Annotated in this window: 103 protein-coding genes (2 of these 103 only partly in view); 62 read left to right on the forward strand and 41 right to left on the reverse strand. The window is 69.8% G+C overall.

Annotated features, from left to right (window positions below; translation table 11 throughout):
• The 7 genes from IPG72_15645 to IPG72_15675 all read right to left on the reverse strand — a co-directional run.
• Window positions 1–510, reverse strand: the 5' portion of a protein-coding gene (locus IPG72_15645) for a dihydroorotate dehydrogenase electron transfer subunit (protein MBK6770411.1). Its footprint begins 198 nt before the window's first position; the window shows 510 of its 708 coding nt (coding positions 1–510); the start codon lies at window positions 508–510; the stop codon falls past the left edge of the window.
• Window positions 511–518: 8 nt separating this feature from the next.
• A complete protein-coding gene (locus IPG72_15650) occupies window positions 519–1,580 on the reverse strand; it encodes a dihydroorotate dehydrogenase (GenBank protein ID MBK6770412.1) in 1,062 nt (353 codons plus the stop codon).
• A 224-nt stretch (window positions 1,581–1,804) separates the two neighbouring features.
• A complete protein-coding gene (locus IPG72_15655) occupies window positions 1,805–4,873 on the reverse strand; it encodes a copper-translocating P-type ATPase (protein MBK6770413.1) in 3,069 nt (1,022 codons plus the stop codon).
• Window positions 4,874–4,901: 28 nt separating this feature from the next.
• Window positions 4,902–5,186, reverse strand: a complete 285-nt coding sequence (locus IPG72_15660) for a metal-sensitive transcriptional regulator (protein ID MBK6770414.1) — start codon at window positions 5,184–5,186, stop codon at window positions 4,902–4,904.
• A gap of 21 nt (window positions 5,187–5,207) precedes the next feature.
• A complete protein-coding gene (locus IPG72_15665) occupies window positions 5,208–6,155 on the reverse strand; it encodes a hypothetical protein (protein MBK6770415.1) in 948 nt (315 codons plus the stop codon).
• 12 nt (window positions 6,156–6,167) lie between these two features.
• The gene (locus IPG72_15670; protein ID MBK6770416.1) at window positions 6,168–6,695 is read right to left on the reverse strand and encodes a copper ion binding protein; all 528 of its coding nucleotides are present in this window, start codon (window positions 6,693–6,695) and stop codon (window positions 6,168–6,170) included.
• On the reverse strand, window positions 6,692–7,777 hold the full coding sequence (locus IPG72_15675; protein ID MBK6770417.1) for a sulfite exporter TauE/SafE family protein: 1,086 nt from the start codon (window positions 7,775–7,777) through the stop codon (window positions 6,692–6,694). Before IPG72_15675 ends, IPG72_15670 begins: the two co-directional genes overlap by 4 nt.
• Before the next feature lie 298 nt (window positions 7,778–8,075).
• Here IPG72_15675 and IPG72_15680 point away from each other — a divergent pair, with 298 nt between their 5' ends.
• Complete coding sequence (locus IPG72_15680) at window positions 8,076–8,585, forward strand: hypothetical protein (GenBank protein ID MBK6770418.1); 510 nt, start codon at window positions 8,076–8,078, stop codon at window positions 8,583–8,585.
• 68 nt (window positions 8,586–8,653) lie between these two features.
• Here the strand turns inward: IPG72_15680 and IPG72_15685 are convergent, their stop codons facing one another.
• Window positions 8,654–10,906, reverse strand: coding sequence for a multicopper oxidase family protein (locus IPG72_15685; protein MBK6770419.1), 2,253 nt, complete (start codon window positions 10,904–10,906; stop codon window positions 8,654–8,656).
• 318 nt (window positions 10,907–11,224) lie between these two features.
• On the opposite strand from IPG72_15685, the gene IPG72_15690 reads away from it, so the two are divergent.
• From IPG72_15690 to IPG72_15700, 3 genes are read left to right on the forward strand one after another with little or no spacing between them, the layout of a single operon-like run.
• The gene (locus IPG72_15690; protein MBK6770420.1) at window positions 11,225–12,859 is read left to right on the forward strand and encodes a copper-translocating P-type ATPase; all 1,635 of its coding nucleotides are present in this window, start codon (window positions 11,225–11,227) and stop codon (window positions 12,857–12,859) included.
• A 26-nt stretch (window positions 12,860–12,885) separates the two neighbouring features.
• Window positions 12,886–13,419 (forward strand): hypothetical protein, encoded by a 534-nt coding sequence (locus tag IPG72_15695; protein MBK6770421.1) that lies wholly within the window; start codon window positions 12,886–12,888, stop codon window positions 13,417–13,419.
• Window positions 13,420–13,436: 17 nt separating this feature from the next.
• Window positions 13,437–13,775 carry a hypothetical protein gene (locus IPG72_15700; protein ID MBK6770422.1) on the forward strand — a complete coding sequence of 113 codons (339 nt, stop codon included), beginning with the start codon at window positions 13,437–13,439 and terminating at the stop codon, window positions 13,773–13,775.
• A gap of 19 nt (window positions 13,776–13,794) precedes the next feature.
• Here IPG72_15700 and IPG72_15705 read toward each other — a convergent pair whose 3' ends face one another.
• The 6 genes from IPG72_15705 to IPG72_15730 all read right to left on the reverse strand — a co-directional run bounded on the left by IPG72_15705 (window position 13,795) and on the right by IPG72_15730 (window position 18,446).
• On the reverse strand, window positions 13,795–14,619 hold the full coding sequence (locus IPG72_15705) for an amino acid permease (protein MBK6770423.1): 825 nt from the start codon (window positions 14,617–14,619) through the stop codon (window positions 13,795–13,797).
• Between the two features lie 2 nt (window positions 14,620–14,621).
• Entirely contained in the window at window positions 14,622–14,849 is a 228-nt protein-coding gene (locus IPG72_15710; protein MBK6770424.1) for a hypothetical protein, read from the reverse strand.
• 15 nt (window positions 14,850–14,864) lie between these two features.
• Entirely contained in the window at window positions 14,865–15,173 is a 309-nt protein-coding gene (locus IPG72_15715; GenBank protein ID MBK6770425.1) for a hypothetical protein, read from the reverse strand.
• Between the two features lie 207 nt (window positions 15,174–15,380).
• On the reverse strand, window positions 15,381–15,569 hold the full coding sequence (locus tag IPG72_15720) for a hypothetical protein (GenBank protein ID MBK6770426.1): 189 nt from the start codon (window positions 15,567–15,569) through the stop codon (window positions 15,381–15,383).
• Window positions 15,570–15,611: 42 nt separating this feature from the next.
• On the reverse strand, window positions 15,612–16,250 hold the full coding sequence (locus IPG72_15725; protein MBK6770427.1) for a methyltransferase domain-containing protein: 639 nt from the start codon (window positions 16,248–16,250) through the stop codon (window positions 15,612–15,614).
• 108 nt (window positions 16,251–16,358) lie between these two features.
• Window positions 16,359–18,446, reverse strand: coding sequence for a DNA primase (locus IPG72_15730; protein ID MBK6770428.1), 2,088 nt, complete (start codon window positions 18,444–18,446; stop codon window positions 16,359–16,361).
• Window positions 18,447–18,530: 84 nt separating this feature from the next.
• Here IPG72_15730 and IPG72_15735 point away from each other — a divergent pair, with 84 nt between their 5' ends.
• The gene (locus IPG72_15735) at window positions 18,531–19,049 is read left to right on the forward strand and encodes a pyridoxamine 5'-phosphate oxidase family protein (GenBank protein MBK6770429.1); all 519 of its coding nucleotides are present in this window, start codon (window positions 18,531–18,533) and stop codon (window positions 19,047–19,049) included.
• Window positions 19,050–19,051: 2 nt separating this feature from the next.
• Window positions 19,052–20,626: a hypothetical protein gene (locus IPG72_15740; GenBank protein ID MBK6770430.1), complete on the forward strand. Its 1,575-nt coding sequence runs from the start codon at window positions 19,052–19,054 to the stop codon at window positions 20,624–20,626.
• A 119-nt stretch (window positions 20,627–20,745) separates the two neighbouring features.
• Here IPG72_15740 and IPG72_15745 read toward each other — a convergent pair whose 3' ends face one another.
• The 3 genes from IPG72_15745 to IPG72_15755 all read right to left on the reverse strand — a co-directional run bounded on the left by IPG72_15745 (window position 20,746) and on the right by IPG72_15755 (window position 25,177).
• Complete coding sequence (locus IPG72_15745) at window positions 20,746–22,206, reverse strand: DUF4349 domain-containing protein (protein ID MBK6770431.1); 1,461 nt, start codon at window positions 22,204–22,206, stop codon at window positions 20,746–20,748.
• A 2-nt stretch (window positions 22,207–22,208) separates the two neighbouring features.
• A complete protein-coding gene (locus tag IPG72_15750) occupies window positions 22,209–22,748 on the reverse strand; it encodes a sigma-70 family RNA polymerase sigma factor (GenBank protein MBK6770432.1) in 540 nt (179 codons plus the stop codon).
• Window positions 22,749–22,903: 155 nt separating this feature from the next.
• Window positions 22,904–25,177: a VWA domain-containing protein gene (locus tag IPG72_15755; GenBank protein ID MBK6770433.1), complete on the reverse strand. Its 2,274-nt coding sequence runs from the start codon at window positions 25,175–25,177 to the stop codon at window positions 22,904–22,906.
• A gap of 230 nt (window positions 25,178–25,407) precedes the next feature.
• Between IPG72_15755 and IPG72_15760 the strand changes: the two genes are divergently transcribed.
• Complete coding sequence (locus IPG72_15760; GenBank protein MBK6770434.1) at window positions 25,408–26,850, forward strand: adenosylhomocysteinase; 1,443 nt, start codon at window positions 25,408–25,410, stop codon at window positions 26,848–26,850.
• 119 nt (window positions 26,851–26,969) lie between these two features.
• Here the strand turns inward: IPG72_15760 and IPG72_15765 are convergent, their stop codons facing one another.
• A complete protein-coding gene (locus IPG72_15765; protein ID MBK6770435.1) occupies window positions 26,970–30,854 on the reverse strand; it encodes a S8 family serine peptidase in 3,885 nt (1,294 codons plus the stop codon).
• 192 nt (window positions 30,855–31,046) lie between these two features.
• On the opposite strand from IPG72_15765, the gene IPG72_15770 reads away from it, so the two are divergent.
• Genes IPG72_15770 through wecB form a run of 9 tightly spaced genes read left to right on the forward strand, consistent with a single transcriptional unit; the run spans window position 31,047 to window position 41,202 of the window.
• The gene (locus tag IPG72_15770) at window positions 31,047–32,246 is read left to right on the forward strand and encodes a DegT/DnrJ/EryC1/StrS family aminotransferase (protein MBK6770436.1); all 1,200 of its coding nucleotides are present in this window, start codon (window positions 31,047–31,049) and stop codon (window positions 32,244–32,246) included.
• Window positions 32,246–32,872 carry an N-acetyltransferase gene (locus IPG72_15775; GenBank protein ID MBK6770437.1) on the forward strand — a complete coding sequence of 209 codons (627 nt, stop codon included), beginning with the start codon at window positions 32,246–32,248 and terminating at the stop codon, window positions 32,870–32,872. Before IPG72_15770 ends, IPG72_15775 begins: the two co-directional genes overlap by 1 nt.
• Window positions 32,869–33,873, forward strand: coding sequence for a Gfo/Idh/MocA family oxidoreductase (locus IPG72_15780; GenBank protein ID MBK6770438.1), 1,005 nt, complete (start codon window positions 32,869–32,871; stop codon window positions 33,871–33,873). The genes IPG72_15775 and IPG72_15780 overlap by 4 nt, the downstream gene beginning before the upstream one ends.
• On the forward strand, window positions 33,870–35,282 hold the full coding sequence (locus IPG72_15785; GenBank protein ID MBK6770439.1) for a nucleotide sugar dehydrogenase: 1,413 nt from the start codon (window positions 33,870–33,872) through the stop codon (window positions 35,280–35,282). The genes IPG72_15780 and IPG72_15785 overlap by 4 nt, the downstream gene beginning before the upstream one ends.
• A complete protein-coding gene (locus tag IPG72_15790) occupies window positions 35,279–36,085 on the forward strand; it encodes a class I SAM-dependent methyltransferase (protein MBK6770440.1) in 807 nt (268 codons plus the stop codon). Before IPG72_15785 ends, IPG72_15790 begins: the two co-directional genes overlap by 4 nt.
• Window positions 36,082–37,641 carry an oligosaccharide flippase family protein gene (locus IPG72_15795; protein MBK6770441.1) on the forward strand — a complete coding sequence of 520 codons (1,560 nt, stop codon included), beginning with the start codon at window positions 36,082–36,084 and terminating at the stop codon, window positions 37,639–37,641. The genes IPG72_15790 and IPG72_15795 overlap by 4 nt, the downstream gene beginning before the upstream one ends.
• Window positions 37,638–38,882 (forward strand): glycosyltransferase, encoded by a 1,245-nt coding sequence (locus IPG72_15800; GenBank protein ID MBK6770442.1) that lies wholly within the window; start codon window positions 37,638–37,640, stop codon window positions 38,880–38,882. The genes IPG72_15795 and IPG72_15800 overlap by 4 nt, the downstream gene beginning before the upstream one ends.
• Complete coding sequence (locus IPG72_15805; GenBank protein ID MBK6770443.1) at window positions 38,879–40,081, forward strand: glycosyltransferase; 1,203 nt, start codon at window positions 38,879–38,881, stop codon at window positions 40,079–40,081. The genes IPG72_15800 and IPG72_15805 overlap by 4 nt, the downstream gene beginning before the upstream one ends.
• Window positions 40,078–41,202 carry a UDP-N-acetylglucosamine 2-epimerase (non-hydrolyzing) gene (gene wecB / locus IPG72_15810; protein MBK6770444.1) on the forward strand — a complete coding sequence of 375 codons (1,125 nt, stop codon included), beginning with the start codon at window positions 40,078–40,080 and terminating at the stop codon, window positions 41,200–41,202. Before IPG72_15805 ends, wecB begins: the two co-directional genes overlap by 4 nt.
• 63 nt (window positions 41,203–41,265) lie before the next feature.
• Here wecB and IPG72_15815 read toward each other — a convergent pair whose 3' ends face one another.
• A complete protein-coding gene (locus tag IPG72_15815; protein ID MBK6770445.1) occupies window positions 41,266–42,162 on the reverse strand; it encodes a hypothetical protein in 897 nt (298 codons plus the stop codon).
• A 179-nt stretch (window positions 42,163–42,341) separates the two neighbouring features.
• Between IPG72_15815 and IPG72_15820 the strand changes: the two genes are divergently transcribed.
• From IPG72_15820 to IPG72_15835, 4 genes are read left to right on the forward strand one after another with little or no spacing between them, the layout of a single operon-like run.
• Window positions 42,342–43,538, forward strand: coding sequence for a glycosyltransferase (locus IPG72_15820; protein MBK6770446.1), 1,197 nt, complete (start codon window positions 42,342–42,344; stop codon window positions 43,536–43,538).
• Window positions 43,539–43,546: 8 nt separating this feature from the next.
• Window positions 43,547–45,001, forward strand: coding sequence for a glycosyltransferase family 4 protein (locus IPG72_15825; protein MBK6770447.1), 1,455 nt, complete (start codon window positions 43,547–43,549; stop codon window positions 44,999–45,001).
• Complete coding sequence (locus IPG72_15830) at window positions 44,998–45,417, forward strand: hypothetical protein (protein MBK6770448.1); 420 nt, start codon at window positions 44,998–45,000, stop codon at window positions 45,415–45,417. Before IPG72_15825 ends, IPG72_15830 begins: the two co-directional genes overlap by 4 nt.
• Window positions 45,401–45,739, forward strand: coding sequence for a translation initiation factor (locus IPG72_15835; GenBank protein MBK6770449.1), 339 nt, complete (start codon window positions 45,401–45,403; stop codon window positions 45,737–45,739). The genes IPG72_15830 and IPG72_15835 overlap by 17 nt, the downstream gene beginning before the upstream one ends.
• Window positions 45,740–45,758: 19 nt before the next feature.
• Here IPG72_15835 and IPG72_15840 read toward each other — a convergent pair whose 3' ends face one another.
• The 6 genes from IPG72_15840 to IPG72_15865 form a co-directional block, all read right to left on the reverse strand.
• Window positions 45,759–47,579, reverse strand: a complete 1,821-nt coding sequence (locus tag IPG72_15840; GenBank protein ID MBK6770450.1) for a hypothetical protein — start codon at window positions 47,577–47,579, stop codon at window positions 45,759–45,761.
• A 79-nt stretch (window positions 47,580–47,658) separates the two neighbouring features.
• A complete protein-coding gene (locus IPG72_15845; protein MBK6770451.1) occupies window positions 47,659–48,480 on the reverse strand; it encodes a protein phosphatase 2C domain-containing protein in 822 nt (273 codons plus the stop codon).
• Between the two features lie 7 nt (window positions 48,481–48,487).
• Window positions 48,488–49,204, reverse strand: a complete 717-nt coding sequence (locus IPG72_15850; protein MBK6770452.1) for a VWA domain-containing protein — start codon at window positions 49,202–49,204, stop codon at window positions 48,488–48,490.
• Between the two features lie 89 nt (window positions 49,205–49,293).
• Window positions 49,294–50,103 carry a metallophosphoesterase gene (locus tag IPG72_15855; GenBank protein ID MBK6770453.1) on the reverse strand — a complete coding sequence of 270 codons (810 nt, stop codon included), beginning with the start codon at window positions 50,101–50,103 and terminating at the stop codon, window positions 49,294–49,296.
• Window positions 50,104–50,251: 148 nt separating this feature from the next.
• Complete coding sequence (locus IPG72_15860; GenBank protein ID MBK6770454.1) at window positions 50,252–50,878, reverse strand: YdcF family protein; 627 nt, start codon at window positions 50,876–50,878, stop codon at window positions 50,252–50,254.
• 200 nt (window positions 50,879–51,078) lie between these two features.
• Complete coding sequence (locus IPG72_15865; protein MBK6770455.1) at window positions 51,079–52,791, reverse strand: YifB family Mg chelatase-like AAA ATPase; 1,713 nt, start codon at window positions 52,789–52,791, stop codon at window positions 51,079–51,081.
• Window positions 52,792–53,101: 310 nt separating this feature from the next.
• Between IPG72_15865 and murA the strand changes: the two genes are divergently transcribed.
• The 23 genes from murA to IPG72_15980 all read left to right on the forward strand — a co-directional run bounded on the left by murA (window position 53,102) and on the right by IPG72_15980 (window position 74,938).
• Window positions 53,102–54,460, forward strand: coding sequence for a UDP-N-acetylglucosamine 1-carboxyvinyltransferase (murA, locus tag IPG72_15870; protein MBK6770456.1), 1,359 nt, complete (start codon window positions 53,102–53,104; stop codon window positions 54,458–54,460).
• A gap of 65 nt (window positions 54,461–54,525) precedes the next feature.
• Window positions 54,526–55,542, forward strand: coding sequence for a rod shape-determining protein (locus tag IPG72_15875; protein ID MBK6770457.1), 1,017 nt, complete (start codon window positions 54,526–54,528; stop codon window positions 55,540–55,542).
• A 100-nt stretch (window positions 55,543–55,642) separates the two neighbouring features.
• Window positions 55,643–55,792 (forward strand): 50S ribosomal protein L34, encoded by a 150-nt coding sequence (gene rpmH / locus IPG72_15880; GenBank protein MBK6770458.1) that lies wholly within the window; start codon window positions 55,643–55,645, stop codon window positions 55,790–55,792.
• Window positions 55,793–55,810: 18 nt separating this feature from the next.
• On the forward strand, window positions 55,811–56,185 hold the full coding sequence (gene rnpA, locus IPG72_15885) for a ribonuclease P protein component (GenBank protein ID MBK6770459.1): 375 nt from the start codon (window positions 55,811–55,813) through the stop codon (window positions 56,183–56,185).
• The gene (gene yidD / locus IPG72_15890) at window positions 56,161–56,370 is read left to right on the forward strand and encodes a membrane protein insertion efficiency factor YidD (GenBank protein MBK6770460.1); all 210 of its coding nucleotides are present in this window, start codon (window positions 56,161–56,163) and stop codon (window positions 56,368–56,370) included. Before rnpA ends, yidD begins: the two co-directional genes overlap by 25 nt.
• 24 nt (window positions 56,371–56,394) lie before the next feature.
• Window positions 56,395–57,300 (forward strand): YidC/Oxa1 family membrane protein insertase, encoded by a 906-nt coding sequence (locus IPG72_15895; protein MBK6770461.1) that lies wholly within the window; start codon window positions 56,395–56,397, stop codon window positions 57,298–57,300.
• Window positions 57,242–57,871 (forward strand): Jag N-terminal domain-containing protein, encoded by a 630-nt coding sequence (locus IPG72_15900; protein ID MBK6770462.1) that lies wholly within the window; start codon window positions 57,242–57,244, stop codon window positions 57,869–57,871. The genes IPG72_15895 and IPG72_15900 overlap by 59 nt, the downstream gene beginning before the upstream one ends.
• On the forward strand, window positions 57,846–58,253 hold the full coding sequence (locus IPG72_15905) for a hypothetical protein (protein MBK6770463.1): 408 nt from the start codon (window positions 57,846–57,848) through the stop codon (window positions 58,251–58,253). Before IPG72_15900 ends, IPG72_15905 begins: the two co-directional genes overlap by 26 nt.
• 37 nt (window positions 58,254–58,290) lie before the next feature.
• On the forward strand, window positions 58,291–59,085 hold the full coding sequence (locus tag IPG72_15910; protein MBK6770464.1) for a ParA family protein: 795 nt from the start codon (window positions 58,291–58,293) through the stop codon (window positions 59,083–59,085).
• Window positions 59,086–59,124: 39 nt separating this feature from the next.
• On the forward strand, window positions 59,125–60,030 hold the full coding sequence (locus IPG72_15915; GenBank protein MBK6770465.1) for a ParB/RepB/Spo0J family partition protein: 906 nt from the start codon (window positions 59,125–59,127) through the stop codon (window positions 60,028–60,030).
• A 52-nt stretch (window positions 60,031–60,082) separates the two neighbouring features.
• Window positions 60,083–60,991, forward strand: coding sequence for a class I SAM-dependent methyltransferase (locus IPG72_15920; GenBank protein ID MBK6770466.1), 909 nt, complete (start codon window positions 60,083–60,085; stop codon window positions 60,989–60,991).
• Between the two features lie 115 nt (window positions 60,992–61,106).
• A complete protein-coding gene (gene dnaN / locus IPG72_15925; GenBank protein ID MBK6770467.1) occupies window positions 61,107–62,243 on the forward strand; it encodes a DNA polymerase III subunit beta in 1,137 nt (378 codons plus the stop codon).
• Between the two features lie 28 nt (window positions 62,244–62,271).
• The gene (locus IPG72_15930; GenBank protein MBK6770468.1) at window positions 62,272–63,501 is read left to right on the forward strand and encodes a DNA replication/repair protein RecF; all 1,230 of its coding nucleotides are present in this window, start codon (window positions 62,272–62,274) and stop codon (window positions 63,499–63,501) included.
• Between the two features lie 107 nt (window positions 63,502–63,608).
• A complete protein-coding gene (locus IPG72_15935; GenBank protein ID MBK6770469.1) occupies window positions 63,609–64,790 on the forward strand; it encodes a glycosyltransferase in 1,182 nt (393 codons plus the stop codon).
• The gene (locus IPG72_15940) at window positions 64,780–65,535 is read left to right on the forward strand and encodes a hypothetical protein (protein MBK6770470.1); all 756 of its coding nucleotides are present in this window, start codon (window positions 64,780–64,782) and stop codon (window positions 65,533–65,535) included. The genes IPG72_15935 and IPG72_15940 overlap by 11 nt, the downstream gene beginning before the upstream one ends.
• Window positions 65,532–66,539, forward strand: a complete 1,008-nt coding sequence (locus IPG72_15945) for a glycosyltransferase family 2 protein (protein MBK6770471.1) — start codon at window positions 65,532–65,534, stop codon at window positions 66,537–66,539. Before IPG72_15940 ends, IPG72_15945 begins: the two co-directional genes overlap by 4 nt.
• 16 nt (window positions 66,540–66,555) lie before the next feature.
• The gene (locus tag IPG72_15950) at window positions 66,556–67,953 is read left to right on the forward strand and encodes a hypothetical protein (GenBank protein ID MBK6770472.1); all 1,398 of its coding nucleotides are present in this window, start codon (window positions 66,556–66,558) and stop codon (window positions 67,951–67,953) included.
• Between the two features lie 13 nt (window positions 67,954–67,966).
• Window positions 67,967–68,614: a CpsD/CapB family tyrosine-protein kinase gene (locus IPG72_15955; GenBank protein ID MBK6770473.1), complete on the forward strand. Its 648-nt coding sequence runs from the start codon at window positions 67,967–67,969 to the stop codon at window positions 68,612–68,614.
• An 87-nt stretch (window positions 68,615–68,701) separates the two neighbouring features.
• Window positions 68,702–69,769, forward strand: a complete 1,068-nt coding sequence (locus IPG72_15960; GenBank protein MBK6770474.1) for a glucose-1-phosphate thymidylyltransferase — start codon at window positions 68,702–68,704, stop codon at window positions 69,767–69,769.
• 133 nt (window positions 69,770–69,902) lie between these two features.
• Window positions 69,903–70,943: a dTDP-glucose 4,6-dehydratase gene (gene rfbB, locus IPG72_15965; GenBank protein MBK6770475.1), complete on the forward strand. Its 1,041-nt coding sequence runs from the start codon at window positions 69,903–69,905 to the stop codon at window positions 70,941–70,943.
• Window positions 70,944–71,019: 76 nt separating this feature from the next.
• Complete coding sequence (locus IPG72_15970; GenBank protein MBK6770476.1) at window positions 71,020–71,574, forward strand: Rieske 2Fe-2S domain-containing protein; 555 nt, start codon at window positions 71,020–71,022, stop codon at window positions 71,572–71,574.
• A 132-nt stretch (window positions 71,575–71,706) separates the two neighbouring features.
• On the forward strand, window positions 71,707–73,776 hold the full coding sequence (locus IPG72_15975) for a cytochrome bc complex cytochrome b subunit (protein ID MBK6770477.1): 2,070 nt from the start codon (window positions 71,707–71,709) through the stop codon (window positions 73,774–73,776).
• A gap of 118 nt (window positions 73,777–73,894) precedes the next feature.
• Window positions 73,895–74,938 (forward strand): c-type cytochrome, encoded by a 1,044-nt coding sequence (locus IPG72_15980; protein ID MBK6770478.1) that lies wholly within the window; start codon window positions 73,895–73,897, stop codon window positions 74,936–74,938.
• 20 nt (window positions 74,939–74,958) lie between these two features.
• Here IPG72_15980 and IPG72_15985 read toward each other — a convergent pair whose 3' ends face one another.
• Both IPG72_15985 and IPG72_15990 read right to left on the reverse strand, forming a co-directional pair.
• Complete coding sequence (locus IPG72_15985; protein ID MBK6770479.1) at window positions 74,959–76,518, reverse strand: aldehyde dehydrogenase family protein; 1,560 nt, start codon at window positions 76,516–76,518, stop codon at window positions 74,959–74,961.
• A 104-nt stretch (window positions 76,519–76,622) separates the two neighbouring features.
• A complete protein-coding gene (locus IPG72_15990; GenBank protein ID MBK6770480.1) occupies window positions 76,623–79,487 on the reverse strand; it encodes a leucine--tRNA ligase in 2,865 nt (954 codons plus the stop codon).
• 126 nt (window positions 79,488–79,613) lie between these two features.
• Here IPG72_15990 and IPG72_15995 point away from each other — a divergent pair, with 126 nt between their 5' ends.
• Window positions 79,614–80,207 carry a GNAT family N-acetyltransferase gene (locus IPG72_15995; GenBank protein ID MBK6770481.1) on the forward strand — a complete coding sequence of 198 codons (594 nt, stop codon included), beginning with the start codon at window positions 79,614–79,616 and terminating at the stop codon, window positions 80,205–80,207.
• A gap of 70 nt (window positions 80,208–80,277) precedes the next feature.
• Here the strand turns inward: IPG72_15995 and IPG72_16000 are convergent, their stop codons facing one another.
• From IPG72_16000 to dnaA, 6 genes are all read right to left on the reverse strand, one after another.
• Window positions 80,278–83,754, reverse strand: coding sequence for an isoleucine--tRNA ligase (locus tag IPG72_16000; protein MBK6770482.1), 3,477 nt, complete (start codon window positions 83,752–83,754; stop codon window positions 80,278–80,280).
• Window positions 83,755–84,016: 262 nt separating this feature from the next.
• Window positions 84,017–84,379: a hypothetical protein gene (locus IPG72_16005; protein MBK6770483.1), complete on the reverse strand. Its 363-nt coding sequence runs from the start codon at window positions 84,377–84,379 to the stop codon at window positions 84,017–84,019.
• A 232-nt stretch (window positions 84,380–84,611) separates the two neighbouring features.
• On the reverse strand, window positions 84,612–85,271 hold the full coding sequence (locus IPG72_16010; GenBank protein ID MBK6770484.1) for a uracil-DNA glycosylase: 660 nt from the start codon (window positions 85,269–85,271) through the stop codon (window positions 84,612–84,614).
• Window positions 85,268–86,245: an alpha/beta fold hydrolase gene (locus tag IPG72_16015; GenBank protein ID MBK6770485.1), complete on the reverse strand. Its 978-nt coding sequence runs from the start codon at window positions 86,243–86,245 to the stop codon at window positions 85,268–85,270. The genes IPG72_16010 and IPG72_16015 overlap by 4 nt, the downstream gene beginning before the upstream one ends.
• 49 nt (window positions 86,246–86,294) lie before the next feature.
• Entirely contained in the window at window positions 86,295–87,785 is a 1,491-nt protein-coding gene (pyk, locus tag IPG72_16020; protein MBK6770486.1) for a pyruvate kinase, read from the reverse strand.
• A gap of 511 nt (window positions 87,786–88,296) precedes the next feature.
• Complete coding sequence (gene dnaA, locus IPG72_16025; protein MBK6770487.1) at window positions 88,297–89,679, reverse strand: chromosomal replication initiator protein DnaA; 1,383 nt, start codon at window positions 89,677–89,679, stop codon at window positions 88,297–88,299.
• A gap of 763 nt (window positions 89,680–90,442) precedes the next feature.
• Between dnaA and IPG72_16030 the strand changes: the two genes are divergently transcribed.
• From IPG72_16030 to IPG72_16060, 7 genes are read left to right on the forward strand one after another with little or no spacing between them, the layout of a single operon-like run.
• Window positions 90,443–91,426, forward strand: a complete 984-nt coding sequence (locus IPG72_16030) for an ABC transporter ATP-binding protein (GenBank protein ID MBK6770488.1) — start codon at window positions 90,443–90,445, stop codon at window positions 91,424–91,426.
• Window positions 91,419–92,144: an ABC transporter permease subunit gene (locus IPG72_16035; GenBank protein MBK6770489.1), complete on the forward strand. Its 726-nt coding sequence runs from the start codon at window positions 91,419–91,421 to the stop codon at window positions 92,142–92,144. The genes IPG72_16030 and IPG72_16035 overlap by 8 nt, the downstream gene beginning before the upstream one ends.
• The gene (locus IPG72_16040) at window positions 92,145–93,728 is read left to right on the forward strand and encodes a GldG family protein (protein MBK6770490.1); all 1,584 of its coding nucleotides are present in this window, start codon (window positions 92,145–92,147) and stop codon (window positions 93,726–93,728) included.
• A gap of 12 nt (window positions 93,729–93,740) precedes the next feature.
• Window positions 93,741–94,481, forward strand: coding sequence for a DUF4340 domain-containing protein (locus IPG72_16045; protein ID MBK6770491.1), 741 nt, complete (start codon window positions 93,741–93,743; stop codon window positions 94,479–94,481).
• 9 nt (window positions 94,482–94,490) lie between these two features.
• Window positions 94,491–95,642 (forward strand): copper resistance protein CopC, encoded by a 1,152-nt coding sequence (locus tag IPG72_16050; protein ID MBK6770492.1) that lies wholly within the window; start codon window positions 94,491–94,493, stop codon window positions 95,640–95,642.
• Window positions 95,585–96,010 (forward strand): hypothetical protein, encoded by a 426-nt coding sequence (locus tag IPG72_16055; protein ID MBK6770493.1) that lies wholly within the window; start codon window positions 95,585–95,587, stop codon window positions 96,008–96,010. Before IPG72_16050 ends, IPG72_16055 begins: the two co-directional genes overlap by 58 nt.
• Before the next feature lies 1 nt (window position 96,011).
• On the forward strand, window positions 96,012–96,971 hold the full coding sequence (locus IPG72_16060; GenBank protein ID MBK6770494.1) for a hypothetical protein: 960 nt from the start codon (window positions 96,012–96,014) through the stop codon (window positions 96,969–96,971).
• A 59-nt stretch (window positions 96,972–97,030) separates the two neighbouring features.
• On the opposite strand, the gene IPG72_16065 is transcribed toward IPG72_16060, so the two are convergent.
• The gene (locus IPG72_16065; protein ID MBK6770495.1) at window positions 97,031–100,684 is read right to left on the reverse strand and encodes a VWA domain-containing protein; all 3,654 of its coding nucleotides are present in this window, start codon (window positions 100,682–100,684) and stop codon (window positions 97,031–97,033) included.
• A gap of 239 nt (window positions 100,685–100,923) precedes the next feature.
• On the opposite strand from IPG72_16065, the gene IPG72_16070 reads away from it, so the two are divergent.
• The 3 genes from IPG72_16070 (at window position 100,924) to IPG72_16080 (ending at window position 102,647) form a co-directional block, all read left to right on the forward strand.
• Window positions 100,924–102,105, forward strand: coding sequence for a YcaQ family DNA glycosylase (locus IPG72_16070; GenBank protein ID MBK6770496.1), 1,182 nt, complete (start codon window positions 100,924–100,926; stop codon window positions 102,103–102,105).
• 40 nt (window positions 102,106–102,145) lie between these two features.
• The gene (locus IPG72_16075) at window positions 102,146–102,307 is read left to right on the forward strand and encodes a hypothetical protein (GenBank protein ID MBK6770497.1); all 162 of its coding nucleotides are present in this window, start codon (window positions 102,146–102,148) and stop codon (window positions 102,305–102,307) included.
• Between the two features lie 97 nt (window positions 102,308–102,404).
• Entirely contained in the window at window positions 102,405–102,647 is a 243-nt protein-coding gene (locus tag IPG72_16080; GenBank protein MBK6770498.1) for a CopG family transcriptional regulator, read from the forward strand.
• Window positions 102,648–102,712: 65 nt separating this feature from the next.
• Here the strand turns inward: IPG72_16080 and IPG72_16085 are convergent, their stop codons facing one another.
• The 3 genes from IPG72_16085 to IPG72_16095 all read right to left on the reverse strand — a co-directional run bounded on the left by IPG72_16085 (window position 102,713) and on the right by IPG72_16095 (window position 104,870).
• Complete coding sequence (locus tag IPG72_16085; GenBank protein ID MBK6770499.1) at window positions 102,713–103,306, reverse strand: DUF4389 domain-containing protein; 594 nt, start codon at window positions 103,304–103,306, stop codon at window positions 102,713–102,715.
• 265 nt (window positions 103,307–103,571) lie between these two features.
• Entirely contained in the window at window positions 103,572–103,997 is a 426-nt protein-coding gene (locus IPG72_16090; GenBank protein MBK6770500.1) for a hypothetical protein, read from the reverse strand.
• A 333-nt stretch (window positions 103,998–104,330) separates the two neighbouring features.
• Window positions 104,331–104,870 (reverse strand): hypothetical protein, encoded by a 540-nt coding sequence (locus IPG72_16095; protein MBK6770501.1) that lies wholly within the window; start codon window positions 104,868–104,870, stop codon window positions 104,331–104,333.
• Window positions 104,871–105,185: 315 nt separating this feature from the next.
• Here IPG72_16095 and IPG72_16100 point away from each other — a divergent pair, with 315 nt between their 5' ends.
• Window positions 105,186–105,383, forward strand: coding sequence for a hypothetical protein (locus IPG72_16100; protein ID MBK6770502.1), 198 nt, complete (start codon window positions 105,186–105,188; stop codon window positions 105,381–105,383).
• A 44-nt stretch (window positions 105,384–105,427) separates the two neighbouring features.
• Here IPG72_16100 and IPG72_16105 read toward each other — a convergent pair whose 3' ends face one another.
• Window positions 105,428–106,828 carry an MFS transporter gene (locus IPG72_16105; GenBank protein ID MBK6770503.1) on the reverse strand — a complete coding sequence of 467 codons (1,401 nt, stop codon included), beginning with the start codon at window positions 106,826–106,828 and terminating at the stop codon, window positions 105,428–105,430.
• A gap of 381 nt (window positions 106,829–107,209) precedes the next feature.
• On the opposite strand from IPG72_16105, the gene IPG72_16110 reads away from it, so the two are divergent.
• Window positions 107,210–107,989 carry a hypothetical protein gene (locus IPG72_16110; protein ID MBK6770504.1) on the forward strand — a complete coding sequence of 260 codons (780 nt, stop codon included), beginning with the start codon at window positions 107,210–107,212 and terminating at the stop codon, window positions 107,987–107,989.
• A gap of 370 nt (window positions 107,990–108,359) precedes the next feature.
• Complete coding sequence (locus IPG72_16115; GenBank protein ID MBK6770505.1) at window positions 108,360–108,548, forward strand: hypothetical protein; 189 nt, start codon at window positions 108,360–108,362, stop codon at window positions 108,546–108,548.
• Window positions 108,549–108,875: 327 nt separating this feature from the next.
• Here the strand turns inward: IPG72_16115 and IPG72_16120 are convergent, their stop codons facing one another.
• From IPG72_16120 to IPG72_16130, 3 genes are all read right to left on the reverse strand, one after another.
• Entirely contained in the window at window positions 108,876–109,109 is a 234-nt protein-coding gene (locus tag IPG72_16120; GenBank protein MBK6770506.1) for a hypothetical protein, read from the reverse strand.
• A complete protein-coding gene (locus IPG72_16125; protein MBK6770507.1) occupies window positions 109,064–109,327 on the reverse strand; it encodes a hypothetical protein in 264 nt (87 codons plus the stop codon). Before IPG72_16125 ends, IPG72_16120 begins: the two co-directional genes overlap by 46 nt.
• Window positions 109,328–109,547: 220 nt before the next feature.
• Entirely contained in the window at window positions 109,548–109,979 is a 432-nt protein-coding gene (locus tag IPG72_16130; protein MBK6770508.1) for a hypothetical protein, read from the reverse strand.
• 1,457 nt (window positions 109,980–111,436) lie between these two features.
• Between IPG72_16130 and IPG72_16135 the strand changes: the two genes are divergently transcribed.
• The 5 genes from IPG72_16135 to IPG72_16155 form a co-directional block, all read left to right on the forward strand.
• On the forward strand, window positions 111,437–111,580 hold the full coding sequence (locus IPG72_16135; GenBank protein MBK6770509.1) for a hypothetical protein: 144 nt from the start codon (window positions 111,437–111,439) through the stop codon (window positions 111,578–111,580).
• Between the two features lie 159 nt (window positions 111,581–111,739).
• Window positions 111,740–112,180, forward strand: a complete 441-nt coding sequence (locus IPG72_16140; protein ID MBK6770510.1) for a hypothetical protein — start codon at window positions 111,740–111,742, stop codon at window positions 112,178–112,180.
• An 11-nt stretch (window positions 112,181–112,191) separates the two neighbouring features.
• On the forward strand, window positions 112,192–112,458 hold the full coding sequence (locus IPG72_16145; GenBank protein ID MBK6770511.1) for a hypothetical protein: 267 nt from the start codon (window positions 112,192–112,194) through the stop codon (window positions 112,456–112,458).
• 86 nt (window positions 112,459–112,544) lie between these two features.
• Entirely contained in the window at window positions 112,545–115,262 is a 2,718-nt protein-coding gene (locus tag IPG72_16150; GenBank protein ID MBK6770512.1) for a hypothetical protein, read from the forward strand.
• A protein-coding gene (locus IPG72_16155) for a hypothetical protein (protein MBK6770513.1) crosses the window boundary here: on the forward strand, window positions 115,259–115,343 show its 5' end (the start). 395 nt of this gene lie beyond the right edge of the window; only the first 85 of its 480 coding nucleotides appear in the window; it begins with the start codon at window positions 115,259–115,261; its stop codon lies beyond the right edge, outside the window. The genes IPG72_16150 and IPG72_16155 overlap by 4 nt, the downstream gene beginning before the upstream one ends.

Below are 115,343 nucleotides of genomic sequence, written 5' to 3' on the forward strand. Positions count from 1 at the left end.
CGCCAGCCAGCGGCCCACGACGTCCGTCACGCGCCCCCGATCGCCCGCGCTGCCGTCCTCCGTCGTGACGGCCACCGTCGCCCCCGCGGCCCGCGTCGCGTCGACGAGCAGCAGCTCGCCGGCCGTCCGCGCGCCGATGACGGTGCGCACGCGGTTGCCCTTGGCCAGCGCTTGGCGGGCGAGCAGCAGGAGCGGCGCGACGCCGTAGCCGCCGCCGACGAGCACGTGGTCGTCGCCGGTCAAAGCGAACGGCGTGCCGAACGGGCCGCGCAGCCACACCGTATCGCCGACGGACAGCCGGTGCAACGCCCGCGTGAACGGCCCGACGGCGGCGATGGCGAACGACACCGGGTCGGTGTCCAGCAGGCTGAACGGCTTCTCGTCCAGTCCGGGCAGCCAGAGCATCGCGAACTGGCCGGGCGCGGCGTCGATCGCCGCGTCGAAGATAAACGTGCGCGTGCGGGCGTTCTCGTCGCGGACGGCGGCCAGGCGCAGCGGTCGGGGCAGCACGGCGCCGTTCATCGGAGGACCGGCCGCTGGTTCGCGGCGGGCGCGTGATCCCCTTGCGGCACCGGCGCCGGCGTCGCCGCCTCCGGCCACGACGGGGCGCGCTGCGTCCGGCCGCGGATGTCGGCGACCGTCAAGTTGCGCTCGTCAAGCCAGCGCACAAGGTCGCGCGCGATCGCACCGAACACGTCCGGACCGGCGCCGTAGACGGCCGAGCCGATGCCGACGGCCGTCGCGCCGGCCGAGAGCATCTCGACGACGTCGACGGCCGAACCGATGCCGCCGGTGCCGATGATGGGCACGCGGACGGCACGGGCGATGACGTCGACCGCGTACAGCGCGACGGGCTTGAGGGCGGCGCCCGAGATGCCGCCGGTCCGGTTCGCCAGGACCGGTCGGCCGCTCTCGGCATCGACGATGAGCCCCGGCATCGTGTTGATCGCACAGATCGCGTCCGCACCGGCGTCGACGACGGCTTGGGCGATGCGGGCGAGGTCGGCGACGTTCGGGGCGAGCTTGACGATGATCGGCATGTCGACGGCGGCGCGAACCGCCGCCGTCACGGCTGACGCGGAGGCGCACGAGGCCGCAAACGGCTCGCCGAACTCGCTGGCGACGTTCGGGCAGCTGATGTTCACCTCGAGGAGGTCGGGCTGGGCGGCGGCGATCGTCGCAGCGACGCGCGCGAAGCCATCGACGTCGTCGGCGAAGATGCTGGCGATGAGCGGGACGCCGAGCGGGGCCAGAAGATGCTTCGTCGCGACGAGGAGGGCGACCTCATCGATTGCACCAGGGTTCGCGAGGCCGATCGCATTCAGCAGGCCGTGGTCCCATGCGACGCAGCTCGGGTTCACGTGACCGCCGCGCGGCGCGGGGCCGCAGCTCTTGGCCGTGATCGCGCCGGCGCCGGCGAGCGCGACGCGGTGCATGAGCGAGGCGTGCGTGCCGAGGATGCCGGAGGCCAGGACGAGCGGGTTGGGCAGACGGACGCCGCACAGGTCGACGGTCACGTCGACGGTCGGCTCGAGCGCCGAGTCGGAGTTCGGAAGGGCATCACGCACGGCATCTGACATCGGCGCCATTGTACCGAATGGTTCGGGCGGCGGCGAAGACGGTCATGCGGATGCGGTCGAGTGGCGGTTGAAGATCCGCCGAGCACACTCGCTGAGCCGTGCTCGGGTTCATCCGCATCGTCCTACCCGTGATCCTCCCCCTCCCCCAGACTTGGGGGAGGGGGTCGGGGGGAGAGGGCCTTGGGCAGCACGGCGGAGCGAAGCTCGCTGGTTCCGCCTACCGCCTAACGCCCATGCACGGACGCCAGCCCCCTGAGACGGCTCGCCTCGGACATCACGTCCCAAATCGCCAGCGTTGCCTCGGCCGACAGTCGATCACCCTCCGGTGCTTGCGCGGCGAACTCGATGACGCCGCGCAGATTGTCGACGATCGCGCCGGCCGCGGCCGACACGGCCGCGATGTCGACTTCCGATTCGGCCGCGGTCGACATCGCGCGTGGCATCAGCGCAGCCAGTTGTGCGTCCGCCGCGGTCAGCCGCGACGTGGCCAGGGTAGCGGCGCCAGAGCGGCCATCCTCGCGCAGGGCGGTGTCCAGCGCCGCGAGCACCGCCTCGCGGAGAGTCGCGAGTCGCGCTTTGACTTGCGCCACGTGCGCGGCGGTAAGGATGGGCTGTCGTTGCGCCAACGTATCGCGATCCGCCGCCGAGCGGCTGTCGGCAAACGCCGAGACGGTCAGCAGACCGCCGATGGCCACGACGACCGCACCGATGAGCACCGCCAACTGCCAGCCACCGGCCCGCGCGACCCACGGCCGCGGCGGTGAGCCCGCCCCGTGCGGATCGGCCGGCCGACGGAGCGCATTCCCCCGCTCCGGATCGAAGCGCCGCAGCCGCAGCGCGTTCGAGACGACGGTGACCGAGCTGAGCGCCATCGCGGCGCCGGCCATCTTGGGGTCGAGCAGAAGCTTCCAGAGCGGGTAGAGGATTCCCATCGCCACCGGGATGAGGGCGATGTTGTAGGCGAATGCCCAGAAAAGGTTCTGCTTGATGTTCCGCATCGTGGCGCGCGAGAGGCGCATCGCGGTGACGATCCCCTCGAGATCGCCGCGCATCAGCGTGATGTCGGCCGAGTCCATCGCCACGTCCGTGCCCGTCCCGATCGCGAGGCCGACGTCGGCCTGCGCGAGCGCCGGGGCGTCGTTGATCCCGTCGCCGACCATGCCGACGCGCCGGCCGAGGGCCTGCAGCTCCTTCACCTTGGCCGACTTGCCCTCGGGCAGCACCTCGGCCAGGACGTGCTCGATGCCGACCTGGCGGGCGATCGCGTCCGCGGTCCGGCGGTTGTCGCCGGTGATCATCCAGACGTCGAGGCCGAGGCGGCGCAGGCCGGCCACCGCCTCCGCCGCGCCCGGCTTGAGCGTGTCGGCGACGGCGACGAGGCCGATCGCGCGCCCGTCGGCCGCCACGAACATCGGCGTCTTGCCGTCGGCGGCCATGCGCTCCGCGGCCGCGTCGAGCGAACCGAGCGCGACGGCGCGGTCGGCCATGAGCTTCGCGTTGCCCAGCAGCACGCGCACGCCGTCGATCGTGGCCTCGATGCCGTGGCCCGGGATCGCCCCGAACGCCGTCGCCTCGCCGAGCGTCTCGCCCTGCGCCTTGGCGTGCTCGACGATCGACTCGCCCAGCGGGTGCTCGCTGCCCCGTTCGGCGGACGCGGCCAGGCGCAGGACGCGACCCGCATCGCCGTCGAGCGCCACGACGTCCGTCACGCGCGGCCGGCCGGCCGTGAGCGTCCCGGTCTTGTCCAGGATGATCGTGTCCAGCTTATGCGCCGTCTCGAGCGCCTCGGCGGACCGGATCAGGATGCCGTTCTCGGCGCCCTTGCCCGTGCCGACCATGATCGCCGTCGGCGTGGCCAGGCCCATGGCGCACGGGCAGGCGATGATCAGGACGGTGACGAACGCCTTCAGCGCGTAGCTGAACGCCGGCGCCGGGCCGACGGCCAGCCAGACCGCGCCCGTGACGAGGGCCAAGACGATGACGGCCGGCACAAAGTAGGCGCTGACGACATCGGCCAGCCGCTGGATCGGCGCCCTGGAGCCTTGCGCCTCCTGGATCAGACGGACGATCTGCGCCAGCGCCGTGTCGCTCCCGACGCGCGTCGCCTCGAAGCGGAACGCGCCGGTCTTGTTCACGGTGGCGCCGATCACCTCGTCGCCGGCACCCTTCTCGACCGGCATCGGCTCGCCGGTGAGCATCGACTCGTCGACCGTCGAGCGGCCGTCCAGCACCCGTCCGTCGACCGGGATCCGCTCGCCCGGGCGCACGAGCACGACGTCGCCGCGGCGCACGGCCGTGATCGGCACGTCGCGCTCGACACCGCCTTCGACGATCCGCGCGGTCTTGGGCTGGAGGCCGATGAGCCGGCGGATCGCCTCGCTCGTCCGGCCCTTGGCCCGGGCTTCGAGGTACTTGCCGAGAAGGATTAGCCCGATGACCATCGTCGAGGTATCGAAGTAGAGTTCCGGCATGTCGTGGCCGGCCGCGGCGGGCAGGATGCCGGTGCCGAACGCGTGATCCAGGATGGCGGCCACGCTGTAGGCATACGCCGCTGTCGTCCCGAGCGCGACGAGCGTGTTCATGTTGGCGGTGCGGTTGCGCGCCGCGCCGAACGCGCTCTTGTAGAACCCCCAGCCGGCCCAGAACTGGATCGGCGTCGCCAGCGCCAGCTGCAGCCACGGGTCGGCCAGCCAGGCCGGCAACCACGTGGCGCCGAGCATCTCGCGCGCCATGCCGAGCATGATCAGCGTGCCGACGCCGAGCGCGGCGATCATCCGGCGCAGAACCTTCAGCCGCTCCCGCCGCTGCCGTGCTTCCTCGGGCGTGGCGGTGGACGCGACGTCGTTCGGTGCCGCGATGACGGCGGGGTGGGCGGCGGCGGTCGGGGCTGCGACGTGAGCGGGGCGGGGGTCGCCTGCCGTGGCGGTGCGTTCGGCCCCAGCATCGACGACGCGAGGTCCATCGCTACCCCTCGCACCCGCCGCCGGCGACGCCATCGCGCCCGACGGCGCGGTGCCTTCCGGCAATCGCGAACCGTAGCCGACGCGCTCGACGGCCTTCACGAGGGCATCGGGCGTCACGTCCGCGGGCGCGTAGGTCACGCGCGCCGTCTCGGTCGCCAGGTTGACCATCGCACTGTTCACGCCCGGTACGCGGGTCAGCGCCTTCTCGACGGTGCGCACGCACGAAGCGCACGTCATGCCCTCGATCGGCAGCGTAATGTCGCCGGTCGGCGCGTCGCTCAGTTGTTCGTCGGTCTGTGGTTCATCGCCTGTGGCGGCCTGTACGCTCATGGGAACCTCGATCTGCGGCGGTGGGGCGTCAGCCTCGCCGGCGCGGTGTGGCCTGGAAGACGTCGAGCACCTCGGACAGCACGCGCTCGCGGGCATCCGGGTCCTCGCCGCGGATGGCGGTCACCAGGCAGCTGTTGAGATGATCCTCGAGGATGAGGTCGGTCACGCGGTCGAGCGCGGCCTGCACGGCGCGCACCTGCTGGATGACGTCGATGCAGTACGCACCCTCGTCGGCCATCCGCGTGATGCCGCGCACGTGGCCCTCGATGCTCTTCAGTCGGCGCTGGATGGACGCCTTGTTGGCGGGGTTCATGCGATCGACCTCCTCAGCCGCTCAGGGCGTCGACGACAAGGGCGTCGGGGTGGCCGGGTCGATCGGCATGTGGCGGTGGTCGCCGGCATTCGCGCCCGGCGTCATCGGCATCGTGCCGCCCATCGTGGGCATCGTGCCGCTCATGGGCATCGTCCCCGACATCGGCATCGTGCCGCTCATCGGCATCGTGCCCGACATCGGCATCGACGAGCCCATCATCCGGTCCATCATTCCGCCCATCATGCTGCCCTCCCCGTGCATCTGCTCATGCATCTGCAGCATCCCGTTCGCACGCATCTCGGCCATCAGCCGTTCGATGTCCGTGCCGGTGCAGCGGCCCATGATCGTGTTGCCCATGCGGTGGCACGGCATGTCGGCCATCTGGGAGGTGTCGACAACGACCTGTCCGTCGGCGTGTTCGCCCGCCGCCGGCGCGCCGGCGAATGCATCGCCTTCGATCGTGATCGGGATGACCATGCCGGCCTCGGCGTGGCCGGAGATATGGCAGCTCATCTCGAAATCGCCCGGGGTGAGGAACACGGCGTTCTGGTCGATCGTCGCACCGACGGTCAACCGGTCCTCGAGCACGGACACGAGCTCGCCGGGGTGCTGATGCGAGCCCGTCATCATCTGGCCGGCGCCGATCTGGGCGATCATCGCGGCTGTGTCGCCGCGCGGCATGATCCGGAACTGGTGGGCCAGCAGCCCCTTGTTCGTCACGACGAAGCGGTACGGCACGCCGGTCTGGAACGTCGTGAGCGTCGACGTGATCGCGTACTCGCCGACGGTGACCTCGACGTCGACCGGCTGCGCGGCAGCGGACACGACCGGGACGTTGCCGGCGGCGGGCGCGGCGGCGTCCGAGGCGACGGGCGTACCGCTATCGCCCGTGCGGCAGGCGATGAGACCGCCGGCCATGAGCAGGGTGGTGAGGATGACGGATGACCGGGTGAGGGCGGAACGGGACATGTGGGGAGCTCCTTACTGCTGGTTCGGTGGGTAATCCCACTCGATCATCGCCGCGACGATCTGCTCGACCGTGGCCGGCGGATCGAACGCGATCGTGACGCGCTTGGCCGCCGGGTCGCCGGCGACGTCGGTGACGCCCGGCACGTCGGCGATGACGACGCGCTTGATCGTGGCGACGCAGTGGTCGCAGCTGATGGCGGGGACTTCGAAGGTCACGGTTTCCATCTGGACTTCACTCCTGTGTGGGGCTCGGGTCGCCTGTGTGGGACTTGTGTTGGCTGTGGGCATCGGGTCGGCACGGTAGCCGGCTCCGGCGATCGCCGCGGCGATCGCGTCGAGGGTCAGTCGGGTCGGATCGTAGAGGACGGTCGTCGTGGCGTTGGCGTACGAGGTCGTCGACTCGGCCACGCCGTCGAGCGCCTCGACGGCCCAGTCGACGGACATCGCGCAGTTGCCGCAGTGCATGTCCTGGACGGCGAAGCGGTGCGCGACGTAGCCGGGCGGAGGCTCGGCCGCGCGCTGCCTGAACGAGATCTTCATGGCGTCACCTCGATCGAGCCGTAGTACATCCCCATGCTGCAGCTGAACGCGATCTCGCCCGGCTCGGCCGCCGGCAGCTCGACGACGGTCTCGCCCGTCTCCGGCAGCATGGCCAGGATGTTGTAAGCCGGGACCGTGAAGGCGCGGATGCACCCCTTGGCCCCGTTCGACACGAGCTTGAGCGATGTCGGAATGCCGGCGCGGACCTGCAGTCGCTGCGGCTGGTAGGAGGTCGTTACGTCGATGCGCGCCTCCTGGTGGCCGGTGGTCGCTGGGTTGGCGGCGGACGGCGACAGGCCGATGGATGCCGGCGACGTCGCGATCGCGTCCGGCAGCGGCGGCGCGGCTGCCGGCGCGGCGACGTTGGCGCCCGCGGGGCCCAGCGTGCCCATCCGCCAGCCCAGCAGCCGCGCGCCCGATCGCACCGACAGCATCGCGATGGCCAGGATGACGGCGGCCGCCACCGGCTTGAACAAGCGCCGGCTCGACCGGCCGAACCACGCGCCGCCAAGGGCCAGCGCCAGGAACAGCGGCACCGTGCCGAGCGTGAACGCGCCGAGGACGAGCGCACCGCGCACCGGCGACTGCGTCCGCGCCGCCAGGAGCTCGACCGCGAGGGTGACGCTGCACGGGATCAGCACCGTCAACCCACCCAGCACCGCCGGCGACCATGCGCCGCCCGCACGTGCCTGCTGGCCGATGAACCGCTGGACGGCCTTCGGCGGCCGCGGCGAAAGGCGGCGCAGCGCGGGGTGGACGTCGAACATCTGCAGGACGAGCAGCGCCATGAGCACGCCGACGGCGACGAGGACGAAGCCCTGGAAGCGCGGGCTGAACACCTGGCCGACCCAGCCGAGGACGGCGCCGAGGGCAACGTACGCCACCGTCTTCGCCACCAGGAACTGCATGGCCGGCAGCGCCAGCGCGAGCGCCGGCGGGCGCTCGACTTGCCGCCCCACCGCCTGCTGCGCGACGGCCGCGACGAGCAAGCCGCCCTGAACCGCAAGGCAACTCAACCCGCCGACCGAAAGGCCGGCCAGGAAGAACAACCAGAGGCTCGAGGACCCGTCGAGATCGGGCATCGTTCGCCGCTCCGAATCGCGTGCGGTGGCGGTGGGATCCCCCCTGGGGGGGGTCACGGTCGAGTATAGCGGCGCGATCGCGGCATCGTCAACCTGCGACAGCAGGCGTGTCCCTCATGTCAACCTACAGTCCGACAATGGGTCGCCGCGCCACGGCTTGCGGTTGACGGACCGAACACAGCCTGACTATACTCGCCCGCACCCCCCAGGGGAGGGGGTACGGCATCGACGCTCGTCTGACCAGGTGACGCACTGCCTGGCGATCCCCTCCCGCCACCAGAAGGAGCTCCCACCAAGCATGGCTACCCCGATCATCGCCCACATCCGCGCCGGCGCGATTGGCGCCGGGATCGTCCTGGCTGCCGCGCTCAGCGCCTGCGGCGGCCCCGCGCCCGCCGATCCGCCCGCCGATCCGCCAGCCGTCGCCCCCGTCACCGCGCCGGCGCCGGCCGGGGCGACCGACGCCGCCGCCGTGCCCGCTGCCGTCGCGACCGAGCCCGCGAGCGCCGCCGCTGCGGCGCCCGATCCGCTCGGCGCGGCCGGGGGCGACATCTACGTCGTCGACCATGTCGCGATGGCCGACCAGCCGTGCCACGTGATGGACCACTCGATCATGGGGCAGTGCACCGACGCGGACATCGAACGGTTGCGCGTCGAGAACGCCATCGTCGTGAACACCGCTCAGATGGCGGACTCCCCGTGCCACACGATGGAGGAAACGATCATGGGGCAGTGCACGGAGGACGACGTCAATCGCCTGGCCGGCGAGATCCGCACGGCGCGGTCGGCGGCGACGATGCAGCCCTGATCGGCCCTCTAGCCCGCCGAGGCGGGCTTTGTCACGAACGAGCCCGGGGCTTGAGCCCCGGGTGCCGACTACCGGTCGCCTTCCCCTCCGTGCGACATCCGATCGCCGTACACCTCAGGCATCGTCCCGTCCGCCGCCGTCACGTTGAACTGGAACATCATCCCTGTCTCGAGGTGCTCGGCGATGTGGCAATGGACCATCCAGGCGCCGGGGTTCGTGACGTCCATCACGAGGTCGACGGTCTCGCCGATCGGCACGAGGACGGTGTCCTTCCAGACGAGGTCGCGGTTCGGCTGCCCGTTGCGGGCCACGACGACGAAGCGCTGGCCGTGGATGTGGATCGGGTGCTGCATCGGATGGACGCTGTCGGGCAGGTTGCGGATCCGGATCTTGACGACGTCGCCGACGGTGAAGCTGTAGGCCAGCGCCTCGTTCTCCGCGCCGCTGGCCGCATCGCGCAGCACCCAGCGCGTCTCGGCCGCCGTGGACTGGCGGTTGGCCGCCAGCATGTCGTCCTCCCACTCCACGCTGTGCCCGGCGTCGCCGTGGCCATCGCCGATGTCGCCGTCGCCGTTGTCGGCATCACCGTGTCCGTCCGCGTCCGACTCGACGTCCACCTCGCCGTCGCCATCGTCGGTCGCGTCGGCGGCGTCCGATCCCGCGGTCGCCGCCGTGAGCAGGCTCGGCATGTCGATGTCGAGCTCGAGCTCGACGTCCGGCTCGGCGAACGCGAACCCGAGGTAGTCGCGCATGTCCATCACGATGTCCGTGTTCACGCGCTCGGCATCGAACGCGCGCCGGGCCACGGAGTCGAGCGTCCCGCTCGCCGGCGCAACCGCCACCGTTCCGAGCGCGTACGTGCGATCCGGCGTCTCGTGCACGAGCGTCGCCGTGCCTGATCGGTCGAACAGAACCTCGACGATCGCCCGCTCGGCCGGGGCGATCAGGACGCGATCCATGTAGACGTCCGCGGTGAACTTGCCGAGGTCGCCGCCGACGCGCTTCATCCGCGCGCCGTCGAAACCGAAGCTGTACGGCCGGACGTTGGCCGTGTTCACGACGAAGAAGCGCACGACCTCGCCCTGACGGACGTCGAGGCGGTAGTCGTCACGGCCGTTGACGAGCATCGTGTTGCCGAAGCGGCCCATGACGGTGAAGCTGGCCTCCGGGCCGCCGAACGGGACGAGCCGGCCGTCTTCGATCAGGAGGTCGTCGAGGACGATGACCTCTTCGCGGTCGACCGGATTGAAGTAGTCGGGGTCGGTCGGCGTGACGACGATGATGCCGTACATCCCGCCGTCCTGTTGGATGTCCTCGCGGACGTGCGGGTGGTACCAGTAGACGCCCGGGTCCGGGAAGGCGAGGGTGTAGCCGTACGCACCGCCCGGCTGCACGGCCGGCTGCGTCACGCCCGGCACGCCGTCGTCCTTGTTCGCGTGGCGCAGGCCGTGCCAATGGACGGTCGTCGGCATGTCGATGCGGTTCGTGAAGTCGACCGACACCTGGCTGCCCTGCGCCACCCGCAGGATCGGCCCGCCGACCTCGCCGTTGTAGCCGTAGCCCGGGAACGGGCGGCCGCCGATCGTACGCGTGATGACGGTGGCGGCCATCGCAAGCCGGGCGCCGTCGGCCAAGTCGAACGTCGTCACCGGCAGCTGCGCCTCGCGGGCGATGCCGGGTACTTGGCTGCCCGGCAGGATCGTCGACCGGTCGGCCGTCCGCGTCGCGTCGTCGCCCGTCGCCCCACCCTGCGCGCGGATCTCATCCGCCAGCCGTTGGATGTCCGCCTCGTTGCAGCGGCCCATGATGATCCCGAACATCGCGTGGCACGCGGCGTCCTTCATCGCGTTCGGGTCGAAGGTGATCCCGTCGCCCAGGTCGCGGATGCCGGCGGGCGACGTCGCATCCGTGCCGGCGGGTGCCGTGCCACCCGGTGACGACGCGCCTGCCGCGCCGGCGCCCTTCTTCGGCAGCTCGACGACCCCCTTGCCGCCCTTGGCGCGAACGATGTCCGCCAGGAGCGCCAAGTCCTCGTCCGTGCACGTGCCCATGAGCGTCGTGCCCATGCCGTGGCACGGGAAGTCGGCCATCTGGTTCGGGTCGAACACGATCGGGCCGAGGGTGCCGGTGGCAGCGGCCACGACGCGGGTCGGGGCGGGATCGACGGACGCCGCGGGGGTTGCGGTCCGCGGCGACGTGCAGCCGACGAGCGCCAGTGTCGCGCACGTCGCCGCCAACGCACCAAGGGCACGCCAAGTGCGGCGCGGGCGAAGTTCGTGATGCGGGCGATGATCGTCCGGTGCGGCGGGATGCATGGACATGAGGGTGTTGGCCTCGCGGTAATCGTTCCGTGGGTCCGTCAACCGCGATGCGCGCGGCTGGGGGTTTGCTTGACCCCTCCCCCCAGGGGGGGATACTAACACGGTCGAACTCTAGCCAATCGCGGCCGCGACTGTCAACCACGCGGCCGCATCCGACGGTGGAGACAGCCATGACCGCTGGGCACGGCCCGCCCGCAGCGCACACCCACCACGACATGTCCGATCCGCGCATGGCGGCCACCATGGAAGCCGACATGCGCCGCCGCTTCTGGATCGCGCTCGCCCTCGGCATCCCGGCCGTTCTACGAAGCCGCGGTCATGCTGGCCATCTTCCTCCTGTTCGGACACTGGATGGAGATGCGCGCTCGCCGGGGCAGCTCGGACGCGGTGCGCGCGCTGCTCGACCTCGCGCCGCAGCAGGCGGTCGTCGAGCGCGGCGGCCAGCTCGCGACGGTGGCGGTCGACGATGTCGTGGTCGGCGACGTCCTGGTCCTGCGGCCGGGCGACAAGGTGGCCGTCGACGGGGTGGTCCTCGACGGCGCGACGGCCGTCGACGAGTCGATGATCACCGGCGAGTCGCTGCCTGTGGCCAAGGCCGCGGGCGACGCGGTGATCGCGGGCACGATCGGCCAGTCGGGTTCGGTGCGCTATCGGGCCACGAAGGTCGGCGGCGAGACCGCGCTGGCGCAGATCGTGGCGATGGTCCAGCGCGCCCAGAACTCGAAGGCGCCCGCCCAGCGGCTGGCCGATCGGGCGGCGCACTACCTCGTGCTGCTGGCCGTCGGCTCGGGCCTGGCCACGTTCGCGGTCTGGACCTTCGTCGCCCGTGAGCCGCTGCTGCTCGCCTTGACGTTCGCCGTCTCGGCCATCGTCATCGCCTGCCCCGACGCGCTCGGGCTGGCGACGCCGACGGCCGTGATGGTGGCCACCGACATGGGCGCCAAGCGCGGCGTCCTGTTCAAGGAGGCGGTGTCGCTCGAACTCGCGGCCCGCATCCAGGCCGTCATCATCGACAAGACGGGTACGCTGACCGAGGGGCGGCCGCGGGTGACGGACGTCGTGGCGTTGGAGGGCATCAGCGAGGATGAGCTGCTCAGGCTGGAGGCGGCCGCCGAGGTGCGCAGCGGCCACCCGCTGGCCAAGGCGATCCTGGACGAGGCGGAGCGCCGCGGCCTCGTCGTGCCGACCGAGATCGAAGCGTTCGAGTCGATCGCCGGCCTTGGCGTGCGGGCACGGGTGGGCGGTCGCGACGTGCTGGTGGGCACGCTGCGGCTCCTGGAACAGAACGGCATTCCACTGGACGGCCTGCGTGAAGCGGCGGACCGGCTCTTGGCGGAGGGCAAGACGCTCATGCTCGTCGCCGTCGACGGGCAACCTGCCGGCGTCGTCGCCGCCGCCGATCCGATCCGTCCGACCGCGCGCTCAGCCGTCCGGGGTCTGCAGGACCTCGGCATCGACGTCGTCATGATGACGGGCGACAACAAGCACACGGCCGAGGCGGTCGCTCACCAGGTCGGCATCACGCGCGTCCTGGCCGAGGTCCTCCCGGCGGACAAGGCCGGCGAGGTCGAGCGGTTGCAGGCCGAGGGCACGTTCGTGGCGATGGTCGGCGACGGCGTGAACGACGCGCCGGCGCTGGCACAAGCCGACCTCGGCATCGCGATCGGCGCCGGGACGGACGTGGCCGTCGAGGCCGGCGACATCGTCCTCATGCACTCCGACCCAGCCGACATTCTGGCCGCGATCCGACTGTCCAAGGCCACGGTGCGCAAGATGCGCCAGAACCTGTTCTGGGCCGCCATCTACAACGTCGTGGCGATCCCGATCGCGGCCGGATTGCTTTATCGCCCTTTCGGGATCATTCTGCGGCCGGAGTTCGGTGCGCTGGCAATGTCGGCGAGTTCGATCACCGTGGTGAGCAATGCGCTGTTGCTGCGGCGTGTTCGGCTGTAGTCACGGCGATCACAAGGAGGGTCTCGATGAGCTTGACCACCCGGGAGTTCTGGACGCTGGTTCACGGCATGATCCTGGGCTCGCTGTTCCTGTTGGCGTTTGCCGGCGGCCTGGCGGGTCTCTGGAGCCTCCGGCCCGAGTTCGTCACCGCGGCCGGCATGCGGGACCGGTTGCGGCGGCTGGACTGGGGCGTCAGCATCATGGCCGTCGTGGCGTGGCTGACGGTGATCACGGGCACCTGGATCGTCTACCCGTGGTACCGCGCCAAGCCGCCGGAGGGCACCACGGATCTGGCGGCGTTCCCGCGATCGTTCCTGTTGGCCAGCGAAGCCACGGCCGGGTGGCACGAGTTCGGCATGGAATGGAAGGAGCACGTGGCCTGGATGGCGCCGTTCCTGGTGACGTCCGTCGCCTTCATCGTGTGGCGCTATGGCGACCGGCTGTCCACCCGTCCCCGGATCCGCAAGGCCGTGATCACGCTGTTCGTGGCGGGGTTCGCGCTGGCCGCAGTGGCCGGCTTGTTCGGCGCCTTGATCACCAAGTCCGCACCCCTCAAGTGATGGCAGGAGGAACCCCCATGCCCGCGACCACCGATTCCATGACGGACGGCGCAGCGGCCGCCGCGATCCTTGCCGCCGGCATCGGCTCGGCGATGCTCGGCCTGCTGACGACCGGCGCCGAGGCCAGTGCGGCTCTCAAGACGGCGCTCACGCTGAGCACGGGCGTGGGTCCGCTCTCGGGCAAGGTGATCGGAGCGACCGTCGCCTACTTCGCGAGTTGGCTGATCCTGCACTTCCTGTGGCGGGACAAGGACATCAACTTCGGGCGCATGACCACGATCGCCGCCGTGCTGATCGGCATCGGCGTCCTGCTGACGTTCCCGCTCGTCTTCCAGGCGTTCACGCCGCCCGCTTGACGTCACCCCATCGATCGGCCTACTCCGGCCCATCCCGCGGCTTCCGCCCGTCCGCGCCCATCGTCAGCCGCTGCCTGAGTCCCTTGGTCACGAGCCCGGCCACCAGCAGGCCGAGACCGCTGGCGATGACGGCCGGCCGGAGGGAGAAAGCCAGCACGATGCAGGACGCAAGCCCGGCTGCGGCGATCCAACGCGGGACGAGGCGATCGGCCGGCGGCAAGCGTAGAGCGGCGAGGTTCGTGACGGCGTAGTAGAGCAGGATGGTGAAGGCCGCACCGGCGACGATGAACTCCAGGCGGCCGAGAATCGTGACGGCGACGAGGATGGCGCCGGTGAGGAGGACGGCTCGGTCGGGTGTGCCGTGCTGGGCATGGACGTGTCCGAGCGAGCGGGGCAGGTCCTGGCGGCGGGGCATCGCGAACATCATCCGGCTGATGCCCAGCTGCTGGCTCAAGAGCACGCCGAGCATGGCCGTGATGGCGCCGATGGCAACGATCGTCGGAATCCCAGGCACGCCAAGGCTGCGGGCGGCCTGTTCGAGCGGCGCGCTCGTGGCAGCCAATCCGGCGGCGCCGATCGCGCCCACGGCAACGAGCGCCACGGCCGCGTACAGAACGGCCGAGATGCCGAGAGCGAGCACGATGGCCCGCGGGATCGTGCGCCGCGGCTCACGGACTTCTTCGCCCAACGTCGCCAGGCGGGCGTAGCCGGTGAAAGCGAAGAAGATGCCCGCCCCGATGATCGCACCCATGCCGATGGCCGCGGCGCTCACGAGCCCGAGATCCCGGCGCAGCGTCGGCTGGCTTGCCGGCGTGGCGGCTTCAGTGCGATCGGTCGTCCTCATCGTCACTCCACAACGAGCCCGTCGAACGCCTCCACGAACTCGGCTTCCTTGGTCCGCCCGCGCCAGGACTGCACGGTGTTGCCGTCCGCATCCACGAGGAAGAACTGCGGCTGTCCCCTGAAGCCGAGCTGCTCCTTCAACGGCGCGGTGGCGTCATCGTCGATATCAAGGTAGACGAAGTCGATCCGGCCGGCGTACCGATCCTCGAGCCCGTGCACGACGGGCTTCATGGCCTGGCACGAAATTCACCAATGGGCGAAGAACTCGACGAGCTGCGGCCGCCCAGCGGCCAGCGTGACGGCGGCCGGGTCGCTCGGCGTGAAGTCGCGGTTGGGGTCGCGCACTGGCTGTGCCGCCTGCTCGGCTGTCGCCGGAGCGGCGATGTCGCCGGTGGTGGGCAGTGCGCTCACGGCGGTGTCGACGGGCGCATCGGTGGATGCCGGGACCTGCGCGCCCGCAGCCGGCTCGTCGGCCGTCGGCGCGGCGACAGGTGCGCTGCAGCCGGCGGCCACAGCCATCGCCAGCACCAGCAACCAAGGGTGGGGTCGTCGCACAGGGCAACCTCGCTTCGTGTTGGCCGCACAACGAGCGTCGTGGGTCCGCGAACCGAAATCGTACCGACCCCCAATGAGCGCACCGTGAGCGCCCCTACGCGGACGTTTGGCACGGCAGCCGGCGATCATACATCTGGGGCGGGGAACACGGCGTGTGGGTGGGAATTGTACGGCGTGTGGTTACGGCCACCGGATCGTGGGCTGCGCTCATGTCGTTGCCGGCAGCGCGTCGTTCAACGCCGCCAGCGCGCCTAGCCATTCGGCCTCGTCCCACGCACGGCGCGCACGGAACGTAATGCCACGCGTGCCGAACGCACGCGCGCTCGATGCCTGTTGCGCGCCTGCGAAGACGTCGTATCGCGCGACGATCGCGAAATCGACGAAGCCGGCGGCCACGACCGTGGCTTGAAGCTCTGCATCCAGCAGAGCGCCGGCGATTCAGCCAGTCCAGAGGTCGATGTCCCGTTTCGCGTCCTCCGGCACCGGTCGCTCCACCACGATGTCACCCAGCTGCAGCCGACCGCCGGGCTTCAGCACCCGTGCCATCTCACCCAGCGCGGTCAGCTTGTCCGGCATGAGGTTGAGGACCCCGTTCGAGATCACGACGTCCGCCCAGGCATCGCTCACGGGCAGGTCCTCCGCAAGCCCTTCCCGAAATTCCACGTGGGTCATGCCCGCCGTGGCTGCGCCGCCGCGGGCCTTGTCGAGCATCGCCGACGTCATGTCCACGCCGACGACCGCCCCGGACGGCCCCGTCATGTGCGCCGCGATCAGGCTGTCGATGCCGGCACCGCAGCCGATGTCCACAACGTGCTCGCCGGGCGCGATCGGGCCAGCGGCGAATGGGTTGCCGGTGCCGGCAAACGAGACGATGGACGATTCGGGCAATCCCGCGAGCCACGCCTCCTCATAGCCGAGGAGCGCCGCCAGCGGGCGCCCGGTCTGGAAGTGAAAGCCCACCTCCGGCCGAAGCGCGACCACTTCGTACTCCGCGCGGATCGCGCGTCGAAGCTCGTGGGCATCCACGTCAACGGCGGGGGCAACCCCGGCGGGATAGGCGACGCCATGCAGTGCCATGTTGATTCCTCCTTGGTCCACGCGACGTCTGCGCAGGGGCGATGCGAACGCGTCGCCCGCGGGCCATCCGTGCCACGACCGCGCCCATCGCGCTCGCGCGAAGTCGCGCTAGCCGAAGCCCCGATCGCGCTTGCCCGAGGTCATGGCCGACGGAACGAGCAGCCGGTTAAGGCGGTCCAGATGGGTCTCGATCCCCTTCACGGCGGATTCGAGCTCGCGAATCCTGGCCCGACGTTCGACCCCGCCGGGTGCGTCTTCGGCGACTTCGGCCTCGGCGTCGCCGAGCGAGAAGCGAAGCGTGTCTCGCCGCTGTCGCAGCAGGCTCTGCCTCTGGCGAAACACCTCGTTGCGAAACGCCTTGAGCGCCAACCCTTCGTCGCCCCCCGGACCGCTCAGGTTGCGTCGCCGCAGCGTGTCGGCGTAGCGCGCATGGCCCTCGGGAAGCGCATCGAGCCGGTGCTCCGCCGGCGCGTCTGGCGGCGGTGTGCCGTGGGCGGCATAGCGGATGGCCTCGAAGAGGTCTCGCTGGAGCGGGTCGGCGAAGTCGCCTCCGCCGAGGGGCACCTCGTCGGCCGCGCGCAGCGCTTCGTTCAGAGCGGCCAAGCGGCTCGGGGCGGCCAAGAGGAACCCGAGGATGCGGGTGGCGTTGTCGTCAGGCGGGGCGGCGGGCGGCCGAGACGCTTCGGGCATGTTGCCGAGGCCCACGTGATCGTGCATCGGGTCATCGCGGATCGCATGGATCCCGTTTCCGTCAGGATCCGCTGGAGTCGACGGAGCGGCAACGGAGGACGCCGCGTCGGCCCGCGGCGTCGCCGGACCATCGCTGCGGCGCGGCGCGGGCCGCGCGGTGCGCATCCGGGCCACCTGGGTCATCCGCGCCGCCAGCGCCCGCTCGTCCACGCGCAGCTTGTCGGCCAGGCGAGCCATCCAGGCGCTGCGGACGATCGGATCCGGGATGTCGGCGATGACCGGGATGAGGCGCTCGGCGGCGGTCTGCTTGGCGCTCGGGTCGTTCAGGTCCAAGTCCGCGGTCAGCGCATCCAGCAGGTAGCCCAGGACAGGCGCGGCGCCGGCGATCAGGCTTCGCCAGCCTTCGGGGTCGTCGCGGATCACGTCGTCCGGATCTTTGCCCGCCGGCAGCACGGCGACGCGCAGGTCGACCTCCAGCGTGCTGGCGAAGCGGACCGCGCCGCGCGCCGTCGGCACCGGCACGACGTCGCCGGCGGCGGCCTCGCGGATGACGTCGAGGCCGCGCACGGTGGCGGCCTGACCGGCGGCGTCGGCGTCCAGCGCCAGGACGATCCGCTTGGCGAAGCGCTTCAGGAGCGCCACGTGGTGCTCCGTCAGCGCGGTGCCGAGGCTGGCGACGACGTTCGTGAAGCCGGCGGCATGGGCGCGGATCACGTCCGTGTAGCCCTCGACGACGACGGCCTCCTCGGTGTCGCGGATGGTCTGGCGGGCACGGTCGAGGGCGAAGAGCGTGCGGCCCTTGTCGAAGATCGGCGTCTGCGGGCTGTTCAGGTACTTCGGCTGGCTGTCCGCATCCAGCGCCCGCGCGCCGAAGCCGACGGGCTCGCCGCGGACGTTGTGAATCGGGATGACGACGCGGTTGCGGAAGTAGTCGTAGTGGCCGCCGCCGTCGCGCTCGCGCAGCAGGCCGGCGGCGAGCAGATCGTCGTCATGGAAACCTATCGCCCGGAGGTGGTTGCCGGTGGCATCCCAGCTGTCGGGCGCGAAGCCCAGTCGGAAGGACTTGGCGATATCCGTGCCGAAGCCGCGACCGCTCAGGTAGACGCGGGCCGCCTCGGCCTCGGGCGCGCGCAGGAGGAGTCCGTGCCAGTGCTCGGCCGCCGCCAGGACGGCATCGCGCAGCCGTTTCGAACGCTCCACCTGGGCCTTGGCTTCCGGCGTCGCCGGCGAGAGGTCGACGCCGACGCGGCGGGCGAGGAATTCGAGCGCGTCGCGAAACGGCAGGTTCTCGGTGCGCATGATGAAGTCGAACGCATCGCCGCCCGTGCCGCAGGCGCCGAAACAGCGCCACGAACCGCTCTCCGGGAACACGACGAAGCTGGGCGTCCGCTCCTGATGGAATGGACAGCACGCCTTGAACGTCCGCCCCGCCTTCTTGAGCGGCACGCGCTCGCCGATGAGCTCGACGATGTCGATGCGAGCGCGGACTTCGTCGACGGGGTTCATGGGGGGGAGTATAGCGGGGGGAGGGCAGCAGCCGACGGCCTAAGGCCCTCTCTCCCCGACCGAGTTCCGTTATACTCCGCCCCCATGAGCACGCCCCCCAAAGACCCCCTCCGCCCCTTCGACGACGACGCCGCCCTCACCCTCGCCCGCCTCATCCGCGACCACCGCCAAGCCGCCCTCGCCACCCTCAGCGACGGCCGCCCGAGCGTCTCGATGGTCGCGTGCGTGCCGGAGAGCGGCTTCGACGGCTTCCTGCTCCACCTGTCCGACCTGGCCGCCCACAAGCGCCACCTGCGTGCCGACCCGCGCTGCAGCCTGCTCGTATTCGAGCCGGACGACCCTCGGGTCGAGGTCCTCATGCGCAAGCGCGTCTCGCTCGACTGCACGGCGGCGGTGATCGACAAGGCGTCGCCGGCGTATGAGTCGGCCAAGGCGACGTATCTCGCGTCCCTGCCCAAGCACCAGATGATGTTCCAGCTGGGCGATTTCGATCTCGTCCGGCTCGCCCCGACGGGCGGGCTCTTGAACGCCGGCTTCGGGCAGGCGTATCGACTGACGCCGGATGAGCTGGCGATGGCCGCGTTGGCTGCGGCGGAGATGTGAGCGTGTCGCGGCGGGACGTCGGAGTCCTCGCGGTCGTCGGTGTGATCGCGTCCGCCGTGTTCGCATTCGCCCGCGCTTCGACCGCCGCCCCGTCCCACGCCCGCGCCCTCGACACCCCGCCGCCCACGCTGCCGCCGCTCCACCTGCCGATCGCGCTCGACGGCCCGCTGCCCCGCGTCTCGGTGCCCACCGGCCTGCCGCCGACTGCCACGACCGCGCGCACGCCGATCACGCCGATTCCCGCGCCATCCGCCACGCCGACGCTCGCGTCGTCGCCGACAAGCGATGGTCTGCCGCCCACTCCCACCAACGCGCCGACGTCGCCCGCCGCTCCCGCTCGCCCTTGGCCCGACACGGCCGACGGCATCCACGTCTTCAACGACCAGCTCGTCGGCCTCGGCAACCTGAGCGACGCGCAGATCCGCTTCGCGGCATCGCATTACGTCGGCACGCAGAAGATGACGCGGCCGGATGCGGACCGGCTGCGGACCCTCGCGCCGAACTTCCTGATCCTCCACTACCGCCTCGGCACCGGCCTCGGCTACCGCATCGCCGAGGGCGACTGCGCACCGACGGGCGGCTTCATCCAGATCGTCGACGGCGACCGCTGGGTGCAGGAGTGGCCGGGGGACGACGAGGTCCGCACACCGTGGTTCTTCCCGTACGCGAATGCCGACCGCGTCTACTTCTGCGCGTTCGGCTGGTACCTGATGGACGTCGCGAACGACGACTACCGCCGGTGGTGGACGGACGAGGTGCTGCGCCAGTTGGAGGCGAACGACGACGACGCACTGTTCGCCGACTCGGTCTCGGTCCCGAACTACTTCGGTCCGGCCCTGTGGCGCCCCAACCTGCCCGCTATCGACGGGGCGTTCGAGGCGGATTGGACGCGAAAGATCGACGACTGGCTGGCCTACGTCAAGGGCCGCTTCGGCGACCGCTACCTCCTGCTGCCCAACGTCGGCAACTGGGTGACGACGCGCGACCGGACGACGTACGCCGCCGCAGACGGCGTGATGATCGAGGGCTTCGCGTCCTGGGCGCCTGGGCGGCGGTACGCCCTCGGCGACTGGCGATTGCAGATGGACCGCGTGCTCGGGCTGACGACGCAGGGCAAGGTGATCATCGCCCAAGCCTATCCCAAGGGCGACGGGAGCCCGAACGACGTCGACGACCGGATGTTCACGCTCGCGACGTACCTGCTCGTCAAGGGCCGCCGGAGCTACCTCAACCTCGAGACGAGCAGCTACGTGGATTGGTGGCCGGAGTACGAGATCGATCTCGGCCGGTACGTCGACGCGCCGCCGGCGCGTGTGGACGCACTGCTCGAGCGGACCGACGGCCTGTCGCCCGGCCTGTACGTCCGGCGCTACGAACGCGGCATGGTCATCGTGAACCCGAGCGACCAGCCCGTGCCGTTCGATCTCGGGCGAACGATGTGGTCGGCACGGCCCGAGGGCGGGGGCGAGGTGGCGGCGGATGGGGGGACGGAGGGGTGGCGGGTCGTATATTCGCCTGTACAGCGGATCGATTTCGCGCCGGGCGGGGCGGAGGTGTTGTTGTACGAGCCGCAGTGAAGGCCCCGCTGCACCCATTCACCCCCAATCAGCACAATCCCGTTGTGTAGGGGCACGGCATGCCGTGCCCACCTGTTGGATGCGCGACGATCGTCGGAGGTCGTGATGCCCATGCCTGGTCAGGAACGACGTCCTCCGACAATCCCCCGCAGGCCCCACCACCCCGCCACCACGATCAACCCAATCGGCAACCCGACGACGACGAGCCAGATCGCCACCGCCGCCAGCCCCTTCAGCAGCCCGCCGAGCGTCGCGAACGCGTCCTTCGCGATCGGCGCCGGGCTCCACGCCGTGCCGGGCGTCGGCGTCGCGGTGGGGGCTGGCGTCGGGGTGATCGTCGGCGTGCGGGTCGGGGGGACGGGGCCCATGAGGGTGACGGTGAGGGTGGAGTAGGCGGCGCGGCCCGCGAGGTGGGTGGAGCGGCCCTTCAGCTGGGCCAGTTGGCCCTCGATCTCCGTCAGGCGCGCGTTCACGTTCAGCGCTTCCTCGACGGTCTTCGCCTGCGCCAGGAACTCCCGCACGCGCGCCTGCGTGGCCTCGAGGTTCGCGATCCGGCTCTGGATGTCCGTGAACTCCGTCGTCACGTCGACGCCGCTCGTCTGCTCGTGCACCACCGTTCCGATCGCGCGAAGCCTTCCGAGCGCCGCCTCGAAGCTGTCGACCGGCACGGCGAACTTCACGGTGGCGCCGGGTCGCCCGCTGTCGACGCCCTGGTCGGACAGCGTCTCGAGGATGTAGCCGCCGGACTGGACGGCGATCGTGTCGATGCGACTGAGTGCGGCGATCGTGTCTTCGACCTCGATGGCGAGGACGGCGTCCTTGATGATCTTGCGGTTGGGGTCGGAAACGGGGGCGACGAGCGGAGCGTCGGCGGCGGCATCATTGCCGCCGTCCGTGCGAGGGAGCGGTGGTTCCGGGGTGGTCCGGAGCACCTGATCCAGAGCTGCCGCGGTGCTGCTCAAGTCGTAGGGAAGTCCTGGCGTCGCATACGCCTGCGCCACTGGTGCTCCCGCCAATGCGGCGTCTGAACGTTCGGACCTCGCCGACCCGGTGCCTCGTGAGCCGCTGGCCGTCATTATCTTCCACAGCGTCGGCGACTCGCCGTAGCGAAACTCGTCGGCGATGGTACGGCTCGTCAGCGCGGAGATGTTGCCCCCGTCACGGACCTTCGCGAACCACACCTGGGTCGCGACAAACGCGCTGCCGACACTCGGGCTGAAGAGGAAGAACAGCGTGACGGCGGCCGCCAACAACGCGAGCGCGGGCCAGCTTTGGGCGCGTTCAACGAGTGTGTTCCATCGCCGGCCGTTGTTGCGCCGCGCGGCGTTGCGGACGGCAAACCGCTGCCGCTCCGTCAAGCCGCCGACCGGCGCGGCCGCCTCGTGGAAGAACGCGACCGCCAGGTTGTCGGCGATCGCCCGGACGGCGTCCACCTCGGCGGTCAGGGCCGCGTCGCGCGCCAGATCGGCGGCGAGAGCGGCGCGGTCGGCTTCGGGCAGCTCGCCCAGCGCGAAGGCGGTGATCCGGGGGTCGTCGAACGGTGACGTGGGCGGGGGGCCGGGCGTTCGTCGGGTCGTCATCGTCAACCTCCGTTCGCCGCGCCGGCCGCCGTCGCAGGCCGGCCGGTCGATGACGTCGCCGCGCCGCCGTCCTCGCCCTCGCCGGCCGCGACCTCCCGCAGGCGCTTGAGGGCCATGTGCAGCAGGTAGCCGACGTTGGCCACCGACAACCCGGTGACCTGGGCGATCTCGGCGTAGCTCAGCTCGTGCTGGAACTTCAGGCGGACGACCTCCTGCTGGCGGTCGGATAGCGTGGCCAGCAGCGCCAAGAGCCGACCGCGGGTGTCGAGGTTCAGCGCGGCGGCCTCGGGGCCGGGGTCGGCGCTGGGACGTGTGCGTGTGGCGGCATCGGTGAGGGGTGTCATGCGGCGGTCCTTTCGGTAGAGGTCGAACGCCCGGTTGCGGCAGACGGTGAAGAGCCAGAGGTCCACGCGCTCGCCGACGGCGTCGCGGTCGGCCTTGCACAGGCGGAGGAAGGCGTCCTGGACGACGTCGCGCGCCGTGTCGAGGTCGGGCGTGAGGCGGGCGGTGTAGCGGATGAGGGCGTCGGCGTGTTCGTCCATGACGGACGTGATCCATTCGGCGTCGGTGGGGGTGGATGAGGGGCTCGCGTCGGGCGTAAGAGACTCATGGGTCCCATGGGTCGCATGGGTCCCATGTGCTCCGGTTGTCGTCGCGGCTGCGCCCGAGTCGTCGGAGAGCGGCTTGGCGTCAGTGCTCATCGGTCGCCTCCTGAAAGCGTCTGTGCGCGTTGGACAAGGTCGATGAACTCATGCCGCCACCCACCATCGTCGCGGCCGAGGCCGCCCTCCGCCAGGTCGAGGACCATCCGCCAATCCGCGTCGCCGCCGTAGGGCGAGCGGCGCAACAGCATACCGAAGGCCGCGACGGATGCGGCGAACCGCCAGTCGTCGTCGGCGCCCCGCGCGCCCTCGCCGCGGTCGACGAACGGGACGTCGCGCTCGGTGCTCGCGTTGCCGTCCGGCGCCTTCCAGCGGAGCTTCACGACGAGGAGCTCGCCGGACACGCCCCGGGCGGGCGGCGCACCGCGCGTCGTGTCGTCGTCCGAACCTCCCTGGTAGCGCAGCGGCACGCCGTCGGCACCGGGCAGCTCCTGATCGATCGGCACGACCTCGTACAGCGCCGTCACTGTATGCCCCGCCCCGATCTCGCCGCCGTCCTTCGTATCGTCCGCGAAGTCCTCGGCCGCCATCGCCCGGTTCTCGTAGCCGATCAGGCGGTAGCCGGCCACCTGCGCCGGGTTGAACTCCACCTGGATCTTCACGTCCTTGGCGATCGTGACGAGCGTCGCGTCGAGCTCGTCGACGAGCGCCTTCTGGGCCTCGCGCTCGCCGTCGATGTAGGCGTAATGGCCGTTGCCCTTGTCGGCCAGCTGCTCGAGCTTGCCGTCCTGGAGGTTGCCCATCCCAAAGCCGAGGACGGTCAGGAACACACCGGTCTTGGCCTCGGCGGTGATGACCTGGATCAGTTGATCGTCGCTCGTCAAACCGACGTTGAAGTCACCGTCCGTGGCCAGGATCACGCGGTTCGCGCCGCCCTCGATGAAGTTGCGCCGAGCGATCTCATACGCCGTCAGGATCCCGGCCGCCCCGTTCGTCGACCCGCCGGCGCTCAGCCGCCGGATCCCGTCGATGATCGCACCGCGCTCCGACCCGGGCGTCGAGTTCAGCGCGATCCCGGCCTCGCCGGCGTACGTCACGATGGCCACCCGATCGTCCCGCCGCAGCTGCTCGACCATCTCCGTCAGCGCCTGCTGCACGAGCGGCAGCTTGTTGGCGTCGCTCATCGACCCGCTGACGTCCACGAGAAACACCAGGTTCGCCGTCGGCCGCCGATCCGCCTCGACCTCGCGCCCCTTCAAGGCCACCCGCACCAGCCGGTGCTCCGGCGCCCACGGCGCGGGGTGCGCGGCCACATCGACCGCGAACGGCATCTCGTCCCGCGGGCGGGGCGGCTCGTAGTCGTACGGGAAGTAGTTGATCAGCTCCTCGATCCGCACCGCCTCGGCGGGCGGCAGCTGGCCGCCGGTCAGGAAGCGCCGCGCGTTCGCGTAGCTCGCGGTGTCGACGTCGATGCCGAACGTCGAGAGCGGGGCGTCGGTGACCCGCTGGAACGGGTTGTCGACGACGTTGTTGTAGCCCTCGCCGCCGGGTGGGTAGGGTGGGTAGGGGTCGGGGGTGGGGTAGCGCATGGGGGCGAGGGCGGTGGCGTGGAGATCGGGGGGGAGGTTGGGATTGGGCTGGGAGCTCCGATCCTCAGGGGCCGCGGCCGTGTCGTAGAGCCCATCGGACTCGGGCGCGACGCCCGCCGCGAAGTACTCAGCGGTCGGGGCAGCCGACTGTCGCACGCTGGATCGCCCGTTCGGAGCGGCCGCGATGGCGGGAGCCTCAGCGAGTGGAATCGACGCCGCACCCGCGCTGTTCGACGCGTCGCCGGTCATCGCACCCAAGCCGTCGATCGCCTCAGAAGACATCCGTGCTTTGCGGTCGACGTTCTGCGACAGCGCTCCCAACCCCCGAGGTGAGGTGAACAGCATCCCGGCGGCATAGCCCAACGGCAGCACGACCAGCAGCAGCATCGCGACTGCGGCGAGCGACGAGCGAAGGAGATAAGCCGTGCGACTCGGCCCGATCGGCCACCAACGGGGAAGCTTGACCTCGAGCGTTCGATTGCGGCGCTCGGCAGCGCGCCGCACATCGGCCTGCTGCATGTCGGTCAGTCCGGTGACGGCCGTCGTGTCCGCCTCCGCCGCCAGCGCCGCCGTGAGATCAACGGCCATCGCGCGGATCGCGTCGACCTCCGCCGCCAACGCCGCGTCGCCCGCCAACGCCGCCTCGACCGCCGCGCGGCCGTCCGCGAGGTCGTCGGCGTCGAGCTGGCCGAGGGCGTAGGCGGTCAGGCGGGTGTCGTCGGGGGCGAGGGGTGCACGGCTGTTGAGGTCGGTCGGCGGGATCATCGGTGTGTCGTCCATGGGTGTCTTCCTTCTGCCGCGCAACGATGCGGGCGATGTCGGGTGTCCTGTGAACGCACGACGCCCCGGATTTCTTAGAAGCCGTTGCTATCATCGGGGCGTTGTCCGGTCGCCATCCCGGCGACGTCCTCTCGGAAACCGCATCGAAGCCGCATCGAACACACACCGACAACTGCCCGCCGTACCCGCAGGACGGGCGTGATCGCCCGCGCGAAAGGAAGCCGCACCCCATGACCGCACCGACCCTCGTCGACGACTACAAGGTCCGCAACATCGCCCTCGCCGACTTCGGCCGCAAGGAACTCGACATCGCCCAGCACGAGATGCCCGGGCTGATGGAGTGCCGCAAGCGCTACGGGCCGAGCAAGCCGCTGGCGGGCGCGCGGATCACGGGCTCGCTGCATATGACGATCCAGACGGCCGTCCTCATCGAGACGCTCGTCGAACTCGGCGCGGACGTCCGGTGGTCCAGCTGCAATATCTACAGCACGCAGGACCACGCGGCGGCGGCCATCGCCGCGGCGGGCGTGCCCGTGTTCGCATGGAAGGGCGAGACGCTCGACGAGTACTGGTGGTGCCTCGAGCAGTCGCTGAAGTTCCCGAACCCGGCCGGCGGCGAGCCCCTCGGCCCGACGCTGATCGTCGACGACGGCGGCGATGCGACGCTGTTCGCGCACCTCGGCTACCGCGCCGAGAAGGATCCCGGCAGCCTCGACAAGCCCGTCGGGTCGAACGACGAAGAGGCGCTGATGAAGGCCCTCAAGCGCCTGCGCGCCGAGCTGCCGGGCTGGTGGGGGCGTGTGATCCCCGAGATCGTCGGCGTCAGCGAGGAGACGACGACGGGCGTGCACCGGCTGCACCAGATGCTCGAGCGCGGCGAGCTCCTCTTCCCGGCGATCAACGTCAACGACTCCGTCACGAAGAGCAAGTTCGACAACCTGTACGGCTGCCGCGAGTCCCTCGTCGACGGGATCAAGCGGGCGACCGACGTGATGATCGCCGGCAAGACGGCCGTCGTCTGCGGCTTCGGCGACGTCGGCAAGGGTTGCGCCGAGAGCCTGCGCAGCCTGGGGGCCAAGATCATCGTCACCGAGATCGACCCGATCTGCGCGCTGCAGGCTAAGATGGCCGGCTACGACGTCCTGACCATCGAGGACACGCTCGGCACGGCCGACATCTACGTGACGGCCACCGGCTGCAAGGACGTGATCACCGTCGACCAGCTCTCGCGGATGAAGGACCAGGCCATCGTCTGCAACATCGGCCACTTCGACAACGAGATCCAGGTCGAGGCGCTGGACGACTTCCCGGGCGTGACGACGACGATGATCAAGCCCGAGGAGGTCGGCGCCGTCGACAAGTACACCTTCCCGGACGGCCGGAGCATCTACATCCTGGCCAAAGGCCGACTCGTGAACCTCGGCTGCGCCACCGGCCACCCGAGCTTCGTGATGTCCAACAGCTTCACGAACCAGGTCCTCGCCCAGCTCGACCTCTGGCAGAACCGCCGCCCGATCAGCCTCACCGTCCTGCCCAAGCACCTCGACGAGATGGTGGCGCGGATGCACCTGGGCAAGCTCGGCGTGAAGCTGACGACGCTCACCGGGGATCAGGCGTCGTACATGGGGGTGGATGCGCAGGGGCCGTTCAAGGCGGAGGGGTATCGGTATTAGGGGCGGATTCGAGCAGCAGTCGATAGCCACTCGCTGGGCGACGGCCTAAGGCCCTCTCCCCCCGACCCCCTCCCCCAAGTCTGGGGGAGGGGGAGGATGCTCGGCGAACGGAAAGGACGCTATCGTCGATCCAGCCACACCGTTGGCATCGGTGCGTCCCCGCCGAGCATCCCGTGGAGCGAGAGCGGCAGGTAGATATTCGGGTTGCGCGGGGGTTCGGGCGTGGGCGGCGCGGTGACGGTCACGGTGCCCGCGACGTGGATCGGGGCGGCGTCGGCGCGCGGGTAGAGAACGAGGGTGACCTCGTATTCGCCGGGGCCGGCGTAGGCATGGCTGAACGTCACGTCGTCCGCACGAGGGTAGACCCGACCACCACCAAAGGGATCGCCCCAGCCCATGAGTACATCCGTCTCACCATCCCCCCACAGGACCTCGGCCTTCTCCAGTTCAGGCAGTCGGGCATAGTCGGGAAACGCCAGCTCCAATTCGAAGTCAGGCGCGGACGGCTCAAGAACCTTCAGCGTGATCCCGGCGATGTTCCGCGCCAGGAAGTTGAACGTGTCACCGAGGAGCCGCTCCCGCGTCACCGTCCGCGCATCCTCGCCCTTGCCGACGCCCTCCAACCCGAAGCCCCAGAACATCGCGTTCCACGTCACGCCCGTCCCCGGGTGCTGCTGGCCCGCCACGTACGTGCCGACGACCTTCGTCTGCTCGGTCATCGTCAACGGGTTCACGCGGTCGACGGCCATCATGCCGGTGTACTGCCAGAGCGGTCGGGCGAGCGGGACGAGGTCGTCGATGATCCCCTCGGCGAAGTCGTAGTCGCCGAGGCCGGTGGCCAGCGTGTTGCTCGTGGACGGCTTGAGGCTGGTGACCAGGCTGCCGGAGGCGAATGTGTACTGATTTCCGGCGGCGCCCTCGGGCGCGTTGTCGCCGGTCGAGAGGTCGATCGCGTAGCCGAACGGCGCGCCGTCGTCGGCGCCGGGGTTCGGCTCGAGGATGACATCCAGCGAGTCGGTGACGGGCCGTTGCGGGAACGGGACGAGGAGGCGGCCTGAAAGCGTGGCCGTCAGCTCGGGCGTGAAGCCGGTGAAGTAACGCGTCAGGCACATCTCGCAGCCGACGTTCTGGTTGGGCGCGCCGGCCCACGTGAACGGCCATGTATGGCGATACGTCTGTCGATTCGCCGGCGTGTCCGGCAGCCTGGCGGAGGTCGACAGGTACCGCCAGAAGTTCGGCGTGCCCTGGCCGGCGATGAGGAAGCTTCCGCCGCGCAGCATGAGGTTCTGGTACTGGTAGAGGCCGCTCAGATTGATCGACATCATCGATGTCTTGCTCTCGTTCGCGTTGAGGATGACGAGGTCGTAGCGCGACATCACGGCGAGCGGCGGGTGGCTCGTACGGAGCGGCAGCCGGCGGTCGCTCACGCGCGCCGTCGCGCTGTCGAGGACCCAGACATCGTACGTCAGGCCCGCCGCCTCGAGCGCCTCGGTGTAGTAGCGCGTGTGGTCCACCTTGCTGCCGTACGCCCAGTCGACGATCAGCACGTTCTTCCGGTCGGCCAGACGATCGACGAAGGCGTAGTACTGCTGGCGCAGGCGATGCGACGTGCCGCCGGCGTCCGTCTCGAGGATCACGTCGCCCCAGTGCTCGCTGTCCGCGACGTCGGCCGGGACGGTGAGGACGGCGTTGAACGTCGCCTTCTCGCCCGGCTGGAGCGTGATGCTCGTCGGCTCGACGGTCACCGTCGCCCCGCTGCCGCCGACAGGGGCGACGCTGACGTTCCACGTCGCCGGCGCCTCGAGGTCGCTCTCGACGCTCACGCTGATCGACTTCGTCGCCCCTTCGGCCAGGCGGCCGAAGCTCAGCGTCGTCGGCCAGAGGAACGCGCCCGGGTCGAGGGCCGCGGCAACGTCGAGCCGGCCGGGGCCGGCGTCGGCGGGCACGGCGGGCTTCGGGTCGAGTGGGCTGACCATCAGCGTCGGGCTCGAGGTGTTGACGATCGCGCTGATCACCTGATCCACGGTCCAGTCCGGATGCACCGCCCGCAGCACGCCGACGGCGCCGGCGACGTGCGGCGTGGCCATGCTGGTGCCGGAGATCGAAGCGACGGGATAGAGGCGCTTCTTGGCGACGGCATCGACATAGATCCGGCTCGCGAGGATGTTCTGGCCCGGCGCCGCGATGTCCGGTTTGATCTGCCAGTCGAGCCCCGGACCCTGGCTGGACGAACCGGAGACGAAGTCGGCCGGCTCTGACCGCCCGCGGGTGATCGTGCCGGAGATCGTCGCCGTGCCGCTGCCGCCCCCCGCCAGCCACGCCACCAGCGACCGGCCGCCCGTCGTGCCGATCGCGGCCGACGCGAGGGGGAGGTTGGCCGCGTAGTTGCTGACCCCGCCGCCGTCCGAATAGCCGGCATACGCGGCGGAGCTGCGGTAGAACACGATCGCCTTGGCGCCGCTCTTCTGCATGTTGTCGGCGCGCACCGTGGCGGTGCAGTTGCCGGCGCCCAACTGGTCGACGACGACGATCTTGCCGGACGCGCCGGTGTCCTGACTGCATCCCCCGCCCGGCGCCAGGAAGAGCGGTCCGGAGAGATCCTTCTGGATGGGCTCCCCCCGCGGCGCGGCGACGATCTGCGCCGCGTCGGCCGGTACGCCGGCGCCTGTCACCGTGATCTTCTGGTCGAGCGAACCGGCGGTCGTCGTGTTGCCGACGGCCATCACGCGCGGGTGGTACTTCCATCCGCCGGACAGCGACGTGCGCCCGTTGCTGCCCGCGTTGCCGGCGGAGACGACGAAGACCGTGCCGGCATCGGCCGCTGCATCGGCGGCCAGTGAGATCGGGTGCCGCTCGGGCCGTGCCAGGAGCCAGCCGACCGTGCCCTGTGACATGTTCACGACATCGACCTCGTCCTTCACGGACTGCTCGAGGCCGGCAACGGTCGCGCCGACGCTGGGGTCGATGTTGCGGTACGTGAGCACGTGCGCCATCGGCGCCACGCCCGACATGACGGTCGGTATCACCAAGCTGCCGGTCTTCAGTTCGTACGTGCCTCGTCGACCGCTGGCGATTCCGGCGACGTGCAGGCCGTGGTCGTTCGTGCCGGCGCATCCGGCCGGCGGCGGGTTCGGGTTGCCCGACGTGATCGTCGGGATCGAGCAGCCGATGAGCGGCGTCTGCGACTGCAGCGTCTGCGTCGTCCCGTTCCGCACGAACACCCGCGCGGCGATGACCTTGCCGTTCACGAAGCGTTCGGGCTCGGGATAGGACAGGACGCCGTTGGAGGTGACCAGCGTCGCCGACGGATACCCTGCCGGCGGCGGCGGCATCCCGTCGTCGCGGAACCACGGATGTTCGATGTCCATGCCGCTGTCCATGACGGCGATCCGCGCCCCAAGCCCGGCCTCCTCCACGCCCCCGACCGCCTGCCACGCGTCCGTGGCCCGCACGACCTCGGCGCTCGAGTCCATCTCGTAGGCGAGCTTCTCGTCCGGGAACACCAGGTCGAAGCCCGGCATGTGCTTGGCCGCCACGGCCTCATCCGCCGTCAACCCGACCGTGAAGCCGTGGGCCACGATATGGTACTGCCAGCCGATATCGGCCCGCGGCGCGACGGCCTTCAATCGGGCGATCGCCGCGGCGCGGCGGCCGTCGAGGTAGGCGGAGTACGCCAGCGCCGCAGGCGTCCCGAGGTCGAGGTGGACGTCGCCGTTCAGGTCCGCCGCCGTCGGGGCGAGGCCCGCGATCCCGCCGCGGTACTTCGCCAGCGGCGGGGCGTCGTTCAGGAACACGACGTACTCGCGGCGGGTCGGGTCGCCCGCGACGGCCGGCGGCGGGCCGTCGGGCGGACGGTTCGGCACGGCGACCGAGGAACGTGGCGGTGTCGCGCCCGCCGGGTCGTCCGGGCGGGCGCTGGCGGTTCCGGCGGCCGCGGCGGCCGCGGCGGCCAGCATGACGGCGGCGGCGATGGCCGCCAAGGCGATTCGGCGCAACGCATTCACACGGCATTCCCCTCGTTCATCGCGGCTTGTGGCGGTTCAGCAGGGGATCGCGACGCGATCGAACTCCGGCGAGGACGCGGAACGCGCCGGCCGTGGCGGTGTCGAACGTGGCCCCCCTGAAGAGCGGCGTAGCATAATGGGCTGTCCTGTGGGGCGCAAGGCGCCCGCTTCGTTCATGAAGGAGACCTCGGGATGCCCGTCCCGTTCATCGATCTGCAACGCTTCGAACCGGATTTTCTGGACCGCTGGATGGACCGCGTCCGCGACGTGACCGTCCACACCCGCTTCGTCAGCGGCCCCGACGTCGCGCGGCTCGAGGCGCGGCTGGCCGAGGCCGCTCAGGCGCCGGCCGTCGTGGCGTGCGCCAACGGGACGGACGCGTTGCAGCTGGCGCTCCGGGCCGTCGGCGTGGGGGAAGGCGACATCGTCGCCATTCCTGACGCCACGTTCTGGGCCACGTTCGAGGCCGTCGTGAACGTCGGCGCGCGGCCGGTGACGGTCGACATCGATCCGATCGATCTGCAACTGGACTTCGATGCATTCGTCCGGGCCGTCGACGCCCATCGCCCCAAGGCCGCGATCCTGGTCCATCTGTACGGCTGGGGCTCGCGGCGGCTCGACGACTTCCGCACCTTCTGCCGCTCGCGCGATATCGCACTGGTGGAGGACGGCGCGCAAGCGTGGGGCGTCACATGGAACGGCCGCTCGATCTACGCCGACGCCCTGATCAGCACGGTCTCGTTCTACCCCGCCAAGGTCCTCGGCGCGTGCGGCGACGCCGGCGCCGTCGTGTGCTCGTCGCCCGAGCTGGCCGCCACCGTGCGGATGCTCGGCAACCACGGCCGTACGGACCACTACGCCCACGGCGCGGTCGGCTGGAACAGCCGGATGAGCGGCTTCGACGCTGCCTGGCTCGACCTGTGTCTGGACTACCTTGACGTGCGGCTCGCCGACCGACGGAGGGTGGCCGAGCGCTACCAGGAGCTCCTGCCGGCGCTCGGCATTCGCGTCGTCGGCCCGCCGGCCGGCTACGTCGAGAACGGCTACCTGAACGTGACGCTGCACGACCCGGCCGTTCGGCCGGCCATCGAGGCCGCGCTCAAGGCACGCGGCATCGGCTTCGGCACCGTCTACCCGGGCGCGATGAGCAAGCAACCCGGCGCCGCCGGACACCTCGTCGCGGCCGTCGGCGGCGCGGAGGCGGATCGACTGGCCCGGAGCGTCCTCAACCTGCCACTCTTCGCGGGCATGACGGACGCGGAGTTCGACACGGTGCTGACCGGCGTCGGCGAAGCGGTCGGCGCGGTGGGCGGAACGGTCGACATCCACATGGTCGGCGCGGTCGACGGCGGCGGTGCGACATCCGCAGCCGCTCCCGCGGCATCCGTCTGATGGCAGCGTCCGGCACGTCGGCTCCCACGCGTATCGCCGACACCGCCATCGTCCACCCCGGCGCGGCGCTCGGCCCCGGCTGCCAGGTCTGGCACCACAGCCAGGTCCGCGAGGGCGCCGTCCTCGGCGAGGGGTGCATCGTCGGCAAGGACGTGTACATCGACAGCGACGTCCGCATCGGTGCGCGGTGCAAGATCCAGAACGGCGCGCTGCTCTACCACGGCCTGACCGTCGGCGAGGGCGTATTCATCGGCCCGCAGGCGTGCTTCACGAACGATCGGGTACCGCGGGCCGTGAATCCCGACTTCAGCCTGAAGGCGGCCGACGACTGGCTCGTCGGCGAGACGTCCGTGGGCGACGGCGCAGCGATCGGCGCCGGCGCCGTCGTCGTCACCGGCGTCGCCGTCGGCCGCTGGGCCATCGTCGGCGCCGGCGCCGTCGTGACGCGCGACGTCGCGCCGTACGCCCTCGTCGTCGGCAACCCGGCGCGGCGGATCGGCTGGGTCTGCCGGTGCGGCCGGCGACTCGAGGCGGGCGAAGCGCCGTGCAGCGGCTGTGGCATGGCGCTCGCCGACGGCCGGCCCGCCGAGGACGCGGCCGGGCTGCCGCCGGGAGCCGGGCGATGACGCTGCGTGCCGCCGTCATCGGCGCCGGGGCGATGGGGCGCCACCACGCCCGCGTATACGCCGCGTTGGACGATGTCGACCTCGTCGGCGTCGCCGACCCCGTGGCCGAGAACCGCGACTGGGTCGAGCGCCGCCTGCGCGTACCGACGTTCGACGACCACCGGACGCTCCTGTCCAGCGAGCGACCCGACCTCGTCAGCGTCGTCGTCCCGACGCAGCAGCACCTGACCGTGGCGCTCGACGTCATCGCGGCAGGCATTGCCGTGCTCGTCGAGAAGCCGATCGCCGCCACCGAGGCCGAAGCGCAGGTGATGATCGACGCGGCGCGCGAAGCCGATGTCGTCCTCACCGTCGGCCACGTCGAACGCTTCAACCCGGCCGTGCGCGAGCTGAAGCGGCGCGTCGACGCGGGCGAGCTCGGCCGTGTGTTCACCGTGCAGGCTCGGCGGGTCGGGCCGTTCCCGGCGCGGGTGCGGGACGTCGGCGTCGTCGTGGACCTGGCAACACACGACCTCGACATCCTGCGCTGGATCGTCGGCCGCGAGGTCGTCCGGATCCAGGCCGAGACGGCGCAGCGGATCCACACCGCGCACGAGGACCTGCTGGTCGGGCTGCTGCGGTTCGACGGCGGCGCGATCGGACTGCTGAACATCAACTGGCTGACGCCGACGAAGATCCGCGAGTTGAGCGTGACGGGCGAGCGCGGGATGTTCGTGGCCGACTACCTGCGCCAGACGCTCACGTTCTACGCGAATGAATCGGCCGATGCCCACTGGGAGACGTTCGGCCAGCTGCAGGGCGTCGTCGAGGGCAACGCGACGACGATCCGGATCGACGGCGGCGAACCGCTCGTGGCCGAGCTGGCCGCGTTCGCCGCCGCGGTGCGCGATCGAACGCCGCCCGTCGTGAGCGGCGAGGACGGGCTCGCGGCCCTGCGCCTTGCCCGGGCCATCGTCGAGGCGGGCGAGCGAGGCGACGATCCGGCGTGGGGCGGTCCGTGATCGGCAATCGCGCCGTCGACACCGTGCCCGGCGCCGTGTCCGACGCGTTCGCCCCGCTCGCCGCCCGCCTCGACGACCGCACCGCGCGCCTCGCCGTCGTCGGCCTCGGCTTCGTCGGCACGCCCGTGGCCTGCACGCTGGCCGGCGCGGGCTACACCGTCGTCGGGGTCGATGTCGTCGCCGACAAGGTCGATGCGATCAACGCCGGCCGAGTGCCGTTCGAGGGCGAGGAGCCGGGGCTGCCGGAGCTCCTCGCGCGCGTCGTCGCCGAGGAGCGGCTCGTCGCCACGGCCGACCCCGAGGCGCTGCGGTTGTGCGACGCGATCCTCGTCGCCGTCGACACGCCCGTCGACCCCGTCACGCATCAGCCCGTCTATCGCGCGCTCGAGGGGGCGCTGGCAGCGATCGGCCCGCGGCTGCGGACCGGGACTCTCGTCGTCATCGAAAGCACGCTGGCGCCGGGGACGATGGATCGCGTCGTCGCGCCAGCGCTCGAGCGCACGAGCGGGCTGCGGATCGGCCGCGACGTCCTCCTGGTCCACTGCCCCGAGCGCGTCATGCCGGGCCGGCTGCTGGCGAACCTGTCGTCGATGAGCCGCGTCGTCGGCGGGTCGACGCCCGAAGCCGCCGACATCGCGCTCCGCCTCTACCGCCACGTCGTCACCGCGCCGGATGCGACGTTGGACGCAAGCGATGCGCTCACGGCCGAGATCGTCAAGACGGGCGAGAACGCATACCGCGACGTGCAGATCGCCTTTGCGAACGAGATGGCGCTCGTCTGCGAGGCGGCCGGCGCCGACGTCTGGCGGGTGCGGGATCTCATCAACAAGTCGCCCGGCCGCCACATGCTCCTGCCCGGCGCAGGCGTCGGCGGCCACTGCATCCCCAAGGACCCGTGGCTGTTGATCAGCGGGATGACCGCCCGCCTGATCCCCGCCGCCCGCGCCGTGAACGACGGGATGCCGGCCCACATGGCCGATCTGGCCGCCGACGGCCTGGCCGAGCACGGCCTGCGCTTGCGCGGCAGCCGGATCGCCGTGCTCGGCATGAGCTACCTCGAGAACACCGAGGACGATCGGAACAGCCCGAGCGTGGCCCTTGTCGCCGCGCTTGCCCAGCGCGGCGCCGACGTCGTGGCGCACGATCCGTGGGTGGCGGCCTACCGGGGCCGGACGGTCGACGTCGTCGTGGACGGGGTGGATGCGATCGTCATCATGGTCGCCCATACCGCCTATCGCACACTGGACTGGGCGGCGATCGCGGGCCGCGTTCGCACCGCGGTGCTCGTCGACGGCCGACATGCCGTCGACGCCGGGATGGCGGAGCGATGCGGCTGGACGGTGCGGGCGGTGGGCATCGGCCCAACGCGTGCGCCGCTGCGGCATCGCCGAGACGAGAGCCCGGGATGACGGTGTCGCGCTCGACGTCCAGAGAGCGGATGGCTTCGGACATCACGGCGGCGGCGCACTACGATACGCTCGCACTGTGGGGCCGGCCGCCCGATCCGGCGAATGCGGAGCGGCTCGCCCGAACACAGGCGCTCGTGCCGATCGGCACCCGCTCCGTGCTCGACGTCGGATGCGGCGACGGGACATCGTCGGCCGCGCTCCTGGATCGGGTACCCGTCGTCGTCGACCTCGACCTCAGTCCGCGCGCGCTCCGGTTCGTGGCCGGCGTTCCCGTCGCGGGCAGCATCACGGCCCTCCCGTTCCCCGATCGGAGCTTCGACGTCGTGCTCGCCGCCGAGGTGATCGAGCACCTGCCGGCCGACGTCATGGCCCGCGCCCTGGCCGAGATGGGACGCGTCGCCGAGAACTGGGTCATTGTCTCGACGCCGAACGGCGAGCAGTTGGCGGCGCGACAGGCAGCGTGCGCACGCTGCGGTCGCCGTTTCCACCCGAATTGGCATCAGCGTCGCTTCACCGCCGCCCGACACCGCCGCCTGGCGCCTGCCGGGTTCGAGTGGCGGCGCACGGATGGCGTCGGAACGTGGCGCCAGAGCATGGTGCTGGCCGCCGGACGCCGGGCCGTCGGGCACCTCGTTCAGGGCGACGGCCTGACCTGCCCGCACTGCGGGCATGGCCACGTGGTCCGCCCGGCGTACAACCTTGGGCAGCGGGCGGGCTTGCGGCTGCTGGCGATGGCGGGGCCGCTCGTGCGACCGCGCGCGCGTTGGATCGTCTCGGCGTATGCGCGGCGGGGTTCGGCGTGACGCCTGGGTCCGAGGACTTCGACCTGCCGGCTCCACCGAACGAGGTTCTGCCGAACACGCCGGCCGGCGTCGGCCACCGAACGGTTACGTCGCTGGCATGGAACGTGGTCGCCAGCCCGCTGCGGATGGCGGTCATGTTCGTCCGCAGCGTCATCACCGCTCACCTCCTGGGCGTGGCGACGTTCGGGGTGTTCGCGATGGCCAGCAGCATCGTGTTCGTGACCTCCAGCCTGGCGCGCAGCATCGACGGTGCGCTGCTGAACCGTGCGCCGGAGACCGAGGACGAACAGCGGGCGGCGGACGTGCTCTTCTCGATGAAGACGATCGTGACGGCCGTGTGGGTGCTGGCGTTGTGCGCCTGGGCGCTCCTGGGCGCGCGGCCGGCGCTTCGAGGGGCGGTCCTCACGCTGACCGGCGTCACCGCCGTCTCGATCTTCCTCGATACGCCACGCGCCGTGCTCGCCCGCCGCGTCGTTCACCGCCGGCTCGTCATGGCCGATCTGGCGGAGCTGACGATCACATCGCTCGTCACGGTCGGACTGGCGCTGGCCGGCGCCGAGATCTGGGCGCTCGTGGGCGCCGAGATCGTCGGCGTCGCCGTTTCGGCCGCCTTCCTCGTCGGCTGGCGGCCGGCGTGGCGCCCCCACTGGCGGCTGGATCGGGATGTCGTCCGCTACTACCTGCGCTTCGGGAGCCGCACGGCGCCCGCCCGCGTCCTGTTCATGGCCACGGAACGGATCGACGATCTCTGGACCGGCGCCTACCTGGGCGACTACTCCCTCGGCATCTACTCGCGTGCCTACCGCTTCGCGACGTACCCGCGCAACTTCGTCGTCGCGCCCATCACGAGCGTCATCGGCGGCACGTACGCCGAGCTGAAGCACGATCGCCAACGCCTGAACGCGGTGTTCCGGCTGTCGAATTCCGTGCTGCTCACGGCCGGTCTCGCCTTTGGCGGCGCGCTCGTACTGGCCGCGCCCGAGATGGTCCGCCTCGTCCTGGGCGTCAAGTGGCTGCCGATGGTGCGCCCGTTTCAGCTCATGTGCATCTTCGCGCTCGTCGATCCGATCCGAATCGGTTTGGCGAACATGCTGGGCAGCCTCGGCGATCCGGGCAGCGTGCTCCGCGCCTACACGCTGCAGTTCGCCGTCCTGGCGGTCGGATTGCTCCTCCTCGGCCCGCCGTTCGGCATCTCCGGCGTGACGCTGGCCGTCGATGGGATGGTCGTCCTCGGCACGGCATATCTCTACCGCCGCGCCCGCCGCCACGTGGACGTCCCGATCAGCCGCCTCATCGCGCCACCCTTGTTGGCGGCGGCCGTCGGCACCGCGGCCACGCTGGCCGTCTTCACGTGGCCGCTGAGCACCCTGCCGTTCGCCGCCCAGCTGGCCTACCGCTTCGCGTTCATCCAGCACCCGGTCATCGCGGCGATGGTGATGGCCGTCAAGCTGTCGGCGTTCGGCTTCGCCTACGCCGCCACCCTCGCCCTCGTCGACCGGCGGACGCTGGCCGATCTGTTCGCCGCCGTGCGCCCGGTGCTGGACCGCCGCCGATGAGCCGAACCCACGTCGTCTGCCTCTCGTTCTCGCCGATCCGCCGCGACGGCCGCGTCTTGCGGCAGGCGGCCGCGCTGGCCGTCGACCATGACGTGACGGTCGTCGGATATGGCGACGCCGGCGATGCGGGCATGGACTTGGGCGGCGGGGCGCGGTTCGCGCCGTTGCCAATCCCGGCGAACGGTCCGGCCCCGCACCGCGGCGGCACGCTCCGGCTGCTGGTGCTCGGACGGGTCTGGCCGAGCCGGGCCTACCCCACGTGGTACTGGCGCCACCCCCACTTCGAGGCCGCGGTGCCGGCGGTGACCGGGCTGCGACCGGACCTCATCGTCGCCAACGACTGGACTGCCCTGCCCGTCGCCTTCCGGGCAGCCGAGGCGACCGGGGCGCGCGTCGTCGCCGACCTGCACGAGTTCGCGCCGCGCCAGAACGAGCAGCACCGGTTCTGGCGCTGGTTCGTCGGTCCGGCCATCCGTTGGCTCCTCGAGCGCGACCTGCCGCGCACGGCGGCCGTGATCACGGTCGGCGAGGCGCTCGCCAAGGCGTACGCCGCCGAGTTCGGCGTTCGTCCGTCCGTCGTGCACAACGCGCCCGAGGCGGTGCCGTTGCCCCCACCCCGCGGGACGGCCGCGGACCGGGTGCGCGTCGTGTGCCACGGCGTTGCGGCGCCCGAGCGGGCGATCGAACGGTTGATCGAGGTCGTGGCCCTGGCGGAGCCCCGCTTCGTTCTCGACCTCATGCTCGTGCCGACGGATCGTGCCTACATGACTCACCTCGAGGCGGTGGCCGCCCGGCTGGCACCCGATCGCATCCGCTTCGTGCCTGCGGTGGCCCCGGCCCAGATCGTCGCGGCGCTGGCGCTGTACGACGTCGGCCTCTACGTTCTGCCGCCCTCCAACTTCAACACGATGTATGCGCTGCCGAACAAGCTGTTCGAGTTCATCGCCGCCGGCCTCGCCGTCTGCATCGGCCCGTCGCCGGCCATGGCCGAGATCGTCGAGCGGACGCGGTGCGGCGTCGTCGCGGACGCGTTCACACCCGAACGCGTTGTCGATTCCCTCAACGCGATGTCCGCGGCGGACATCGATCGATACAAGGCGAACGCGCGGCTGGCCGCTCGGTCGCTGAACGCCGCCCACGAGGCCGCGACGATGCGCTCCGTCGTCGCCACCGCGCTGGCAACGCCCGTCGACGCGGGCGGAGATCGCGTCGGCGCAGCGCCCGGGCTGGGGCGGCGATGAGCCGGTCGCGGGTCGCATGCGTCCTCTTCGCGCCGGTGGGCCAGGTGCTGCGCGTCAAGCGCCAGGCGGCAGCGCTGGCGCGCGACCACGACGTGACGCTGCTTGGCTACGGCGATGCGGTGGGTGGCGCGGGCGAGCTGGATGCCGGCGTCACGTGGTCGCCGCTGGCCCGCCCGACGCCGGGGAAGCCTGCGGATCGGGCGATGAAGGCGATGTTGCTGGCCCTGGGCCGCATCGCGCCGGACTGGGCGTACCCGCGCTGGTACTGGCGATATGCGCTCTATCGGACGACCCTCGAGCGGCTGGTGTCCCTGCGGCCGGACGTTATCGTCGCGAACAACTGGCAAGCGCTGCCCGTCGCGCTCCGCGCCGCCGATCGCGTCGGGGCGCGGGTCGTCATCGACCAGCACGAGTACGCGCCGCGCCAGAACGAGCAGCGCCGTGCCTGGCGCACGTTCATCGCCCCCGCCGTGCGTTGGATCCTGCACCACGACCTGCCCCGCACTGCGGCCGCCTTCACCGTGGCCAACACGCTGGCCCGCGCGTATGAGACCGAGTTCGGCGTTCCGCACGGCGTGGTCCGGAACATCCCGCAAGCGCCCTTCCCGCCGCCGCCGGCCCGACCGACGGACGCCGATCACGTTCGCCTCGTCAGCCACGGCGTCGGCGCCCGCGGCCGCAGCCTCGAGGTCATGGTGCGCGGTGTGGCGATGGCCGACCGGCGTTTCAGCCTCGACCTGATGCTGGTACCGAGCGAGCCGGACTACGTGACCTGGCTGGCGCGCGAAGCCGAGCGCCTTGCCCCCGGCCGCGTGCGTATCGTCCCGCCGGTCGCGCCGACGGCGATCGTGCCGGCGCTGGCGGCGTATGACGTCGGCCTCTTCGTCCTGCCGCCGGTGAACTTCAACTACCGCTTCGCCCTGCCGAACAAGTTCTTCGAGTTCATCGCCGCCGGGCTGGCCGTGGCGATCGGCCCCTCACCCGAGATGGCGGAGCACGTGCGCGACCACGGGATCGGGTTCGTCGGCGACGGGTTCGCACCGGCCGACGTCGCGCGGCTGCTGGATGGCCTCACGCCGGACGCGATCGACCGATGCAAGGCAGCGGCGCGCGTGGCAGCCGGCGTGCTCACCGCCGAACACGAAGCGGATACGTTGCGGGCGATCGTCTCGGCTGCCCTGGCTGACCGACCCACATGATCACCGTCGTCACCGTGGTGGGCGCCCGCCCGCAGTTCGTCAAAGCCGCGCCGGTGAGCCGGGCGCTGCGGGCGCGCGCCACCGAGGTGCTCGTGCACACCGGTCAACATTACGACGCTGCGATGTCCGACGTGTTCTTCGCCGAACTCGACCTGCCGCAACCGGACGTCAACCTCGGCATCGGCTCGGGACCGCACGGACGGCAGACAGGTGCGATGCTCGCGGCAATCGAGGCGGTGCTCGTCGCGTCGCGGCCGGCCTGGCTCCTGGTGTACGGCGACACGAACTCGACGCTGGCGGGCGCGCTGGCGGCGGTCAAGCTCGGCATCCCGGTGGCGCACGTCGAAGCGGGCCTGCGCTCGTTCAACTGGGCGATGCCCGAGGAGCACAACCGTCGGCTGACGGACCATTGCGCTTCGCTGCTCTTCTGCCCGACCCAGACCGCTGTCGCGAACCTGCGCCGCGAGGGCATCGACAACGGCGTGCACCTCGTCGGCGACGTGATGTTCGACGCCGTCCGCCACTTCGGCGAGCGGGCCGCTGCGCCGGACCGGCGGCGGGCGTTGGGCATCGATACCGGCCCGTATGCCCTTCTGACGGTCCACCGACCGGCGAACGCCGACGATCCGCGGCGCCTGCGCGCCATCCTGGACGGCGCGGCCCGGCTGGACATGCCCGTGGTGTTCCCCGTTCACCCGCGCACGCGCGAAGCACTCGCGGCCCTCGATCACCCGGCGGTTCACCTCGACACACCCGCCGATGATCCCGCCGCGCCTCAGAGCGGCGACGCGCAACGGCCGATTCGCTGCCGGCCCCCGGTCGGCTACCTCGACATGCTGGCTCTGGAGTCCAACGCCCGCGTGATCCTCACCGACAGTGGCGGCGTGCAGAAAGAGGCCTACTTCTGCGGCGTGCCGTGCGTGACGCTGCGGGCGGAGACGGAGTGGGTCGAGACCCTCGACGACGGCTGGAACGTCCTGGCCGACGCCGATCCCGTCCGCATTGCCGCGGCGGCACGACGTCCGCTGCCGTCGGCGCGCCCGGCGCCGGTCTTTGGGGACGGCCACGCAGCCGTGCGCATCGTCGACGCCCTGCTGGGAGCGCCGCACGCCGAGCGATGATCTTGGCACCGTCATCGGAGGCCGGCCCAGTGCACCCGCCCCAACTGCAGTCGACGGACCCGCCTACGGGCAGCCGCACTTGAAGATCAAGGCGTTGAACAGCGGGTGGTACGGCACGTTGAGGTTGCGCAGGCTCAGCCATCGTCGCGGCCAGTTCAGCGGACCTGGCGGCACGTTGGGGTGGCACGGACGGCCGTACCCCGAAACGCCGGTCGGATTCGCCAGTGCAGCGGCGATGGCACTGGCGGGCGCCGTCCCCGCGAGGCGCGGACAGACCATGGGCGGTTCGATCTGCGGCGCATCGCCCGGGCACGGCCCGGCGATCGACCAGTTGTCGATCCCGATCGTGTTCGGGCTGATCGAGTTGCTGTTGGAACGATAGAAGCCGAAGGTCAACGGTGTGCCCGTCGCCGTGAAGTCGGGGTGCGCGGCGTCATCCAAGCCGCGGCCGTCGACGACCTCGATGAAATTGGCGGCCGTCAGACGGTCGAACCGGATCCGATGCCAGCTCCGTCCGCTGCCCGTCAACTGGCCCCGGACGACGAAGATGCGGCCGTCCTGCACGAGCGCCGGCCCGGTCGACTGCCCTTCGCCTTGGGCCGAAACGGCACGTGCGTCCTCCTGATACGTCAGGCACGAGATCGGCCCCTGGTCATCCGGAGACCAGACCGCCCGGCGGTTCAGGTGCACGCCGATGACGGACGGCCGGCGCGACGGGTCGGGCGGTGCCGTGCGGTTTGTGATGGCGAGGAACGCCCCCGGGTTCCCGCCGCTGTCGGACCGCACCACGTCGACGGTGCCGCCGGCGTTCAGCTGCGCCACGGTGAGCGTCCAGTCGCCGGGCGCGAACTCGCCGTCGCTGAACTGCAGCGCAGCCTGCGCCCGCGCGTGGGCGGTTCCGACGAGAATCGCCAGGACGCTGCCGACGACGATGCGCAAGGCGCCACCGAATCGGTTCATACGGAAAGCGCTTGCCATGCCGTCTAGGGTAGACCCGATCCGTTCGTCGTCAAGGCAAGTCGAATCGTCGCTGCCCCTCGCCGTGCGAAGCCGCGCGGCGTCGCGCCACCGGCAGCGACTCGATGGCGACGTCCGTTCCCGCTTTTCGCCAACCCGTCGATCGTGGTAGCGTCAGCGCCATGAGCCGTGAGCGGGTCTGCATCCTCAGCCTGTCCGACCTGGCCCGCGACGGCCGCGTCCTGCGCCAGATCGCGGCGGCCGCGGAAGCAGGATACGCCGTGACGGTCGTCGGCTGGGGCATGCCGGGCACGGTGCCGCTGCCGGAGGGCGTCGAATTCCATCCGGTGATGCCGCATCGACTCGCTCGACGCGAGCGCGTGGTTCAGGCGATCCGGTTGCTTGCCGGGCGCGGAGCCCCGTCGTGGTTCGCGCGCTGGTACTGGCGCAAGCCCGACCACGTGGCGGCGCGCGACGCGATCATCGCGACCAAACCCGACCTCATCCACGCGAACGAGGCGATCGGCTTGCCGGCGGCGCTGACGGCGGCTGAGGCGATCGGAACCGTGCCCGTTCTCTTCGACGCCCACGAGTTCAGCCCCGACCGCCTGCCGCACCGCACGCTCACGCGCTTCCTGGCGCAGCCGTTCTACGCCTGGCTCATCCGCACCCTCGCCCCGCGCGCCGCCGCGATGACGACCGTCGCCGATGGTATTGCGGACCGCTATCGCGCCGAGTTCGGCCTGGATCCGGTCGTCATCCGCAACTGCCCGGCGTACGAATCGCTCGCCCTGCGGCCCACCGACCCCGCCCGGATCGACCTCGTCCACCACGGTGTGGCCCTGCGCGCGCGGCGGCTGGAGGACATGGTCGATGTCGTCGCGGCGTGCGACGACCGGTTCCACCTCACGTTCATGCTCGTCGAGAGCGACGCCGGCTACATCGTCGACCTCGCGCGCCATTCCCAACGCCACGCGCCGGGCCGCGTGACGTTCCGCGACCCCGTCGCGCCCGCCGCGATCGCCCGCACCCTCAACGCCGCCGCCGACATCGGCCTCTTCCTCCTGCCACCGGTCGACTTCAGCTACCGGATGGCCCTGCCGAACAAGCTCTTCGAGTTCATCATGGCCGGCCTGGCCGTCGCGATCGGCCCGTCGCCGGAGATGGCCCGCGTCGTCATCGACCACGGCTGCGGCATCGTCGCCGCCGACTTCGCGCCGGCCACGATCGCCGCACGGTTGAACGCGCTGTCGGCCGACGCGATCGACGCCTTCAAGCGACGCTCGCTCGACGCCGCGCGCGTGTTGAACGCCGAAGCTGAGATGGGTCGGTTGATGGGGCTGTATGCCGAGCTGCTTGCGGCAGGGCCGCGACGATGAGCGATACGATGTCGGCATCTTCTCGGCGTGCCTCGCCGACCGCCCCCGTTCTCCTCGTCGCCACCCCCTTCATCTGGGAAGCCGGCCCGCACAAGGGCAAGCCGACGGTCTTCCACGCCCTGCGCGGCTTCCAGCGTGCCGGTTGGGATGTCCACGTCCTCTGCGCGACCAACCGGCGCGGCGTCGCCGAGTCGTCCGTCGACGGCGTGACCGTCCACTATTTCCGCATCCCGCTCGATCGCGTCGACTTCGTCTACGACGCCGAGCACTCCTACCTCAGCCAGGTCCGCGGCGAGGACCGGGCGATCGTCCGCCACCTGAAGTTCCGGCTGTGGTGGCTGCAGTTCGTCGTCCTCGGCATCGTCAAGGCCGAAAGGCTCGCGCGGCGGCTGCGGCCTGCGGCGACGTACGGCGTGAACAACCCCGGGATCCCGATCGCCGCCTGGATCGGCCGGCGGCGCGGCATCCCGTCGTTCGGGCGAATCATGGGCAGCGTCTTCGTCCAGCATGTACGGGGCATCCTGGCGACAGGCAGCGACACGCCCGGCGTCGGGCCCGGCATCGGCGCATCATCACGCCCGGCTGGAGCGCCACAGGCCCGGACGGCCGCGTCGTCCCGCATGCGAACGTCGACACACGCACCGAACCGCCTGCGCCGCGCACTCGCGTGGACGAAGCTCTGGCTCGCCCGCTTCGACGAACTCCTCGCCTTCCGCCTGCCGACCGGCGCCGTGATCGTCACGGACGACGGGACGATCGATGCCGCCGAGATCACGGCCTGGCTTGGCGTGCCGGCCGCGCGGCTCTGGCTCTGGCGCAACGGCACCGACGCGGCGTGGGTTGCCACGGCGCCCGACCGGCCGGCGGCCCGCGCCGCCCTCGGCATCGCGGCGGACGTCCCCGTGCTCGTCTGGGTGTCGCAGCTCGTCGACATCAAACGCGCCGACCGTCTGATCGACGCCCTGCCCGCCATCGCAGCCGCCGTGCCCGACGTCGTGGCGCTCATCGTCGGCGATGGTCCGGCGCGGCCGGCGCTCGAGCGGCGCGCCGCCGCGCTCGGCGTCGCGGGCCGCATCCGCTTCGAGGGCTTCGTCGCGCGCGACGCCCTGCCGCCGTACCTGCGCGCCGCAGATGTGTTCGTCGCGCTCTATGATTACTCGAACCTGTCGAACACACTGCTCGAGGCGCTCGTCGCCGGCCTGCCGGTCGTGACGCTGGCCAACGGCCGGACGGGCGATGTCGTAACGGACGGCGAAAACGGCCTATTGCTCCCACCGGACGACGCGGGCGTCATCGCGCCGTCGCTCATCCGCGTCCTGACCGATGACGCGCTGCGCACCGTGCTCGCCGCCGGCGCGGCCCAGTACGCCGCCACGTCGCTCGTCTCGTGGGATGAACGGATCGACCGCGAGGTCGCCGCCGTCCACGCCATCGTCGTCCGCTGGAGGAACCGCCGCCCATGAACAGCCCGGTATCGACCACGGCAACGCTCATCGCCTCGATTCCCGACGTCATGGCCGACGTCCGCGTCGGCGAGGCGGCGCGCGCGGCGGGCGTGCCCCTGGACAGCGTGAACGCCGACGCCTGGGCGGCCGCACTGGCCACCGACCCGCGCCCGGCCGGCGCCGTCGTCGACCTCACCGCGCCCGGCGCCCTCGACCGCATCGGCGCCGCGGTCGCGGCCGGCGTGCCGGTCCTGGCCTACGGCCCGCACGTGGCGGCGGATCTGCTGGCGGCAGCAACGCGGGCGGGGGCGCGGCGTGTCGTGCCCCGCGGCCGGATGATGCAGCACGCCGGCGCGCTGATGGCCGAGCTGCTCGCCGGGTCGGCGGCCGACGAGCCGTCGCGAGCGGAGGACTCCGATGCCGACGGGTCGTGACCGCCTGGTCTACAGCACGCACGGCGGCAAAGCGCCCAAGGCCGGAGTCGACAAGGGGCCGGGCTCGAGCCGACCACCTGCCGAGCAGACGGTTGCGATTCGGCGCGAGAAGAAGCACCGCGGCGGCAAGACCGTGACCGTCGCCTACGAGTTCCAGCTTCGCCCCGACGAACTCAAGGCGCTCGGCAAGCTGCTCAAGACCGCCTGCGGCACCGGCGGCACCGTCAAGGACGGCACGATCGAGATCCAGGGCGACCACCGCGACGCCATCGCGGCCACCCTGCAGAAGCTCGGCTACAAGACGAAGTTCACCGGCGGCTGACGACATATCGCCATCCGGATCACGGCATCGCAGCGACCAGCCAAAGCACCCCCCGCGCCACCCCATAGCCGATCGCCGCAAACAGCGCTGCCGCGCGGGCCGGCACCGGTGGTCCGCCTTCCACCGCCAGCGCGCCGGCGACGGCACCGAAGGTGGCCCAACCGACGGCCCAGCCGATCTCCGACACGGATACGCCGGTCGCACCGCTCGCCGCCGCCGCGAGCCCAGCGCCCGGCCCCGCGTGCCGCACCCACCCCGGCACGACGACGAGGGACGTTGCGACGATCCAACCGACCGTCCACCCGACGATCGGCTCGCCGACCGCTCGGCCGAGGCGCAGCGTCGACGCGGACGGCGTCGCCGGCGCGGTCCGACGCTCGACGGCCGAGCGCGCGAACACGACGGCCGCCATCGCCAGCCCACCGGCCAGCCAACCGGCGACGGACTGGCGCAGCGCAGGATCCGCATCGGCGCCGGACGACAGGGCACCGAGCGACGTGATGCCGGTCACGACGAGCCCGATCGCAACGGCGCCGCTGGCGGCGATGACTGCCTGCGCTGTCGTCGCCGCCACGTGCCGGGCGCCGATACGCGCCCGACGCAGGGCGGTCGGCGGCGTTCCGGTCGACGGCATCGGCGGCGGCATGAGCGCGCGGGCAAAGGAGCGCCCGATGGTGCGCAGGCCGGCCAACGCACGTCGCGAGGCAGGCGGCGATCCGGCACGGGGTGACGCGGTGCTGGCGAGCGATGGCCTTTGCGCAACCGCCCGGGGCACCGTCGCGGCGGCCGTGGTCCCGGCGACACGGGTCGGCGGCGGGCTGCGTCGGGCGCTCCACGGCGCGCCGCGGCGGCGTGCGCCGCAGTCGGGGCACACCGCCAGGTGGTCGGCGAAGGCGTGGCCGGTCGGGCAGCGGATGAGGTGGGCTTCGGCCTCTTCGAGGCGGTGTGCCCAATCTTCCGCGGTCGGTCGTCGATGCGGGTCCGCATGGCCGTGGGCGAAGGCGCGGACGAAGCCGTCGACGACCGCGGGGTGGAGCGCGCCGAGCGCCGGTGTGCCGGGCGGCGGCGCGACCGGCGCAGCAGGCCGCTCCAGGTAGGGGAACCAGCCGCGACGAATCTTCTCTTCGAGCGGAGGCGCTTCGCTGTCGGCCAGCCAGGCGCTGCGAAACGGGTGGCTGCCGGCCATCAGGAGCTGGAAGAGGAGCACGGCCAGGCCGAAGGCGTCGTGCTCCGGCAGGCGGACGGTGTCGTGGAACGGCTGGCCCTGCAGTTCGGGCGGCGTGTACTCCGCCCGGCCGACCGGGCACGGATAGAACACGATCTCGGCCGGGCGGATCCGTTGGATCTGGAACGAGTCGGCGTCGATGAGCGTCACGAGCGCGCGCGGCGTGACGAGGACGTTCCGCTCGTTCAGATCGCCAACGACGACCTTGGCCGCGTGCAGCGCCGCCAGCGCGGAGGCAAGGTTCCGCGCCGCCCGGTGAAGATAGGCCCGGTCGAAGTCCGGCAGTGTCTGCGCGCGGCGCCGCGGGTTCAACACGTCGAGCGCCGGCACGGCATCGCGAATGTACGGCATGAGGAAGCCGATCAGCCGCTTGGCGTCATCGAGGAGCAGCTCGCGCGGCCAGGCGATCGCGCTGTGGCCTTGGACGCCGGCCGGGTCGGGGGGCGGATGATCGCGCATCGCCCTTAGCTTGTCCGCCATCGCGGTGCGATCGGTGAAGAAGACCTTCGCCAGCAGCCGGTCGTCGCCGACGACGCGGTGGATGACCGCTTCGCCGCCCCGCGCGATCTCCACGCCGAGCTCGACCGTGGCACCGGTCGCCGTTCGGACGATCACGCGCTGCACGACCCGACGCGCGAGGGTTGCGTCGTGACGGCGCCACCCGGCTCGACGGCACGCGGCGCAGGCGATCCGATCATGGTTCCGCCGGTCCGTATGCGGCGACGAGCAGCGTCAGGTCGTCATCCGTCCGGGCACGGACGCGCGGCGAGTCAAGGAACGCGGCGAGCTGAGCCGTGGCGGTCTCGACGTGATCGATGGCGGCAGCGAAGCGGACGAGGGGCTGGAAGAAGGCGGCGTGCGGGGTCGCCGTCGCCAAGTCGAGCGCCAGTCGCAACAGGCCGTCCGTCAGCAGCACAACGGCCGCCACGTCGCCGTCCGCCCGCGTCATCACGTCCAGCGCGGCGGCGACCGCGCCTTCGCTCGTCAGAAAGGTCGTCTCGTTCGCATAGTCGCCCCGCTCCGGCACGGTCACCGCCGTGACCACGCCGTCCCGCCCGACCGCGACGACGAGGCCATCACCGATCTGGGCCGCGAGCACGCCTTCAGGGCGGACGATCGCGCACGACAGCGTGCAAGCCAGGTCACGGGTCGGCCATCCCTCGGCGTCCGCCAGGACTTCGACGGCCGCCCTCGCAGCATGCAGTGCGGCCGCCATCCCCTCGGCATCCCGTTCGCGCCGCGCCTCGACGTCGCCGTCCGCGTCGACGGTCCCCACCGGCCCCATGCCGGCCGGGCCTCCGTCACGCACCAACGTGCCGACGGCGGCGGCCACCGCGACCGCCGCCCCCCGCGCGCTGTGCGGCGCGCTGCCGGCGCCGTCCGCCACGGCGGCAACCAACGCCCCATCCGTTCGGACGGCCGCAGCATGTGCGTCCTGGCAGTCCGTGCCCGTCACGCGGTGCGACGTGCCGGCGATGGACGCCGCCGCCCATCGCCACCCCCCGGCGCCGCTCAACTGCCGCTCAATGGGACGTGTCGGCCACCGCCCAGCCGACCGGCGGCAGCGGCGTCTGGTCGCCCGGCCGGGACTGGGACACGGCCGAGAGGCTCTTCGACAGCCACGCAAAGAGCTCGTTGAAGGCCAGCCCGGCCAGCTTGAGCGGCGGCCGATCCTCACCGCAAAAACGAGCCAGCGTCCGCATGTCCGCGCCCTCGACCCCGACGGCGTACAACGAGACGCCGCGCCGTCCCTCCTCGGCCCGCGCCTCGTCGGCCGCCGCCTCCCAGCCGCGGTCCGTCGGGCGGCCATCCGTAACCAGCAGGAGCCACGGCCGGAAGTAGTCGATGCCGTTCGCGCGGTAGCGTTCCTTGCGCGCCCGTAGGAGCGCCAGCGCCCGGCCAACGGCCTCGCCCATCGGCGTCTCGCCGTCGGCGACGAGCGTCGGCGCCACGAATCGGTCGACGGTCGTGAAGGCGTCCGCCGGGTCGGCGGGCGCCGTTGCCCCGCCGGCCGGGTCGAGGACACGGACGCCGCCGCCGAACGTCAGCACCCCGATCTCGACACGCAGGCTGGCCAGTGTATCGGCCTTCAGCGCCGCGGCAAGGGACTGCAGACCGGCGTTCAGCTCGGCAATCGCCCGACCGTGCATCGAGCCCGAGGTGTCCAGCACGAGGGCGACAGCACAGCGCGGCTCGGGGTTGTCCGCGAACTCGACGCCGGCAAGGACATCGCCGTGCATGGGATCGGATCGTTCTTCCATCGGGTCGACCTCCGTTGCGTGAATCCTTGTCAACTCGTCGCCTGGGTCCGCCGGCCGCGCGCACCCGCTTACGGACGGGGGAACGATAGCGTCCGGACCGTCGTTCCGGCGGCGGTGAGGCGCACGACGGCGTAGCCGGGCAAGGCAACGGGGTCTGCGCCCGCCACCTCGTCCGTCGGCCAACCCGTCAGCTGGGCAAACGTGCTCGGCGCCGCGGAGTAGAGGACGCCGTCGACCGACATGTGCAGCGGCTGATGGATGTGGCCGAAGAACACACCGCGCACCCGATTCGCAACGGCGGCCAGGCGGTCATGCAGCCCATCTCCGTCCCGGACGAGCATCGTCCGGTCGATCCACGGGCTTCCCATCGGCAGCAGCGGGAAGTGCGTAAAGAGCGTCAACGGCGGGCCGTCGGGGGTGAGCTCGCGCTCGAGGACGGACCACTGCGCTGCCGAGAGAGCGCCCTGCGGATCGATCGCGTCCGGTCCGCGCGCATCGACGGCCAGGAAACGATGGCCGCGCACCTCGAAGGCGTACGACCACGGGCCGTCGTCGGGCAGGAGGGGCACGTGCGGGCCGACGCGCATCCAGCGGCGCAGGTCGGCTGCCGTGTCATGGTTGCCGACCGCGTAGTAGGTCGGCGCGGTCAACCGCCCGAACACGCCCGCCGCCAACGCGTAGCTGGCGTCGTGCGGCTCGGTCACGACATCGCCGGTGTGGAGGACGAAGTCCGGCTGGGGCACAAGCGCGTTGATCGTCTCCACGATGCGCTCGGCGCAAGGCAGCGCGGCAAGGCCGTGCCGCCGGTAGTCGGCGCTCGGCCCGATGTGGCTGTCCGTGATGTGGACGAAGGTCACGTCGCCCGCGTGCATGGCCATCCTCGTCGATCGTCGGCCCGGGGGATCCTGCGTCGGAGGATACCGCACCGTGATGGCGGCGGCCCAGCGGTACGCGCCGGACGAATGAACGACGGCCACCGCTCGAGCGTGACGGCGATGGGCACGATGCCGCCGCCGCCCGAAGAGATCAGCGATCCAATGCCACCCAGAGCAACTTCAGCGACGCCGGGCCTTCGCGCAGCCGCCACCACGCGGCGTGGACCGCGGGATAGGTCCGCCGGTCGGCGGCCACCCCGATCGTGTTCGCATCGAAGCGGCGGCAGGCGAACAGGGCGCGCGGCATGTGGTAGGCCTGCGTGACGAGCAGCGACGTTTCCGATGGGTGCGCCGCGACCCAGCCGGAGCACGAGGCCCAGGTGCTCGTGCCGCTGGTGTCCAACCGAATCGCTCTGGCCGGGACGCCCAGCTGCTCCGCGAGACGCGCCATCGTGCCCGGCTCGTCGTAAGCGCCCGGCCCGACGCTGCCGCTCATGACGAGCCCATCGACCGTGCCGAGCACGTACAGTTCGGCCGCCGTCGCGACGCGGTCGAAGAGGATCGGCGTCGGCGCGCCGCTCGGCCAGACGCCGGCGCCGAAGACGATGGCCGTGTTGCGGTGCGGTGCCTGCACGACGGTGTACGTCCGGTCGTGCGCCGCCGCCGCCATGTAGCGCGCCGCCCCGCCGCCGATCACGGCCGCCAACGCGGTCAGCGCGACGAACAGCGCGCCGACGTTCCGGCGAAGGACGCTCTGGAAACCTGGGCATGTGTTCATGGCGCACAGCGTACCGCCTTCGCGCCGTGTTCGAACGCCCGCCGACCGCCGCGCCGCCGCCGCGCAACCGTCGATGGGTGCCGCAATCGTCGGCCAATGCGGATCGTGGTCGTCCGACATGCGCCGGTAGGGGCACGCCTTGCCCCTACCGTGCGGTAATTGTGGTCTCCGATGCCGGAGTAATGGCCGTCGTGCTGGAATCACGTCCCCTGCCGCGGCCGGTACTGCAGCGCCTCCGCCACGTGGCGGGTCGCGATCCCGTCGGCCGCCTCGAGATCGGCAATCGTCCGGGATACCTTGAGGATGCGGTGGAACGCCCGTGCCGAAAGGCCAAGCCGCCGCATCGCCGTCCGGAGCAGAGCCTCGCCGTCGGTGTCGATGCGGCAGTCGCGGCGGACCTGGGCTGCGGATAGCTCGGCGTTGCAGCGCGCGGCGGCGGCGCCGACGAAACCGAAGCCCGGCAGCGATCGGTCGTCCGTCGCAGTGTCGTTGTCCGGAGACCCGGGCGTCGCCGACGCGACAGCGATCGATCGTCGTTCCGCGCCGGCCGGATCGTGGGCTCGCACCGCCAACTCGCGCTGGCGCCGGCGGTCGACCGCTGCGGGCGACGCCGCCGGACCCTCCGCTGCCCCCAGCCGCGCCCGCTGGCGTTCCCGCGCGGCCACCACCCGGGCGCGTACGGCGACCGACCTCTCGCCGGTCGGCCCACCCAGAAGCTTCTCATGCGGGACGCGGGGCACCTCGACGTGGAGGTCGATGCGGTCCATCAGCGGCCCGCTGACACGACGCCCGTAGCGCAGGACGGCGGCGACGGCGCACGTACAGGCGTGGTCAGGGTCGCCGTGATAGCCGCACGGACAGGGGTTGCGGGCGGCAATCAGCGTCACGCTGGCCGGAAAAATCGCGCTGCCGGCGGCGCGGGCGATCGTGACGCGCCGGTCTTCGATGGGCTGGCGGAGGCTCTCGAGGACCGCCGGGTCGAACTCGGGCAGCTCGTCGAGGAACAGGACGCCGTGGTGGGCCAGCGAGACCTCGCCCGGCCGCGGCCAAGAGCCGCCGCCGATCAGGCCGGCGTTGGAGATCGTATGGTGCGGTGCGCGGAACGGGCGCGCTTGGATGAGCGGCACGTCGCTGGGCAGCAGGCCGGCGACGGAATAGACCGCGGTGACCTCCAGCGCCTCCTCGAGCAACAGCGGCGGCAGGATGGACGGCAGGCAGCGCGCCAGCATCGTCTTGCCCCCGCCCGGCGGGCCGGTGAACGACAGGTTGTGCCCGCCGGCGGCGGCGATCTCGAGGGCGCGGCGCGCGTGCTCCTGGCCTCGGACGTCGCTGAGGTCGGTGTGCGGCGCCGGCGCGGTGTGCGACGGAACGGCGGCAATCGGCGGCAGCGGGGCGCCGGTGCGCAGGTGCTGGACGAGTTGGCGCAGGCTGTCGGATGCGACGACGTCGAGGCCGGGGACGAGGGCGGCCTCGGCGCCGTTGGCAGCGGGCACGATGACCCGTCGGAAGCCGTGGTTGCGGGCGGCGACCGCCACCGGGAGGACGCCGTGCGTCCGCCGCAGTCGACCGTCGAGGGCAACCTCGCCGAACACGAGCGCGTCGTCCAACGCGCCATTGAGAGCGCCGGGCAGCTGCTCGCTGGCCGCCAGGATCCCGAGCGCGATCGCCAGATCGTAGTGCGGACCGATCTTGCGGACGTGCGCAGGCGCCAGGTTGATCGTGATCCGGGCCATTGGGAAGCCGAATCCGGCGTTGCGCAGCGCGGCGTACAGGCGGTCCTTGGACTCGCGCACCGTCATATCCGGGAGGCCGACGAGCGTGATGTGCGGCAGGCCGTGGTGGATGTCGACCTCGACCTGCACGAGCTCGCCCTCCAGACCGGCCAACGCGCAGCTCCACATCCGAGCGAGCATCCTGTCCTCCTCGACGGACAGCCGGTGGTTCGACCCGGCGGCGGGTCCCACTGTACGGCGCAGAGGCGGGTTTGGGCAGGGCGACCGGGACAGGATGGCGACACGCTGCGGACACGCAGGTGACATCGGGTGCGGCGGCGATCACGCGTTTGGCCAGCCGGCGGCGCCTCAGGATCGTCGGCCCCGGCGTCGGGCAATCAGCGGTGGCGCGGCGGTTTGGGCACGCCGGGCGCGTTCATCGGGCCGGACCGTTCGGGTATACTAGCCCTCGCCTGGGTGCCCCTGCCCAGCCTCCCCAGCGGGTGCGCACATGACCCTCGCCCTGACCGATTCCCCAGTTCGGTCCCCGATCGTCGATCCCGTGGTCGATTCCGTGGTCGATCCCCCGTCCCGTGAACGCATCTACGTGCTGCAAGGCGGCGCGCGTCTGTCCGGCACGGTGCAGATCGGCGGCGCCAAGAACGCGGCGCTGCCCATTCTGGCCGCCACGCTCCTGACCGCCGACAGCTGCACGATCGAGAACGTGCCCGATATCGCCGACGTCCGGGTCATGCTCGACCTCCTGCGCCACATGGGCGCCGAGGTCGAGCACGAGGCGGCGCTGAGTCGCGTGACGGTGTGCTGCGCCGACATCCGCACGCGGACGACGCCCGACGCGCTGGCCGAACGGTTCCGCGGCAGCTTCCTGGTGATGGGCCCGCTGTTGGCGCGCTTCGGCCAGGCCAGCACGGCTCGGCCGGGCGGCTGCAACATCGGCTCCCGGCCCGTCGACGTGCACAGCAAGGGCTTTGCGGCGCTGGGCGCGCAAGTGGCCAACGTCGACCATCGGTTCGCCGCCAGCGGCCGCCTCAAGGGCGCGAACATCCTGCTGGACGTCCCGAGCCATACCGGCACGGAGAACATCATCATGGCGGCCGTGCTGGCCGAGGGGCTGACCGTCATCGACAACGCCAGCATCGAACCGGAAGTGCTCGAGCTCGTCGACTTCCTGCGGTCGCTCGGCGCGCGGATCGCGTGGGCGTCGACGGCGCGCCAGCTCGTCATCCAGGGCGTCCCGCGCTTGCACGGCTCGGTGTATCGCCTGATGCCCGATCGGCTCGAAGCCGGCACGTATCTCCTTGCCGGCGCGATCACGCGCGGTGACGTCACGGTCGAGCGCATCGTGCCCGACCATCTCCGCTCGGTGATGGGCAAGCTCGTGGAGGCGGGGGCGACGATCGAGGAGCACGACCACAGCGTCCGGGTGGTCGTGGATCGTCCGCTTCGGGCAGTCGATGTCCATACCTACTTCTATCCGGGCTTTCCGACGGACCTCCAACAGCCTTTCACCGCGCTGCTGACACAGGCCATCGGCGAGAGCATTGTCCAGGAAACGGTGTTCGAGGCCCGGATGACGTATGCTTATGAGCTGCAGCGAATGGGCGCGGACATTCGTGTCAACGGCTCAACGGCCGTCGTCACCGGTCCGTCCGTGCTGCATGGAACGACGGTGACCGCCCAGGACCTGCGGGCCGGCGCTGCCGTCATGCTTGCGGCACTCGCGGCTGATGGTGACACGCGGATCCGCGGCGCCCACACCGTCGAGCGTGGCTACAACCGACTGATCGAAAATCTGTGCGCCCTCGGCGCCGTCGGCCACGCGGAGTGGTTGGAGAGCGCACCCGCCTAGCGGGCCGCTCGGCCAAACACGATTCGTACGACCGGCGCCACACAAGCGGCGCTTGCGGAGGCAGCATGTTCACCCGTCATATCGGCATCGACCTGGGCACAGTCAACGTGCTCGTCCACGAGCGCGGGCGGGGCATCGTTCTCAACGAACCGTCGATCGTGGCGATCTCCGCCGGCGACAACCACGTGATCGCCGTCGGGGACGAGGCCAAGGCGATGTTGGGCCGTACGCCGGAGACAATCGAGGTCGCCCGGCCGCTGCGGGACGGCGTGATCGCAGATTATGTCGTGACAGAGGCGATGCTTCGCTACTTCATCACGAAGGTGTGCGGCCGGATGCCGCTCTTCAAGCCCGAGGTGATGATCAGCGTCCCGGTGGGGGTCACCAGCGTCGAGAGCCGCGCGGTGCGCGACGCGGCCGAGGCCGCCGGCGCCAAATCGGCCTTCCTCATCCCCGAGCCGCTGGCTGCGGCGATGGGCGCCGGCCTGCCGGTCGGCACGCCGACGGGCAACATGATCCTCAACATGGGTGGCGGAACGAGCGAGTCCGCGGTCATTGCGATGAACGGGATCGTCGTCGCAAGCTCGGTGCGGGTCGGCGGCAACAAGATGGACGAGGCGATCGCCGCCTACGTCAAGCGCCGCTACAACCTGCTCATCGGCGACCGAACGGCCGAGCAGATCAAGGTCGAGATCGGCAGCGCGATCAAGCCGGAGCGACCGGAGGACGACCTGACGATGGACGTTCGCGGGCGCGATCAGGTCACCGGGCTGCCGAAGACGATCTCGCTCAAGATGAGCGAGGTGGCCGAGGCGTTGGCCGAGCCCGTTCAGGCGATCATCGGCGTGGCGCGCGAGGTGCTCGAGCGCACGCCGCCCGAGCTCGTCAGCGACATCATCGACCGCGGTGTCGTCATGACCGGCGGAAGCGCGCAGCTGCGCGATCTGGACGTGCTCTTGACCGAGGAGATCGGCGTGCCGTTCTTCGTGGCCGACGACCCGATGGCATGCGTGGCGCTCGGTGCGGGGCGGGCGCTGGAGGCTTACCCGATGATCCGGCGGACGTTGCCGGCGCTGGGATAGTCCCGCCGCGCTTGGCAGCCGGCGGCACGTTGTATAGAATCGCGGATTGCACTTATCGCGGGCGAATCGCGCCCTACGCCGAGCCCCAGAGGATCGTGAAATGAAGCGCACCTGGCAGCCCAACAAGCGCAAGCGACTGACGACCCACGGTTTCCGCAAGCGGATGTCGACGCCGGACGGGCGCAACGTGCTCAAGCGACGTCGACGGCACGGCCGCAAGTCCCTGGTGGTCGACCTGCACCACAAGTAGCAGAGGCGCCCGAGGACGATGCGGCGCGCAGTCCGGCTGCGGTCGGGCGATGATTTCCGTCGCGTGCGGCGGGAAGGGCGGTCGCGGGCCAACAGCGCCTTCGTCGTACTGGCTGCGCCGCGGCCTGCCGGGCCGGACGGCGAATCGCGGATCGGCATCGTCACCGGCAAGCGTGTCGGGGACGCCGTGACCCGCAATCGGATCAAGCGTCGGATTCGCGAGCGAATGCGGCTTCGTTATGGTCAAGTTCGGGCGGGGTGGGACATCGTGATCATCGTGCGCGCACCGCTTGTTGACCTCGACACCGTCGCGCTCGATCAGGCGTTGGGGTCGCTCCTCCGGCGATTGGATTTGGTGACGGAAGCCCAATGCGTCGACTTGCCGTCGGCATGATCCGCATCTATCAGCGCACGCTCAGTCGGGTCTTGCCGCCGAGCTGCCGGTTCACGCCGTCGTGTTCGGAGTACGGTGCGCAAGCGATCGCGCGCTACGGCGTCTGGCACGGCGGCTGGCTGACGATGAAGCGGATCGGCCGCTGTCACCCGTTCCATCCCGGTGGATACGACCCCGTGCCGTAGGGCACGTTCAGACAGGATCCAACGTTGGTTTATCTGCTCTCCAACCCCTTCACCGGGCTGTTCGTACAGCTGATCGACTTCCTGAACGCGACCGCGTCCCGGCTGCCCCTTCCGGCCAACGTGTCGTCCTATGCGATTGCGCTGATCTTGGTCGGCATCGCGGTCAAGATCATCACGTGGCCGCTCACGGCGTCGCAGATGCGCTCGATGCGCAAGATGCAGGAAGTCCAGCCGCAGCTCCAGGAGATCCAGAAGAAGTACGCCGGCGACAAAGAGAAGCAGGCGCAGGCGCAGATGGAGCTCTTCCGCGCGAACGGCGTCAACCCGTTGGGCGGGTGCCTGCCGATGTTCGTCCAGCTCCCGATCCTGTTCGGCCTCTACCAGGCGATCACGCACCTCGGCCAACCGCCTGTGGGCACCGGCGTGCTGATGAAGGAACGATTCCTCTGGATTCCGGACCTGTCGGTCTGTGAGCCGACGCTCAAGCTGCTCTGCAAGGATTCCCCCCCCGGCGGCGTCTTCGGGCTGTCGATCCCGATCCTGGTCATCGTGATGACCGGTTCCCAGATGGTGTACCAGAAGTTCAGCACGCCGCCACAGAACTCGGCCGATCCGCAAGCCCAGGCGATGCAGTCGATCTTCAAGTGGATGCCACTGATGTTCGCCTTCATCTTCGCCAGCCTGCCGTCCGGCCTCGTCCTGTACTACACGGTGTTCACGCTGGCGAACCTGGTTCAGCAACTCTGGTCTCGCCGCAGCAACGGAACGAACAATCCAGCCAAGATTACGGCGCCAATCGAGGTGTCCAGTGCGCCCGGACCGCGGGCTGCACGGCGACCGTCGGGCGGCGCCGCCGCACAGGAGAAGAACGATGAGCGAGCCGAAACCCGCCAGCAAGCCCAGCAGCAGCGGCGCACGCGGCGCCGTTGAGGTCGCAGCGCGCACTGTCGATGAGGCGATTGCGCGCGGACTGGTGCGTTTGGGCGGACTGAGCCGCGCCGAGGTTCAGATCGACGTCCTGCGCGAGGGCCGGGCCGGCCTGCTCGGCTTCGGGGCCGAAGATGCGCTCGTGCGGCTCACACCCGTGGCGCCCGGTACCGGCGCCGCGGGCCAGGAAGCCGTTCCGCCCCGCAAGGGCCGCCGCAGCGCCAATCGACGCCGCTGCGGCCGACGACGACGCAGCGGCGGAAGAACGGCGCGGACGACGGCGGCGACGCGGCCGGGACGAAGCGGAAGCGCCCTCGGATGCCCCCACGAGCGCTGCCAAGGCGGCCCCGGCGGAGCCCGTCGTTGCCCAGCGCGAGCCCGTTGCGCCGCCCGTGAAACCGCCCGCGCCGGAGCGCCTACCGGCTTCCACGTCTGCCAGCCAAGCCCTTGCGGCCGGCGCCGATTCGACCGAGGCGGCTGCGGCGGTGGCGCTCGATCTGGTGCGGTTGCTCGGTTACGCCGAGGCCACCGTCGAGATCCAGGACTCGTTGCTGCCCGATGGCGAGGACGATGACATCGGGTCCGCCGTCCTGTGCATTCGCGGCCGCGGCACCGAGCGGCTCCTCAACGAAGACTCCGCCGCGCTCAACGCCCTGCAGTTCGTTACGCGACTGATCGTCAGCCGTAGCGCAAACGCTTGGTGCAACGTCCTGCTCGACGTCGACGGTGACCGTCGGCGGCGTGTCAAAGAGCTGCTGGCGCTGGCCAGCCAATCGGCCGAGCTCGTCGAATCCGGCGGCAAGCCGGTCTCCCTCCCACCGATGGGCGCCTACGAGCGGCGGGTGGTCCACCTGGCGCTGCGGGACCACGCGACGGTCGCAACGCAGAGCATCGGCAACGGCACGTACCGCAAGGTGACCGTCCGGCGCCGCGACCAGATGCTGCCCGACATGTGACCGTCATCGGGCGCAACTGCGTTCGTGCCGAGGTACCGTGATGCACGTCCTGGCCATCGTGAACCAAAAGGGCGGCGTCGGTAAAACGACGACGGCCGTGAACCTGGCAGCGTCGCTGGCGCTGGCGGGTCATCCGACGTTGGTCATCGACGCCGATCCGCAAGCCAACGCCACGCGGTCGCTCGATCGGTCCGGCCAGGATCGTCGCACTTTGTACGACGTCCTGGTGCACGATGACGTCGCGCTGGCGGACGTGATCGTCGAGACGGCGATCCAAGGACTGTGGGTCGCACCATCGTCGCCCGGTCTGGCGGGCGCCGAGATCGAGCTCGTGGATGTGCCCGGCCGCGAGGCGCGCCTGAAGCGCGCGATCGCGGCGCTCGACCCATACTTCACGTTCGTCCTCATCGACTGTCCGCCAAGCCTCGGCTTGCTGTCCGTCAACGCGCTCGTCGCGGCACAGGGCGTCATCGTGCCCGTCCAGTGCGAGTACCTGTCCCTCGAAGGGTTGGGGCACCTGAACAAGACGCTGCAGCTCGTCCAAGCGCGCATCAATCCCGGCCTGCAGATCACCGGACTCCTCATGACGATGTTCGATCCGCGCACGAACCTGTCGACACAGGTCGTCGAAGAGGTCGGCAAGCATTTCGCGCGCGAACGGTTCACGACCGTCATTCCTCGATCGATTCGATTGGGGGAGGCTCCGAGCTACGGGGAAACGATTCACCAATACGCACCGAATTCGCCCGGCGCGTTGGCCTACCAAGCGTTGGCCGGCGAGCTCGCCCAACGGCTTGGTGTGCCCGCCGCCGGTTCCCCGGCGAGGGTCTGATCCGCCGGTCGGCCGACCGTTCCCGGAAGGAAGTGCACGATGGCGTCCTCGACGAAGCGCAGCGGGTTGGGCCGCGGGCTAGACGCCTTGTTGAACAGCACCGAGGCCGGTGCCGATCCGAGAACGCGGTCGACGGCGACCGAGGTGCCGATCGGCGATATCCAACCGAACCCGTATCAGCCGCGCAAGCATTTCGACGCGGATGAGCTCGAAGAGCTGGCGGCGTCCATCCGATCGCACGGCCTCATCCAGCCGCTGCTCGTCATGCCGGACGGCCCGACGTGGCGGCTGATCGCTGGTGAACGACGCTGGCGCGCGGCACAGTTGGCAGGACTGGCCCATGTGCCGGTGGTCGTTCGCAACGCCACGCCGCAGGAGATGCTGGCGATCGCGGTCATCGAGAACGTCCAGCGGACGAACCTTGATGCCCTCGAGGCAGCGCAGGCGTATCGCCAGCTGGTGGAGGAGTTCGCGCTGACGCAGGCGGAGGTGGCCGACCTCGTCGGCAAGTCACGGACGGCGGTGGCGAACACGCTCCGCTTGCTGGGCCTCGCAGCCGACGTCCAGTCGCTCCTGGCGGGTGGACACCTCTCGGAGGGCCATGGACGGGCGCTCCTCGGACTCCCCGACGCCGCCTCGCAGCTCTCGACGGCCAAGCGGGTGATTGCGGACGGTTGGAGCGTGCGGCGCACCGAAGCCGAGGTGCGGCGAATGCTCGAGTCCCTGTCGCCGGCGACCGCTGGCCAAGCCGACAAGACATCGGCGGCGGAGCGAGGACAGGATGCGGATACGCAGGCCGCGGCGCGCAAGCTAGAGGAATCGCTCGGCACCCGCGTCGAGATTCGACGGCGCGGTACGGGCGGCCAGGTTGTCATCCACTTTTTTGCCGAGGAAGAGCTGGCCTCGCTGTACGCCCGCCTTGCGGGGGGTCAGCGACGCCGATGATCGTGCGGACGACAGCGGCGCTCTTCGCCGCGCCCAGACGAGCGAGCGATCCGTGACGAAATCGCGACACATCGACGCCGGAACCGGCGCGCCGACTGACCCGCCGCGCATCTGCGATTATGAGGGCAGTCCGTACCGCCGCGCCTTCTGGGAGGACGCCGACCGTCGATACGAGGATGCCGCGGAGCGACTGGCGCTGCGCAGCCTGCTGCCGCCGGACGGTGGCCGCTTGGTGGAAATCGGTGCCGGCTTCGGCCGGCTGGTCGATGAATACCGCGGATACGGTGAGATCATCCTGGTCGACTACGCGCGGTCCATGCTGGCCGACGCGCGACAGCGGATCGGTGACGGTGCCACATACGTCTGTGCGGATCTCTACCGTCTGCCGTTCGCCACAGGCGCCCTCGATGCGGCGGTGCAGATCCGGGTGTTGCACCACGTCGAAGCCGTTCCCGAGGCGATCCGCGAGGTCGCGCGCGTGCTCGCACCGGGTGGTTCGTACATCCTCGAGTTCGCGAACAAGCGAAACCTCAAGGGGATCGCTCGCTGGATCCTGCGGCGCCAGGCGGAGAATCCGTTCGATCATCGTCCGTATGAGTTCGTTCCGCTGAACTGGAACTTCCACCCCTCGTTCGTCGAAGCCGCGATCGCCGATGCCGGACTGCATGTACGCCAGCGGCGCGCGGTGTCGTTGTTCCGTGCACCATGGGCGAAGCGCGCCGTGCCGGCCGCGGTGTTGGCCCGACTGGATCATATGCTGGGTGGCCCGCTAGGTCGCTGTGCGCCGGCACCCAGCCAGTTCGTTCGCGCCGCGCAGCTCACCGGGCGCCGATCCGAAGCGCTTTGGCGCTGCCCGGCGTGTGGACACGAGCCGTTGATCGCTGAGCCGGACGGAGTCCCATGCCCCAGTTGTGCACGCGTGTGGCCGATCGAGGACGGGATCATGATGTTCCGCACATGACGGTTGTTTCACGTGAAACACCCCGGCCGTTGCGTCACGGACCGCCGATGCTTACAATCCGGCCCAGTCTGGCCGGCCCTATCCGGATGTGGAGTTCTGACATGAAGGTCCCAGCATGAAGGTGATGTGCCCGCAGGACAGCTTGGCGCGTGGGCTGGGCGTGGTCAGCCGCGCCGTCGCAACACGCAGCACGTTGCCGATCTTGTCGAACATCCTCATCCAGACGGACGAAGGCCGCCTCAAGCTGTCGGCGACGAACCTGGAAATCGGCATCCGCTGTTGGGTGAAGGCCGATGTCACGGACCCCGGTGCCATCACCATCCCGGCGCGGCTGCTTTCTGAGTTCGTCAACCAGCTGCCGTCCGGACTTGTCACCCTCGATCTGAATGGCCGCAACCAGACGATGCACGTGACGGCCGGGCAGCACAAGGCCGACATCAAGGGCATCGACTCCGCCGACTTCCCGGTGTTGCCGTCGGTCGACGAGGGCACACGATTCTCCCTGGACACGCGCACGTTCAAGGAGATGATCCAGCAGGTCGTCATCGCCGCCGCCACAGACGACGCGCGCCCGGTGTTGACGGGCGTGCTGTTCATCGCGGACCCCGACGTCGGTCGTTTGACGTTGGCCGCTTCGGACGGCTTCCGCCTCAGCGTTCGTGAAAGCGAACTCGACGCCCCCATCGACGGCCGGATCAGCCTGATCGTCCCGGCGCGCGCATTGGCCGAGCTGCAGCGGATCGCGTCGGATGACGACGACCCGATTCGGGTGTCCATCCCGGCGGCGCGCAACCAGATCCTCTTCCAGCTGAAGGACGTCGACATCGTCTCGCAGTTGATCGAGGGCAATCCGCCCGACTACGAGAAGATCATCCCAACGGCCGCCGCGACACGGGCGGTAATCAACACGAAAGCGTTCCTCGGGGCAGCCCGCATCGCCAGCTCGTTTGCCCGTGATGCGGCCAACGTCGTCCGGCTGACGCTCACGCCCGGCACCGAGTTGGGCGGGTCGGTCACGATCAGCGCGACATCGGCTGAAGTGGGGGGCAACGAAAGCGAGATCGAGGCGGCGGTGGATGGTGAGGCGATGGAGGTGGCGTTCAATGCCCGCTATCTGCTCGACGTGCTCGGGGTCGTGAACAGCGATCAGATCGCCCTCGAGGTGGCCAGCCCGTCCAGCCCTGGCGTGTTCCGCCCCGCCGACCAGACGCCCTTCACGCACATCATCATGCCGATGCACATCGCTCGCTGAGCCCGCAGCCGACCGGCCGCAGCGCCGCGTGTACCTTCGCCGGCTTGAGCTCGTCAACTTCCGGTGCTATCGGCACCTCGAGATCGACCTGCCCAAGGGTCCGATCCTCCTCGTCGGCGCGAACGCGCAAGGCAAGACGAGCCTCTTGGAGGCCGCCTTCGTCCTGGCAACGACCCGTGCCCCGTACGGCATCCTCGACCGCATGCTGATCCACTGGGGCGCCGGCGACGAGGTGATCCCGTTCAGTCGGGTGTGGGGCGAGGTCGAACGATCCGGCGGACCGAACACGATCGACATCGTCAACGTGCGCACGACCGCCACGCCGGGCGACGAGCGCTTCACGAAGCGGCTGCGCCTTGACGATGCCCCACGGCGGGCAATGGACATCATCGGCACGCTGAACGTCGTCTTGTTCACGCCGCGCGACATCGACCTGATCCACGGCGCGCCGGCCGAGCGCCGGCGCTACCTGGACGTGCTTCTGTGCCAGATCGACCGCAGCTACGTCCGCGCCCTCGGTCAGTACAACCACGTCATCGTTCAACGCAACCATCTGTTGCGCCGGCTGCGGGACCGCGGCGGGGATCGAACCGAGCTGGCGGTGTGGGACGAACCGCTCATCACGCACGGGGCACGCATCCTGAGCCGCCGCGCCGCCGCCGCCCGGCAGCTCGACGTACTGGCTCATCGGCTCCATGCGGAACTCGTCGGCGACGATCAGCCGCTCGTCGTGGCGTACCGCTCGCAGGTTGTGGATGCCATCGGCGACGCGGGAGCTGATCCGATTCGGTCGTCGGACGATCTCGACGCGGCGCTCGGCGTGGGTACGGACAGGGCGAGCACGGAGGCCGAGCTCACCCAACGCTTTGCGCGATTGCTCGCCGGCCGGCGCGAGGAGGAGATCGCACGAGGCGTCTCGCTCATCGGGCCTCACCGCGACGACCTCGAGCTCCGCTTGGACGGCGTCGACATGCGTCCGTTCGGGTCGCGTGGTCAACAACGCACCGTCACGCTCGCCCTCAAGCTGGCGGAGGCCACCGTCATGTGGCAGACAACCGGCGAGCGCCCGGTCCTCCTCCTGGACGACGTGCTCTCCGAGCTCGACCGGAACCGGCGGCAGCGCTTGCTGGCACACGTGTCCGCGCACGAACAAGCGTTCATCACGACGACGGACCTCACCGCGGTGGACCACACGCAACTCGAACACGCAACGGTCCTCGATGTCGCAGCGGCGGTGGTGCAAAAGCGCGATCTTTAGGCGCGCCTAATTCGCTGTTGTCGGCAACCCTTCATTCCCCTATGATGGGGTTCCACGGCTGTTGCAGTTCAGGCGCCGCAGGCGAGGCCCGTGTACAATCCCAAACCATGCATGCCTTCCCGACGCGGTCCGCGCTGGCGCACGACTGGCTGAACCAGGCCGGCGGCGCCGAAGTCGTCCTCCAGTCCCTCCACGATCTGATGCCCGCCGCACCGATCTACACGTCGCTCGTTGACCCCGACGCCGTGCCGGGAATGGCCGACTGGGACATCCGCCCGTCCTGGCTGACCCATGCCCCGCTTGCCCGCCGCTACCCGCAGGCCCTCCTGCCGCTCTATCCGCTCGTCTGGTCGCGGACCCGGGTCCCGGCCGGAACGCAGCTCGTCGTTTCGAACAAGAGCGCCTTTTGCCACGGCATCAACGCCGGCAGTGCGGTCCACGTCTGCTATTGCCTGACGCCGACGCGGTTCGTCTGGCAACCGGCCGAATACCTGGCGCAGGAGCGACTGCCGCCGGGCGGCCGGCTGGCGATCCGAACCCTCCTGCCGGCGCTGCGCCGTTGGGACTTCGCAGCGGCCCAACGCGTCGACCGCTTCGTCGCGATCTCGACGGTCGTCGCCGATCGGATCCACCAATCGTACGGACGCGCCAGCACGGTGGTCTTCCCGCCCGTCGATGTCGATGCCTTCGCCCGCGCTGCGGACGAGGCGACCGCCGCTCAAGACGCCGATCCGTACCACCTCGTCGTTGCGCGTCTCGTGCCCTACAAGCAGATCGACCTCGCGATCGCCGCCTTCAACGAACTCGGTCGACGCCTGGTCATCGTCGGCGACGGGCGCGACCGCGCACGGCTCGAGCGCCTCGCCGGGCCGACCGTCACATTCACCGGCCGGCTGCCGGATGCCGATGTCAAGCGCCTTCTCGCCGGCTGCGTCGCGCTGGTCTGGCCCGGCATCGAGGACTTCGGCCTCGTCCCCGTCGAAGCGATGGCCGCCGGCCGCCCGGTTATCGCCCGACGAGCGGGTGGCGTGCTCGACACCGTCGTCGAGGGCACGACCGGGCTGTTCTTCGACACCGCCTCGGCACCCGCGCTGGCCGGCGCCGTGCGGGCCGCCGATGCCATCACGTGGCAGCCCGGGCGCATTCGCGCCCATGCGCATCGTTTTGATCACGCCACGTTCGCCGCGCGCCTGCGGGGGTGTGTCGACTTGGCGTTGTCGCGCGGCAAGCGACCGGCAACGTCCACGGGCGTTCCGCCCATTGAGGACAGCGTACGCGATGTGGCCTGACGCGACGATTCAGGATTGGCTCACCGGCCTCCGCCGTCGCTGGTGGATCATCGTCGGTCTGCCGCTCATGACCGCGGCGTTCACCATCGCGCGGCCGCCGGCTGCGGCACAGGTCGTCGAAGCGCGCCTGACCGTCGCCGTCGACGTCCAACCCGACGCGGGCGCCGCCGGCCGCCTCGAGGGCAGCGAAGCCGAGGTCGGCGAGGCGCTCATCGATGACCTGAGCCGCGTCCTGCCCGGCGACGCGTTCGCCGCCGCCGTCACGGCCCGGCTGCCGGACGGACTGAAGGTATCACCCGGCGACATCCAGAGCAGCGTTTCGGCCGAGGACCGCCACCGGGTGACCGACATCACCGTTCGCCGAACCGTCCGCCCGGACGCCCGGGGCGGGATTCGCGGCACCTACGGCGATGCCGACGTCATCGCTGCGGCCGTCGTGGCCGAGCTGACCGAACACGGCTCGCGCTGGGCGTCCCATGTCGGCGCCGACGGCACGGCCTTCACGATCGTCGACGGTCCGCGCCTGTCCACGGCGCCCGGCTCGGTGGCCGACCGCGTCGCGCTGCCGCTGCGCCTCGTGCTCGCGCTGCTCGTCGCCGTCGGCCTGGCGGCCGTGCTCCATGCCGTCGATCCCGCGCTCTATTCCCCGCACGACGCGACGACGGCCGCGGCAGCGCCGGTGCTCGGCACGGTGGCCCGTCGCAAGCGCCCCGTGCGCTCGACCCGCGACAGGGGCAGTCGATGAAGCTGATCGTCCAGATCCCGTGCCTGAACGAGGAGGACACGCTGCCGGCGACGGTGCGCGACATCCCGCGCGACATCCCGGGCATCGACGCCGTCGAGATCCTCGTCATCGACGACGGCTCGACGGACGGCACGGTGGCGGTGGCGCGCGCGCTCGGCGTGGACCACATCGTCCGCTTCCCGCGGAACCGCGGCCTCGGCTACGCGTTCCGTGCCGGCTTCGACGCGGCGCTGCGGCTCGGAGCGGACATCATCGTCAACACGGACGGAGACAACCAGTACTTCGGCGGCGACATCCCGGCACTCGTCCAGCCGATCCTCGAGGGGCGGGCCGAGCTCGTGATCGGCGACCGCCAGACCGGGGCCATCGCCCACTTCTCGCCGGTCAAGCGCCGGTTGCAGGAGCTCGGCAGTCGGATCATCGGCCGCTTGGCCGGCATCGACGTGCCGGACGTGGCCAGCGGCTTCCGCGCCTACAGCCGGGCCGCGGCGCTGCAGCTTTCCTTGGCCACGAGCTTCGACCACACCGCCGAGCACGTCGTCCAGGCGGGCCAGAGCCGGATGGCCGTCGTCATCGTGCCGATCCGGACGAACCCCAAGGCGCGTGAGTCGCGGTTGTTCGCGAACATCGGCGAGTTCGTCTGGAAGAGCGGCTCGATCGCGCTGCGCACGTACGCCACGTACAAGGCCCTCAAGATCTTCACGTTCTTCGGCACGCTGACGTTTGGGGTCGGCACCCTGATCGGACTGCGGTTCGTCTACTACTACCTCTTCACGGACGAGGGAGATCTGCACGTCCAGAGCGTCATCCTGGCGGCGATCCTCCTCTTGGCCGGCTTCCAGATGTTTCTCACCGGCATCGTGGCCGATCTGATCGCCACCAACCGCGCGATCATCGAGGACACCGCCACCCGGGTCCGGGCGATGGAGCTCGAGGCGCGTGCTACAATGCCGGCCGAACTGCCGGCCGAACTGCCGGACAAAAAGCCGGCCGATCGGCTTTGAACCTTGTGGGCAGCCAATGGACCTCGACGCCTTCGCCCGGATGATCCTGCGCCGCGGCTGGCTGGCGGTCGTGCTTGCCGCGATTGGCGCCGCGGTCGGGCTCATCGCAGGCCAACTGCAGTCGCCGCTGTACGAGGCGACGACGCGCATCGCATTGTCCCCGGCGCGCCCGGCGGACCTCGGTCAGAACCAGGCCGTGCGCGAGATCATGCCCAGCTTCATCGAGGACCTCAAGACGCGGGACATGGCGGATGCGGCGGCCCTTCAGCTGGGTGAACCGTACCTCGCCGAGCACGATCTGTCGGCCGAGGACCTGCACGGCATGATCCGGATCGGCGACGACGCGAACGTGTTCGAGATCCACGTCAAGGCCCGCCATGCCGATCCCGACGTCGCCACGCAGGTGAGCGAGAAGTGGGCGATCGCGTTCGTGGACCGCCGGACGAAGGCGAACCAGCAGATCGACCTGCGGGAGCGCATCCACTCCACACTGCGCGACCGGACGGCCCTTGCCCAGGCCGCCCCGCGCCGCAAGCTGCTCGCGGCGGCCGGACTCGTCCTCGGTGGTTTGTTGGGCACGGTGGCGATCCTCGTTTGGGAGTACCTGTCACGGGCCGTCGTCCTCAGCGCCGCCGACGCCGAACGGGTCGGCGGCGGGGTTGCCCTCGGCGCCGTTCCCGCGCGGTCCGGGCGGCGCGCGTTCTCGTTGGCGGCCGTCGTCGTCGATGCCCGGCGGGCGCTCCGGATCGGCATCGGCCAGCTCTGGCCGGTCGGGCTGCTCGCCGCGGTTGGACTCGGCGCCGGGCTTGCCCTCTCGGCCGTCCAGCCGACGGTCTGGCGTGCGCGAACGAAGATCGCCGTCGAGCCCGCGCTCGGCACCGACTGGGGACGGACGCAGGCGATCCCCGAGTTCATGAAGAACCTGGCCGAAGACCTGCGCACTTGGCAGATGGCCGAGGCGATCAATGCCGAGCTCGGTTTGGACCTGCCACCCCAGCGCCTGCTGGACAAAGTGACGGTCGCGCCGAAGGAGAGCGTGTTCGAGGTCCACCTCGACGTCCTGGATGCCGACCAATCGACGGCCATGGCGATCAGCCGGGCGTGGGCCGAGCGATTCGTCGAGCGGCGCAACCAGGCGAATCTCGACCTCGATCAACAGGACCGCGTCCTCGTCCGGCTGCGCGACCGGACGCTGCCCGATCGATATGCGCCACGCACGCTGGCGAGCGCCTCGGCGGGCATGATCATCGGCGCGCTCGTCGGCGCGGTGATCGTCCTGCTGCGCGCGCTCGGGAGCGCCCGATGGGTGAACGACCCGCGCAGCGCGGGGCGCGCCGCCGACGCACCGCTCGTCGGCGTGATCCCGCATCGAAGGCGCGGCCGGCGGCCGGCGCGCACAGGAGCCACCGCATGACCGGAATGACCGTATGACCGACCTAGTCACGCTCGCCGATCCGGAGTCCGCCGCGGCCGAGGCGTTCCGGGCACTCCGCACCAACCTGGCCTTCAACCGGGCTGACCGGCCGCTGCGATCGCTTCTCGTCACGTCGCCGACGGCGGTCGAGGATGGAGCGTCCGTTGCGGCCAACCTGGCCGTCGCGACGGCGCATGCGGGCCATCGGGTCGTCCTCGTCGACGGCGATCTCCGGCGACCGGCTCAGCACGCCCTCTTCGGCCTCGACAACGCTGTCGGTCTGGCGCAGGTCCTTGCCTCGGAGAGCGGCGAGCCGTTGCCGCTCCGGCCGACGGACGTGCCCGGCCTGCGTGTGCTCACCGCCGGCCCGCCGGCCGCCCACCCAGCCGCCCTGCTCGACGGCCCGCAGACCGGCGCGCTCTTGGCGAGGCTCGGCGCCGAGGCGGACATCATCATCCTCGCCTCTCCTCCGGTGCTGGCCGTCTCCGACGCCGCCGTCCTGGCGCCCCTCGTCGACGGTGTCCTGCTCGTCCTGGCGGCCGGCCGGTCCCGGCGGGATAGCACCCGGGCGGCACGTGAGGCATTGGATCGCGTTGGGGCGAACGTCCTCGGCGTCGTCCTGACGGAGGCCGGCCCGTCGACGGCGGATGTTCGGTATTAGCGCTGCCGACTGCGTGGGCGCAGCGGCTCTGCGCCCACATCCGCAGTCTCACCCACATCCGCGAGTCGTATCCCGATCGGAGGGCGCGTGAAGGGCTTGATCCTCTCGGGCGGCAAGGGCACCCGGCTCTACCCGCTGACCTACACGCGCGCGAAGCAGCTCATCCCGGTGGCCAACAAGCCGGTCCTGTTCCGCGTGATCGAGGCGATTCGGGATGCCGGCGTCACCGAGATCGGCATCGTCATCGGCGACACCGGGCCGGAGATCCGCGAAGCGGTGGGCGACGGCAGCCGCTTCGGGGTTGCGGTGACGTTCATCCCGCAGGACGAGCCGCTCGGGCTGGCGCACGCCGTCAAGATCAGCCGCGACTTCCTCGGTGACGACCGCTTCGTCATGTTCCTGGGCGACAACGTCATCCAGGGCGGGGTCTCGCGCTTGATCGAACAGTTCGCCGATTCATCGTGGAACGCGCAGGTCGTGCTGACCGCCGTCGCCGAGCCGCAGCACTACGGCGTGGCCGAGCTCGAGTCCGACGGGCGGATCCGCCGGCTCGTCGAGAAACCGAGCGAGCCCAAGAGCAACCTGGCGCTCGTCGGAATCTACATGTTCGACGCCCACGTTCACGAAGCGTGCGACGCCATCGCCCCGAGTTGGCGCGGCGAGCTCGAGATCACGGATGCCATCCAGTGGCTCGTCGACAACGGCCTGGCCGTCCACCCGTACGTGCACACCGGCTGGTGGATCGACACCGGCAAGCCGATCGACATGCTGGACGCGAACGATCACGTCCTGGAGGAGCTGGCGCACGTGATCGAGGGCACGGTCGACGGCGACAGCCGGGTCGACGGCCGCGTGACCGTCGAGTCGGGCGCACAGATCGTGAACTCCGTCGTGCGCGGGCCGGCGATCATCGGTCGCAACAGCCGGATTGTCGACAGCTACATCGGACCGTTCACATCGATCTACCACGACGTTGTCGTCGAGCGCGCCGAGATCGAGCACTCGATCGTCCTGGAGCACTCCGAGATCCGAGGCATCCCCGGCCGAATCGCCGACAGCCTGATCGGCCGCAACGCCAAGCTGGCACGCTCATCCGTCAAGCCCGTCGCCCACAAGATGACGCTCGGCGATCACAGCGACATCGGGTTGTTGTGACATCGGTCCACCCCGACGAAGTTGACCGCCCGCCCGATCTCCGTTTAATCACCCCCCCGGCTGCGTCGGTCAGCCGGGGTTTCAGACAGGCCGGACACCGGAATTGGACCGGACCGGGTTATCGTGGGGACCCATGGTGAGCGGAGCAGGTCGACGGTTGTTGGTCACGGGGGGTGCCGGGTTCATCGGCGCCAACTTCGTGCATCATGTGCTGCGCACGCGGCCGAACGACCACGTCGTCGTGTTCGACAAGCTCACGTATGCCGGCAACCTCGCCAACCTGGCCGATGTGTCCGACGACCCGCGCTACGCCTTCGTCCACGCGGACATCTGCGATGCCGCGGCCGTGGAGCGCGTCCTCGCCGCCCACGGCATCGACACCGTCGTGAACTTCGCGGCCGAGACCCACGTCGACCGCTCGATCGATGATCCCGAGGCCTTCATCCGTACCGACGTCAACGGAACATACACCCTGCTCGAAGCGGCACGGGCCAAGGGGCTGCGTTACCATCAGGTATCGACGGATGAGGTGTACGGCCATGTGGCGGAAGGCGCCTCGCGCGAGACCGATCCCGTGGCGCCGCGGTCGCCGTACGCGGCGAGCAAGGCTTCCGGCGATCTCCTCGTCAACGCCTACCACGTGACGTACGGTCTGCACACGACGATCTCGCGCGGCTCGAACAACGTCGGCCCGTACCAGTATCCCGAGAAGGCCGTCCCGTTGTTCAGCACGAACGCATTGGACGGCCTGCCGCTGCCGGTGTACGGCGACGGCCGCCAGGAACGCGACTACCAGTGGGTCGGCGACCACTGCGAGGCGATCGACCTCATCGTGGACCGCGGTCCGGCCGGCGAGGCTTACAACGTCGGGACGGGCACCTCGATCCAGAACCTGACGATGGTCGACATCGTCCTCGAGACGCTGGACCGGCCGCGGTCGCTCGTCCAGCACGTCACGGACCGCCCAGGGCACGATCGGCGCTACGCGATCGACACGGCGAAGCTCCAAGCCCTCGGCTGGCGATCGCGCCACACGCCCGAGCAGGCGGTGGCGATGGCGGCGGCGTGGTACCGCGACAACGAGGCGTGGTGGCGGCCGATCAAGAGCGGCGAGTTCCGCGCCTATTACGACAGGATGTATGGCGGCCGGGCTGTCTTGCCCGCCGGCGGCTGAGCGACGCGCTCGGAATCGACGACACACGGTATGGGTCCGCCGATGCGGTCCTTCAGGGCACGAGGAGGAAGAACACATGGCTGTCCAGAGCGATATCCTGGCCAGCGACGCACAGCAGGAGATGTCACGGCGTGAGTTCCTGAACTACGCCTGGCTGGCGTCGCTGGGGTTCATCACCGCCCAGTCGGCCGTGTTGACGTACCAGTTCGCGATGCCGCGCCTCGGCCCGGGCGAGTTCGGTGGTCCGGTCGACATCGGCATGATCGAGGCGCTGCCCGGGGTCGGGGCGCCACCCGAGCCGTTCGCCAAGGCGAAGTTCTGGTGGGTGATGTCGGCCACGGGCGCCCGGGCGATCTACAAGGTGTGCACCCACCTTGGCTGCATCTACCAGTGGAAGCAGGAAGAGTTCAAGTTCGTCTGTCCGTGCCACGGGTCGCAGTTCGAACGTGAGGGCAAGTACATCTTCGGCCCCGCCGGCCGCAGTCTGGACCGCTTGGTCGTGCGCGTGTATGACTCGAGCGGCAAGATGGTCGCCGAGACACCGCCGGACGGCGGTCCGGTGAAGATCCCGGCCGGCTCGCGGATCGTCGTCGAAACCGGAATGAAGATCCTCGGCGCAGTGCACGGCTAGTACTCTGTCACTGCAGAGTCTACGGATGTCTACCTCTGTCGGACATCCGAAGCGTGTTCAGTGACAGAGTACTAGACCCGGCGCGTTCGATCGCCACCCCTCTGGCACGCCAGACTTCAGGAGCAGAAGAGCATGTTGGGATCGAACACGCTGCGAAACCTTCGGAGCAACGTCGCCGGAGAATGGCAGCGCATCCGCGACTACGACTGGCGGAAGTGGGCGGCCGGCGTCGGCGACTACTGCGTGCGCGGGATCATGGCCGGGCTGTCGGCCAAGGAGTTGCGCGCGATCCTGCGCGGCGACGTCCCGACCGAGCGGCCGAACCCGCGCTACCGGGCGCAGGTCAAGAGCTTCATGCTGCACCTCCGCCCGAAGTACTACCAGCGCGGAAGCACATGGTTCACCCATACCTGGCGGCTCGGCTGGTTCGCGACGTACTTCTTCGTCGTCGAGACGATCACCGGCCTGATCCTCATGCTCTTCTACGCCCCGACGCCCGAGCGGGCGTACGGCGACATGCTCTACATCCTGTCCAACGTGCCGTACGGCAAGTTCATGCGGGATATGCATCGCCTCGGCGCTGAGGGCATGGTGGCCGTCGTCATCCTGCACATGGTGCGGGTCTACTTCACGGGCAGCTACAAGAAGGAACGGGCCTTCACGTGGTTCACCGGCGTCGTCCTGCTGCTGGTGACGCTGGTCCTCTCGTTCAGCGGCTACCTCCTGCCGTGGGACCAGCTGGCCTACTGGGCCGTGACGATCGGCACCTCGATGGCCGATGCGGCGCCGGGGTTCGGCAAGCAGGTCAACCTCTTGCTGCGCGGCGCCGTCGACATCTGGGCGGGCGGGTTGCTGCGGTTCTACCTGCTGCACATCTTCCTGTTGCCCCTCGTGGCGATCGTCGTCATCAGCATCCACTACTACAAGGTGTCGCGTGAGCACTCGATCAGCCTGCCGGCGGTGGTCGAGGAGGGCGACATGTCGCCCGAGGAGAAGCGGTACAACGAGGAGCGGATCGATCTCATCCCGAACCTGATCATCCACGAGCTCATGCTGACCTCGGTGGCGACGTTCCTCATGGTTGCGGCCGTGGCCACGTTCTTCTCCGCGCCGCTCGAGCAGCACGCCGATCAGGCCATCACGCCTCTCCATACCGAGGCGCCGTGGTACTTCCTGTGGCTGCAGGGCATGCTCAAGCTCGGCAGCAAGCAGCTGTTCGGCATCGTCCTGCCGACGCTGATGTTCGCCCTCCTGTTCGTCGTACCGTGGATCGACCGCAACCCGCACCGCATGGCCAAGCGCCGGCCGGTGGCGATCGGGATCGGCGTGATGCTGAGCGTCATCATGCTCGTGCTGACGTACATGGGGACGCCGTCCTACGGCATCGAGACGCCGCCCGCACAGGACATCCTGTCCGTCTTCGTCCCGCAGACACACCCCGGCCCGCTGCGTGAGCTGCCGTGGGATGAACTTCACACCGCGCAGACGCCGGCGGATGCGGCCGACACGCGCCTCAAACGGACGTACTACGTGTCCTTCCCGGTCGGGATGGATCAGGACGAAACGTACGCTGATCGGGACAAGTACGTCTTCATCAACTCCCTCGACACGAGCGACCCGGCGTTCCTGACCGGTCTGCCGCCCGATCTCGCGGCGGAACCCGACTCCGAGTTCCTGCATCTCCTCGTCTCGCTGAAAGCCAAGGTCGAGGAGCAGGCAAAGCTGCTGCAGCGCGCCGACGGCACGCCCAAGGCCGTCGTTACCGTCGAGTACATCCAGCCGGAGCTGAAGTGGGTGTCCGCATCCATCTACTGGGACGAGATGGAGCTCGACCGGGAGAAGGACCTCACGTACATGATCCCATTCACGGACTACGAGTTGATGCCGGACGGCTCGGTCAAGATGGACGCCGCGGGCAAGCCCGTGCAGTTGGAGCCGGCCAAGAGCAAGAAGGTCGTCTACGACCTCGAGTACGGCGCCGAGGCGAGCGATGGCACCCGGCCGATCCTCGCGGACCCGCGGCCGCACATCAAGGACGCGGACGGCAACGCGATCTACTTCGATGCCGATGGGACGTTGGAGGTCACGGACGCCCAGGGTGAGAAGTCGACGATCAACTTGGCGGATGCGATGCCGAACATCAAGCCGAGCAAGCAGGAAGAGTACTTGGCGATCCACCGCGACTCACAGTACCACCACTAACCGAACCATCCCTGGCCGAACCACCACCATCCGACGCTGCGCCGCCCCGTAACCGCCGACCGCGAACCCGCCAAGCTCGTCGCGATTGCCCGCGCCGCGCCGCGGAGGAGAGAACGACATGACCCGGATCGAGATCACGCTCGGCCTGCTCGCCACGATCGGCGCCATCCTGGTGATGGGCCTGATCGGCGCGACGGAAGAAGGACGGATGGCCGGCGCCGCCCGCGGCTTCACCACCCGCAGCGTCGAGCGCGGCGCCAAGCTGTTCGACGGCCAGTGCGCGCTCTGTCACGGCCCGAATGCGGTCGGCCTCAAGTGCCCGCCGCTCAACCAGACCTCCGGCCTGCACGGCGGCAAGAATCCGGGCGTCGCATGGCGCCTCGAGGAGATGGGTTGGGAGCGCACGATGCTCTTCGAGTACATCGTGAACGTCGTGTCCAACGGCCGGAACGCCTCGACGCGGCCGTGGCAGTGGAAGGGCAACCGGGACGTCGGCCCGAGCACGGAGTCCTTGATGGCGATGCCGGCATTCGCCCAGGCGAACAACGGGCCGCTCCGGCCGGATCAGATCCGCGACATCGCGAACTACCTGGTTGCCTTCGAGGACTTCCTACCCGAGGATCCCGATGAGGCCAAGGCGTTCGTCGCAGCGGTGCCGAACAAGGTCTCCTCGTTCGACGACCCCGGCATGAACCAGCGCCCGGACGGCTCCGATCCCGTCGCGCTCGGCGAGTTCCTGTTCACCGACCTCGCCTGCGCGACATGCCATGCGGTGGAAGCCGCTTCGCCGCTCGTCGTCTGCCCGAACCTCAGTGCGATCTGGACGACCGCCGCCGACCGCATCGCCGACCCGACCTACACCGGGACCGCCGACAGCGAGGTCGCCTACATCACCGAGTCGATCCGCAACCCGGGCGCGTTCGTCGTCAGCGGGTTCGTGAACGGCGTCATGCCCGCGACGTTCGGCACGCTGCCGGACGCCGATGTCGACGCGCTCATCGCCTACCTGAGCAAGGGCGCGTACACGCCGCTCGGCGCCAGCGGTGCGATCACGGCGACGGGCGGGATCACGGCGACGGCAGGCACGACCGCAACGGCAGGCACGACCGCGACGGTCGGCCTGACGTCCACGCGTGCGACGACCTCGACCACCGCTCCCTAACGCCCCGCGGATCGCCGCCGCTACGTCGGCGTCGGTCCGCCCGAGTGGTCCGATGCACCGTCCCCGAACGTGATCCCCTGCGCCAGCGGGAGATCGCTGGAGTAGTTGATCGTGCACGTCTGGCGGCGCATGTAGGCCTTCCAGCTGTCCGATCCGGCCTCGCGCCCTCCCCCCGTCTCTTTCTCGCCGCCGAACGCCCCGCCGATCTCGGCGCCCGACGTGCCGATGTTCACGTTGGCGATCCCGCAGTCCGAGCCGCACGCGGACAGGAATCGCTCCGCGGTCCGCACGTTCGTTGTGAAGATCGCGCTCGACAGGCCCTGCGGCACGGCGTTGTGCAGCGCGATCGCCTCGTCGAGGTCCCGATAGGTCATCACGTAGAGGATCGGCGCGAACGTCTCCTCACAGACGATCGGCGCCTGCTCGGTCATCCGGATGATCACCGGCTCGACGAACTGCGGCCCGAGGTCCGGCCGCCGGCCGCCGCCGACGACGACGTCGCCGCCGATCGCCTTGGCCGCCTCGATCGCCGCCATCATGTCGTCGACGGCCCGCTCGGTGACGAGCGGCCCCATGAGCGTGCCCAATTGCAGCGGGTCGCCGATCGGAACCTGACGGTACGCCCGGACGAGCCGTTCGGTCAGATCGTCAACGATGGCCTCGTGGACGATCAGCCGGCGCGTCGACGTGCAGCGCTGGCCCGCCGTGCCGCAGGCGCCGAACAGGACGGCGCGGACCACCAGTGCCAAGTCGGCATCCTCGGCGACGACGATCCCGTTGTTGCCGCCGAGCTCGAGGATCGTCCGCCCAAAGCGCTGGGCCACGGTCTGCGCCACGTGCCGGCCGACCCGCGTCGAGCCGGTGAAGCTGATGAGCGGCAGGCGCGGGTCATGGTTCATCCGGTCGGCCACGTCATCGTTGCTGCCGATGACCAGCGTGAAGACGCCGGTCAGCTTGTGATCGGCCATGACCTCGTTGCAGATCCGCTGGACCGCGACGGCGCACAGCGGCGTGAGCGACGACGGCTTCCAGACCATCGTGTCGCCGCAGACAGCCGCCAGGGCGGCGTTCCACGACCAGACCGCCACCGGGAAGTTGAACGCGCTGATGATGCCGATCGGCCCGAGCGGATGCCACTGCTCGTACATCCGGTGACCGGGCCGCTCGGAGTGCATGGACAGCCCGTACAGCTGGCGCGACAGCCCGACGCTGAAGTCGCAGATGTCGATCATTTCCTGGACCTCGCCGAGCCCCTCTGCCTTGATCTTCCCCATCTCGAGCGCCACAAGGTCGCCCAGCGGCTCGGCATTCCGCCGCAGCGCCTGGCTCAGGTCCCGCACGACCAAGCCGCGCTTGGGCGCCGGCAACTCGCGCCAACGCTCGAACGCCGTCGTGGCCGCGCCGACGACCCGGTCGTACGTGTGCGCCGTGGCCTGGCGGACGGCGGCGATCGGAGCGCCGGTCGTCGGGTTGTGGCTGACGAGCGTGCCGCCGGCCGGGTCGGTGATCCAGCCGTCGGGGCCGGTGCAGGCGCCGGGGTTTTCGGCCGCGAGGCCGAGGGCATCGAGGATGGCCTTCATCCGAATCTCCTTCGCACTTGATTGCTCGCCTAGTACGCTGTCACTGGACACGCTTCGGATGTCCGACCGAGGTGGTTATCCGTAGACCCTGCAGTGACAGAGTACTAGGCCACGACGACGTTCACGATCTTCCCCGGCACGACGATCACCTTGACCACCGCCTTGCCCTCGGCGTACTGCGCCACCGCCGGGTCGGCCAGTGCCAGCGCCTCGAGCTCGGCCTCGGGCATTTCCGCCGCGACGGTCAGCTTGCCGCGCACCTTGCCGTTCACCTGGAGGACGACGTCGACCGTCGTGCGATTCAGGAAGCGTGGGTCGTACTCGGGCCACGAGGTGGCGAGCACCGTCGATCTATGTCCAAGGCGCGACCATAGCTCCTCGGCCATGTGCGGCGCAAGAGGTGCGAGGAGCGGGACCATCGCGGCAGCGACGTCGCGCGGCACGGTTTCGCGGCCGACGAGGTCGTTGTTCAGCTCGATGAGCGCGGCGATGGCGGTGTTGAAGCGCAGGTCCTCCATGTCGTCCGTGACGCGTTGGATGGTGGTGTGCAGCCGCCGCAGCAGCTCCGCGTCGGGCGCATCGTCGCTCACCTGGAGCGATCCGTCGGCGGCGACGAAGTTGCGCCACAGCCGATCGAGAAAGCGGCTGATGCCGACCATGTCGCGCGTGCTCCACGGCTTGGACTGCTCCAGCGGGCCGAGGTACATCTCGTACAGCCGCAGGCAGTCGCAGCCGTAGCGCTCGATGATCACATCCGGCGTCACGATGTTCTTCAGGCTCTTGCCCATCTTGCCGTACTCGCGAACCACCGGGTGCCCGTTGTGGACGAAGCCTTCGGCCGTCTCCTCGACCTCATCGGCCGAGACGTAGAAGCCGCGGTCGTCGCGGAACGCATATGCCTGGATGTAACCCTGGTTGAACAGCTTGCCGAACGGCTCGGGCGTCCCGACGTGGCCGAGGTCGAAGAGGACCTTGTGCCAGAAGCGGGCGTACAGGAGATGGAGCACCCCGTGCTCGACGCCGCCGACGTACAGGTCGACGCCGTTGTTGCCCATCCAGTAGCGTTCCTTCGACCCATCCACGAGGCGCTCTCGGTTCGACGGGTCGATGTAGCGCAGGTAGTACCAGCACGAGCCGGCCCAGTTCGGCATCGTGTTCAGCTCGCGCTCGTACGTCACCCCGTCGACGTCCACGAGCCGCCACTCGAGCGGCGCGCGGGACAACGGCGGCTGGGGCGGCGCGTCGGGGTCATCCGTCGGTACCGGCTGGAAATCGTCCATCTCCGGCAGCACAACCGGCAGGGCGTCCTCGGCGACCGGCACGATGCGGCCATCGGGCGCATGCAGGATCGGGAACGGCTCGCCCCAGTAGCGTTGGCGCGAGAAGAGCCAGTCGCGGAGCTTGTACTGAACCTCCACCCGGCCGAGCCCCTTGCTCTCGATCCAGGCTGTCATCCGCTGCTTGGCCGCTGCACTGTCCAGCCCGTCGAGGGTGACCTCGGCATTGGCCGATCGGACCGCGGAGCCATAACCGTCGAACGTCGATGGGTATTCGGCCGCATGGGCAAGGTAGTCGGCGCGCAGGGCAGCGATATCGACCGCGCCGCCGTGCGGGGCGACCGGACGGCCGGCGGCGGCGGCCCGCAGCCAACCATCGTCGGGCAGCACGACGGCCTCGATCGGCAGGTCGTGTGCCCGGGCGAACTCGAAGTCGCGCTGATCGTGGCCCGGCACGGCCATGATCGCGCCGGTTCCGTAGCCCATCAGCACGTAGTCCGCCACCCAGATCGGGAGGCGCGCGCCATTGGCCGGGTTCAGCGCATAGCCGCCGGTGAAGACTCCGGTCTTGGCTCGCTGCTCGGCCTCGCGCGCCGCCTCGGTCTTGGCCGCCGCTGCGGTGCGATAGGCGTTGACGGCATCGCGCGCCGCCGCGGTCGTGGCCGCGCCGACGAGCGGGTGATCCGGGGCGAGGACGACGTATGTCGCACCGAACAGCGTGTCGGGTCGGGTCGTGAAGACGCGAACGCTCCGGCCACTGCCGTCGTCGAGGGCGAAATCGACGAGCGCGCCCTCGCTGCGGCCGATCCAGTTGCGCTGCATCGTCTTCAGCGATTCGGGCCAGTCGACGTTGTCGAGGTCGGCAACGAGGCGGTCGGCGTAGGCGGTGATGCGGAGCATCCACTGTTTGAGCGGCCGCTTGTAGACCGGGAAGTTGCCGCGCTCGCTCCGGCCGTCGGCCGTGACCTCTTCGTTGGCCAGCACCGTGCCGAGCCTCGGGCACCAGTTCACCGGCACCTCGGCCAAGTAGGCCAGTCGGTGCGCGTCGACGATCGTGCGCCGAGCCACGTCGGACAACTCGTCCCAGCGACGCACGCCGGGCGAGTCGATCGCCGGGTCGTCGGCCGCGACGAGCCGACCGGCGCCGTCGACGCCGAACGCACCCGCATCCAGTGCGGTCACGAGCGTGACGAGCGAACGGGCGGTCTTGGAGCGGGGGTCGAACCAGCTTTCATAGAGCTGCAGGAAGATCCACTGCGTCCAACGGTAGTATTCCGGATCGATCGTCGTGATCTCGCGCTCCCAGTCATACCCAAGACTGAGACCGCGCAGCTGGCGCCGGATCGTGTCGACGTTCGACATCGTCGTCAGGCGCGGGTGGACGTTGTGCTCGATCGCGTACTGTTCCGCCGGCAGGCCGAAGGCGTCGAAGCCCATCGGGTGCAGCACGTTGAAGCCCCGCATCCGCTTGTAGCGCGCCACGATGTCGGTGGCGATGTAGCCCAGCGGGTGGCCGACGTGAAGGCCCTTGCCCGACGGGTATGGAAACATGTCCAGTACGTAATACTTCGGCCGCGCCGGATTGAATCCATGGTCGCCTGGGCCGAGCGTGCGGTACGTCCCTTGCTCGTCCCACCAAGCGCGCCACTTGGCCTCGATGTCGCTGAACGGGTAGCGGCTATCTTCGCTCATGGGCTCAACCTACACGTGTGCCGCGCCGACCACAGCGATTGCAGCTCGCCCGGCGCTGAGATGAAGGGTGATTATAGGGGGCGCGCCGAGGGCAGACGAAATCGATCTCATGTACGATAGCGCGCCATGCTGCCCATTGAAGGCCGCCTCGTTCGCCTCCGCGACCTCCGGCTCGCCGACCTCCCGACCTGGGAGCGCCTCCGCGCGCCCGATCGCGCATGGTATCGCTTCGACGCTCCGTGGGGCGGCCCGCCGACCGCCGACATGGTCACGGCCGAGCGCACCCGCCTGGCGGAGACGATCGAGGCCGGTACGTTCGCCGAGCCACGCGTTCGTTTGGCGATCGCCGATGCGGCGACGGATGCCTACATCGGCACGGTGGGACGCTACTTCCTGAGTCGCGAGACGAACTGGGCAGCCGTCGGCATCGGCATCCACGACGAGGCGTACTGGGGCGATGGCCGCGGCACGGAAGCGCTTGGCCTGTGGTGCGGCTTTCTGTTCGAGGCGTTCCCAACGTGGCGGCGCCTGACGACGGAAACGTGGACGGGCAACGCGGCGATGATGCGCGTCGCCGAGAAGCTCGGCTTCACGCTCGAGGCGCGGTACCGCGAAGCGCGGCCGTGGGAGGGCGGGGTGTACGACGCCGTAGGGTACGGCATGCTGCGGGGTGAATGGGCGGCGCGGTATCCGGACGGGTTCGCAGCGTCGCTTCGCTAGCACACCACCACTGGACACGCTCTGGGTGCCACCAGAGTGCGGAACCCGGAGATTCTGCAATGGTGGTGTACTAGCCGACGACCCGCACCCCCAGCCGCACCCCAACCCCCTCGACGTCGCCCTCGTGCACCGCTGCGCCGTCCCGCGGCGCGCCCATCACCAGGTCGACGACGAGGCATTCGCGGCGGATCGTCTCGGCGTGGCGCTCGGCGACGACGGCGAGGTCGGGCGACGTATCGAGGTCGAGGGCGATGCGGGCCTGGTAGGGCAGGTCGTCCGCCTTGCGGGCGGCCTGGATGTGGTGGAGCAGTTCGCGAACCAAGCCGAGCTCCTTCAGCTCCGGCGTGATCTCGGTCGATAGGACGACGACGACGCCCCGGCCCTCGGCCGCCGCGAAGCCCTCGCGCGCGGTCAGCCGCACCTCGACATCGTCCGGCGTTAGCGTCACCGCCTCGCCGTCGAGGTCGACGACCAAGCGGCCGTCGTCGACGAGGGCGCGGCGGGCGGCGGCGGGATCCACGGCCGCGAGGACGGCGCCGAGACGCTGGACGCGTGGCCCGAACTTGGGTCCGAGCGTCCGGAAGTTCGGCTTGACGATGAACGTCACGTAGCGATCGGCCTCGCGCGTCGGCTCGACGTGCTGGACGTTCAGCTCCTCGGCCACGAGGCCAGCATGCCGCTCGATGGCCTGCGCCGACGCGGCGTCCGCAACGACGACTTCGGCCAGCGAGAGCGGCTGGCGGACCTTCAGGCCGGCGTCGGCACGGGCGCCGTGGCCGGCCGACACGGCCTCGCGGACGAGGGCCATCTCGGCGGAGAGAGCCTCGTCGATGAGCATCGCGTCGGCCGTCGGGTAATCGCACAGGTGGACGCTGGGCGCGACAGCTCGGCGGCCGGCGACCGCCACATCCTCGCCGGCCACGATGCCGGCCGCCTCCGCTACCTCGCCGACGAGGTTGCGGTACAGCCGCTCGGCGAAGAACGGCGTGAACGGGGCGATGACCTTCGAGAGGTCCACGAGGACCTCGTACAGGGTGTTGTACGCATCCCACTTGTCCTGGGACGGCGCCCCCCAGAACCGGTCGCGCGAGCGGCGGACGTACCAGTTGGACAGGGCGTCGACGAACGTGACGAGGGCGCCGGCGGCGGGGTGGTTCTCGAAGCGGTCCATCGAGGCGCGGACGGCGCGGACGGTCCGGTGAAGCTCGCCGATGATCCAGCGGTCCAGCTCGGCGCGCTCGGCGACCGGACGCCAACCGGTGGCCGTCGCCGGTGCGGTCGCCGTTGCCGTTGTCGTCGACGTTTCTACGACGGCGACTCCCGGGTCGAAGCCGTCCAGCCGGGCATAGATGTTGAAGAAGCTCCAGACGTTCGACAGCCGCAGCAGGAACTCGCGCTGGGCGTCGCGGATCGCGTTCTCCTGGAAGCGGACGGTGGTCCAGGGCGGCTGGGCGCTGTAGAAGTACCACCGCATCGCGTCCGCGCCGAGGGCGTCGAAGACATAGCCGGGGCTGCGGTAATTCTTCGTCCGCTTGCTCATCTTCAGCCCGTCCTCGCCCATCATGTGCCCCAGGACGATGCACGTGCGGAACGGGTGCGGCGGCTCGGCTTCCGGCGCGTCGACGGTCCAGTCCAGCCGGTCCTCGTCGCCGAACAGGAGCGTGCTGATCGACATGAGGCCGTAGAACCAGCCGCGCGTCTGGTCGATCGCCTCGCTGATGAAGTCGGCCGGGAACATCTCGCGGAAGCGCTCCTGGCTGCCCGGCAGGTGCGGGAAGCCCCACTGCGCGAACGGCATGCTCCCGGCGTCCCACCAGCAGTCGATGACCTCCGTCACGCGCCGCATCCGCGCCCCCGGCGCGAACGGGCTGTCGTACGTCAGCGCGTCGATGTACGGCTTGTGGATCCGCAGATCGTCCGGCAGCGTCGGGTCGGCCGCCTTGGCCGCCTCCCAGACTTCCGTGCCCGTCACGCCCGGCTTGGCGAAGAGCTCGCCCAGCGCCCCGATCGCCTCCATCTCCCCCGAAGCCTCGCACTTCCAGATCGGCAGCGGCGTGCCCCAGAAGCGCTCGCGCGACAGCGCCCAGTCGACGTTGTTGCGCAGGAAGTCGCCGAAGCGGCCCTCCTTGATGTGGTCGGGCAGCCAGTTCACGGCGTCGTTGTTCGCCAGCATCTCGCCCTTGAAGTCGCTCGTGCGGACGAACCAGCTGGCGCGGGCGTACTGGATGAGCGCGTCTTCGGGTGCACGCGGGCAGAACGGGTAGTCGTGCCGGATCTGGGCGCGGTGGTAGAGCAGTCCGCGCTCACGCAGGTCCTTGATGATGTCCTTGTCCGCGTCCTTGATGTACCGCCCGGCGAGCGCGTCGCCCGCCTCGGCGGTGAACGAGCCGTCCGGGGCGACGGCGCACAGGAGCGGGACGGCGTCGGGATCGGCGAAGCGCGGCCGCTCCGTCTTCACGAGGAGCTCGAAGTCCACCTCGCCGAAGGCCGGCGCCTCGTGCACGACGCCGGTGCCGCTGTCCGTCGTCACGAACGGCGCGGCGACGACGCGCCAGCCGATGTGGTCGTGGCCGGGCGGGGCGTCGACGCTGGCGCCCACGTTCGTCGCAGCCGTACCGGCGGCCAGCGGCGCCGTTCGATCGCCCAATTCGTGGTGGTACACATCGAACGGCGGCCGGTACCGCCGCCCGACGAGATCGCGCCCGGCCAGCATCTCCTCGACGACCCACGTCCGCCCCTCGAGCGCCGCGACCTTCTCGACGAGCTCGGCGGCGACGATCAGCCGCTCGCCGGCATCGTCATCCCGCACGACGGCGTAGTCGATGTCCGGATGGACGGCGGCGAAGTGGTTGCTCACGAGCGTCCACGGCGTCGTCGTCCAGACGAGAAGCGACGTGCCGGGCTCATCGACGAGCGGGAAGCGGACGTAGACGCTCGGATCGTCGACTTCACGATAGCCCTCGCCGACCTCGCCGGCCGAGAGCGCCGTCCCGCCCTGCGGCCACCACCAGACGATCTTGTGGCCCTGGTAGAGCTGCCCGCGCTCGAACAGCGTCTTCAGCGACCACCAGACGCTCTCGATATAGGTCTTGTGGTACGTGCAGTACGCGCCGTCCGTGTCCAGCCAGAAGCCGAGGCGGTCCGACATCTCCTGCCATTCGGCGGTGTACCGAAAGACGCTGTCGATGCACTTGCGGACAAAGGCCTCCATCCCGTAGGCCTCGATCTCGGCCTTCGTGTGGATCCCGAGCTCCTTGCAGACCTCGACCTCCACCGGCAGCCCGTGCGTGTCCCAGCCGGCCTTGCGCTCCACCAGGTGGCCGGTCATCGTCTTGTAGCGCGGGAAGATGTCCTTCATCGCCCGCGTCAGCGCATGTCCCGGGTGCGGCAAGCCGTTCGCCGTCGGCGGCCCCTCGTAGAACACGAAGCGCGGCGCGCCGGCGCGGTTGGCGACGGACTGCTCGAAGATGCCGCGCGCCTTCCAGAAGGCGAGGATTTCCTTCTCGCCGGCGGGGAAGTCGGGCTTGGGGGGGAGGGGGTTGAACATGGGGGCCTCGGGGGGGCGGGAGACAGGGGAGCGGACGCTGGCGCGTAAGCGGCGAATGATACGCGCGGGTGAGTGGGGGCGCCGAATTGGGCACGGACACCGGGCGACGACTTGCGCGCCGGCGGTGGATCGGCTGGGCGGGACGGGTGGATCGGTTGGTCGGCCTTGCGACCTCGAGGGAAACGAAAGATGCCCGCCCCCGCCTCCGCGTAGGAGACGAGAACGGGCCTCGAGTGTACCGGTAGATGAGGTACGTACGATGTTATTTCGCGACCGGCTCCTGCCCGGGCGTGAGTCCGTGGAGATCGGCGAGTCGTATGGTGCTCACCCATTCCGCCGCCGCGGTCGGGGACTCGGCGCTGCGCGCCCACACCTGCAGGCCGCCGCGATTCCCTTTCGGAGCCCAGAAGTAGAAGCCGTCCACCTCGATCGCTGGGACCCCGTCGACCGATGCCTCTTCATGCCGCCGTATCCGGTCCTCGAGCCTGCCGCCCAAGAACTGCCAGAGCATGATGTGCGTCTCTTTTTCGAGATCCTTCAGACGCTCCGCCGCATCCTCCGATCGTCGCTCGACATCCACTTGGATCAGGCTCGCAAGCGTCTTCTCTTCGTCGACTGGATCCATTCCTCCACACCCTCCTGTGCCTCTCGGCTTATCGATCCCCGCCCGCACCACCGGCGGCCGGCCAACGCACGATCTCGTTCAGCTCGCCCTCGCAAGCGTCCGGTCTGAGCCTCCAACGTGCACATCGTCGTTCATTTCCATCGCCGCCGCAACCAGAGCGGCGGATCGTCGGGCTGGGGGTCGGCCACTTCACTCGGCATATGTCCCTCCGGGGTCGGTCTGGCACGTGAGATCACCGATCAGACTGCGGCTCGAGTGGTGGGCGAAGCGACGCGGATCGAATGTCCAACGCATCAAGCACCCGCCGCACCTCCTGCACATCCCCCCACATCAACCGCTTCGGCGACCCCTCGGCGCTCGACGGGTTGCGCAGCAGGTATGCCGGGTGGAAGATCGGCATGACCTTGCGGCCGTCGAGATCGAACCACTCGCCGCGCACCTTCGTGATCCCGCGGCGCTCGTCGAGGACGGACTGCAGCGCCACGGCGCCCGTCAACAGGATGACCTTGGGGTCGATCAGACGGATGATCTCCGTCAGCCACGGCCGGTACCACTCGATCTCCTCGGTCGTCGGCTTGCGGTTGTCGCGCGGGCGGCGGAAGGCGCTGTTCGTGACGAAGACGTCCACCGCCGGGTCGAAGCCGACGGACTGCAGGATCGCGTCCAGCAGCTTGCCGCTCTTGCCGACGAACGGCTGCCCGAGCCGATCCTCCTCGGCCCCCGGCGCCTCGCCGACGATCATCAGCCGCGCGGCGGGGTTGCCGCGGTAGATGACGATCCGGCCGCCCTCGGGCTCGAGCGGATCGCCGGTCAGGTTCAGCAGCGCCGACTCGAGCTCGGCGAAGCTGCCGAACCGCAGCGGCGCGTGGAAGAGATCGACCTGCCCGCTCATCTGGCCCGCCTCTCGTCGCCGTCGCGCGTGTCCTCGCCCACTTCGCCGCCCCCCAACACCGCCAAGATCTCGTCCATCGTCTCCAGCGGCCCGAAGTGCCCGCCGCCCGGCTCGAAGCGCGCCCGGCAGTTCGGCAGCGTCGCGGCCAGATAGCGGCCCATCGCCGCCGGCACGTTCTCGTCGTCGAGCCCCTGCCAGAGGTCGACGGGCGTCCGGATCTCGCCCAACGCGAACCCCCACGGCCGGGTCAGGACCGCGAAGTCCTGCGCCACGCCCCGCCAGCCCTGGCGGAACGCCTCGCGCAGCTGGCCGAGCAAGACATCGTGCACGGCGGCATCCATGACAGCGGCGCGGTCGGCTTCGGACATCCGGCGCGTCATCCGGCCGAGCATCCAAGTCGGTTCCTTTCGGAAGAGCCGGGCCTGCATCCAGCTCGTGATCTGACGCTGGAGCGGCGCGTGCTGCAGCATCCACCACGCGAACCGCCGCGACGGCGCGAAGCCGTCGAGCGCGCCGGGACGGTCGAGCGGCGCCATCGAGGCCGCCAGGACGACGCGCGTCACGCGGTCGGGCAGCACGTGCGCGCAGGCCAGGGCATACGGTCCGCCGCCCGAGCCGCCGGCGACGGCGAACGTGCGCAGGCCAAGCGTATCGGCCAGCACGGCGATGTCCCGCGGCCAGTCCAGCATCCGGCGGCCCCGCTGCGGGTCGGAGCGGCCGATACCGGGTCGGTCGACGGCGATCATCCGCAGCCCGGCGTCGGCGATCGGCCGGTCGTCGTCCATGAGCAGGCGCGAGCCGGGGACGCCGTGGAACACGAACACCGGCCGCCCGTCCGGCGCGCCGAACTCGGCGTACGCCAGCCAGCGCCCGTCCGGCAGCCGCACGCCGAGCTGCAGGTGCCGATCCGCCGCCCGGGCGACGGCGCGCGCCAAGTCCTCGGGTGAGATCGCGGGATCGCGCCGCTCCGTCATCGAACGGTGCGGCGGGGCGCGATGCGCGGCCGACCCAACTGCGCCCCCATCAGCGCTTCGTACGGCCGGCAGCCGCCGGGACGTCGCGCGTCGCCACGTCCAGCATGAGGTAGTCGCCGGCGAACCGCACCTGGACCATGCTCGTCGTGCCGGAGCGGCCGATCGGCTGGCCGGACGTGATGACGACGCGGTCGTCCGCCCCGATGAGCCCGGCTTTGGCGGTCGTCTCGATCAGCGCGCGCACCATCTCGTCCGTCGTCGCGTACGGCGCCACGATGAGCGGCGTCACGCCCCACACGAGCGCCATCCGCCGCGCCACCTGTTCCTGGTGCGCCGCGCCGATGAGCGGCATCTCCGGTCGATGGGCCGCCACCGCCCGCGGCGTCGAGCCGGACGACGTGCCGGCGATGATCGCGGCGACGTTCACCCGCCGGGCAATGTCGACCGCCGCCTCGCAGATCGCCCCGTCCACCGTGTGCTTCCGGCCGACGGCGCCGCGCCGGCCGAGGTCCTCGTACGGCAGCACGCGCTCGACCTCGCGCGCGATCGCCGCCATCATCGCCACAACCTCCGCCGGATGGTCGCCCATCGCCGTTTCGGCGGAGAGCATCACGGCGTCCGTCCCATCGTAGATCGCGTTCGCCACATCGTTCGCTTCGGCGCGGGTCGGCAGCGTGCTGTGGATCATCGAATCCAGCATCTGGGTGGCCGTGATCACCGGGATCGCGGCCTCGTTCGCCATCTGGATGATCCGCTTCTGCTCGACCGGCACGCGGGCCGCGCCGATCTCGAGCGCCAGGTCGCCGCGCGCCACCATCACGCCGTCCGACTGCGCGACGATCGCCGCGAGGTTCCGCACCGCCTCGGGCCGCTCGATCTTGGCGATGACCGGGATGTCGCCGCCGGAGTCGCGGATGAACTGTTGGAGCGCACGCACCTGCGCCGCGTCGCTCACGAACGACAGCGCGATGAAGTCGACGTCCTCCGCCAAGCCGAACTGCACGTCCTGCAGGTCCTTCGGCGTCGGCGAGAGGATCGCGAGCGGTGTCTCCGGCAGGTTGACCCCTTTGTGCGAGGACACCGGGCCGCCCTCGACGACCTCGGTCTCGATGTCCTCGACCCCGCTCCCGACGACGCGGAGCACGATCCGCCCGTCGTCGATGAGGATTCGCTGGCCGCGCTGGACGTTCTCGGCCAGCGGCCGGGCGTAACTGACCTTCATCCGTCGGGCGTCGCCGACGGCGCTGTGCCCGTCGAGCGTCAGCGTTTGGCCCTCCGTCAGCACCGTCCCGTCCGCGACCTCGCCCAACCGCAGGCGGGGACCCTGCAGGTCCTGCAGCACGGCGACGACCGCGCCCTCGGCTTCCGCCACCTTGCGCAGCGTGGCCAGCCGCGCGCTGTGCTCGGCCGTCGTGCCGTGCGACATGTTGATCCGCGCCACGCTCATCCCGGCGCGGATCATCGCGCGCAGCGTCGCCGCGTCCTCGCTGGCCGGGCCGAGGGTGCAGACGATCTTCGTGCGTTGCGGGAGCGGGTTCAACGGCGGACTCCTGCGTCGACGGCCGTCGTGGACGACGGTCGATGGCGTTGCTGGAGGATGGTTCGGAAGAACGAATCCACTTCTTCCAGTTGTGGTTGAGTATAAAAGAAAGCCGCAGCAGTAGGGGCTGTGGATTGTGGATGACTCCCGACCGCGCATCGCCCGGCGGTAGCCCTCGTCCCCCAGGCGTCGGCGAACCGCAACCGCTTGTGGTGCCCGAAAGGGACCTTCCAGGGGGAGATGTGGACGGCGTCGGGAGAGCGTTGGACAACGTCCGCGGGCGGTCCGGCGCGGACTGGCGCCGGTTGGAGCAGGGATGTCGTGCTTGGGCCCGTCAGGGGCGGTACATCTTGTGGTGTCGGGACCGACCGTCCGATGTCACGGGACGTGAAGTTATCCCCATCTGACCTGTCTTATCCCCACAAAACCCACAGTTATCCACTTAATCAGCGGCCTGAACGGCCGAATCAGCGGCTTGAGATGGCGGCGGGCAAGGGTTGACCCGACGGGTTCAGCGACTGTAGAGGCGCTGCCGCAGCTGGACGAGGTCACGCTGAAGCTGGGCATCGACCTCGACCATCCGGGTGATCTTCTCCGCGCCGTGCATGGCCGTCGTGTGGTCACGCCCGCCGAGTGCGGCGCCGATCGCCGGGAAGCTCGCATCCGCTTCCTCGCGCATGAGGTACATCGCCACCTGGCGCGGCTCCGCGACGCGTGCCGTTCGGCCGCGGCCGCGAAGCTCGTCCTCGCTCACGTCGTAGTGCGCCGCCACGGCGCGGATGATCTCCGGCAGCGCCGGCGGCTCGCGCCGGATCATGAGGTCGGCCAGCGCGCGGCTGGCGGTGTCGGCGTTCAGCGGGAAGCCGTTTGACTGGGCGTAGGCGATGACCCGGTTGAGGGCGCCCTCGAGCTCGCGGACGTTGTTCTGGACCGCGGCGGCGATCTGCTCGAGCACGGCGTCGTTCACTTCGTGGCCCAGGCGCTCGTTCTTCGCGCGAAGGATCGCGATCCGCGTCTCCAGGTCGGGCGGCGCGATGTCGACCTGCAGGCCCCACTGGAAGCGCGATCGCAGCCGGTCCTCGAGGGTAGCGATGTGCTGCGGTGGGCGATCGCTGGACAGCACGATCTGCCCGTCCGCTTCGTGGATCGCGTTGAACGTGTGGAAGAACTCCTCCTGGGTCGATTCCTTGCCGGCGATGAAGTGAACGTCGTCGATGAGGAGCATGTGGCAGGCGCGGTACGCGGCGCGAAACGCGTCCGTGGCCTGGGTGCGGATCGCGTTGATCAGGTCGTTCGTGAACTTCTCGCTGGAGACGAGCTGCACGTTAAGGCCGCGCGACGCGGCGGAGTGGGCGATGGCGTGCAGCAGGTGCGTCTTGCCGAGGCCGACGCCGCCGTAGATGAACAACGGGTTGAACCGCTGAGCCGGGTGCTCGGCCACGGCCTGCGCCGCGGCATGGGCCAGCCGGTTGCCGGCGCCGACGACGAACGTGTCGAAGCGATAGCGCGGGTTCAGGATCGTCGAGGTGGTGCGGAATGCCGAGCCGGTGCTGGCCGGGAGGGTCGGCTGCTCGAAGTGGTTCGCCGAGGGCTGCGGTTCGCGCACCGGCCCGGCGCCGGCGGCGCCGAGGGAATCGACGGAGTCGACGACGAACCGCCACGCCACGTCCGGGCCGGCCACGGTGGCGACGGTGTCCCGCATGGCGCCGCCCAGACGGCTCGTCAGCCAGTCGTGCGTCGCCGAGTTCGGAACCGCCACCACCAGCGTGTCGCCGTCGAGCTCGAGCGCTCGGGTGTGCTTCAGCCAGGCGTCGAAAGTCGCCCGGGTCATCTGAAGCTGCAACGCGGTCAGGACGCGCTGCCACACGTCTTGGGCGGTTGTCGGGAGGAGCATGGGGGCGGACCCTTCTGGCGTCGACCGGTGGGATGAGCGGTGGGAACGGCGCACCGGGCGGCAAGTCCAAGCGGCGCGGCAAGACCCAATGGGCACAGCAAGACCAAGAGGCACAGCAAGACCAAGAGGCACAACAAGGTCGAGCGGCGCGCGAACACGGCGACGCTCACGGCGCACCCGTCGGGTACGCTCGACCGTCCAACGGGTCAATGCACATGTCGGGCTGTGGCTGATGCGCTGGCGGAAGCCCGGCACCGGCCGACCGCCCGGGCCAACGATCCTCACCAGCGGATCGGGGCGATTCTAGCCGCCGGCCGGCGCGCTCCGCAAGTCCGCCGACGTGTGACAAAAGCATCGAACGTTTGTGCTTACCCACATCTAGTGTCTTCGGCGATCGTTCACATACCGGATGCGGAAATTCTGGCGACAGTACCTCCCGGCCCCAAAAAGTGGTCCGGAAACTTTAAGAATCATTCACATGCAAGGGGTGGCCCGCGAAGCCGTCCCGCCGTCGACGCCGACATCCAGCCTCGCCGCACGTCGTCGAGCGACGCTCTCACCCGCTACTCAGGAATGTCGCCCCACGCGGCAGACGATCGGTCTATAATCGCGCGCTTGTCCCCGACCGCCGATCGCCGTGTCGTCAGACCGACGCGGCGCCCGCGCGTGCGGGGTGTCTGTTTGGGTTCCACAGTCACTGCGATCCGCGATACCAGGTGGGGGAGCGCCCATGAAATCACAGCCAGCCCAGGACCGAGAAGTGATGATCCAGGCCGAGCACCTGGCTCGTTACTACGGTCCGAGCCCCGCTCTGCGCGACATCACGTTCGACGCCTACCGCGGCGAGATCGTCGGCTTCCTCGGACCGAACGGCGCCGGGAAGACGACGACGATGCGCATCCTGACCGGCTATCTGCCGCCGACGAGCGGCCGCGCCTCGATCGCGGGCTTCGACATCATCGAGCAGTCGATGGAGGTGCGCCGGCACATCGGCTATCTGCCCGAGACGACCCCGCTCTACACGGACATGACGGTCTGGAGCTACTTGGACTTCATGGCGCGCCTGCGCGGCGTCGCCAACCGCAACGATGCGGTCGAGCGCGCCATGAGCCGGGTGAACCTCGACGACCGCGCCGACCAGGTGATCGGCCAGCTCTCGAAGGGGCTGCGCCAGCGCGTCGGCATCGCTCAGGCGGTGCTGCATGATCCGCCCGTCGTCATCCTCGACGAGCCGACGATCGGCCTCGACCCGCGCCAGATCCAGGATGTCCGCAGCCTCATCCATGAGCTGAAGGGCAACCACACCGTGATCATCTCGACGCACATCCTCTCGGAGGCCGAGCAGCTGTGCGACCGCGTCCTGGTGATCAACCGGGGCGAGATCGTGGCGGCGGCGTCGCCCGAGGAGCTGCAGAGCCAGCTGGCAGGGGCGCAGGCGGTGCGGGTCGTCGTGGCGCCGAGCGTGGCGGCGCGCGAGGTCGAGAAGGCGCTGGCCGACGTCGAAGGCGTTGCCGGCGTGGCGCACGAAGGCGACGGGCGCTACCTCGTCAAGGCGACGGCCAAGGGCAACCCCCGGGCCGGCATCGCCCAGACGATCGTCGGGCGCGGCTGGCCGCTGCTGGAGCTGACGCCGATGGGCATGTCGCTCGAGCGGATCTTCCTCGAGCTGACGGCCGATGCGGACGTCGTCGACGAAACCGAAATCGAGACGGACACGGATGCGGGAGAGGAGGACGGCGATGCGTAACCTCTGGACGATCGCGCGCCGCGAGATCGCGTCGTACTTCACGTCGCCGGTCTTCTGGGTCGTCGCGACGGTCTTCATGGTCTTCAGCGGCTTCCTGTTCGGCTTCATCCTGAACAGCCCGGGCCAGCAAGCCGAGATGACGCAGCTCTTGAACCTATACAGCACCGTGATGCTCTTCGCGGCGCCGGTGCTGTCGATGAAGCTTCTGGCCGAGGAGCAGCGGACGGGCACGCTCGAGGTGCTGATGACGGCGCCGGTGAACGACTGGCAGGTCGTCTGGGGGAAGTGGCTCGGCGCGATCTGCATGTACGTCGGGTTGACGTCGCTGACGCTGGCGCACGTCGCCATCCTGCTGCGCTACGCCGAGAAGGGCATGGACTGGGGGCCGCTGCTCGCCAGCTACCTGGGCATGTTCCTCCTGGGCGCGATGCTCCTTTCGCTCGGCGTGCTCACGTCGTCCTTGACGCAGAACCAGGCGATCGCCGCGTTCGTCGGGATCATGCTCAGCATGATCCTCTGGTTTCTCCCGCTCGTGAACCAGATCTTCCCCAGCGGCGGATGGTTGGTGAAGTCGATCGGCTACATCGGCCTCTCCGATCACTTCAACAACTTCGGCCAGGGGGTCATCGACTCGCGCGACGTCATCCACATGGTCACGTTCACGATCGGGTGCCTCTTCCTGGCCACCCGAATCCTCGAGTCCCGGAGGTGGCGCTAGATGCGTGAGAAGCTAAGCGCGGTCGCACCCTATGTCGCGGCCGTCGGCCTCGTCCTGATCGTCGGCGCGCTCGGCATGCGGCAGACGAACACCGGCCCCGATTGGCTGCCGCTGGCGATCGGCGCCGCCGGTATCGTCCTCTTGTTGGCGTATCCCCTCGGCCGAGCCGATGAGATGCGCACGGCGTTCGGGTCGCGCCAGGCGCGGTTCGGCGGCAACGCGCTCGTGCTGCTGGTGTCGGTCATCGGCATCCTCGTCGTGATCAACATTCTCGGCACGCAGCGATTCGTCAAGCTCGACACGACGACGAACCAGCGGTTCGCGATCTCGGGCCAGTCCAAGACGATCCTCGATGACCTGCGCGACCAGGGCCAGCAGATCAAGGTCACGGCGGTCATGGCGGCGGGCAGCCCGACGCTGGCGGACCTCCGGCGGCTCATGGACAACTACGTCGCCTACGGCAACGCCGTCACCTTCGCGACCATCGACGCCGGGGCCGAACCGGAGCGGGCGCTCGCGCTGCAGGAGGCGATCCAACAGCCCCTGACCAACAACGAGGTTGTCGTCCGGATGGGCGACCGGCACGAGGTCGTGTACGCGTTCGACGAGAAGTCGATCACGGGGGCGATCATCAAGGTCACCCGTCCGCGGGAGAAGGTCGTGGCGTTCACGTCCGGCCACAAGGAGTACAGCCCGACGGGATCCGACCAGCGTTCCTACGCCGGGATCGCCCAATCCCTCGAGCGCGACGGCTACAAGGTCGTCACCGTGCAGCTGGCGACGAGCGACACGCTCAGCGCCGACGTCATCGTCGTCGCGGGCGCACAGGAGCCGTTCAACAGCACCGAGCTCGAGCGCCTGGCCAGCTTCAGCGCCGGCGGCGGCGGCGTGCTCGTCCTCGCCGACCCGCAGGACAAGGCCGATCTCTCGCCGCTGCTGAACCGCTACGGCATGAGCCTCCGCAACGACCTCGTGCTCGATCCCGAGAGTGCCCTGCAGAGCCCCGCCGTCCCGGTCATCTCGAAGGAAGGTTTCCAGTTCCACGAGATCACGAGCGACATGTCGAACCCGGAGCCCCTCCTCACCGTCCTCCCCGGCGCCCGGTCGATCGTCCTCCCGTCGACCGCTCCGTCCGGCACGACGACGTCGGCGTTGCTCAAGACGAGCGACGCGGCGTGGGGCGAGACGGATCTGGCGGCCCTCGAGGTCGAGAATGCGCAGCCGACGAAGGACGACGTGGACGCCGCCGGCCCGCTCGACCTCGCCGTGGCCGGTGAGCCGGCGGCCGGTGCGGACGGCGCCGCGGCGCAGGAACCCGGCCGAATCGTCGTCATCGGCAGCGCCAGCTTGGTCGCGGATGCGATCCTCCAGCAGATCCAAGCCAGCGGCAACATCGTCCTCGTGCTGAACTCCATCAACTGGCTGGCGCAGGACGAGGAGTTGATGGGCATCCGGGCGACCGAGCCGGACGACCGTCCGCTCCGCGCGCCGCAGAGCCCGATCCTGATCTTCCTGGTCACCACGCTGCTGCTCCCGGCGATCGTCGCCGCGATCGGCTTCTACGTCTGGTGGCAGCGCCGCTAAAGGACGAGGACGATGAACCGACGACTGACGCTCATCCTGTTCCTGATCTTCGCCGCGATGGTCATCCTGGCCTACAGCCTGCGCAACGAGACCGGCAAGCAGGTTGGCCCGAACGCGCCGACGCCGACTCCGGGGCCGATCTGGGCGCTCGACGCCAAGGCGGTCTCGAAGGTCGAGGTGTCGGGCGCCGGCAACGCGTACACGCTGGCGCTGGTCGACGGCAAGTGGCAGGTCGACAACCTGCCGACGAACGACGAGGTCGCCGGCGTCGTCGAGCGGACGGCCAGTCCGTCCGTGCAGCGCACCCTGCCCGGCGGCCGCGACGCGACGAACTACGGCTTCGCCTCGCCGACCCTGACCGTGACGTTCACGGTGTCGGAAACGGCGCACACGCTCATCGTCGGCGATCCGCCGCTGACGAGCGAGAGCGACCGATACGTGATGGCCAAGGACGGCACGACGATCTATATCGTCAGCGGCTTCGATCTCGGCCAGCTCGAGGATTGGCTGACGACCCCGCCCCTCGCCCCGACGCCGACGGCCGCTGCCCCGACGACGACGGGATCGACAACGGGATCGACAGCGGGCACGCCGGCTGCGGACACCGGACTCGGGGACACGTCCGCACTGACGGACACGACCGCGCTGACGGACACCGCCCCAATCGGCCTGCCCGGCATGGCGACCATCGTCGCGTTGCCGACCACGCCCGGTCTGCCCACCGAGCCCGCGATTCCGACCGCCACCGAATAGGTCGACAGCATGGCGCCTGAAGACGGCCCGTCCCGCGCACGACGCCGCGCCCCCGGCGCTGCCGGCACCCGGCTGCCGTTCGCCCGACGGGCCGCCGCCGTGCTCGTGCTGGCGTGGGCGCTTGCCCTCGTCCGGACGGCGCCGGCGGCGGCGCACAGCGAGACCGTCGAAAGCAAGCCCGCCCCGGGCGATGCCGTCCTTCCTGCGCCGACGACGGTCACCGTGCGGTACACGGATCCGCTCGGTCCGGAGAGCACGATCAGCGTCGTCGACGACACATTCGCCGAGGTCACCGAGGGCCCGACCCGGGTGGACGCCGATGACCCGCACGCGATGTCCGTCGACCTGCTGCACGACCTTCCGCTCGGTGCTTACACCGTCGCCTGGACGGCCCACGACGCGGCCGACGGGCACAAGACGTCAGGCAGCTACACGTTCAGCGTCGGTGACGTGGCGGCGGCGTCGCAACCATCGGGCACGGCAGGGCAGACGATCCTCGTCCTCGTGGCGCTGACCGTGGCGGTGCTCGGCGTTGCGACCGTCGCGCGGCGCCGCGCCCGACCGACGCCGGCCGCGATGCTGGCGGCTCTGGCGTTCGCGACGGCCGTCGCAAGCGTCGCCGCCGGCTGTTCCGACGATTCGACGGCCGGCCCGACGGCGCCGAGCGCGACCGTGACGGACGGCGCGCAAGTGGCCTCGTCCGCCGGTGACGGGCCAACCGCGGCGTCGTCGACGGCCGCCGCAGACGACGCCGCGGGCGTTCCGATCCAGATCTCGATCGCGGCGAGCGACCTGGCGGTCGGCGAGGACAGGTTTGCGTTCGCCGTCCTTGGCGTCGACAACGAGCTCCTCCCCGACGTCGACGCCACGGCGACGTTCTTTCGACTGGAAGGCGAGTCGGCCGAGGAGACGGACACCGTCCCGGCGACGTACTACGCCTCGCGGCTGCCCGAGGCCGGCACGTACGTGGCGCTGACGCGCTTCGACCGCGCCGGGCCGTGGGGGTCCAGATCAGCGGCACGCTGCCGGATGGCCGGGCCGTTGCGCCCAACCGGGTACGGTTCGAGGTCGCCAGCCGGCCCCGCTCGCCGGCGGTGGGCGACATGGCGCCGCCGACGGCGAACCGGACGCTGGCCACCGTCCCGGACATCGCCGCGCTGACGAGCGATCCGATGCCCGACCCCGAGCTCTATGCCATGACCGTCGATGAGGCCGTCGCCAGCGGCAAACCGACGGTCGTCGTCTTTGCGACGCCCGGCTACTGTGAATCGCGCATCTGCACGCCCGTCATCGACGAGGTGAAGGCGGTGGCCGCGGCGTGGCGCGGCCGGGTGAACGTCATCCACCTCGAGGTCTACAAGTCGTTCAACCCGCTCGTCCTGGCGGACGAGATGGATGCCTGGGGTCTCGAAACCGAGCCGTGGACGTTTGTGTTGACGGGCGATGGCCACGTCGCCGCCCGGCTCGAGGGCAACGCTACGCAGGCCGAGCTCGTTCCGCTGCTGGAACGCGTCACAGGAGGAGGGTAAGGTGGATCAGCTGACAGGGACCCGACTCCGATCGCGCTTTGTTTCGCTCACACTGGCGACCGTTTCGCTCGGGCTGACGCTCGCCGTCGCCGGCTGCCGGTCCGACCCGCCGACGGTCACGCCGGTGCCGCCGACGGAGGACCCGTTCAGCCGGATCACCCCGTCGCCCGAGGCGCGGGCGATCTCGATCGAGATCAAGACATCCGTCATCGGGCCCGGCTTCGATCGCCTTGCGTTCGTGCTCAAGAGGGACGACGGCGAGGTGATCGAGAACGGCAACGTCGAGACGACGTTCTATCGCCAAAGCGACAGCGGCCCGCAGCGGACCGCCAACGGCCCGGCGCTCTTCTTCGGACGGGGGCTGACCGGCGGCGGGCGATGGGTGACGTACACGGACTTCGACGCTTCCGGCCCGTGGTCGGTCGACGTGGCGGTCCAGCTGATGGACGGCACGCAGGGCATCGCCCGGGCCGACTTCCAGGTGGCGGGGCGCACGAAATTGCCGGCGGCCAGGCAGCCGCCGCCCACCGGAGAGACGCCGTACGCCGAGGACGCCAGCGGGGTGGCGGCGCTCACGACCGATCCGAATCCGGCCAACGACCTCTACTACAAGCGCGTGTCCTCGGGCGTCGTCTCCGGCTATGCGACGGTCGTCCACTTCAGCTCGCCGGGCAACTGTCCGGAAGCGGAGTGCCGCGACGCCCTCGACCCGATCAAGCGCGCCGCAACCGCGTGGAAGCTCGGCGCCAACTTCATCCACATCGAATCACGCGATCCCGCCGACCCGAGCCAGATGTCGGCCACGGCCAAGGACTGGGGCCTGACCACGGACCCGTGGACGTTCATCTTCGACACGCAAGGCTTCCTGTCGGCGCGGGTCGAAGGGCCGTTGGCGGTGGATGAGCTGAACCTCCTGACCCGCCGGGCTTCGGGGATGGACGAGTCGACGAACGCGCCGTGAGGGCGTGACCGTGCCGGCCAACGCGGCGTCCCGGGACGCCGCGTTGGCCGGCTTCGTTCTTATGGGCACCCCGGCATCTGCGCCGCGATCGTGCGGTAGACCTCGGCCAGCTCGGCGCCGGTCAGCGCCAGGAAGACGCGGGCGGGATCACCCGCCACGGCCTCGAGCTGCGCGCGGTCGACGTCGGCGCCAAAGCCGATCGCGTAGACCTCGATCCCGTGCGCCCGGCGCGCTTCGTCCGCTGCGGCGGCGGCGCGCTCCGGCGCCTCGACCTGGCGGCCATCCGACAGCACGACGATGACCGGCTTGGCCGTTGGCCGGCGTCCCTCGGCCAGCACGCCCGTCGCCGCCTCGAGCCCGCGGTCGATCCGCGTGCCGGAGCGTGTCGTCAGGCCGGTCAGGCCGGCGTCGAGCATTGCGCGGTCGCTTGAGAGCGGCACGGCGACGCGCGCCTCGGTGGCGAAGTCGACGAGCGCCACGCGGTCCGTGCCGTCCGCCAAGCCGACGACGTCCAGGAAGGCGCGGATGCTGCTCACGGCCGTCGCCAGCCCGCCGTCGGCCATCGAGTTCGAGACGTCGACGACGAGCACGATGTCCTGTCGCGCCTTCTGCGGCCAGCACAGGGATCGAGCCGCGAACGGCAGGTAGACGCGCACGGTCTCGGGCGTCGCGGTGGAGGTGGGCGAAGCGGCGGGCGGCGGGGTGGACGTGGCCGGCGACGTGGCCGTCGCCGGCGGGCCGACGACCTCGACGGACAGCGACGGGAACGGTACGCGCTGCGGCTGGCCCCAGCCATCGACGAACTCGGCGAACGTGCCGTCCGTGACGGGCCACGTGCCGGCGGCCCGCGGCTTGAGGCGGGCCGAGAACGGGGACGGCGCGTCGAGCGAGGCGTGCGACCACGTCATGTTCGGCGCCAGCCACGATCCGGCGGCCGAGAGGCTGCCGGGCTCGACGTCCATCGTCGCCGGGACGGCGCTGGTGAGCGTGAAGCCGGTGGCCAGGAGATCCGGGACGCCGTAGCGGACCATCCGGCGGTGGGCGGCGTACGTGCCGTTCATGACGTCCTCGTCCGAGCTGGCCAGGTCGGACGCGCCGAAGCTCGTGATCGCGATGATCGTCACCCCGGATAGCCGGATCTGGGCGGCCGTGTCCTCGGCCGGCGGGATCCCGGCGCACTGGCCGGGGAAGAACTCGTTGGCGGCGCTGCAGTACGCGGCGCGGTCCAGGACCATCACCTTGCGGCGCGAGCCGCTGGTGTCGAACAGTTCGGCTGCCTCTTCCATGGCGTCCTTGAGCCGCGGTCGAATGGTCGGCGCGGCCGGCGTGAAGCGTTGGATGTCCTCGACGGCGCGCATGTAGGCGCTTCGATCGCCGGTCAGCGGCAGGTCGAGGGCCGTCGTGTTGTAGTAGCTGACGAGGCCGATCCGGTGGCGGCTGAAGTCGAGGCGTGCGGCCAACAGCTTGAGCTCGGTGATCGTCGTCGCGGACGGATCCGCCCCTTGCTGCAGCTCGGAGAGGTACGGCACGACGACGACGATGTCGGCCGGCTCTTCGCCGATGCCGCAGCGCCCGTCGAGGGTGTAGGTGACGGTCGTCGAGGCGCCGAGCGGCATGGACAGCGGATCGGCAGCCGTATGGCCGCGGAACGTGCACGTGCGGTCCTCGGGCACGGCCAGTGCGTCGGGATCGGCGGACGGCTCGAAGACGCTGATCAGGCTGGACTGGCCGTCGGCCACGTAGACCCGGCCGGCGCTGTCGACCGTGAGGTCGGTCAGTGTCGTCGGGTCGGAGAAGGCCAGCGGGCGGGCGTCGAAGCGGGCGGTGACGGTGCCGTCGTCCGCGTAGCGCTCGATGTAACCGGGCTCGCGCAGGACGAACACGGACCCCAGCGGATCCGAGGGTCCGTCACCGGCCGGGGTAGCACCGCCCGGGCCGCCGCTGACGGAGCGAGCGTCGAAGGCGACGGGGACGTTCAGCAGCGACGTGCCGTCGGCCGCGTACACCCGCACGATGTCGGCTAGATCGTCCAGGACGTACACCCGGCCGTCCGGGCCGACTTCCATGTCCGTGTACGGGTTGCCCTTGCCGTCGTCGGGCAGGTCCCACTCCGGCTTGATCTGGCGGCCGTCGGGCGCGTAGCGGACGATCCGGACATCGTACGTGCGGGTCTGCGGCGTCAGGTCGCTGCGGACGACGAGGAGTTCGCCGCTGACCGGGTTGAAGCTGATCGCCGGCACTTCGATCTGCTGAAACGACGACGCGAGCTGGTCGGTCCAGACGCTCTCGATGATCCGCTCCGTGCCCTCGCGCCCACGCTTCTCGACGGTCTTGAAGCGGCCGATGCCGCCGTCGACCTTGGGCTGGCCCTGTCCCTGGCGGGTGATCTTCAGGTAGTAGCCGTACACCTCGCCCAGCGTCTCGGTCCCGACGCCCAGGATGACGCTGAAGAACTCGAAGTCGGTCGAGAAGTCCCCCACCTGGGTGTCCTTGGCGGCGGTGGCGAGCTGCTTGCCGTCCGTGTCGAAGAACCGGAACTGGGACGACTGGTCCTGGACGAACACGACGCCGGGCGCGGGCATCGAGATGGACTCCGGCGAGAAGAGCACCGGGTTCGCCGAATCCTCGTTCGACGCGGCCTGCCAGACCGTCTTCACCTGCCGCAGCTCGTTGTCCTCGAAGGATACGACGACCGGGCTCGTCTTCAGGTCCTGGCGCTTCTGGCCGCAGTTGCCGGTGTTGGGGTTCGAGACGGCCAGCGCGAAGTACTGCTGCGTGTCGGCGCGCAGGCGCGGCAGCGTCACGGTCTCGCGGCAGATCGTCTTCTTGTTCGCGCTCGCCGCGATGGCGAACGCGACGTCCCGCTCCGTGACGACGCACGCGCCGGCGGCCTCGCCGAGGAAGACGCTGTCGCCGCCGAGCGCGTTCACGCGCGTGGCGCGGCACGAGACGTCGCCCTGGGTGTACTTGGGGTTGCGGAGGTCATATACCTGCCGCAGCGCCAGCGGCGGCGCGCCGCCGGCCACGGCGTCGGCGGCGGCGACGTCGAAGAGCTGCGCCCGCAGGCCGTTCTTGTCGCCGACGGCCACGACCGCGCCGTCCGGGCTGACCGCCAGGTCCGTCGTGCTCGTGAGCTGGCCGTCGTCCAGGCCGCGCACGCCGAAGCGCCACTTGGCCTGACCGGTCGCGCCGTCGATCGCCACGATCTGCGTCGTCTCGCGGTCGAGGATGTAGACCGTGCCGTCGCCGGCGGCGGCGATGCTCTCGGCCGGGACCTTCTCCCACTGGTCGATGTAGGCGCCGTCGAGCCCGTAGATCACGACGCGGTCGACGGCCGTGTCGAGGACGTAGACGCGCTCCGTCGACGGATCCGCCGGCGCCGGTCCGACGGCCAGCGGGCCGACGCGTCCGAGCTGCTGCGGGAAGCCGCCGGTGACACCGAACGGCGGCAGGAACTCGCCGGACGGCAGCAGGCGGTGGACGCCGGCGACACCCGGGTCGGCGATGAAGACGTGGCCGTCGCGCGAGACGTCGAGGTCGGACGGACTCTGGAAGAGGCCCTCGGACGCGTTGTCGCGCCGGGGCCATTGATCGACCATCTGATAGGCGGTCAGGCCGGTCTGCGCGCGCGTCGGCGCGGCGCCGGCGGCCGCGGCCAGGCCGCCCGCGGCCGCGAGGGTGGCGACGGCGGGCATGAGGAAGCGACGGAGCATCGGGACTTCTCCTGTGGGCAGGGGATGATGTCGGGGGGCGATGGGGTGGTGAGGGGTGGGGCGGTTGGGGATGGGGCGGGGGCATTGACGACGTCGAACAGATGTACCACAATCGCCGGCGTTCGGCCAGCGTTGATGGCACAGCCATTCTGCGCCAAGCGATTCAGTCGCCGTTGAGGAGCGGATCGTTACATGACATGCGCACCCTGACATGCTTACCCTGACATGCTTACCCTGACATGCGCACCCTGACCCTTGCCGCCGCCCGGCGCATCGCCTTGGCGGCCCAGGGCTTCGCGGACCCCCTGCCGTCCGGCCGCCCCGACGTGCGCCACCTGCGCCGCGTCGTCGACCGGGTGGCGGCGGTTCAGCTGGACAGCGTGAACGTGTTCGCCCGGGCGCACCACATGCCGTTCGCCAGCCGGCTCGGCTGGCCGGCGCCGGGGATCGTCGACCGCCACATGAACGAGACCGGCGAGCTGTTCGAGTACTGGGGCCACATGGCGTCGAGCATGCCGGTGGCGATGCAGCCGCTGTTTCGGTGGAAGATGGACCAGGCGTGGCCGTGGAAACGGATCGATCAGATCGCGGTCGACCGCCCTGGGTTCGTCGAGCGGACGTTCGACTTCGTCGCGGCCAACGGGCCGCTGACGATCAAGGAACTGGACGACGTCGGGACGCGCGACGACGGGTGGTGGCGGTCGGAAGGCCGTGTCGTCCTGGAGTGGTTGTTTGCCAAGGGGCGCCTGACGGCGTGGCGCCGCCCCGACTTCACCCGCGTGTACGACGTGCCGGAGCGGCGTCTTCCCGCCACCGTGCTGGCGATGCCGACGCCCGACCCCATCGAGGCGCGCCGCGCGCTCGTCGCGATCGCCGCCCGCAGCCTGGGGGTGTTCACGCTGGGCGACGCGGCGGACTACTGGCGTTTCTTGCGTGCCGAAACCGCGGCGCGGCTGGCCGAGCTCGAGCGGAGCGGCGAGGTCGAGCGGGTTGCCGTCGAGGGCTGGTGCGAACCGACGTGGCTTGCGGTTGGCGCTGCCGAGCCGCGCCGCATCCGCGCCCGCGCGCTGCTGTCCCCGTTCGACCCGCTCGTCTGGTACCGCCCGCGGGCGCAGCGGCTGTTTGACTTCGCGTACCTGATCGAGATCTATGTGCCTGAGGCCAAGCGCGTCCACGGGTATTACGTGCTGCCGTTCCTGCTGGGCGAGGATCTGGTGGCGCGGGTCGACCTCAAGGCGGATCGGTCCGCGGGGCGGCTGCTGGTGCGGTCGGCATGGCTCGAGCCGGGTTATGACGCGGAGCACGTGGCGCGTGAACTGGCGGAGGTGCTGCGCGAGGCGGCGGCAGGGGTGGGGGCGGGGGAGGTCGTCGTCGAGGACAAGGGGGATCTGGCGGGGGCGTTAGGGCGGGCGATGGGGTGATCCACATCGGCATCAACATGGGGCACGGTTGCAGGTAAACATGCTGCCGACCGATCGCCCGGTCGTTATGAAAGTTGGGCAATTATCCGAGATGTTCTTGACCGCCGACCGCCCGGCCGTGAACGGCCGGGCTACAATAACGACGCCGGCTGAAGCCGGCTACGGCCTGAAAAGCCTGCTTCAGCAGGCACAGTTATTGTAGCCCGGCGATTGATCGCCGGGCGATCGGCGGCTTGGGTATACCGCGATCAATTTCACAAAGTCCATCACGGCCGGGTGGAGCGTTCGTGGAGGTGCGAATGGATACCCACAACGTGACGGTATCGCTGCCAAGGGATGTTCTACTCCGGGTCAAGGTCATCGCCGCGCAGCGACGGACATCGGTGTCGAGCCTGCTGATCGACGCGTTGGAGCAGCTCGTCGCCCGCGAGGATGCGTTTGCGCGAGGGCGCCGGCACCACCTGGCGACGCTGGAGGCGCCGGCCGACCTCGGGACGAACGGTGTGATCCACGCAAACCGAGGCGATCTGCATGCGCGATGATGATCCACGCCCCGCCGCCCCACGGCGGATGAACGCTCCATGCCGGACCGGTACCGGTGCCCCTGCTACTGCAAGCTGAACGGCGGATACTCGTCCGTCACGAGCAGGAAGGCGTAGGCGGACACGCGCATCCACCAGCGCGCGACGCCGACGACGAAGTCGAACAGCGGGCGCGGGTAGCGGCCGGTGAAGAGGATCGCGAACCAGGCGATGATCACCGCGACGAAGGCGGCGAGCGAGAGGAAGATCAGCACGATGTAGTGCGGGATCGCCAGCAGCCACTTCACCAGGGCCAGCCAGGGATTCAGCTCCAGCTCCACGTTCGGGTAGTCGACGTCCAGGTGGACGGACTGCGCCTCGACGGTGGACGGGTACACGTCGGTGAGCAGGGCCATGTACGCCCCGACCCGATTCCCGAAGCGCGCCAGCTCGAGCTGGAAGTCGAACCACCAGCGCGGATAGTGCTTGCGAAAGGCGATCATCAACGCCGTGGCGATCGTGAGCTGGGCCGCGATCCCGGCGCCCGCCGACCGCGCCGTCCGGATGATCTCGCCCCCATCCCGAACCGCCTCGACGGTTTCGGTCTGGCCGCCCCCCGCGATCAGGCCGAAGATGATGAGGATGGGGATGGCCCAGATGATCCGGAAGAAGGTGGTCATCCGGTCCAGGCTTTCGGGATAGTCGACGTCGAAGCGAGCGGCATACGGGGCGGACTCGGGCACGATGCGCCTCCAGGTTGGGATCGATTGGCGGGCGAACTTGTACCAGCGACGATGCGGATGGACAAGGATGCAGGGTGGACAAGTCGCCGGCCGTCGACGTTTGCGCCGAGCGACGTGCTCGCTGCGTGCCCGAGGACGGCGGCGGCAACGTGGGCCGTCGCCGTCCTCGCGTGACCGAGCGCCGCCGCGTGGCGGCATGCCATTACGCCGCCCGTTCTGCGCCCTGCAGCGGCAGATCGAGCGGATCCTCCGGGTGCGCCGCGTCCCACAGGGCTTTGTAGCCGGCGTCGTCCAAGCCGATGTTCCCGCGGTTGGCGATCTCGCCGACGTAGCGGTCGAGGGCCGCGAGGCCGGTTGCAAGCTCCCGGTCGACGACGATCGCCATATGGATGTGGCCGTCGCGGCGGATCGCGGGGCGGAACCGGCCGATGCCGTCGACCTCGACCGGGACCCCGCTGCGGCCGTACTGCAGCAGGACCTCGTGCAGCTCGCGCAGGACCATGAGCATCTGGCCGTGCTTGAACCCGGTCCGTCCGGCCAGCAGCTGGGCCAGCTCGACGGTGGTGGCCGTACGGCTATAGACGAGCCGCGGGCCGTGGACGTGGAACGCCTCCAAGAACGACGCCATCGTGAGACCTCCTTCAAGGTCGGGTGCCGGCGCGTGCCGGCGATCGGTTCGATGGCGACCAGGGTACGGATTTGCGGGGGGGTGTGAGCGGCGCGCAGCCGTCGCGCGGCCGCTGATTGCCCGACGCTGGGGGGGCGGGAGCGGATCGCTTGGGGGAATCGGCGAGGTCGCTGAAGCGAATCGGGGGAATCACCGGAGGGAATCGGGGGATTCGCTCGAGGGACGCGCGCGAAGGCCCCCAATAGGCGACAACTTAAGGCGAACCATCAATCCGCTGCCCGGCCCCACCCGACCGTGAACGGCCGGGCGGACGGCGGGAACCGCTGCCGCGGGTTACCGTGGCAACTCCAGATCGGATCGTTTTCGCGGCGCGACCTGCGCCCCAGGTGCCGGGGGCGCAGCTGGCTCGGCTGTCGGCACTCCATCCGTCGATGGACTTTCGCCAGCGCCTTCCGCGACGTCGCTCCCCTTCAGATCCCCCTGCCCGAACGTGCTCGTCTCGGTCCCGAGTTCCCCGTAGTGGTTGATCTCGGTCGTCGCGCCTTGGACGCCTCTCCTGCGGCCGATCGTCGTGTGCCCGCTCGAACTCTTCTTGCGAACCTTGCCGGTGATCGGGGCTTCTTTCGCGGGCATGTTCTGCTCTCCTGTCGCATGCCCGCCGACCGCGGACTTCGTAATCGAACCCCCCATCATCTTCACGCGCATCCGGCCGCGGTATCGGCGATCGCCCCGACGCCGTGTCGGCGCCGTCCTACGCGGCGCCGCCAGTGCATTGTTGGGCCGGTTTGACTGGCGCGCGTGCTGACTGGCGCACGCGCAGACGTGCATGCCATCATGCGCCGCAACGCGCGCCGCGTGCGTATCGCGGCGCATGCTCCCATCCCACCACGCACGCAACTGGAGGCCCGCTCGTGATCCGCTCGACCGCCCGCCATCGGACGATGTCCTGCGCCGCTCTATCCGCCCTGGCCCTGGCAGCCGTCGCGGGCTGTGCCGTCAGCCCGGAGAGCGGCGGCACACTCTCACGTGAGGAATTCCTGAAGCAGGGCAACACGATCTGCGCAGAGGGCAACGCGGAGGTCGCCGCCGCAGTGCCCGGAGTCCGAGGTCCCAGGGCCGCCTTCCGGCCCGGAAGGCGAGGCGTTCTTCCAGACGATCGTAACGGTCAGCAAGAAGCAAATGGACGGGGTGGAGGCCCTCAAGGCGCCGGCGGACCTCAAGCCCGAGGTGGACTCCATCCTCAGCGACGCTCGCGCGATCCTGGCCGATATCGAAGCGAAGGGGAGTGAGGAGCTGTTCGCCTCCGAAGAGGATCCATTCGCGGCGGTGAACGAGCGGCTCAAGGCGATCGGGCTCACGGAGTGCGCCGAGGAGCCGGCGGAGTAGGCGCGGCGATCCGGACCGCCCGGCCGGGGCCGGCGGCCAAGGCATCAGGCCGCCGCCTCGGCCGGCGTCGAAGCTCCCGCCGCGCCGGCCGTGTCGTAGGCGCTGAGCGCCCGGTACGCCCGGGTCCGCATCGCCCCGACCGTCACGGCCAGGCCGAGGCAGCCGACGACGACGAACACGAGCCCGAGGCCGCGGTCGGGACCCGTCCCGAACCACGGCCCGAGCTGCGCCACGCCGGCGCCGGTCGTCATGTACGGGATGAACACGAACTCGGCGATCGGGCCGATGAGGAACGCCGTGATCGGCGTGGCGGCCTGCTCGACGCTCTGCGCGAACCCGAACACCCGTCCCTGGCGCTCGGGCGAGACGACCTTCTGGAGGATCGTCTGCTCGGCCGCCTCGGCGACCGGCGCCAGGCTGAGCCAGACGAACATCCCAGCGGTCAGCAGGACGATCGAGGCCCGCAACGGGAAGGCGATGCACGCCGCCCACATGGCGATGTTGGCGGCGAACAGCGCGCGCAGCGGGCGGGCGCCGAGGCCGAACCGCGCCACCGCGATGCCGCCGACGATGAACGCAACGCTCAGCCCACCCCAGAGCGCGCCCCAGACCTGGACCGAGACGAGCAGCAGCCCGTAGGCGTCCATGAGCGCCATGAAGACGCCGCCCAGGAAGTTGTTGAACGTCTGGAAGAAGATGAGGCCGAACAGGCCCGGCACGGCCCGGACGGCCGCGATCGTGCCGCGCAGGTCGATGCCGGGCCGACCGGGCACCTCGGGTACGACCTCGACGGCGGCGTGGATGACAGATGGGTGAATGGCTGGGGGCACGACGTCGCCCGCAGCTGCGTCGGCCGGCGGCACGTCCGGGATCGTCAGGCGGACGAGATCCGCCACGACGAGCGCCGTCAGCCCGATCGCCAGGACGAGCATCCACGTCACGCCGAGGTAGCCGATCGCCAGGCCGCTGAAGATCGATGCGGCCAGGAACGCGACGCCGTTCGCCGTTCCGACGAGGCCGTTCGCCCGGTCGCGCATGTCCGCGGGGACGAGCGTCGTCACGAGCGTCGAGAGCGTGATCCCGCGCAGATTGCCGGCGATCGCCCCGATCAGGGTGCACAGGACGAATGCCCAGAGCGGCCAGTTGGCCGCGCTGCGAAAGGCGGACGGCGGATGGCCGGCGTAGACGCCCGCCGCGACGACATAGAGGGCGAGCGACGCGAGGCTGGAGGCGAGCATCGCCGCCTTCTTGGGATAGCGGTCCACGATCGTCCCGAGCGCGAAGCCGGACAGGGCGACGGTGACGGTGTAGATCCCGGCCATGACGGACGTGGCGATGACGGATCGCGTCTCGAGGTAGACCCAGAACGTGACGGCGAACCAGACGAACGTGTTGACGACCGAGGCGACGAGGGAGTTGGCGAGGATGCGGTGGAAGAGCGACATGGCGGTGCTCGCGGGAGAGGCTGAGAGGGGAGAGGCGGGATGCGAAGCGTGGTGTGAGCGGGCGAAGCGAGGATAGAACGGATGTTCCATGCGGTCAAGCGAATCCAACGTTGTCGCGACCGCACGAAGGGACAATCCTGTGCGAAACGACGCCGCCCATCCGTGCGTAGGTCGTCGGAGTGCACCGCCGCCTTCATCGCCACGAGGACCCCACGATGATCGACCTGCCCCCCCGCCGCTACGGTCCGAACCCCAGTCTGGCGCCGACGACGCGATGGATCGGCATTTTGGCCTTCGTCGCGGGCGCCGTGATGGCCCCTCTCTTCCCTGCGCTCCGATCCCATTCGACAGATCGGCGCCGGGATCTTCACCGTCGTCCTGGTGGGATTGGGCGTCTGGGCGCTCGTTGCGGCGCGCCGAACTGCGCGGTACGGCTTCGAGCACGGTCCGTTCGGCTTCCGGAACCCGAAGCCGAACGCCGAGTGGCGGCCGTGGTCGGTGGTCGATACCGTGCGAGTGAGGCGCGGCGAGGTCGTCCTGCTCGACGACGCCGGGCGGCGGCTGGCCGGGTTCTCCATCGTTGTGGAAGGGTTTCAGAATGCGCTGGACGATGTGCTGGCCGCGTGCCCGTCCGCGGTGCCCGTCCCGCCGCTCCCGGTCACGTTCGACGGACGCGCAGCCAGGGGCGGCCGGATCCGATGGGTTGCCGGCGGGCTGAGCGCCCTCGTGTTCGCGGTCGGCGGCGGGTTGCTCGCATCGTACGGCGGGGACCCCGGCGCCCTCGCGGCCTTCGCGGTCGTGACGATCGGCGTCCTGGCGGGCCTCGCGCCGCTGGCGTACGCGGGCTATCGCAAGTCACGCGATGCGATCATCGAGACGACCGTCGATGCTGCGGGCATCACGATCCGCACTCGGGAGGACGATCGCCGGATCGAGCGTGAGGCGGTCCGCGACGTCCGGGTCGTCTGGGGCGACCCGGACTGGCGGGAGCGGCGGGCGCGGCAGCGGTGGTGGGAGCGGCGGGAGCGGCAGGAGCCGGGCTACCGCGTCGTCGTCCGGGACCGCGCCGCGACGCTCGTGACGATCGCCCCGCCGTCCGTCGACGCGGTGGCGCTGTATGCGGCGGTCAGGGCGATGCGGGCGGCGAACGGCGACAGGTAGGATCAACAGGTAGGAGCACAAGTAACATCGGGTCGTGGCATGCCCGACGACCGCGACACAGGAAGCACCACCATGACGCCCAAGCCCGTAACCCGCTGCCGACCAAGCGCTGGATCGACGTCCCGCCGCAGACGCTCGTCGTCCGCGGCGTGTCCGTCAGCGCGATCGCCTTCGCCGCCATCCTGGCCGCGACGTGGGTCGTCGCCACGACGCTGCAGGCCAAGGGCGCAACCGTCGACCCCTGGACCGTGCTGGGCAACGTATCCGCCGCCGCGGCCGTCTCGATCACGATCGGCGGCGGTCTCCTGCTGTGGGCGCAGCTCGTCCAGTCGCACCGCAAGCGTCGCGGGCGGCGTTCACGGAGGCGTTCATGCTGCTCATGCAGGACGAGCAGATCGAGGCGCGCCGGTGGGTGTACGGCCTGCCGGACGATGTCGCGGCGGCGCATGCCGAGATCATCGAGACCGATGACAACCGCGCCCGGTACAAGCGGGTCGTCAACGCCTGGACTACCTCGGCTTCCTCGTCGCGTTCCATCCCGGCGCGGACGATGAGGTGATCCGGTGGACGAAGCCCGATCGTCCGCAAAACGTGGGCGAAGCTCGGGCCGGTGATCGACGACGAGGCGCGGCGGCGGGAGGAGCCGGACTACGCCGCCGCCCCGCGCTGGCGGCGCGGTGCGCGCCGCAGGATCGGCCGGTGGGGGCGAGGTGGCAGCCGGGAGGTGGGTGGAGGGGGCGTTGTAGTGGGCCGGAAGGTCGATTCGCGACCGGCCCTGAGCGGATCAGATGACCTCCGCTCGATCACCCGTCCCCGATCACGTCCTCGCGCATGTCCGCCACGATGATCTCCGCCAGCTCCTCGGGTGTTTGGCCCGGTGCGAGCGTCAGACCATCCCGCGCTTGTGCGTGGCCAAGAAGTACTTCTCGAAGGCGAGCTTGGCCCAGTGCGCCTCGGGGCCGGGGATCAACCACGCGTGCCCGCGCGGCTCGAGCAGGTGGTCGGAGGTCATGATGATCCCCGTGTTGCCCGCGTCGAGGACGCACTTGGCGTCGATGGCGCCCGGGGAGAGGCTTACCTTGGGGTGGCCCTCGATGTCGGCGACGATGTTGTGGACCACCACCTTCGCCATTTCCTCGAGAGGTAGCCGGTCTTCGGCACGCCGCAAGGGACCTCGGTCGGGCCCGGCGGATCGACCTGCACGGCGACGCCGGCGGCGTAGACCTCGGGGTACTTCTCGGTCTGGTACGTCTCCTTCACCTTCACGAACCCCGCGGCGGTGGTGACGTCGGCGCACGCGCGTACCGCGTCGACGCCGAGGAAAGACGGCGCGAACATCGCGAACGAGGTGCTTGAGCACCTGCCCGTCGGAGAGCTCGACTTCGCCGCGCCGGAACTCCTTCACGCCCACGTTGGTGATGCCGGTGATGTGCAGGTTCGCGAAGAACCACTCCGTCATCTTCGTGCCGGGGCCGAAGCCGCCGATGCCGAAGTGGGCGAGGAAACGGCTCGGCGGTGACGAAGGTGAGCGGCGCCTTGTCGGCGATGCCGTGCTTCTTCAGCTGGTGCGCAAAGTTGAACAGGAATTCGTAGGCGGCGCCGGGAACAGCCAGTGCCTTGCGCGCCGCCGATGACGACAGGGCCGGGGTTCTCCAGGAACGCGTCGAAGGCGACCTTGGCGCGCTCGGCGGCGTCGATCAGAAGATGGACTGAACGTTGCCTTCCTCGGGGTGAAGCCGGGGATCGCGGCGTAGTTGAGCTTCGGGCCGGTGGCGATGACGAGGTAGTCGTACTCGAGCTTCTGGCCCTGCTTCGTCTCCACCCGCTTCTCGGGCAGGTCGAGCAGGACAGCCTCGTCGTGTACGAAGTGCACGCCCTTCTTCTCGAAGACCGGCTGGAGCGGGAACATGATGTCCGCGCGCGTGCGCAGGCCGAACGGCACCCAGATCATGGACGGCATGAACAGGAAGTCCGCCGCCTTCGAGACCACGTTGACGTCGACCTCATCGGCCAGCTTGTTCTTGAGGCTCGATGGCCGCGGTCATCCCGCGAAGCTGCCGCCCAACACCACGATCCTCTTCGACATGCAGAGCCTCCGTTTCTTGAGCGGCTGACCTTACGTTGAACGCAGGGGCGCGCAAGCCCGATTACCTCGGCTTCCTCGTCACCTTCCACCCCGAACGCCGCCACGCCGAGATCACGTACGTGAGTACCCCGGTAGGACTCGAACCTACGCACGCGGTTTAGGAAATCCGTTGGAACGGTTCCATGCCGTGTTGCACCGTGGATGGCGGCGCATCCAGATGAGTGTAGAATTCACTCCTGCGGGGACACGTGCCGCTTGCTGGGGCGGCTAGCAGCGCCGAAAGTGCGGTCACGGACTGCGGTCACAGGTAGCCGTCTGCGACGATCGTTAGGGGCCAGTGCACCGGGGAGAGCATACTGGGAAGTGCGTGTGGCTGCCGCGCCGACGCGTTCGCTCGTGACGTGTAGGTTCACAGCGCTCCCATTCCTCGACTCGCCGCCGCAGCACTCCAGTGCGACGATCCTACCTCTATTGTCGCCTCCAATGCCGCGCCGAGAGGAGGACACTTGGTTTCGTTGATCATCGGCACCGATGCCGCGACGCTTCAGAACTGGCTCGTCCGAGCCACGAGTGATGTTCCTCATAGTACGCAGTGGTGGGTCGACGAGGACAACTTCAGCTTCCATCTCCAAGCCGGAGTGCCGTCTGAACTACCAGGCGGAACTCGAGTTGTCCGACTCGGTTGCATTACCATTCAGCGATTCAGGGAGGGAAATCTTAGGAGTACAGACCCTAAGCTTCAGAATAGCGTTCTATTCGAGTTGACACCGTTGGATCAACAGCGCACTGAGCTCTCGTTTACGTCAGATCTCAGATTCCACGGATATCTCGTATTCGTACTTGCCAAGATGTCCGAGTTGTGGCCTGAGCCCTTCGGTGTGACCCATGGCGGTCCAAGTTCTGAAAGTGACTCACTACTGAAAGCCGCACCGCCAGTTGTTGACCATATTCCTGTGGGCGACACAGGTAGAAGTCCGCGACGGGGACCGAGACCCCTAACGGGCACGCAACGGCGCATCCTTATTGAGTATAGAGAGAGCGGGCTGATTCAGCAGGCCTTTTGTGATAACCACCAGACCGACTCCGCTTATCCCGCTGATCCCCGCACCCTGCGAAACTGGCTGAGGAAGGAAGAGGCGGAAGAGGAGGCACGGTGGGGCGGGTAGGACAGAATCGGAAATAACGGAAACACTTTCCGTCCACAGAGACGTAGTCGCGGTATCCTTCCCAACAGAGGATGCCGCGACTTTATGGCATTGATTCCACGGGAGCGACGACATGGCGACAGACCCGATCCACCAACTAGTGACGCCCGATGAAGCGGCCTACAACTGCGAATCAGTCGATCGCTGGTTTATCTGATGGCGCGACGCGGTGAGCTTCCCTGTGTGCCTATTCGAAGCGCGGTCCGCTTTCGACAGGAGACGCTGAATCAATGGCTAATCGAGCATGAGACAACAGGAGGTAGGCGTGAACCTAATTCAAGTGAAAGGAGCGGACGATGAGATGAAACCTCAGAAATGCGACCCCGACCTATTGAAGTCACCGACGGACGATGTCAGCCTTCGGCGCCAGAGGCCGACTCTGACACCGTGGGGTGCCATCGTCGCACCTTCAGAGACACTCGAACGCATGCGCAACGCGCAGAAGGGTTCACGCCAAACATGAAACTACAAACCAGAACCGACATTCCGATTCGTACGGCCGACTACCTCGCTCGAATTCGATCGTTCGAATTGATCGACGGTCAGTTTGGGCCCCAAGTCAAGTGGGAAATGGCGCTCGGCGACGTCGAGAACGTCGAAGGCGGCACGGAACACGACAAGACCTTGAGCCTGTACACCCAAGACACGGCAAGCCCAAGGAACAAGCTCGGCAAGCTGGCCATTGCTGCCGGATACGACTTCGGAAGCGGCGTTGATTTGGAAACCGAGGACATCGTGGGCCGGGAAGTGACCATCTCAGTCACCGTGGTAACCCGGGACGACAACACCCTGACCAACAAGATCATCGAGGTGCGCCGGCCCACCGGAAGGCCGGGCCAGACGTCGTCCGCAAATGGGCGTCCTGTCACAGGCGGCGATAACGCCGATCTGCCGTTCTAGGCGGCTCGGCGATGACGCACCCATCAGATGAAGCCCTCAACGTGGCCGACGACCTCGCCGACGCGGGCGCGTTCGCGACCACCGTGATCAAGGCGGCGCGGTTCGCACAGCTGTCGCCAGAGACCGTCTACGCACTGGGCGCGGCGGCCGCGGTGGTCGAGCAGCACCGCTTCGGCTTCATGCCGCAGAGCGGCACGACCGGAGCGCTGGCGGTCGCGCTCGGCGCGTTCGTCACGGCGATGCGCGAACGGGCGCGAGCTGAACGGTCAGCGGCATAGACGACCCGCGGTTCTCATAGAGCGCGGGTGGCCCCGTGGGGCGCCGGCCGCGCTCTGAGGACCGACGATACATAAGGACAGGCACCATGACGACGCTCGGAAACGGTAACGGGACGCGGCTGGGACCGGTCAACCTTCAACGCCTAGCCGCCGACATCACGGCCGAGGTGGAGCGTCGCGGTGGTAGAAAGGTCGGTGGCGAGTGGGAGTTCCTGTGCCCGGCGCCGGAACACGACGACGCGGATCCATCGGGCAACTGGAAGCCGGACAAGTCGGGCGGCGTTTGGTGTTGCCGCTCGATGGGCTGCGAAAAGCAACACGGTGGCGGCAAGGCGATCGACCTGGCACGGCTGTTCAAGTTCGACGTCGACGGGTACCGCGAACCGGCGGAGTACTCGGCTCGCGTTGACCCTCCCGAGATCGCCGATTTCGCAAGAGAGCGTGGCCTCGACCCGGCCGTACTGGCGGACGTGTGGGGGGTAAGGGCAGTCGGCGGCAAGCGACCGGCACTCCGCTATCCCACCGATCTGGGCGTTGACCGACTCAAATTCCTTGACGGGGCCAAGCGAAAATACACGTGGGTGGAGAGAGGCAAGGGGCACGCCCACTGGTACGGGATGGAGCGGGCCATCGCCCTGCTCCGCACGACCGGTACCGGACCGGCAAACCTCTACGTCGTAAACGGCGAGCCGTCCGTGTGGGCCGCCGACTCTCACAGAGTGCCTGCCGTGTGTCTGGCCTGCGGGGAGGGTGCGTCCGGTGCCGCTGCCCGCCTTGCCCCCGAACTGATCGCCGCGATCAAGGAACTGGCACCACCCATCGCGGTCTGCGTCGTATTCGACGTCGACACACCGGGTCACACTGGCGGGCCAGCGGTGGCCGCCGCGCTCGCCCGGTCGGGCCTTGAGGCTCACGCGCTCGACCTATCGGCTTGCGAAGTGTCACTTCCCGCCGACGGCGACGTCGGAGACCTTGCCGTTGCTGTTGGAGACCGGCTCGGCTCCGTGCTTGCTCAACTCCCCTTTGTTCCCGTGCTGCCGGGGCGCGCGGACGATGGGGAGGGTCATGAGGACACGACCTCTGACGGCAACCCCGATGACGGGAAGGCGGCGCGGGTCTCGGACACAACGCGCCTCGTCGAATTGGTGGTGGCAACGGGGGCTGAGCTGTTCCACACGCCCGATAACGAGTCATTCGCCACGGTTCAGATCGACGGTCATGGCCGGACGCTCAAGCTGTCGTCGAGGCAATTCGGGTTGTGGTTATCCAGGGCGTTCTTCGACTCCGTGGGACGTGCCCCAGGGGAGACGGCACTGAGAGGTGCTGCTCAAACGCTGGAGGGGCGAGCCCTCTACGAAGGCCTAGCAGTCCCGGTTCACGTTCGCGTAGCCGGAGCCGGCTCGCACGTCTACGTCGACCTCGGCTCTCCCGACGGGCGCGCGGTCGAGCTGGGACCCGACGACTGGAAGGTCGTGGACGAGCCGCCGGTGCGCTTCTGGCGGCCGCATGGCACGCTGCCGCTTCCTGAACCGTTGCGCGGCGGGAACGTCGACGAGCTGTGGGGCTTTCTGAACGTTGCCGAGGCCGACCGCCCGCTGGTGCTGGGCTGGATCGTGTTCGCCAATCGGCCCACGGGGCCGTACCCCGTCTTGATCTTCAGCGGCGAGCAAGGCAGCGGAAAGTCGACGGCATCAAGGGTCGTTCGAGCGCTTCTGGACCCGAACATGGCGCCGATTCGCGCCGAACCTCGCGACCATCGCGACCTAGTGATCGCGGCCGCGAACTCCTGGGCGCTCGCGTTCGACAACCTCAGTGGCGTTCATCCCTGGCTATCGGACGCGCTGTGCCGGCTGGCCACCGGCGGCGGCTACGCAACGCGCACAAACTACACCAACACCGACGAAACGATTATCAACGTCCAGCGCCCGGTGATCTTGAACGGGATCTCCGACCTCGCCACGCGCTCCGACTTGTTGGACCGGGCGATCCTGATCAACTTGCCCCGAATCACCGAGACCTCGCGCGAGACCGAGTCGGTCTTCTGGCAGCGGTTCCAGGAGCGATTGCCCTACATTCTGGGCGCACTTCTGGACGCCTTCAGCACCGCCTTGCGTCGGATGCCCGAGGTGCGGCTGCCGAGTCGCCCTCGCATGGCCGACTTCGCCGAGTTTGCCACTGCCGCCGAGCCGGGGCTGGGTCTAGCCGACGGGGCGTTCATCGCCGCCTATGAGGGCAATCGCATGGTCGCCCACGAGACGGCGCTCGACGGCTCGCCGGTCGCGCAGGTGCTGCTCGCCTACCTGGACGCGGTCGGGCCAACCGGGATTGACGCGGAACCTGGTCACCTACTGAACGCACTCGATGCCCGGCGAGGGATCGGTCGGGCGCCGCAGGGTTGGCAGTCAAGTCCACGCGGCCGCAGTGGCATCCTGTCCCGATTGGCGCCGAACTTCCGCGCCATCGGTATAGAGGTGGCCGTCGGTGAGGCGGCGCGCCGTACGCACGGAGGACGACGACGCATCCTCGTCAACAGGATCGTCGATGCAACCGTCACCACCGTCACCAACGCCACCCCACAGCCTTTTCAGCCTGAACTCAGGCTCGTCGCGCCGCAACCCGTGGACGACAACCGCCACCCGGATGAGATTGACCGTCACCAACCGTCACCGCTCTCGCGAGATGTTGAACTGAACGGTGACCATGGTGGCGGTGGTGACGGTGCCAACCCAGTTCCTGATCTCGCCTGGGTTCCTCCAGATGCGCACCTCGGGGCGGCGGGCGACCTGGAGTCAGCGCTGCCATGACCACGCTTGACGGACGGGCTGAGGCCAGGAATCTGATCGCCGCGCTGCGGTCCATCGGCGTGCGGTTCACGGTCGATCTCG

Source organism: Candidatus Avedoeria danica (genome assembly GCA_016703025.1).
Lineage (GTDB): Bacteria > Chloroflexota > Anaerolineae > Epilineales > Epilineaceae > Avedoeria > Avedoeria danica.

What these genes read in the sequence shown, in the direction of transcription:
- IPG72_15970 (MBK6770476.1), top strand. Translation starts at nt 71,020, where the DNA reads ATGGCTGTCCAGAGCGATATCCTGGCCAGCGACGCACAGCAGGAGATG.
- IPG72_15935 (MBK6770469.1), top strand. Translation starts at nt 63,609, where the DNA reads ATGCATGCCTTCCCGACGCGGTCCGCGCTGGCGCACGACTGGCTGAAC.
- IPG72_16030 (MBK6770488.1), top strand. Translation starts at nt 90,443, where the DNA reads ATGATCCAGGCCGAGCACCTGGCTCGTTACTACGGTCCGAGCCCCGCT.
- IPG72_16085 (MBK6770499.1), bottom strand. Translation starts at nt 103,306, where the DNA reads ATGACCACCTTCTTCCGGATCATCTGGGCCATCCCCATCCTCATCATC.
- IPG72_15950 (MBK6770472.1), top strand. Translation starts at nt 66,556, where the DNA reads ATGGACCTCGACGCCTTCGCCCGGATGATCCTGCGCCGCGGCTGGCTG.
- IPG72_15800 (MBK6770442.1), top strand. Translation starts at nt 37,638, where the DNA reads ATGAGCCGAACCCACGTCGTCTGCCTCTCGTTCTCGCCGATCCGCCGC.
- IPG72_16005 (MBK6770483.1), bottom strand. Translation starts at nt 84,379, where the DNA reads ATGGATCCAGTCGACGAAGAGAAGACGCTTGCGAGCCTGATCCAAGTG.
- IPG72_16050 (MBK6770492.1), top strand. Translation starts at nt 94,491, where the DNA reads ATGGCGCCTGAAGACGGCCCGTCCCGCGCACGACGCCGCGCCCCCGGC.
- IPG72_15915 (MBK6770465.1), top strand. Translation starts at nt 59,125, where the DNA reads ATGGCGTCCTCGACGAAGCGCAGCGGGTTGGGCCGCGGGCTAGACGCC.
- IPG72_16000 (MBK6770482.1), bottom strand. Translation starts at nt 83,754, where the DNA reads ATGTTCAACCCCCTCCCCCCCAAGCCCGACTTCCCCGCCGGCGAGAAG.
- IPG72_15700 (MBK6770422.1), top strand. Translation starts at nt 13,437, where the DNA reads ATGCCCGCGACCACCGATTCCATGACGGACGGCGCAGCGGCCGCCGCG.
- IPG72_15805 (MBK6770443.1), top strand. Translation starts at nt 38,879, where the DNA reads ATGAGCCGGTCGCGGGTCGCATGCGTCCTCTTCGCGCCGGTGGGCCAG.
- wecB (MBK6770444.1), top strand. Translation starts at nt 40,078, where the DNA reads ATGATCACCGTCGTCACCGTGGTGGGCGCCCGCCCGCAGTTCGTCAAA.
- IPG72_15770 (MBK6770436.1), top strand. Translation starts at nt 31,047, where the DNA reads ATGCCCGTCCCGTTCATCGATCTGCAACGCTTCGAACCGGATTTTCTG.
- IPG72_15975 (MBK6770477.1), top strand. Translation starts at nt 71,707, where the DNA reads ATGTTGGGATCGAACACGCTGCGAAACCTTCGGAGCAACGTCGCCGGA.
- IPG72_16135 (MBK6770509.1), top strand. Translation starts at nt 111,437, where the DNA reads ATGGCGCGACGCGGTGAGCTTCCCTGTGTGCCTATTCGAAGCGCGGTC.
- IPG72_15690 (MBK6770420.1), top strand. Translation starts at nt 11,225, where the DNA reads ATGCTGGCCATCTTCCTCCTGTTCGGACACTGGATGGAGATGCGCGCT.
- rfbB (MBK6770475.1), top strand. Translation starts at nt 69,903, where the DNA reads ATGGTGAGCGGAGCAGGTCGACGGTTGTTGGTCACGGGGGGTGCCGGG.
- IPG72_15725 (MBK6770427.1), bottom strand. Translation starts at nt 16,250, where the DNA reads ATGGCACTGCATGGCGTCGCCTATCCCGCCGGGGTTGCCCCCGCCGTT.
- IPG72_15775 (MBK6770437.1), top strand. Translation starts at nt 32,246, where the DNA reads ATGGCAGCGTCCGGCACGTCGGCTCCCACGCGTATCGCCGACACCGCC.
- IPG72_15835 (MBK6770449.1), top strand. Translation starts at nt 45,401, where the DNA reads ATGCCGACGGGTCGTGACCGCCTGGTCTACAGCACGCACGGCGGCAAA.
- IPG72_15660 (MBK6770414.1), bottom strand. Translation starts at nt 5,186, where the DNA reads ATGAACCCCGCCAACAAGGCGTCCATCCAGCGCCGACTGAAGAGCATC.
- IPG72_15820 (MBK6770446.1), top strand. Translation starts at nt 42,342, where the DNA reads ATGAGCCGTGAGCGGGTCTGCATCCTCAGCCTGTCCGACCTGGCCCGC.
- IPG72_15710 (MBK6770424.1), bottom strand. Translation starts at nt 14,849, where the DNA reads ATGAAGCCCGTCGTGCACGGGCTCGAGGATCGGTACGCCGGCCGGATC.
- rnpA (MBK6770459.1), top strand. Translation starts at nt 55,811, where the DNA reads ATGCGGCGCGCAGTCCGGCTGCGGTCGGGCGATGATTTCCGTCGCGTG.
- dnaN (MBK6770467.1), top strand. Translation starts at nt 61,107, where the DNA reads ATGAAGGTGATGTGCCCGCAGGACAGCTTGGCGCGTGGGCTGGGCGTG.
- IPG72_15985 (MBK6770479.1), bottom strand. Translation starts at nt 76,518, where the DNA reads ATGAAGGCCATCCTCGATGCCCTCGGCCTCGCGGCCGAAAACCCCGGC.
- IPG72_16145 (MBK6770511.1), top strand. Translation starts at nt 112,192, where the DNA reads ATGACGCACCCATCAGATGAAGCCCTCAACGTGGCCGACGACCTCGCC.
- IPG72_16070 (MBK6770496.1), top strand. Translation starts at nt 100,924, where the DNA reads ATGCGCACCCTGACCCTTGCCGCCGCCCGGCGCATCGCCTTGGCGGCC.
- IPG72_16090 (MBK6770500.1), bottom strand. Translation starts at nt 103,997, where the DNA reads ATGGCGTCGTTCTTGGAGGCGTTCCACGTCCACGGCCCGCGGCTCGTC.
- IPG72_16140 (MBK6770510.1), top strand. Translation starts at nt 111,740, where the DNA reads ATGAAACTACAAACCAGAACCGACATTCCGATTCGTACGGCCGACTAC.
- IPG72_15655 (MBK6770413.1), bottom strand. Translation starts at nt 4,873, where the DNA reads ATGAGCGTACAGGCCGCCACAGGCGATGAACCACAGACCGACGAACAA.
- IPG72_15780 (MBK6770438.1), top strand. Translation starts at nt 32,869, where the DNA reads ATGACGCTGCGTGCCGCCGTCATCGGCGCCGGGGCGATGGGGCGCCAC.
- IPG72_16095 (MBK6770501.1), bottom strand. Translation starts at nt 104,870, where the DNA reads ATGCGCCGCGATACGCACGCGGCGCGCGTTGCGGCGCATGATGGCATG.
- IPG72_15830 (MBK6770448.1), top strand. Translation starts at nt 44,998, where the DNA reads ATGAACAGCCCGGTATCGACCACGGCAACGCTCATCGCCTCGATTCCC.
- IPG72_15750 (MBK6770432.1), bottom strand. Translation starts at nt 22,748, where the DNA reads ATGGACGAACACGCCGACGCCCTCATCCGCTACACCGCCCGCCTCACG.
- IPG72_15790 (MBK6770440.1), top strand. Translation starts at nt 35,279, where the DNA reads ATGACGGTGTCGCGCTCGACGTCCAGAGAGCGGATGGCTTCGGACATC.
- IPG72_15815 (MBK6770445.1), bottom strand. Translation starts at nt 42,162, where the DNA reads ATGAACCGATTCGGTGGCGCCTTGCGCATCGTCGTCGGCAGCGTCCTG.
- IPG72_15650 (MBK6770412.1), bottom strand. Translation starts at nt 1,580, where the DNA reads ATGTCAGATGCCGTGCGTGATGCCCTTCCGAACTCCGACTCGGCGCTC.
- IPG72_15670 (MBK6770416.1), bottom strand. Translation starts at nt 6,695, where the DNA reads ATGAAGATCTCGTTCAGGCAGCGCGCGGCCGAGCCTCCGCCCGGCTAC.
- IPG72_15945 (MBK6770471.1), top strand. Translation starts at nt 65,532, where the DNA reads ATGAAGCTGATCGTCCAGATCCCGTGCCTGAACGAGGAGGACACGCTG.
- IPG72_15695 (MBK6770421.1), top strand. Translation starts at nt 12,886, where the DNA reads ATGAGCTTGACCACCCGGGAGTTCTGGACGCTGGTTCACGGCATGATC.
- IPG72_16115 (MBK6770505.1), top strand. Translation starts at nt 108,360, where the DNA reads ATGCTGCTCATGCAGGACGAGCAGATCGAGGCGCGCCGGTGGGTGTAC.
- IPG72_16080 (MBK6770498.1), top strand. Translation starts at nt 102,405, where the DNA reads ATGGATACCCACAACGTGACGGTATCGCTGCCAAGGGATGTTCTACTC.
- IPG72_15940 (MBK6770470.1), top strand. Translation starts at nt 64,780, where the DNA reads ATGTGGCCTGACGCGACGATTCAGGATTGGCTCACCGGCCTCCGCCGT.
- IPG72_16065 (MBK6770495.1), bottom strand. Translation starts at nt 100,684, where the DNA reads ATGCTCCGTCGCTTCCTCATGCCCGCCGTCGCCACCCTCGCGGCCGCG.
- IPG72_15730 (MBK6770428.1), bottom strand. Translation starts at nt 18,446, where the DNA reads ATGAACCCCGTCGACGAAGTCCGCGCTCGCATCGACATCGTCGAGCTC.
- IPG72_15755 (MBK6770433.1), bottom strand. Translation starts at nt 25,177, where the DNA reads ATGGACGACACACCGATGATCCCGCCGACCGACCTCAACAGCCGTGCA.
- IPG72_15865 (MBK6770455.1), bottom strand. Translation starts at nt 52,791, where the DNA reads ATGCTCGCTCGGATGTGGAGCTGCGCGTTGGCCGGTCTGGAGGGCGAG.
- IPG72_15735 (MBK6770429.1), top strand. Translation starts at nt 18,531, where the DNA reads ATGAGCACGCCCCCCAAAGACCCCCTCCGCCCCTTCGACGACGACGCC.
- dnaA (MBK6770487.1), bottom strand. Translation starts at nt 89,679, where the DNA reads ATGCTCCTCCCGACAACCGCCCAAGACGTGTGGCAGCGCGTCCTGACC.
- IPG72_15955 (MBK6770473.1), top strand. Translation starts at nt 67,967, where the DNA reads ATGACCGACCTAGTCACGCTCGCCGATCCGGAGTCCGCCGCGGCCGAG.
- IPG72_15855 (MBK6770453.1), bottom strand. Translation starts at nt 50,103, where the DNA reads ATGGCCATGCACGCGGGCGACGTGACCTTCGTCCACATCACGGACAGC.
- IPG72_15680 (MBK6770418.1), top strand. Translation starts at nt 8,076, where the DNA reads ATGGCTACCCCGATCATCGCCCACATCCGCGCCGGCGCGATTGGCGCC.
- IPG72_15860 (MBK6770454.1), bottom strand. Translation starts at nt 50,878, where the DNA reads ATGAACACATGCCCAGGTTTCCAGAGCGTCCTTCGCCGGAACGTCGGC.
- IPG72_16075 (MBK6770497.1), top strand. Translation starts at nt 102,146, where the DNA reads ATGCTGCCGACCGATCGCCCGGTCGTTATGAAAGTTGGGCAATTATCC.
- IPG72_15825 (MBK6770447.1), top strand. Translation starts at nt 43,547, where the DNA reads ATGTCGGCATCTTCTCGGCGTGCCTCGCCGACCGCCCCCGTTCTCCTC.
- IPG72_16150 (MBK6770512.1), top strand. Translation starts at nt 112,545, where the DNA reads ATGACGACGCTCGGAAACGGTAACGGGACGCGGCTGGGACCGGTCAAC.
- IPG72_15980 (MBK6770478.1), top strand. Translation starts at nt 73,895, where the DNA reads ATGACCCGGATCGAGATCACGCTCGGCCTGCTCGCCACGATCGGCGCC.
- IPG72_15990 (MBK6770480.1), bottom strand. Translation starts at nt 79,487, where the DNA reads ATGAGCGAAGATAGCCGCTACCCGTTCAGCGACATCGAGGCCAAGTGG.
- IPG72_16105 (MBK6770503.1), bottom strand. Translation starts at nt 106,828, where the DNA reads ATGTCGCTCTTCCACCGCATCCTCGCCAACTCCCTCGTCGCCTCGGTC.
- IPG72_15745 (MBK6770431.1), bottom strand. Translation starts at nt 22,206, where the DNA reads ATGACGACCCGACGAACGCCCGGCCCCCCGCCCACGTCACCGTTCGAC.
- IPG72_15850 (MBK6770452.1), bottom strand. Translation starts at nt 49,204, where the DNA reads ATGCACGGCGATGTCCTTGCCGGCGTCGAGTTCGCGGACAACCCCGAG.
- IPG72_15675 (MBK6770417.1), bottom strand. Translation starts at nt 7,777, where the DNA reads ATGCCCGATCTCGACGGGTCCTCGAGCCTCTGGTTGTTCTTCCTGGCC.
- IPG72_15705 (MBK6770423.1), bottom strand. Translation starts at nt 14,619, where the DNA reads ATGAGGACGACCGATCGCACTGAAGCCGCCACGCCGGCAAGCCAGCCG.
- IPG72_15760 (MBK6770434.1), top strand. Translation starts at nt 25,408, where the DNA reads ATGACCGCACCGACCCTCGTCGACGACTACAAGGTCCGCAACATCGCC.
- IPG72_15875 (MBK6770457.1), top strand. Translation starts at nt 54,526, where the DNA reads ATGTTCACCCGTCATATCGGCATCGACCTGGGCACAGTCAACGTGCTC.
- IPG72_15995 (MBK6770481.1), top strand. Translation starts at nt 79,614, where the DNA reads ATGCTGCCCATTGAAGGCCGCCTCGTTCGCCTCCGCGACCTCCGGCTC.
- IPG72_16040 (MBK6770490.1), top strand. Translation starts at nt 92,145, where the DNA reads ATGCGTGAGAAGCTAAGCGCGGTCGCACCCTATGTCGCGGCCGTCGGC.
- IPG72_16035 (MBK6770489.1), top strand. Translation starts at nt 91,419, where the DNA reads ATGCGTAACCTCTGGACGATCGCGCGCCGCGAGATCGCGTCGTACTTC.
- IPG72_16010 (MBK6770484.1), bottom strand. Translation starts at nt 85,271, where the DNA reads ATGAGCGGGCAGGTCGATCTCTTCCACGCGCCGCTGCGGTTCGGCAGC.
- rpmH (MBK6770458.1), top strand. Translation starts at nt 55,643, where the DNA reads ATGAAGCGCACCTGGCAGCCCAACAAGCGCAAGCGACTGACGACCCAC.
- IPG72_15900 (MBK6770462.1), top strand. Translation starts at nt 57,242, where the DNA reads ATGAGCGAGCCGAAACCCGCCAGCAAGCCCAGCAGCAGCGGCGCACGC.
- IPG72_16015 (MBK6770485.1), bottom strand. Translation starts at nt 86,245, where the DNA reads ATGACGGAGCGGCGCGATCCCGCGATCTCACCCGAGGACTTGGCGCGC.
- IPG72_15685 (MBK6770419.1), bottom strand. Translation starts at nt 10,906, where the DNA reads ATGTCCATGCATCCCGCCGCACCGGACGATCATCGCCCGCATCACGAA.
- IPG72_16055 (MBK6770493.1), top strand. Translation starts at nt 95,585, where the DNA reads ATGGCGCCGCCGACGGCGAACCGGACGCTGGCCACCGTCCCGGACATC.
- murA (MBK6770456.1), top strand. Translation starts at nt 53,102, where the DNA reads ATGACCCTCGCCCTGACCGATTCCCCAGTTCGGTCCCCGATCGTCGAT.
- IPG72_15665 (MBK6770415.1), bottom strand. Translation starts at nt 6,155, where the DNA reads ATGTCCCGTTCCGCCCTCACCCGGTCATCCGTCATCCTCACCACCCTG.
- yidD (MBK6770460.1), top strand. Translation starts at nt 56,161, where the DNA reads ATGCGTCGACTTGCCGTCGGCATGATCCGCATCTATCAGCGCACGCTC.
- IPG72_16045 (MBK6770491.1), top strand. Translation starts at nt 93,741, where the DNA reads ATGAACCGACGACTGACGCTCATCCTGTTCCTGATCTTCGCCGCGATG.
- IPG72_16125 (MBK6770507.1), bottom strand. Translation starts at nt 109,327, where the DNA reads ATGTTCGCGCCGTCTTTCCTCGGCGTCGACGCGGTACGCGCGTGCGCC.